This is a genomic window from Giesbergeria giesbergeri (assembly GCF_054779375.1).
The window spans coordinates 56,736-170,687 of the sequence record NZ_BAAGYJ010000003.1; the positions used below are offsets into that span (position 1 = coordinate 56,736).

At 59.3% G+C, this 113,952-nt stretch carries 101 protein-coding genes, 2 pseudogenes and 1 riboswitch (2 of these 104 running past the window's edge); of the genes and pseudogenes, 43 read left to right on the forward strand and 60 right to left on the reverse strand.

Annotated elements, in window-relative coordinates:
* Window positions 1-858: the start of a heavy metal translocating P-type ATPase gene (locus ACYVB2_RS08240; protein ID WP_382432062.1), read on the reverse strand. Its footprint begins 1,413 nt before the window's first position; 858 of the gene's 2,271 nt are visible here — the first part of the coding sequence; its start codon is at window positions 856-858; its stop codon lies beyond the left edge, outside the window.
* Window positions 859-922: 64 nt separating this feature from the next.
* Between ACYVB2_RS08240 and ACYVB2_RS08245 the strand changes: the two genes are divergently transcribed.
* Window positions 923-1,120, forward strand: a complete 198-nt coding sequence (locus tag ACYVB2_RS08245) for a heavy-metal-associated domain-containing protein (RefSeq protein ID WP_382432060.1) — start codon at window positions 923-925, stop codon at window positions 1,118-1,120.
* A 24-nt stretch (window positions 1,121-1,144) separates the two neighbouring features.
* Here the strand turns inward: ACYVB2_RS08245 and ACYVB2_RS08250 are convergent, their stop codons facing one another.
* Both ACYVB2_RS08250 and ACYVB2_RS08255 read right to left on the reverse strand, forming a co-directional pair.
* Window positions 1,145-1,393, reverse strand: a complete 249-nt coding sequence (locus tag ACYVB2_RS08250) for a DUF3297 family protein (protein WP_382432058.1) — start codon at window positions 1,391-1,393, stop codon at window positions 1,145-1,147.
* 57 nt (window positions 1,394-1,450) lie between these two features.
* The gene (locus ACYVB2_RS08255) at window positions 1,451-2,446 is read right to left on the reverse strand and encodes a recombination-associated protein RdgC (RefSeq protein WP_382432056.1); all 996 of its coding nucleotides are present in this window, start codon (window positions 2,444-2,446) and stop codon (window positions 1,451-1,453) included.
* A 257-nt stretch (window positions 2,447-2,703) separates the two neighbouring features.
* Here ACYVB2_RS08255 and ACYVB2_RS08260 point away from each other — a divergent pair, with 257 nt between their 5' ends.
* Entirely contained in the window at window positions 2,704-3,429 is a 726-nt protein-coding gene (locus ACYVB2_RS08260; RefSeq protein ID WP_382432054.1) for a Spy/CpxP family protein refolding chaperone, read from the forward strand.
* 26 nt (window positions 3,430-3,455) lie between these two features.
* Here the strand turns inward: ACYVB2_RS08260 and ACYVB2_RS08265 are convergent, their stop codons facing one another.
* The 9 genes from ACYVB2_RS08265 to dnaA form a co-directional block, all read right to left on the reverse strand.
* Window positions 3,456-7,931, reverse strand: coding sequence for an EAL domain-containing protein (locus ACYVB2_RS08265; RefSeq protein ID WP_382432052.1), 4,476 nt, complete (start codon window positions 7,929-7,931; stop codon window positions 3,456-3,458).
* A gap of 360 nt (window positions 7,932-8,291) precedes the next feature.
* The gene (locus tag ACYVB2_RS08270; RefSeq protein WP_382432050.1) at window positions 8,292-8,807 is read right to left on the reverse strand and encodes a C40 family peptidase; all 516 of its coding nucleotides are present in this window, start codon (window positions 8,805-8,807) and stop codon (window positions 8,292-8,294) included.
* 75 nt (window positions 8,808-8,882) lie between these two features.
* Complete coding sequence (locus ACYVB2_RS08275) at window positions 8,883-9,308, reverse strand: universal stress protein (protein ID WP_382432048.1); 426 nt, start codon at window positions 9,306-9,308, stop codon at window positions 8,883-8,885.
* Window positions 9,309-9,347: 39 nt separating this feature from the next.
* On the reverse strand, window positions 9,348-10,193 hold the full coding sequence (locus ACYVB2_RS08280; protein ID WP_382432046.1) for a metallophosphoesterase: 846 nt from the start codon (window positions 10,191-10,193) through the stop codon (window positions 9,348-9,350).
* Window positions 10,194-10,516: 323 nt separating this feature from the next.
* Window positions 10,517-11,509 (reverse strand): HNH endonuclease, encoded by a 993-nt coding sequence (locus ACYVB2_RS08285; RefSeq protein WP_382432044.1) that lies wholly within the window; start codon window positions 11,507-11,509, stop codon window positions 10,517-10,519.
* Between the two features lie 62 nt (window positions 11,510-11,571).
* On the reverse strand, window positions 11,572-11,964 hold the full coding sequence (locus ACYVB2_RS08290; RefSeq protein ID WP_382432042.1) for an HIT family protein: 393 nt from the start codon (window positions 11,962-11,964) through the stop codon (window positions 11,572-11,574).
* 207 nt (window positions 11,965-12,171) lie between these two features.
* Complete coding sequence (gene gyrB, locus ACYVB2_RS08295; RefSeq protein WP_382432040.1) at window positions 12,172-14,790, reverse strand: DNA topoisomerase (ATP-hydrolyzing) subunit B; 2,619 nt, start codon at window positions 14,788-14,790, stop codon at window positions 12,172-12,174.
* 130 nt (window positions 14,791-14,920) lie between these two features.
* Complete coding sequence (gene dnaN / locus ACYVB2_RS08300; RefSeq protein WP_382432038.1) at window positions 14,921-16,027, reverse strand: DNA polymerase III subunit beta; 1,107 nt, start codon at window positions 16,025-16,027, stop codon at window positions 14,921-14,923.
* Window positions 16,028-16,161: 134 nt separating this feature from the next.
* Window positions 16,162-17,616 carry a chromosomal replication initiator protein DnaA gene (gene dnaA, locus ACYVB2_RS08305; RefSeq protein ID WP_382432036.1) on the reverse strand — a complete coding sequence of 485 codons (1,455 nt, stop codon included), beginning with the start codon at window positions 17,614-17,616 and terminating at the stop codon, window positions 16,162-16,164.
* A 251-nt stretch (window positions 17,617-17,867) separates the two neighbouring features.
* Between dnaA and rpmH the strand changes: the two genes are divergently transcribed.
* The 5 genes from rpmH to mnmE all read left to right on the forward strand — a co-directional run bounded on the left by rpmH (window position 17,868) and on the right by mnmE (window position 22,005).
* Window positions 17,868-18,002 carry a 50S ribosomal protein L34 gene (gene rpmH / locus ACYVB2_RS08310; protein WP_005798102.1) on the forward strand — a complete coding sequence of 45 codons (135 nt, stop codon included), beginning with the start codon at window positions 17,868-17,870 and terminating at the stop codon, window positions 18,000-18,002.
* A 61-nt stretch (window positions 18,003-18,063) separates the two neighbouring features.
* On the forward strand, window positions 18,064-18,528 hold the full coding sequence (locus tag ACYVB2_RS08315; protein ID WP_382432029.1) for a ribonuclease P protein component: 465 nt from the start codon (window positions 18,064-18,066) through the stop codon (window positions 18,526-18,528).
* A complete protein-coding gene (yidD, locus tag ACYVB2_RS08320; RefSeq protein WP_382432027.1) occupies window positions 18,525-18,818 on the forward strand; it encodes a membrane protein insertion efficiency factor YidD in 294 nt (97 codons plus the stop codon). The genes ACYVB2_RS08315 and yidD overlap by 4 nt, the downstream gene beginning before the upstream one ends.
* Window positions 18,815-20,509, forward strand: coding sequence for a membrane protein insertase YidC (yidC, locus tag ACYVB2_RS08325; protein WP_382432025.1), 1,695 nt, complete (start codon window positions 18,815-18,817; stop codon window positions 20,507-20,509). The genes yidD and yidC overlap by 4 nt, the downstream gene beginning before the upstream one ends.
* Window positions 20,510-20,592: 83 nt before the next feature.
* Complete coding sequence (gene mnmE / locus ACYVB2_RS08330) at window positions 20,593-22,005, forward strand: tRNA uridine-5-carboxymethylaminomethyl(34) synthesis GTPase MnmE (protein ID WP_382432023.1); 1,413 nt, start codon at window positions 20,593-20,595, stop codon at window positions 22,003-22,005.
* Window positions 22,006-22,023: 18 nt separating this feature from the next.
* Here mnmE and ACYVB2_RS08335 read toward each other — a convergent pair whose 3' ends face one another.
* Window positions 22,024-22,575, reverse strand: coding sequence for a MarR family winged helix-turn-helix transcriptional regulator (locus ACYVB2_RS08335; protein ID WP_382432021.1), 552 nt, complete (start codon window positions 22,573-22,575; stop codon window positions 22,024-22,026).
* Between the two features lie 145 nt (window positions 22,576-22,720).
* Between ACYVB2_RS08335 and badH the strand changes: the two genes are divergently transcribed.
* The 6 genes from badH (at window position 22,721) to ACYVB2_RS08365 (ending at window position 28,551) form a co-directional block, all read left to right on the forward strand.
* Window positions 22,721-23,488, forward strand: a complete 768-nt coding sequence (gene badH, locus ACYVB2_RS08340; RefSeq protein ID WP_382432019.1) for a 2-hydroxycyclohexanecarboxyl-CoA dehydrogenase — start codon at window positions 22,721-22,723, stop codon at window positions 23,486-23,488.
* A gap of 40 nt (window positions 23,489-23,528) precedes the next feature.
* Window positions 23,529-24,311: a 2-ketocyclohexanecarboxyl-CoA hydrolase gene (badI, locus tag ACYVB2_RS08345; RefSeq protein ID WP_382432017.1), complete on the forward strand. Its 783-nt coding sequence runs from the start codon at window positions 23,529-23,531 to the stop codon at window positions 24,309-24,311.
* Between the two features lie 138 nt (window positions 24,312-24,449).
* A complete protein-coding gene (locus ACYVB2_RS08350; protein ID WP_460536093.1) occupies window positions 24,450-24,602 on the forward strand; it encodes a hypothetical protein in 153 nt (50 codons plus the stop codon).
* An 18-nt stretch (window positions 24,603-24,620) separates the two neighbouring features.
* Entirely contained in the window at window positions 24,621-25,778 is a 1,158-nt protein-coding gene (gene aliB / locus ACYVB2_RS08355) for a cyclohexanecarboxyl-CoA dehydrogenase (RefSeq protein WP_382432015.1), read from the forward strand.
* A gap of 80 nt (window positions 25,779-25,858) precedes the next feature.
* Window positions 25,859-27,502, forward strand: a complete 1,644-nt coding sequence (gene aliA, locus ACYVB2_RS08360) for a cyclohexanecarboxylate-CoA ligase (protein ID WP_382432013.1) — start codon at window positions 25,859-25,861, stop codon at window positions 27,500-27,502.
* Window positions 27,503-27,549: 47 nt separating this feature from the next.
* Window positions 27,550-28,551: a Bug family tripartite tricarboxylate transporter substrate binding protein gene (locus tag ACYVB2_RS08365; protein WP_382432011.1), complete on the forward strand. Its 1,002-nt coding sequence runs from the start codon at window positions 27,550-27,552 to the stop codon at window positions 28,549-28,551.
* Window positions 28,552-28,630: 79 nt separating this feature from the next.
* Here ACYVB2_RS08365 and ACYVB2_RS08370 read toward each other — a convergent pair whose 3' ends face one another.
* The 3 genes from ACYVB2_RS08370 to mhpD all read right to left on the reverse strand — a co-directional run bounded on the left by ACYVB2_RS08370 (window position 28,631) and on the right by mhpD (window position 31,366).
* The gene (locus ACYVB2_RS08370) at window positions 28,631-29,500 is read right to left on the reverse strand and encodes an alpha/beta fold hydrolase (RefSeq protein WP_382432009.1); all 870 of its coding nucleotides are present in this window, start codon (window positions 29,498-29,500) and stop codon (window positions 28,631-28,633) included.
* Window positions 29,501-29,524: 24 nt separating this feature from the next.
* Window positions 29,525-30,499, reverse strand: a complete 975-nt coding sequence (locus ACYVB2_RS08375) for a Bug family tripartite tricarboxylate transporter substrate binding protein (protein ID WP_382432007.1) — start codon at window positions 30,497-30,499, stop codon at window positions 29,525-29,527.
* A 78-nt stretch (window positions 30,500-30,577) separates the two neighbouring features.
* On the reverse strand, window positions 30,578-31,366 hold the full coding sequence (mhpD, locus tag ACYVB2_RS08380; RefSeq protein ID WP_382432005.1) for a 2-keto-4-pentenoate hydratase: 789 nt from the start codon (window positions 31,364-31,366) through the stop codon (window positions 30,578-30,580).
* Window positions 31,367-31,573: 207 nt separating this feature from the next.
* On the opposite strand from mhpD, the gene ACYVB2_RS08385 reads away from it, so the two are divergent.
* Genes ACYVB2_RS08385 through ACYVB2_RS08395 form a run of 3 tightly spaced genes read left to right on the forward strand, consistent with a single transcriptional unit; the run spans window position 31,574 to window position 34,417 of the window.
* Window positions 31,574-32,407 carry a DNA-binding transcriptional regulator gene (locus tag ACYVB2_RS08385; RefSeq protein ID WP_382432003.1) on the forward strand — a complete coding sequence of 278 codons (834 nt, stop codon included), beginning with the start codon at window positions 31,574-31,576 and terminating at the stop codon, window positions 32,405-32,407.
* Between the two features lie 40 nt (window positions 32,408-32,447).
* Window positions 32,448-33,458, forward strand: coding sequence for a GNAT family N-acetyltransferase (locus tag ACYVB2_RS08390; protein WP_382432001.1), 1,011 nt, complete (start codon window positions 32,448-32,450; stop codon window positions 33,456-33,458).
* A gap of 32 nt (window positions 33,459-33,490) precedes the next feature.
* Entirely contained in the window at window positions 33,491-34,417 is a 927-nt protein-coding gene (locus ACYVB2_RS08395; protein ID WP_382431999.1) for a YihY/virulence factor BrkB family protein, read from the forward strand.
* On the opposite strand, the gene ACYVB2_RS08400 is transcribed toward ACYVB2_RS08395, so the two are convergent.
* From ACYVB2_RS08400 to ACYVB2_RS08410, 3 genes are read right to left on the reverse strand one after another with little or no spacing between them, the layout of a single operon-like run.
* On the reverse strand, window positions 34,399-35,424 hold the full coding sequence (locus ACYVB2_RS08400) for a response regulator (protein WP_382431997.1): 1,026 nt from the start codon (window positions 35,422-35,424) through the stop codon (window positions 34,399-34,401). The two genes, ACYVB2_RS08395 and ACYVB2_RS08400, sit on opposite strands and share 19 nt — an antisense overlap.
* On the reverse strand, window positions 35,414-38,008 hold the full coding sequence (locus ACYVB2_RS08405; RefSeq protein ID WP_382431995.1) for an ATP-binding protein: 2,595 nt from the start codon (window positions 38,006-38,008) through the stop codon (window positions 35,414-35,416). The genes ACYVB2_RS08400 and ACYVB2_RS08405 overlap by 11 nt, the downstream gene beginning before the upstream one ends.
* A complete protein-coding gene (locus ACYVB2_RS08410; RefSeq protein ID WP_460536103.1) occupies window positions 38,005-38,883 on the reverse strand; it encodes a phosphate/phosphite/phosphonate ABC transporter substrate-binding protein in 879 nt (292 codons plus the stop codon). The genes ACYVB2_RS08405 and ACYVB2_RS08410 overlap by 4 nt, the downstream gene beginning before the upstream one ends.
* Before the next feature lie 226 nt (window positions 38,884-39,109).
* Between ACYVB2_RS08410 and ccoG the strand changes: the two genes are divergently transcribed.
* Window positions 39,110-40,555 (forward strand): cytochrome c oxidase accessory protein CcoG, encoded by a 1,446-nt coding sequence (gene ccoG, locus ACYVB2_RS08415; protein ID WP_382431991.1) that lies wholly within the window; start codon window positions 39,110-39,112, stop codon window positions 40,553-40,555.
* On the opposite strand, the gene ACYVB2_RS08420 is transcribed toward ccoG, so the two are convergent.
* The 13 genes from ACYVB2_RS08420 to cydP form a co-directional block, all read right to left on the reverse strand.
* Entirely contained in the window at window positions 40,552-41,979 is a 1,428-nt protein-coding gene (locus ACYVB2_RS08420; RefSeq protein ID WP_382431989.1) for an aminotransferase-like domain-containing protein, read from the reverse strand. The two genes, ccoG and ACYVB2_RS08420, sit on opposite strands and share 4 nt — an antisense overlap.
* Window positions 41,980-42,062: 83 nt before the next feature.
* Window positions 42,063-44,801: a methionine synthase gene (metH, locus tag ACYVB2_RS08425; protein ID WP_382431987.1), complete on the reverse strand. Its 2,739-nt coding sequence runs from the start codon at window positions 44,799-44,801 to the stop codon at window positions 42,063-42,065.
* A gap of 27 nt (window positions 44,802-44,828) precedes the next feature.
* Window positions 44,829-44,930: riboswitch (S-adenosyl-L-homocysteine riboswitch) on the reverse strand.
* Window positions 44,931-45,011: 81 nt separating this feature from the next.
* Window positions 45,012-45,929: a hypothetical protein gene (locus ACYVB2_RS08430; RefSeq protein WP_460536109.1), complete on the reverse strand. Its 918-nt coding sequence runs from the start codon at window positions 45,927-45,929 to the stop codon at window positions 45,012-45,014.
* A gap of 78 nt (window positions 45,930-46,007) precedes the next feature.
* Window positions 46,008-46,475, reverse strand: a complete 468-nt coding sequence (locus tag ACYVB2_RS08435; RefSeq protein WP_382431983.1) for a PACE efflux transporter — start codon at window positions 46,473-46,475, stop codon at window positions 46,008-46,010.
* Window positions 46,476-46,537: 62 nt separating this feature from the next.
* Window positions 46,538-47,539 (reverse strand): extracellular catalytic domain type 1 short-chain-length polyhydroxyalkanoate depolymerase, encoded by a 1,002-nt coding sequence (locus ACYVB2_RS08440; RefSeq protein ID WP_382431981.1) that lies wholly within the window; start codon window positions 47,537-47,539, stop codon window positions 46,538-46,540.
* Between the two features lie 108 nt (window positions 47,540-47,647).
* The gene (locus tag ACYVB2_RS08445) at window positions 47,648-48,004 is read right to left on the reverse strand and encodes a zinc ribbon domain-containing protein YjdM (protein ID WP_382431979.1); all 357 of its coding nucleotides are present in this window, start codon (window positions 48,002-48,004) and stop codon (window positions 47,648-47,650) included.
* 59 nt (window positions 48,005-48,063) lie between these two features.
* Entirely contained in the window at window positions 48,064-48,399 is a 336-nt protein-coding gene (locus tag ACYVB2_RS08450; protein WP_382431977.1) for a hypothetical protein, read from the reverse strand.
* Between the two features lie 24 nt (window positions 48,400-48,423).
* Entirely contained in the window at window positions 48,424-49,764 is a 1,341-nt protein-coding gene (locus ACYVB2_RS08455; protein ID WP_382431975.1) for an NAD(P)/FAD-dependent oxidoreductase, read from the reverse strand.
* Between the two features lie 103 nt (window positions 49,765-49,867).
* Window positions 49,868-50,143, reverse strand: coding sequence for a cyd operon YbgE family protein (locus ACYVB2_RS08460; protein ID WP_382431973.1), 276 nt, complete (start codon window positions 50,141-50,143; stop codon window positions 49,868-49,870).
* Complete coding sequence (gene cydX, locus ACYVB2_RS08465; protein ID WP_382431971.1) at window positions 50,140-50,268, reverse strand: cytochrome bd-I oxidase subunit CydX; 129 nt, start codon at window positions 50,266-50,268, stop codon at window positions 50,140-50,142. The genes ACYVB2_RS08460 and cydX overlap by 4 nt, the downstream gene beginning before the upstream one ends.
* A 27-nt stretch (window positions 50,269-50,295) precedes the next feature.
* Window positions 50,296-51,438 carry a cytochrome d ubiquinol oxidase subunit II gene (gene cydB / locus ACYVB2_RS08470; protein ID WP_382431969.1) on the reverse strand — a complete coding sequence of 381 codons (1,143 nt, stop codon included), beginning with the start codon at window positions 51,436-51,438 and terminating at the stop codon, window positions 50,296-50,298.
* Window positions 51,439-51,455: 17 nt separating this feature from the next.
* Window positions 51,456-53,021, reverse strand: a complete 1,566-nt coding sequence (locus ACYVB2_RS08475) for a cytochrome ubiquinol oxidase subunit I (protein WP_382431968.1) — start codon at window positions 53,019-53,021, stop codon at window positions 51,456-51,458.
* Window positions 53,021-53,236, reverse strand: a complete 216-nt coding sequence (gene cydP / locus ACYVB2_RS08480; RefSeq protein ID WP_382431966.1) for a cytochrome oxidase putative small subunit CydP — start codon at window positions 53,234-53,236, stop codon at window positions 53,021-53,023. Before cydP ends, ACYVB2_RS08475 begins: the two co-directional genes overlap by 1 nt.
* A gap of 159 nt (window positions 53,237-53,395) precedes the next feature.
* Between cydP and ACYVB2_RS08485 the strand changes: the two genes are divergently transcribed.
* From ACYVB2_RS08485 to ACYVB2_RS08495, 3 genes and pseudogenes are all read left to right on the forward strand, one after another.
* On the forward strand, window positions 53,396-54,772 hold the full coding sequence (locus tag ACYVB2_RS08485) for a sigma-54 interaction domain-containing protein (RefSeq protein ID WP_382431964.1): 1,377 nt from the start codon (window positions 53,396-53,398) through the stop codon (window positions 54,770-54,772).
* Between the two features lie 49 nt (window positions 54,773-54,821).
* Window positions 54,822-55,205, forward strand: a complete 384-nt coding sequence (locus ACYVB2_RS08490) for a DUF2946 domain-containing protein (RefSeq protein WP_382431963.1) — start codon at window positions 54,822-54,824, stop codon at window positions 55,203-55,205.
* Window positions 55,206-55,434: 229 nt separating this feature from the next.
* A pseudogene (locus tag ACYVB2_RS08495) lies at window positions 55,435-56,367 on the forward strand (sigma-54 interaction domain-containing protein); the annotation flags it as partial.
* A 96-nt stretch (window positions 56,368-56,463) separates the two neighbouring features.
* On the opposite strand, the gene ACYVB2_RS08500 reads toward ACYVB2_RS08495, so the two are convergent.
* Complete coding sequence (locus ACYVB2_RS08500) at window positions 56,464-56,985, reverse strand: hypothetical protein (RefSeq protein ID WP_460536122.1); 522 nt, start codon at window positions 56,983-56,985, stop codon at window positions 56,464-56,466.
* Between the two features lie 415 nt (window positions 56,986-57,400).
* Window positions 57,401-58,054 carry a PIN domain-containing protein gene (locus ACYVB2_RS08505; RefSeq protein WP_382431959.1) on the reverse strand — a complete coding sequence of 218 codons (654 nt, stop codon included), beginning with the start codon at window positions 58,052-58,054 and terminating at the stop codon, window positions 57,401-57,403.
* A gap of 250 nt (window positions 58,055-58,304) precedes the next feature.
* Here ACYVB2_RS08505 and ACYVB2_RS08510 point away from each other — a divergent pair, with 250 nt between their 5' ends.
* Window positions 58,305-59,375, forward strand: a complete 1,071-nt coding sequence (locus ACYVB2_RS08510; protein WP_460536126.1) for an RNA-guided endonuclease InsQ/TnpB family protein — start codon at window positions 58,305-58,307, stop codon at window positions 59,373-59,375.
* A gap of 149 nt (window positions 59,376-59,524) precedes the next feature.
* Here the strand turns inward: ACYVB2_RS08510 and ACYVB2_RS08515 are convergent, their stop codons facing one another.
* The 4 genes from ACYVB2_RS08515 to ACYVB2_RS08530 form a co-directional block, all read right to left on the reverse strand.
* The gene (locus tag ACYVB2_RS08515) at window positions 59,525-60,928 is read right to left on the reverse strand and encodes a TolC family protein (protein ID WP_382431955.1); all 1,404 of its coding nucleotides are present in this window, start codon (window positions 60,926-60,928) and stop codon (window positions 59,525-59,527) included.
* An 82-nt stretch (window positions 60,929-61,010) separates the two neighbouring features.
* Window positions 61,011-61,370, reverse strand: coding sequence for a carboxymuconolactone decarboxylase family protein (locus tag ACYVB2_RS08520; RefSeq protein ID WP_460536223.1), 360 nt, complete (start codon window positions 61,368-61,370; stop codon window positions 61,011-61,013).
* 34 nt (window positions 61,371-61,404) lie between these two features.
* Complete coding sequence (locus tag ACYVB2_RS08525; RefSeq protein ID WP_382431951.1) at window positions 61,405-64,659, reverse strand: efflux RND transporter permease subunit; 3,255 nt, start codon at window positions 64,657-64,659, stop codon at window positions 61,405-61,407.
* A 10-nt stretch (window positions 64,660-64,669) separates the two neighbouring features.
* A complete protein-coding gene (locus tag ACYVB2_RS08530) occupies window positions 64,670-65,728 on the reverse strand; it encodes an efflux RND transporter periplasmic adaptor subunit (protein WP_382431949.1) in 1,059 nt (352 codons plus the stop codon).
* Window positions 65,729-65,878: 150 nt separating this feature from the next.
* On the opposite strand from ACYVB2_RS08530, the gene ACYVB2_RS08535 reads away from it, so the two are divergent.
* Together ACYVB2_RS08535 and ACYVB2_RS08540 are read left to right on the forward strand one after the other, a co-directional pair.
* Entirely contained in the window at window positions 65,879-67,063 is a 1,185-nt protein-coding gene (locus ACYVB2_RS08535; RefSeq protein ID WP_382431947.1) for an MFS transporter, read from the forward strand.
* A 26-nt stretch (window positions 67,064-67,089) separates the two neighbouring features.
* Entirely contained in the window at window positions 67,090-67,575 is a 486-nt protein-coding gene (locus ACYVB2_RS08540; RefSeq protein WP_382431945.1) for a YidB family protein, read from the forward strand.
* Between the two features lie 6 nt (window positions 67,576-67,581).
* Here ACYVB2_RS08540 and ACYVB2_RS08545 read toward each other — a convergent pair whose 3' ends face one another.
* The 3 genes and pseudogenes from ACYVB2_RS08545 to ACYVB2_RS08555 all read right to left on the reverse strand — a co-directional run.
* Window positions 67,582-67,812 (reverse strand): hypothetical protein, encoded by a 231-nt coding sequence (locus ACYVB2_RS08545; protein WP_382431943.1) that lies wholly within the window; start codon window positions 67,810-67,812, stop codon window positions 67,582-67,584.
* Window positions 67,809-71,096 carry an Ig-like domain-containing protein gene (locus ACYVB2_RS08550; RefSeq protein WP_382431941.1) on the reverse strand — a complete coding sequence of 1,096 codons (3,288 nt, stop codon included), beginning with the start codon at window positions 71,094-71,096 and terminating at the stop codon, window positions 67,809-67,811. The genes ACYVB2_RS08545 and ACYVB2_RS08550 overlap by 4 nt, the downstream gene beginning before the upstream one ends.
* 184 nt (window positions 71,097-71,280) lie before the next feature.
* Window positions 71,281-71,379: pseudogene (locus tag ACYVB2_RS08555) on the reverse strand (IS200/IS605 family transposase); the annotation flags it as partial.
* Window positions 71,380-71,400: 21 nt separating this feature from the next.
* Here ACYVB2_RS08555 and ACYVB2_RS08560 point away from each other — a divergent pair.
* On the forward strand, window positions 71,401-72,549 hold the full coding sequence (locus ACYVB2_RS08560; protein ID WP_460536135.1) for an RNA-guided endonuclease InsQ/TnpB family protein: 1,149 nt from the start codon (window positions 71,401-71,403) through the stop codon (window positions 72,547-72,549).
* 84 nt (window positions 72,550-72,633) lie between these two features.
* Here ACYVB2_RS08560 and ACYVB2_RS08565 read toward each other — a convergent pair whose 3' ends face one another.
* From ACYVB2_RS08565 to ACYVB2_RS08575, 3 genes are all read right to left on the reverse strand, one after another.
* Window positions 72,634-74,505, reverse strand: coding sequence for a phosphoenolpyruvate carboxykinase (GTP) (locus ACYVB2_RS08565; RefSeq protein ID WP_382431937.1), 1,872 nt, complete (start codon window positions 74,503-74,505; stop codon window positions 72,634-72,636).
* A 241-nt stretch (window positions 74,506-74,746) separates the two neighbouring features.
* Entirely contained in the window at window positions 74,747-75,460 is a 714-nt protein-coding gene (queC, locus tag ACYVB2_RS08570) for a 7-cyano-7-deazaguanine synthase QueC (RefSeq protein ID WP_382431935.1), read from the reverse strand.
* A 137-nt stretch (window positions 75,461-75,597) separates the two neighbouring features.
* Complete coding sequence (locus ACYVB2_RS08575; RefSeq protein ID WP_382431933.1) at window positions 75,598-76,917, reverse strand: hypothetical protein; 1,320 nt, start codon at window positions 76,915-76,917, stop codon at window positions 75,598-75,600.
* Between the two features lie 143 nt (window positions 76,918-77,060).
* Between ACYVB2_RS08575 and ACYVB2_RS08580 the strand changes: the two genes are divergently transcribed.
* Window positions 77,061-77,219: a hypothetical protein gene (locus tag ACYVB2_RS08580; RefSeq protein WP_460536139.1), complete on the forward strand. Its 159-nt coding sequence runs from the start codon at window positions 77,061-77,063 to the stop codon at window positions 77,217-77,219.
* A gap of 214 nt (window positions 77,220-77,433) precedes the next feature.
* Here the strand turns inward: ACYVB2_RS08580 and ACYVB2_RS08585 are convergent, their stop codons facing one another.
* From ACYVB2_RS08585 to ACYVB2_RS08620, 8 genes are all read right to left on the reverse strand, one after another.
* Complete coding sequence (locus ACYVB2_RS08585) at window positions 77,434-78,033, reverse strand: phage tail protein (protein ID WP_382431931.1); 600 nt, start codon at window positions 78,031-78,033, stop codon at window positions 77,434-77,436.
* Window positions 78,034-78,056: 23 nt separating this feature from the next.
* Window positions 78,057-79,472, reverse strand: coding sequence for a DUF7151 family protein (locus ACYVB2_RS08590; RefSeq protein ID WP_460536142.1), 1,416 nt, complete (start codon window positions 79,470-79,472; stop codon window positions 78,057-78,059).
* 207 nt (window positions 79,473-79,679) lie between these two features.
* Entirely contained in the window at window positions 79,680-80,543 is an 864-nt protein-coding gene (locus ACYVB2_RS08595; protein WP_382431927.1) for a ProQ/FINO family protein, read from the reverse strand.
* A gap of 77 nt (window positions 80,544-80,620) precedes the next feature.
* Complete coding sequence (locus ACYVB2_RS08600; protein WP_382431925.1) at window positions 80,621-81,442, reverse strand: YoaK family protein; 822 nt, start codon at window positions 81,440-81,442, stop codon at window positions 80,621-80,623.
* Between the two features lie 322 nt (window positions 81,443-81,764).
* Window positions 81,765-82,544 (reverse strand): PhzF family phenazine biosynthesis protein, encoded by a 780-nt coding sequence (locus ACYVB2_RS08605; protein ID WP_382431923.1) that lies wholly within the window; start codon window positions 82,542-82,544, stop codon window positions 81,765-81,767.
* 253 nt (window positions 82,545-82,797) lie between these two features.
* Complete coding sequence (locus ACYVB2_RS08610) at window positions 82,798-84,246, reverse strand: ammonium transporter (RefSeq protein WP_382431921.1); 1,449 nt, start codon at window positions 84,244-84,246, stop codon at window positions 82,798-82,800.
* Between the two features lie 26 nt (window positions 84,247-84,272).
* On the reverse strand, window positions 84,273-84,611 hold the full coding sequence (gene glnK / locus ACYVB2_RS08615) for a P-II family nitrogen regulator (RefSeq protein WP_382431919.1): 339 nt from the start codon (window positions 84,609-84,611) through the stop codon (window positions 84,273-84,275).
* A 52-nt stretch (window positions 84,612-84,663) separates the two neighbouring features.
* Entirely contained in the window at window positions 84,664-85,392 is a 729-nt protein-coding gene (locus tag ACYVB2_RS08620; protein WP_382431917.1) for a TorF family putative porin, read from the reverse strand.
* A gap of 217 nt (window positions 85,393-85,609) precedes the next feature.
* Between ACYVB2_RS08620 and ACYVB2_RS08625 the strand changes: the two genes are divergently transcribed.
* The 4 genes from ACYVB2_RS08625 (at window position 85,610) to ACYVB2_RS08640 (ending at window position 90,651) form a co-directional block, all read left to right on the forward strand.
* The gene (locus ACYVB2_RS08625; RefSeq protein WP_382431915.1) at window positions 85,610-87,136 is read left to right on the forward strand and encodes a YifB family Mg chelatase-like AAA ATPase; all 1,527 of its coding nucleotides are present in this window, start codon (window positions 85,610-85,612) and stop codon (window positions 87,134-87,136) included.
* An 86-nt stretch (window positions 87,137-87,222) separates the two neighbouring features.
* A complete protein-coding gene (locus ACYVB2_RS08630; RefSeq protein WP_460536150.1) occupies window positions 87,223-87,429 on the forward strand; it encodes a hypothetical protein in 207 nt (68 codons plus the stop codon).
* Window positions 87,430-87,447: 18 nt separating this feature from the next.
* Window positions 87,448-89,697 (forward strand): GspE/PulE family protein, encoded by a 2,250-nt coding sequence (locus ACYVB2_RS08635; protein ID WP_460536153.1) that lies wholly within the window; start codon window positions 87,448-87,450, stop codon window positions 89,695-89,697.
* A 60-nt stretch (window positions 89,698-89,757) separates the two neighbouring features.
* Window positions 89,758-90,651 carry a CoA transferase gene (locus ACYVB2_RS08640; RefSeq protein WP_382431911.1) on the forward strand — a complete coding sequence of 298 codons (894 nt, stop codon included), beginning with the start codon at window positions 89,758-89,760 and terminating at the stop codon, window positions 90,649-90,651.
* A 74-nt stretch (window positions 90,652-90,725) separates the two neighbouring features.
* Here the strand turns inward: ACYVB2_RS08640 and ACYVB2_RS08645 are convergent, their stop codons facing one another.
* Together ACYVB2_RS08645 and alr are read right to left on the reverse strand one after the other, a co-directional pair.
* Entirely contained in the window at window positions 90,726-91,742 is a 1,017-nt protein-coding gene (locus ACYVB2_RS08645; RefSeq protein ID WP_382431909.1) for a cytochrome-c peroxidase, read from the reverse strand.
* 130 nt (window positions 91,743-91,872) lie between these two features.
* Entirely contained in the window at window positions 91,873-93,000 is a 1,128-nt protein-coding gene (alr, locus tag ACYVB2_RS08650) for an alanine racemase (protein ID WP_382431907.1), read from the reverse strand.
* 160 nt (window positions 93,001-93,160) lie between these two features.
* Between alr and lplT the strand changes: the two genes are divergently transcribed.
* Genes lplT through ACYVB2_RS08670 form a run of 4 tightly spaced genes read left to right on the forward strand, consistent with a single transcriptional unit; the run spans window position 93,161 to window position 97,771 of the window.
* Window positions 93,161-94,465, forward strand: a complete 1,305-nt coding sequence (gene lplT / locus ACYVB2_RS08655; protein WP_382431905.1) for a lysophospholipid transporter LplT — start codon at window positions 93,161-93,163, stop codon at window positions 94,463-94,465.
* A gap of 20 nt (window positions 94,466-94,485) precedes the next feature.
* Window positions 94,486-96,318, forward strand: a complete 1,833-nt coding sequence (locus ACYVB2_RS08660; RefSeq protein WP_382431903.1) for a CHASE2 domain-containing protein — start codon at window positions 94,486-94,488, stop codon at window positions 96,316-96,318.
* A 17-nt stretch (window positions 96,319-96,335) separates the two neighbouring features.
* The gene (locus tag ACYVB2_RS08665; RefSeq protein ID WP_382431901.1) at window positions 96,336-96,860 is read left to right on the forward strand and encodes an SH3 domain-containing protein; all 525 of its coding nucleotides are present in this window, start codon (window positions 96,336-96,338) and stop codon (window positions 96,858-96,860) included.
* A complete protein-coding gene (locus ACYVB2_RS08670) occupies window positions 96,857-97,771 on the forward strand; it encodes a M48 family metalloprotease (protein ID WP_382431899.1) in 915 nt (304 codons plus the stop codon). Before ACYVB2_RS08665 ends, ACYVB2_RS08670 begins: the two co-directional genes overlap by 4 nt.
* Window positions 97,772-97,804: 33 nt before the next feature.
* On the opposite strand, the gene ACYVB2_RS08675 is transcribed toward ACYVB2_RS08670, so the two are convergent.
* Both ACYVB2_RS08675 and ACYVB2_RS08680 read right to left on the reverse strand, forming a co-directional pair.
* Window positions 97,805-99,172, reverse strand: coding sequence for a hypothetical protein (locus tag ACYVB2_RS08675; protein WP_382431897.1), 1,368 nt, complete (start codon window positions 99,170-99,172; stop codon window positions 97,805-97,807).
* Window positions 99,173-99,338: 166 nt separating this feature from the next.
* Window positions 99,339-99,572 carry an FmdB family zinc ribbon protein gene (locus tag ACYVB2_RS08680; RefSeq protein ID WP_382431895.1) on the reverse strand — a complete coding sequence of 78 codons (234 nt, stop codon included), beginning with the start codon at window positions 99,570-99,572 and terminating at the stop codon, window positions 99,339-99,341.
* A gap of 152 nt (window positions 99,573-99,724) precedes the next feature.
* Between ACYVB2_RS08680 and recQ the strand changes: the two genes are divergently transcribed.
* Window positions 99,725-101,605 carry a DNA helicase RecQ gene (gene recQ / locus ACYVB2_RS08685; protein ID WP_382431893.1) on the forward strand — a complete coding sequence of 627 codons (1,881 nt, stop codon included), beginning with the start codon at window positions 99,725-99,727 and terminating at the stop codon, window positions 101,603-101,605.
* Here the strand turns inward: recQ and minE are convergent.
* The 3 genes from minE to minC all read right to left on the reverse strand — a co-directional run bounded on the left by minE (window position 101,602) and on the right by minC (window position 103,500).
* The gene (gene minE, locus ACYVB2_RS08690) at window positions 101,602-101,865 is read right to left on the reverse strand and encodes a cell division topological specificity factor MinE (protein WP_382431891.1); all 264 of its coding nucleotides are present in this window, start codon (window positions 101,863-101,865) and stop codon (window positions 101,602-101,604) included. The genes recQ and minE overlap by 4 nt on opposite strands.
* A 7-nt stretch (window positions 101,866-101,872) precedes the next feature.
* Complete coding sequence (gene minD / locus ACYVB2_RS08695; protein ID WP_460536164.1) at window positions 101,873-102,688, reverse strand: septum site-determining protein MinD; 816 nt, start codon at window positions 102,686-102,688, stop codon at window positions 101,873-101,875.
* A gap of 62 nt (window positions 102,689-102,750) precedes the next feature.
* Complete coding sequence (gene minC / locus ACYVB2_RS08700) at window positions 102,751-103,500, reverse strand: septum site-determining protein MinC (RefSeq protein ID WP_460536167.1); 750 nt, start codon at window positions 103,498-103,500, stop codon at window positions 102,751-102,753.
* A gap of 252 nt (window positions 103,501-103,752) precedes the next feature.
* On the opposite strand from minC, the gene fahA reads away from it, so the two are divergent.
* The 3 genes from fahA to ACYVB2_RS08715 all read left to right on the forward strand — a co-directional run bounded on the left by fahA (window position 103,753) and on the right by ACYVB2_RS08715 (window position 107,652).
* Window positions 103,753-105,102, forward strand: a complete 1,350-nt coding sequence (fahA, locus tag ACYVB2_RS08705; RefSeq protein WP_382431885.1) for a fumarylacetoacetase — start codon at window positions 103,753-103,755, stop codon at window positions 105,100-105,102.
* Window positions 105,103-105,270: 168 nt separating this feature from the next.
* Window positions 105,271-106,044 carry a carbonic anhydrase gene (locus tag ACYVB2_RS08710; RefSeq protein WP_382431883.1) on the forward strand — a complete coding sequence of 258 codons (774 nt, stop codon included), beginning with the start codon at window positions 105,271-105,273 and terminating at the stop codon, window positions 106,042-106,044.
* Window positions 106,045-106,134: 90 nt separating this feature from the next.
* Complete coding sequence (locus ACYVB2_RS08715; protein ID WP_382431881.1) at window positions 106,135-107,652, forward strand: acetyl-CoA hydrolase/transferase family protein; 1,518 nt, start codon at window positions 106,135-106,137, stop codon at window positions 107,650-107,652.
* Window positions 107,653-107,686: 34 nt separating this feature from the next.
* Here ACYVB2_RS08715 and ACYVB2_RS08720 read toward each other — a convergent pair whose 3' ends face one another.
* Window positions 107,687-108,130, reverse strand: coding sequence for a bacteriohemerythrin (locus tag ACYVB2_RS08720; protein ID WP_382431879.1), 444 nt, complete (start codon window positions 108,128-108,130; stop codon window positions 107,687-107,689).
* 291 nt (window positions 108,131-108,421) lie between these two features.
* On the opposite strand from ACYVB2_RS08720, the gene ACYVB2_RS08725 reads away from it, so the two are divergent.
* The 6 genes from ACYVB2_RS08725 to ACYVB2_RS08750 form a co-directional block, all read left to right on the forward strand.
* Window positions 108,422-108,691 carry a DUF6812 domain-containing protein gene (locus tag ACYVB2_RS08725; RefSeq protein WP_382431877.1) on the forward strand — a complete coding sequence of 90 codons (270 nt, stop codon included), beginning with the start codon at window positions 108,422-108,424 and terminating at the stop codon, window positions 108,689-108,691.
* Window positions 108,692-108,893: 202 nt separating this feature from the next.
* Window positions 108,894-110,858, forward strand: a complete 1,965-nt coding sequence (mnmG, locus tag ACYVB2_RS08730) for a tRNA uridine-5-carboxymethylaminomethyl(34) synthesis enzyme MnmG (protein ID WP_382431875.1) — start codon at window positions 108,894-108,896, stop codon at window positions 110,856-110,858.
* Entirely contained in the window at window positions 110,855-111,532 is a 678-nt protein-coding gene (rsmG, locus tag ACYVB2_RS08735) for a 16S rRNA (guanine(527)-N(7))-methyltransferase RsmG (protein ID WP_382431873.1), read from the forward strand. Before mnmG ends, rsmG begins: the two co-directional genes overlap by 4 nt.
* Before the next feature lie 7 nt (window positions 111,533-111,539).
* Window positions 111,540-112,154 carry a LysE family translocator gene (locus ACYVB2_RS08740; protein ID WP_382431871.1) on the forward strand — a complete coding sequence of 205 codons (615 nt, stop codon included), beginning with the start codon at window positions 111,540-111,542 and terminating at the stop codon, window positions 112,152-112,154.
* Window positions 112,155-112,160: 6 nt separating this feature from the next.
* Complete coding sequence (locus ACYVB2_RS08745) at window positions 112,161-113,003, forward strand: ParA family protein (protein ID WP_382431869.1); 843 nt, start codon at window positions 112,161-112,163, stop codon at window positions 113,001-113,003.
* Between the two features lie 3 nt (window positions 113,004-113,006).
* Window positions 113,007-113,952, forward strand: partial view of an AAA family ATPase gene (locus tag ACYVB2_RS08750; protein ID WP_382431867.1) — the 5' portion only. It continues 206 nt past the right edge of the window; the window shows 946 of its 1,152 coding nt (coding positions 1-946); its start codon is at window positions 113,007-113,009; its stop codon lies beyond the right edge, outside the window.

Sequence of the window (113,952 nt, forward strand, 5' to 3'; positions counted from 1 at the left end):
CTCGCCGGTGAGCATGGACTCATCGACCTGGGTCATGCCGTCCAACAAGGTACCATCTACCGGGATACGCTCGCCGGGGCGCACCACCAACCTGTCGCCCACCATCACTTCGGCCAGCGGCACATCCACTTCACCGCCTTTGCCCAGCCAATGTGCCACTTCGGGGCGCAAGCCATGCAAGGCACGGATGGCAGCAGTGGTTTGGCGCTTGGCACGGGCCTCTAGCCATTTGCCCAGCAGCACCAGCGTGATGACGACCGCAGAGGCTTCAAAATACAAATGGGGGGTGTGGCCGGGGTGGGCTGTCCACCACAACCAAACCGATAGTCCCCAGCCAGCTGTGGTGCCAATGGAGACCAATAAATCCATATTGCCGCTGCGCGCCAGCATGGCATGCCAGCCTGCACGGTAAAAACGCGCTCCCAATATGAACTGCACTGGCGTGGCCAGCAAAAATTGCACCCAAGCCGGTAGCATCCAGTGCGTGCCCCATAGATCGCCCAGCATGGGCAGCACCAGCGGCAACGACAGTAGCAGGCCCACGGCCACGGGCGCAAAACCTGCCCACGGCGAGTCTTGCTGCTCGCGGGCCGTGGTGGCCGCCGGGGTAAGCGGCTCATAGCCCGCATTGCGCACAGCGCGGCGCACCAGTGCCTCCATGCTGGCGCTGTCTTGCGTGGCCGAAGGTAAAAAACGCACCCGTGCCGATTCGGTTGCTAGGTTAACGGTGGCCTCTTGCACACCGGGCACTTTGCGCAAGGCACGTTCCACACGGCCCGAACAACTGGCACAGGTCATGCCGCCAATGGCTAGATCTAGTTCTTGGGAGGGGGGGGAAGATGCAGCAGGGAGGGTCATGGGGCCACCAGATTTTTCTTATGATGATGCGCGTTTCTAATACCTTCCACTTCGAAAGACCCTGATGCAATACCAGTTTGAAGTCCACGGCATGACCTGCGGCCACTGTGAACGGGCCGTGACCGAAGCCCTGCAAACCGTTGACCCCCAAGCCAGCGTGCGTATTGACCGCGCACAAAACCTTGTGGAGGTAGAGAGCGAGCAACCGCGTGAGGCCTTGGCCGCTGCCATTACCGAGGAAGGCTACCGGATTGCGGCATAGGCAGGAGGTTTGGGGCCGCCGGTCTTATTTGTAAAACGCTTCTACTTGGCCTTTGAGCGTGAGCAACAAGGGGCGGCCTTTGCGGTCTACGGTTTTGCCTGCGGGCACCTTGACCCAGCCTTCACTGATGCAGTATTCCTCCACATCAAAGCGTTCTTTGCCATTGAGTCGGATGCCAATATCGTGGGCAAACACAGCCGCCAGATGGTGGGGGCTGCGTGGGTCAATGTTGAGGCGGTCGGGCAGGGCAGGGCGGGTGGTGGTGTCGGTCATGAGAGAGATTTTTCCATTGCTTGAACAAAGCCGGGGATTTTCCCGGATTTACCCTGATTAGAACGGTGCCTCTGCGGGGGCTGTGTCGGGGGGGGCGGTGGCTGGGCCGGTGATCACAGCTTGGTCAGGGCGTGTGGTGGTTTTGGTCGATGGGGTGGCGTTGCTGCGTTCGCTTTCACCATCCAACGCCTCAATCAGGGCAGGCAAGAAGGGGGCCAGTTCGCCGGTGGTCAAGGCCCAGTCGGTGTCAAAGCCACGGTCTTCGGCGTTTTGCTCGGCCAGCGCCGCATCGAGCAGGGCCAGCTTTTTCAGCTGCAGCCCTTCGGTCAGCACAAAAGAGAGGCGATCTGCCCAACTGAGTGCCAGTTTGGTGGGCATTTTGCCCGCTTGGATGTGGGCGCGGATCTCATCGATGTCGAGTGGGTGGCGGGCGTAGCGCACCACGGCTTTGTCTTCGTTGCTGCTTTTGAGTTCGCATTCGCGGTCAAGGCTGAAGCCCGAGGGGGGCTCTTGGGTGCTGAGCCATTGCGCCATAGCAGTGGCAGGCGCTGTTTGTGTGTCGAGCAGCCACAGCGATAGCCCTGGCAAGGCTTCTACCAATGCAGTGACTACTTCGTCGGCACGGCTTTGGCTGCTGCTGTCGATCAGCAGAAAATGGGCCTGTGGATCAATCCATACGGTGATGCTGCTTTGTCGGGTGAAGGCTTGGGGCAAGAGGTCGAGTTTGGCTTCCTCCTGGAGGTCGCGGCTTTGGCGTTTGCCGGGCTTGCGGCCGGTGGTGTGCTCTATCTGGGCGGCCTTTTCTTGCACTTTGCGCGCCAGCACGCTGCTGGGCAGCAGCTTGGCCTCGGTCATGAAGCGCAGCAACCATTGGCCCCCCACCGATTCGGCCAGCGGGCCGTGGGCTTCACCACGCGGTGGCACCCAGCCCCAAGATCGCTCTTGGGTGGCACTGCATGGCAGAAAAGGCGCTTGGGCCAGCGCCGCTTCGATCTTGTCTAGCCCGGTCTGCCACGGGTGTGCAATGCGGTAGATGATCATGTTTTTGAACATGGACATACTTTCTGTAGATGCAGGGTTGGCGGGTGCCTCCCCGTGGTGGGATTGTCTGTCAGGCGCTGCGCAGGCCATCTTTACATAGGCGCAGCACTACAACACCAGCGACTGACATGCGGGACTGATGATGGAGGCTGTGCTGCCAGCACGGAGGTCATGGATCACTGCGTGACACCTTCAGCTGGTAGGAACATACTGTGGTGTCATCGCTGGCATGGGTGTGCTGGTGGTGTTTTCCTCTGAAAGGATTTTTCATGGCCTTCTTCCTTCCTCGCAAACTGTTGGCAACTGCTGTGTTGGCTGCCTTGTCGCTCCCAGGGTGGGCTCAGTCGGAGGCAGCGGCGCCTGCGCCTGCAGCTACCCCGCCAGCAGTGTCTACTCCTGCTGCACAGGCCGCCACACCGGCCGCGCGTCCCGGCCTCCGTGCCCAACGTGGTGGGCCACGCTACCACCAGCAGCAACGCTACCGCCACCACCGCATGCGCGCTGAGCAGCGGGCTGCTTACTGGCAGGAACACCGTGCGCAGCATTTGGCCCAACTTAAAGGGCAGCTGCAGTTGAGCCCAGCACAGGAGGCGTCTTGGACAGAGTTCACCACAGCGATGGAACACCAGCCACGCCATGCCCGTTTGGGCTGGGATGATGCGGCCCAATTGACGACCCCTGAGCGCATTGACCGGATGCGTGCTTTGCGTGCCCAGCGTGCTGCCGAGGCCGACCGTCGTGGCGATGCCGTGAAGGCGTTTTATGCCCAGTTGAATCCAGCCCAGCAAAAAACCTTTGATGCCCACCACGGGGCGTACCGTGCGCAGCACTACCGCATGATGGGTAGCCCCGGTGGCCGTGCTTTGGCACCCGCGCCCGGTGGGGAGGGGGCTGCCCAGCCGGGTTGGCAACATCCAGACTGTCCTATGGATGGCTCTGGCCCCCGTGATGGTCGTGGCCCGCGTGGGCCACGGGGGACTGCGCCCGCACAATAAGTTGGTGCTGCCAGCACCTGTCTGGTTTAGGGCTGGTGCTGGCGTAGCCAGTCTTCCAATTGCGACTCGGGCAATGGTGGGCTGAACAGATAGCCTTGGAAGGTCTGACAGCCTGCGTGCAAGAGCACATCGCGCTGTGCAGCGGTTTCTACGCCTTCGGCGATCACGTTCAGGCCCAGGCTGCGGCTCAAACCAATGATGGTATTGACGATGGCCGCATCGTTGGGGTCGGTGAGCAGGTCGCGCACAAAGCTTTGGTCGATTTTGAGCTGGTCTAGTGGCATGCGCTTGAGGTAGCTCAGGCTGGAGTAGCCGGTGCCAAAGTCGTCCAGCGAGAAGCCTACCCCCAGTTCGCCCAGCGCCGTCATGGTGGCGATGGTGGTGTCCATGTCTTCTACCAGCAGGCTTTCGGTCAGTTCGAGTTTGAGCCGTTGGGCGGGAGCCTTGGTGTTGTGCAGCACTTGGGCCACTTCTTCCACAAAACCTGCGTGGCGGAATTGGCGTGAACTGACATTGACGGCCATGCTGATGTGGCGCAATCGGGGTTGGTGCTGCCAGCGGGCCAGCAGTTGGCAGGCACTCTCTAGCACCCAGCGGCCCAGTGCCAAGATGATGCCGGTTTCTTCGGCCAGCGGCACAAAGTCTGCGGGCGAGACCATGCCGCGTTGGGGATGGCACCAACGGATCAAGGCTTCTACGCCGACATATTGTTCTTGGTGGTTGACCTGCGGTTGGTAGTGCAGCAAGAACTGGCCTTGGGTGATGGCGTTGCGCAGGTCGGCCTCGAGTGCAGCGCGGGCCGTAACGACGGCCTGCATGTGTGGATCAAAAAAGCGCAGTGTGTTGCGCCCAGCAGTTTTGGCCTGGTACATGGCCAAATCGGCTTGTTTGAGCAGTTCTCCCACGCTGGTGCTGTCGCCTTGGAACGGTGCAATGCCGATGCTGGGGGTACTGCGGTATTGGTAGCCTGCCAACTCGTAGGGGGCTGCCAGGGTGGAGAGAATTTTTTCACCCACGCCACGGGCGCTCAGGGCCAAGGCGCCGGGGTCTGGGCCCAAGGCTTCGAGCATGACGACGAACTCATCTCCGCCAAGGCGGGCCACGGTATCGATGCTGCGCACACAGGTGTTCAGGCGCTGCGCAACCTGTTGCAGGAGTTGATCGCCCTTGTCGTGCCCTAGGGTGTCGTTGAGGGTTTTGAAGTTGTCCAGATCAATGAACAACAAGGCGCCGCCTTGCTGTTTGCGCCGTGCCACAGCCAAGGCTTGGTGCATGCGGTCCATTAGCAGCATACGGTTGGGCAGGCCGGTGAGCGAGTCGTAGAAGGCCAGGCGCTGGATTTCGCGTTCGGTGGCTTTGCGCTGGCGGATGTCGGTGTGGATGGCGAGGATGGATTCGGGTTGGCCGTCTTCGCTACGCACCAGCGTCCAGCGGCCTTCGATGTCGATGGCGTGGCCATCGCGGTGGTGCTGCACGATCTCGCCAGCCCATTCACCTTGGCCCAAGACGGTTTCGGTGGCGCGGTAAAACAGGGTGGGGTCTTGGTAGAGCAGCGAGACGATGGAGTGCCCCAGCACCTGCCATTGCGGCCAGCCATAAACGCGTTCGGCACTCTTGTTCCAGTAGGTGATGCGGTGCTCAAGGTCATGGACGATGATGGCATCTTGGGCCTTGTCCAGCAGCGAGGCTTGCTGGCGGATGCGGTTGTCAGAGACTTGGCGCTCGATTTCGGCAGAGGCGCGGGCGGCAAAGATTTGCAGGGTAGAGATGACGAAGTCGGGGTCGGCCAGCGGCTTGGTGAACAGCACGAAGATCATGCCGATGGTGTCGCCGGAGCTATCGCAGAGTTGCTGGCCCACATAGGCCTGTGCCTGTAGCCGTCCGGCGGTGATGGGGGTATTGGGGTAGAGGTCTGCGGCACCTTGGGGCACCACGTATTGGCGCTGCGTGAGCAGCTTCATGCTGGGGGTGGCTTCGAGGTCGTATTCCATTGTGGGCAGCAGTTCGCCCTCTACCACCATTGCCAAGGCAGATACGCGCGGAGGCTTGTCATATTGCCGAGGCAGCAGGCGCATCACGCAGCCTGCCTGTGCATCCAGCACTTCGGCCATCTGACTCGATAGTTGCACAAAGAATTCAGTGCCCGTGGCGGTAGAGACGGCGGCAGCCACCTTGAGCACGGAGGCGTGCAGTCGCTGCTGCTCTCGGCGTGCGCGCAGGCTGGTGATGCCAAAGGCCAGATCGTTGGCTAAATCTTGCAGCAGTCGTGCTTCTTGGGCGCTGATGTGCAGCACTTCGGGGGCATAGAGGTAGAGCAGGCCAAAGGTGCGCTCGCCGTGGCGCAAGGGCAGGCTGATGACGCCGTGAAAGCCGTGCGCCAGTAGGCGCTCTGATAGTTCGGCATAGATGGGTTCGCTGCGCACATCTTGCACAATGACGGGCTGGCCTGTGCGTACGGTGATGCCCGATGGCCCTTGGCCGCGCGGGTTGGTGTCTGACCAAGACAGATCGATGGTGTCAAGGTAGCCGTTGCTCAGCCCAGCATGGGCCACCAGTTCAATGGTTTTTTCTTCGTCGTCGCGGGCAAAACCCACCCAGCCCAAACGGTAGCCGCCAATCTCTACTGCAATGCGGCAGACGGCTTCGAGCAGATCTGGCTCGGAGGTGGCCCGCACCATAGCCTCGTTGCAGGCACCCAAGAGCTGTTGGGCACGGCCCAGACGCGCCAATTCACGTTCGGCACGCAGCCGGTCTGTGATGTCGGTGGCCATGATCTGGCGGGCTGGGCAGCCATTGAAGGCGATGGTGCGTGAGGAGACTTCAACATCGATCAGCTCGCCGTCTTTGCGCACATGCTGGTGCTGCAAGCTGCGCCGTCCGGTGCCTTCGCCCAGGGCCAGCACTTCGGCCTGGAATTGGACGCGTTGCTCGGGCAGCCACAGGTCGGCCATCGTCATACCCAGCAGTTCGTGCTCGGTGTAGCCGTACAGCGCCAGCATGGCCTGGTTGACGGCCAAGATGTGCAGGCTTGGGTCGAGGGCATATACCCAGATGGGCTGGGGATGGGAGTCGAAGAGCAGCCGGTATTGTTGTTCGGAGGCCCGCAGTTGTGCGGCCACTTGGCGCAGGTGTAACAGTGCCCCCAGCGATTCGGCCAGCATTTGCAGGTGGGCTGCGTCGCGGGCTATAAAGCCGTTGCCATGCCGGGCACTGGCTTGTAGCAAGCCCACCATTTGGCCTTCTACGCGCAGGGGGGTGACCAGAGTGGAGCGGACTTGTGTATGACCATGCAGCAATCCCACGTCGTCGCACAGGCCACTGGCTGGATTGCATTGCACGGTCTGGCCTTCTTGCAGGCGTTGCCATGCGGCACACTGGCGTAAGGGCATGACCCGGCCCAACAGGGGCGCATCTCGCCCCGCACTGGCTTGGGTGATGAGCTGTTCGCCCTCGAGCAGTTCTACGGTGGCGCTGCGCGCGCCGGTGATGTCTAAGGTGGCTTGGGCCACCAGATCGAGCAGGGCTGGCTGGCTCAAATCCAGTGCGGCCATCCGCTGCTGCACATGCACCAGGGCAGACTGGGTTTGGGCTTCGCGTAGCGCATCCAGGTGGGCTTGCTTGTCGGCACTGATGTCTCGGATGCCACCGACCATCCGCAGGGCTTGGCCGTTCTCGTCCCGGATGACGAAGCCCCGGTCTTGCACCCAGATATGGCTGGCGTCGGCACGCACAATGCGGTATTCCGCAGACCATGCGGTGTCGCGGCCTTGGATGGCGGCATACAGGGCTTTGAGGATGCGTGGACGCTCCTCGGGGTGGATGCACTGTGCCCAACCATCGGCATCGGGCATGGCCTCATCGGAGCGCCTGCCAAACAAGGTGCGGAAGGAGTCACTCCACCAAATGTGGCCCGTGCGCACATCCCAGTCCCACACGGTGTCGGCGGTGGCATTGGCGACGAGATGAAAGCGTTCTTCGCTCAAACGCAGTGCCTGGTGCTGGCGGCGCAGTTGCAGTTGCGCCATCACTTGGTTGGCTAGCATTTGCAACGCTGCACGTTGGCTAGGGTTTAACGCTCCAGGGCGGGTGTCCATCACCAGCAAAGTGCCAATGGTCACGCCCTCAGAGGTGAGCAGTGGTGCGCAGGCATAAAACCGAATATGGGGCGCCCCAGTGACCAGCGGGTTGTCTTTGAACAAGGGATGCTGGCGGGCATCGGCAATCTCCACCACATCACCACAGCCATCGAGCCAGTGTTTGCAAAAGGCCACCGTCAGATCGGTTTGCTGCAACGCAAGGCCGATGCGGGCTTTGAACCATTGGCGTTGATCGTCAATGAAGTTGACCACCGCCATTGGCGTACCACAGATGTGGGCTGCCAGTCGGGCCAATTGGTCAAACGCTTCTTCTTCGGGGGTATCTAGGATGGCATAGGCCTGCAATGCCTGCTGGCGCCGGACACTGGCGCTCAGGGGGAGCACAATGCCCCGATGGGGCGTCATTGCCCTGCCCCTCCCAGGGTCAGGAACATGGGCGCGGTACAGCGCAAGAGGTAAGACGGAGACCTTGGCATGGATCCAATGGCTGGTGGACAGTTGAACACAAGGGCATACAGATACGGCCACGCTTGCCCCAGAGCGCAACGTGTCCAGATACTACATGCACCATGCCATATCGCAAACAGCAGAATGGTGGGATCACAGACGGCTTTTTTGCTATACATAAAATAGCAAATAAAGCCTTTCTATAAACGATTGGGGCGCTATTCTATGCAAATAATTCCTAGTCCGTTGTATGTAACGAGAAGTTAATACTTCGGGAAACTCTGGGGGAATGGCTGTGTGCCTGCGGCCACAGCGGCTTTATGGCCGCAAGAAGGCCACTTGCTGGGCCGACCAGTAGCGCGATTGCAAATGGTCTAGCCGCACCTGTCCTCCGGTGGAGGGGGCATGGACAAAGCGGCCCTCACCGACATAAATGCCCGCATGGGTGGGGGTGCGGCCCCGTCCAAACAGCACCAAATCGCCCGTGCGGCGTTGCTCCAGAGGCACTGTCTGGCCCCACTGTGCCAATTGGGCCACGGTGCGCGGTGGGGCTGCCGCTGTGCGGGCGCGGTAGACATAGCCAATCAGGCCACTGCAATCAAAACCGCCATCGGGCGTATTGCCACCATAGCGGTAAGGTGTGCCCACCAGCCCCAGTGCATGAATAGCGATGTCGTGTGCCATCTCTGACGATAGACGCCCTGAATCCACCGGCAGTGGGGCTGGACGGTGGATAGCCGCAGGTGCAGACGCCGTAGGGGGTGCAGAGCTACAGCCTGTCAGCACCAGCAACAGCACGGGGGTACCCCATCGGCCCCATTTTTGCCATGTCATTGAATGTCGTATCCACTGCACCGCCTGCATCCTTGAGTGTAGAAGGGGCTGGCATAGCCACCACCCCGTTACCCATCAACGCACAATCAGCACAGGCACTGTGGTTTGTGCCAGTACCTTGGTAGTGATCGATCCCATCACCAACGTGGCCAGAGCGCCATGACCATGCGAGCCCATCACCAATAGGTCGAAATGTTTGTCTTGCGAGGCCACCTCTGCAATGGTTTCGGCGATGTGGCCGACCTTGCTGATGGTCTGTAGCGCCACACCCTTGGTGGCCATGAACTTGACCACCGGATCGAGCACCTTCTGGCTCTCGTCCTCATAGTATTCTTCTACCAGCTCCTTGCTCAAGGAGGCACGGGCATGCGCGGGCAATGGCGGCTGCACCGTCAAGGCGGTGTAGTGGTGATTGGTGCCCAGCAACTCTTCATGGGTGGCCAGATAGGCCAGCATTTTTTTGGTGAAGGGGCTGCCATCTACGGCCAACAGAATGTTCATCAGTGTGCTCCTTGTCAGTAAAAGCGAAGGTAACAGCCATCATACGGTGACGCAATACTGGGGCTGGAAGGTATCCTGCTCACCTTTACGGGCATAACCCAGCGGATTGGCGACCACCCGGCATTGCCAAGGCTGCCCATCGGGCCGTGCCCCTTGGGCCACATAGTCACAAGGGGCATGAAGATGCCCGTGCAGCCAGGCTTGGGCCTGTGGCAACCAATCGTCTAGGGCATTGCAAAAGCCTGCCGTGCCCGGTACCAAGCCATAGCGTGGGTCGGCACTGCGCAAACTGGGGGCAAAGTGCGTTACCACCACTGTGGGGCCCGCAAAGGGCTGCGCCAGCGCCGCTTGCAGCCACTGCTGGCATTGCAAAGCCTGCTCACGCACCTGCGCTGCCAAAAAAGGTTGTCCACGCCAGGTGGTGCCTGTTTTGCGCAGATAAAAGTTGGCTGCACTGAACGCTTTTTGGCGTTGGCGCAATTGCTGCGTCAAAGGGGCGGAGGGCTCGCGCAATGCCAGTGCGTCAAAATCACTCCACAGCGTGGTGCCCACAAAGCGCACCCCATTCAGCACGGCTGTTTGGCGCTCCAGCCAGATCAGCCCTAGTCGCTCGCAGGTGCGGCGCAGGCGTTCTTGGGCTGCATCAAAATCCTGACCATCGTATTCGTGGTTGCCCGGCACCAACACCACTGGAGTGGGCCAGCCCGCAAACTGTGGCAGTGGTGAAAAGCGTGCCAACCCAAAATCTTCATCGGCCAGCAGCGAGCCGTGTTGGTATGAGCCTACATCGCCCGCCAGCACCAGCACCTCTGCCCCCGGCGCAGGCTCGGGCACCCAGTGCGGATGCACCTCCAGGTGCAGATCGGACAACAGTTGAATTTTCATTGCAGCACTTCATGGTGGGGTGCAGAAGCAGCCTGTAGGTAGTCACAAAAAGCGAGAAACTGAATACCTACAGATCCATGGGTTAGCGCGGACAGTGACTCATGAAGTGAGAGAAATGAACCCATAAGGTAAGAAATGCTTTCTCAGGGGCCTGAGCAGCTATCGAAACAGACAAAATTCAGCGGCTCTCCATAGTGCCACCTGCAACCGAAAACAATCTACGCCTACATGGTAAGTGATTCACGGGTTCATCATCTCCAAGGCCCGACCATCAAAATCTACCGAACCTGGGGCGATTCATGCAACTCCTAAAGCTAAATTGGTTAAAACAACCTCACGTAACTTGTGTCGATAGTTTCGTAGCAGGTCGGAGACACCCAAGCGCGCGCGTGGCAGTCTGCGGCATTGCTGTACGCCCATCCGGCCACTTTACTAAGGGTGTCACGATCTCCCATGATGCCCGTCAAGCTCCCAATTTCGGCCAGTTGGTCTTGCTTGAGGTCGATTCGTTCCAGCCAGCGTTCCAGATGGGGCTTGGCAGCCAAGGTGTCCGATTTGCTTCTGTTGCAGCTTGGATGCGCTAAGACAAAGTTAGCCGCCATGTCGCGCGGGTAAAGAGAAAAGGGTACAAAGTGGTCTACATCGGCTTCTTTGAGACCCTCGCCGCAATAGAAGCAGCGTAAACCGTCAAGCTTGCGCAGTTCATTGCCCAGAGCAGTCAGAGACTGTCGTGCCGTAGAAAACAGAAAGTCTTCTAAGTCATCAGCACGGCCCAGAATGGGGTGATTGCGACGGTTAGATTTGATGTGCCCCACCCAGTGGCTGCGGCACAGCTGCTGAATGAATGGGTAAAAGCGACGCAAACAATAAGTCACGCCCGGCTTCAGCCGTATCAGGCCTCGCCCAGCCCGTTCGTACAAAAATGGGTCGGTACCACCACCGAAGTTTTGCAGATAGTTCAGCGGTTGGGCGGCAACTACCGTTGCCACTTGGCTGATGAGACCTGAAAAACTATCCAGTACCTTAGCTTTGGTGAGGTGAGTTACTCGGTGAAGCCTGCGAAACTCTACGATGGCTGAGATGACCGCAGCCTGCGCCCCCATGTTCTGCACCAAGGTGTCTGGCTGGGTATCAGGTCTGTCTGTGCCATAGGGTGTGGCATGGCGCCAATAGAGTTCAACAAATCTGTCCGCAATGTCTCTGATGCTCAGTACCAGTTCACGTCCGTCATCATGGCCGCGTTGTAGAGCCAGGTCAGCTAAGGATGTCAGAAGGGCAAACTTGTAGGTCGCAGTGAAATCACCCTCGGCAAACAAGCGTTGCAACTTTGCGAGAAAGCCCAATTGCACATCGGCCGAAGGCGGCGGTATGAGGGTGCTCAAACCTTGGTGCTCCAGTAATTCGCCTTGTCCGCAATAACCCAGCGAACACCCCCTCGGGGGTCAGCAAGGTCACCAAGGTAGCGTGGAATCAGGTGAATGTGCAGATGTGGAACTGTTTGGCCAGCCGCAGGGCCATCATTGATGCCGATGTTGAATCCGTCTGGGTGGAGCTCAGCCTCCACCGATTGTTTTGCCTGTTCTAGGAGCTCAAACAGCGCAGTCCTTTCATCCGGGCTTACTTCGAAAAACGAGCCTACATGTCGCTTGGGGATGACGAGGCTGTGTCCTGGCGACACCGGAAAACCATCCATTAACCAAACAGCGTGCTCGTTTTGTTGAACAATGCGCGTTGCTGGCAAGGTGCAAAAGGGGCAGATTTTCTCGCTCATGGGTTTCAGCCAATCAATTGGCGAAAGGAAGCATGGTAATCCAACGGCTCCGAATGAAGGTACTTGGACACATCCCCGTTGAGCATGTACGAATCTGGCGATTCACGAAACTGGAATAAACGCCACACTATCAAAGAACAGACACCCATAGTTTTCTCAACTTATGGGAGCCTTTTTCTCAGCTTATGGGTTCATCTACATACACACTCAAACGTCAATGTTGCCCGCCCGCAGCGCATTGGTTTCGATAAAGTCACGGCGCGGCTCCACCTCATCGCCCATCAGCATGGTAAACACACGATCGGCCTCAATGGCGTCTTCGATTTGCACCCGCAACAGGCGGCGTACCTGTGGGTCCATTGTGGTTTCCCACAGCTGCGCGGGGTTCATCTCACCCAAGCCTTTGTAGCGTTGGCGTGCTGTGGTGCGTTCTGCCTCCGAGATCAACCAGCGCATGGCTTGGCGGAAATCGGCCACCTTTTCTTCTTTTTGGCGCTCACCCTCGCCACGCAAAACCTTGGCGCCTTCGCCCAGCAGCCCCCGGAAGGTAGCTGCCGCCTCGGCCAGCGCCGCATAGTCGGCTCCCAGCACAAAATCTTGCGTAATAACGCTGCTTTTCACGTTGCCGTGGTGCTGGCGGCTGATGCGCAGCAGGGGTTTGTCCGTGCGGGCATCAAACTCCCCTGCCACCGTGGCCGGGGTGCCCGACGTATTGAGTTCGCGCAGCTTGGCCTCTAGTGCAGCGGCGCTGACTTCGGCCTCGGCCAAGTTGTCCAAGTTCAGCGCCACGCCATCGGCCACGGCGCGCAGGGCTTCAGCATCCATAAAGCCCGACAGGCGGGCAATCACCGCTTCGGCCACTTGGTGCTGGCGGGCCAGCTCGGCCAAGGTGTCGCCACTCAAGGTTTGGGGCGTGGCTCCGCCGGTGGTCACGCTGGCATCTTTGAGTGCGATGCGCAGCAAAAAGCCGTCCAGCGCCGCAGCGTCCTTCAGATACAACTCTTCTTTGCCCGCCTTGACTTTGTACAGTGGCGGCTGGGCAATGTAGATATGGCCGCGCTCGACCAGCTCTGGCATTTGGCGGTAGAAAAAGGTCAGCAGCAGGGTACGGATGTGCGCACCGTCCACGTCCGCGTCGGTCATGATGATGATGCGGTGGTAACGCAGCTTATCGATATTGAAGTCGTCAGCCCCTGCCTTGCTGCCCTCCATGCCTTCGGTGGTGGCCTTGCCAATGCCGGTGCCCAGCGCGGTAATTAGCGTGAGGATTTCTTGGCTCGACAGCAGTTTTTCATAGCGGGCCTTTTCGACGTTCAAGATTTTGCCGCGCAACGGCAAAATGGCTTGGAACTTGCGGTCGCGGCCTTGCTTGGCCGAGCCGCCCGCCGAGTCGCCCTCCACGATGTAGATTTCGCACAGGCTGGGGTCTTTTTCTTGGCAGTCGGCCAGTTTGCCGGGCAGGCCCATGCCGTCCAGCACCCCCTTGCGGCGCGTCATCTCGCGGGCTTTGCGAGCGGCTTCACGGGCGCGGGCGGCCTCAACGATCTTGCCGCAGATGATCTTGGCATCGGCGGGGCGCTCTTGCAAATAGTCGGTTAGCAGGCGGCCCACAATGTCTTCTACTGGCGCACGCACTTCGCTCGAGACCAACTTGTCTTTGGTTTGGCTGCTGAACTTGGGTTCAGGCACCTTGACCGACAACACGCAGCACAGCCCTTCGCGCATGTCGTCGCCCGTCACTTCGACCTTGGCCTTTTTAGCCAGATCATTCTCTTCAATGTATTTGTTGATGACCCGCGTCATGGCCGCGCGCAGGCCGGTCAGGTGGGTGCCGCCATCGCGTTGCGGAATGTTGTTGGTAAAGCACAGCACCTGCTCGCTGTAGCTGCTGTTCCACTGCATGGCCACTTCCACGCCAATGTGCGTGCCAGGAATGCCGCCATAACTTTCGGCAGGGCGCTCACCGGCCGCGTAGAACGATGTGGGGTGCAATACCGTTTTGCCCTTGTTGATGAATTCGACAAAGCCGCGCACGCCGCCTGCTCCCGAAAAATCATCCTCTTTGCCGCTGCGCTCATCCTTGAGGCGGATACGCACGCCATTGTTCAAAAACGAGAGCTCGCGCAAACGTTTGGCCAAAATCTCGTAGTGGAACTCGTTGTTCTCTTTGAAGATGTCGGTATCGGGCAAAAAATGCACTTCGGTGCCGCGATGGTCGGTGTCACCCACCACTTTCATTGGCGAAACCTCCACCCCGTCTACGCTGTGGGTCAGGCGGTGTTGCACCACCCCTTTGCTGAACTCCAGCACATGCACCTTGCCCTCGCGGCGCACGGTCAGGCGCAGTTTTTTGCTCAGGGCATTGACGCAACTGACCCCCACACCGTGCAGGCCTCCCGAGACCTTGTAGCTGTTTTGGTTGAACTTGCCACCAGCGTGCAGTTCGGTCAGGGCGATTTCGGCAGCACTGCGCTTGGGTTCGTGCTTGTCATCCATCTTGACGCCGGTGGGAATGCCCCGGCCATTGTCTGTCACGCTGATCGAGTTGTCGGTATGGATGGTAACGACGATGTCATCGCAGTGCCCAGCCAGTGCCTCGTCAATCGAGTTGTCTACGACCTCAAACACCAGATGGTGCAGGCCCGTGCCATCGGAGGTGTCACCAATGTACATGCCGGGGCGCTTGCGCACCGCCTCCAGCCCTTCCAAAATCGTAATCGCCCCTTCACCGTAGCCCTCGCTGGCCCCTGCCTGGTGGGCGTCGATCTTGGAGACGGCGGGGGTGGTGTTGCCGTTGTCTTCGGGCAGGGAGTGTTCAGCGGTCATGGGGTCAGCCTTGGCAATGCGGGAGAAAACGGGGGGGCGAAATGGTAAAAATCAAAATGCCGCCAGCGCAATGCAAACGCGTGCTGGCGGCCAAGAACAAGAAAAAATCGATCCAAAGACCGTAGCAGCCTTAGATGCGCATAGGCATCACCACATACTTGAAGCTGTCGTTGTCGGGAATCGTCAGCAGCGCCGAGCTGTTGCCGTCTTGCAACTGCACCTTCACCATGTCTTGGCCCATGCTGGTCAGGGCGTCGATCAGGTAGGTCACATTGAAGCCGATCTCAATGCTGTCGCCAGCGTAGTCGATGTCGAGTTCGTCCACCGCTTCTTCTTGCTCGGCATTGTTGCTGGCTACCCGCAGCATTCCCGGCTCCAGGTTCAGGCGAACGCCTTTGAACTTCTCGCTCGTCATGATGGCGGTGCGTTGCAGACAAGCCAGCAGCGGTGCGCGGCCCAGCGTGACTTCATTTTTGTGATTGCGCGGAATCACGCGGTTGTAATCCGGGAACTTGCCCTCCACCAGTTTGGTGACAAACTCCATCGCGCCAAAACCAAATTTGGCTTGGTTGTGGGCAAAGCACATCTGCAAGGCGGTGTCGGTGTCGCTGAGCAGGCGCTGTAGTTCAATCACTGTCTTGCGCGGCAGAATCACCTCTTGTTTGGGCACTTCCACATCCAGCGTGGCGCTGGCAAAGGCCAAGCGGTGCCCATCGGTAGCCACCAGACTGAGCTGGCGCCCTTCGGCCACAAACAAAATGCCGTTCAGGTAGTAGCGAATGTCTTGCACAGCCATTGCAAACGCCACTTGCCCCAGCAGGCTTTTGAGTGTCTTTTGGGGCACGCTGAAGGTGGGGCCAAAGCTGGTGGCCTCCTGCACGACCGGAAAATCTTCGGCAGGCAAAGTTTGCAAGGTAAAGCGGCTTTTGCCACCCTTGAGCACCAGCTTGTTTTGGCTGTTTTCTATCGCTACGGTCTGGTCGCCAGGCATGGTACGCAGAATGTCAATCAGCTTGCGTGCATTGACAGTGGTGGCAAAGTCCCCCGTGTCGCCACCGAGTTCGGCGGTGGTGCGGATTTGGATTTCCAGATCGCTGGTGGTTAACTGCAAAGCGTTGCCCGTCTTGCGCAGCAGCACATTGGCCAGAATGGGCAGGGTGTGGCGCCGCTCAACAATGCCAGCCACCGACTGCAACACTGCCAGCAGTTTGTCCTGGGGAGCCTTCAAAACGATCATGTCAACCTCTTGTGGATATTCTTGTGGATATGTCTGCAAAACCCATCCAGTTGGGATGGATGCCAGATACCAAAACCTGCCATTTTGCCCGCTTGTATCGGGCGCAGCAGTAACAAACCTGCCACTGGCGCTGTTCAACCCTTGAGGGTCTGCTCTAGCACATGCAGCTGCTGGTTCAGCTCTGTGACTTGTTGGCGCTCGGCACCAATTTTGCGCACGGCGTGCAGCACCGTGGTGTGGTCGCGGCCTCCAAAGAGTTCACCAATTTCGGGCAGGCTTTTTTGTGTTAGTTCCTTGGCCAGGTACATGGCAATCTGGCGGGGCCGTGCAATGCTGGCGGGGCGCTTTTTGCTGTACATGTCGGCCATTTTGATTTTGTAAAAATCAGCCACCGTTTTTTGGATGTTGTCCACACTGATCTGGCGGTTTTGGATCGAGAGCAAATCGCGCAAGGCTTCGCGGGCCAACTGGATAGAAATTTCTTTGCGGTTGAAGCGTGCATAGGCCATGACTTTGCGCAATGCCCCTTCCAACTCACGCACATTGGAGCGCACATTTTTAGCCACAAAGAAGGCTACCTCCTCGGCCATCTCGGTGCCTTCGGCGCGTGCCTTGTTGATCAGGATCGCCACGCGCATTTCTAGCTCAGGGGGCTCCATGGCTACGGTGAGTCCCGAATCAAAGCGCGACACCAGCCGGGCGTGGATGTCGGCCAACCCTTTGGGGTAGGTGTCGCTGGTCATGACGATGTGGCTCTTTTTAGCCAGCAGTGCTTCAAAGGCGTTGAAGAACTCTTCTTGCGTGCGGTCTTTGTTGGCAAAGAATTGCACATCGTCAATCAACAGCAGATCGAGCGAGTGGTAGCGGTCTTTGAAGTCTTCAAAGGTTTTGCGTTGATACGCCTTGACCACGTCTGAAACAAATTGCTCCGCATGGATATAGAGCACCCGGGCCTCGGGCCGGTCGGCCAGCAGCCGGTTGCCCACGGCGTTCATCAGATGGGTTTTGCCCAAGCCCACGCCACCATAGATAAACAGCGGGTTGTAATGCTGGCCTGGCATGCTGGCCACATGCAGTGCAGCGGCACGGGCCATGCGGTTGGCGGTGCCTTCAATCAAGGTGTCAAACGTCAGGGCGGCATTGAGCCGGTTGCGCAGCACCGCACGGGCGCTGTCTTCTGATGCCACGGGCGGGGGCAAGGCCGCTTCGGCCACGGCTGCTCCCGCATGGGCGGGGTTGGTGGGGGCTGCTGCTGCGGGTGGCGCTGGGGCGGCCCGGCGCACGGCTGGGGCGCGTTGTGCCAGTGCCAGCTCTAGTGTGATGGGCTGGTCGCCCTGCAAATTTTGCAGCAAGGCAGCAATACGACCGGCATATTGGGCACGCACCCAATCCAGCGTAAAGCGGTTGGCAACGTACAAGGTAATGCGGGAAAAGTCGGCCGAGACTTGGGCGACGATAGGGCGAATCCAGGTGTTGAACTGCTGCACTGGCAAATCTTGGGCCAGCTGCTCTAGGCAGGATTGCCACAGTGCCTGACCGGCATCAGCATCTGCCCGCCGAGTGGCGTTGCGATGGGGTTCCTCTGTCATTTTGGAGCCATTTTTTGTGGATAGGAGGAACAAACTGGGCGTCAAATTCTAGCTTATCCCAAGGTTATCCACAATTTTGATGACCACCGATTGCTATGTCAAAGGCGGGGGGCTCATTGCTTATGGCGCATAAGCCTGCGATAATTTACGGTTTCCCTGAATGTGTTTCAGGGCAATCACCCCCACCGCCCCGGCCCACAGACTGCGCAAAATGCTCTTGGGTGGCGGACTGAACCCTCAAGGAGCCCCTCATGAAACGTACTTATCAGCCCTCCAAGACCCGCCGCGCCCGCACCCACGGTTTTCTGGTGCGCATGAAGACCCGCGGTGGCCGCGCCGTCATCAACGCCCGCCGCGCCAAGGGCCGCAAGCGCCTGGCTGTCTGATCCGCCAGATCTTGGATCGCTCCCCAGTGAGCGTCGGCAGGCGCCTAGGCGGGGTGTTTCCGTGCAGCGGCTAAAAACGCGCGCCCAGTTCCAAGCGGCCTTGGCCGGTGGCACCATAGCGCGCACCCCCCATTTCGCATTGCATTGCTTGGTGCTGCCTGCAAATGCGGGGTCTGTCGTGTCCAGCGCACCCTCTGGGCCTGTGAACAATGCACAGGCCCTTTTTCCCGTGGCCGAACCTTGGTTGGGTGCCATGGTGCCCAAACGGTGGGCGCGCAGGGCCGTGACCCGCAACGCCATCAAGCGGCAAATCTACAACGTGGCTATCCACGCTGGGGTGGCCGGTTTGCCATCGGCGGCCTATGTGGTGCGGCTACGGGCGGCATTTGATCGCCAGCAATTCATCAGTGCCCAATCTGAGCTGCTCAAGCAGGCGGTGCGGGCCGAGCTGGTGCAATTGTTTGCACGCGCTGTGCGCCACAGTGGTCACGGTGGCGTGGCCCCCACGGCACGGACACAACCATGATGCAGCGCCTGCTGATTGGACTGGTCAAGGGCTATCGGCTGTTGCTGAGTCCGTGGCTGGGTTCTGCCTGCCGTTTTGAACCAACCTGCTCGGCCTATTCACTGCAAGCACTACAGCAGCATGGGGCGGCGGCGGGCACCTGGCTCACCGTCAGGCGTTTGGTGCGCTGCCATCCTTGGTGTGATGGCGGCCACGACCCCGTTCCGGCGGAGCCCCCGCGCGCCACCCGGTTGTTTTCACGGCTGATCGCACCGGCCACTTCTTCCTCCTCTCCAAAAAAGTCTCCATGAACGACATCCGCCGTACCATTTTGTGGGTGATATTTGGCTTTTCCATAGTCCTGTTGTGGGACAAGTGGCAGGTGCACAACGGTAAACAGGCCACCTTCTTCCCCACGCCGCCCACCAGCAGCCAGGTAGTCGCTAGCAACACCCCACCAGCCAGTGCCAGCCCGTCCAGCGTTCCCACTGCCACTGGCACCAGTGCGGCGGCAGGCATGGCGGCAGTGCCAGGGCAGGCTGCACCGGCACCCAAGCCCCGCGAACGACTAGAAGTCAGCACAGACGTGTTCCGACTCGCTTTCGACAGCGAAGGTGGCACCCTGATCCATGCCGAACTGCTGCAACACGCCGATATGGCAGACCGGACACGCAACTTTGTGTTGTTTGACGAGAGCCCCCAGCGCGTCTATGTGGCCCAAACCGGGCTGATTGGTGGCGACTTTGCCACCCACAAGACCCCCATGGTGGCCGTGCCTGGCCCCCGTACCTTGCAAGAGGGCGAGAACGAGTTGCGTATCCGCTTTGAGTCGCCTAATCTGGGCGGCCTGCAATTGGTCAAGACCTGGACGCTCAAGCGTGGCGCCTACGATATCGCTGTCACGCACGAAGTGCGCAACAGTGGCACCACGCCACTGTCTCCCCAGCTTTATCTGCAATTGGTGCGTGATGGCAACAAGCCGCCCGGAGAGTCCTCGTTCTACTCAACCTTTACTGGCCCGGCCATCTTTACCCAAGACAAGAAGTACCAAAAGGTTGAATTCGAGGACATCGCCAAGAACCAAGCCGAACACGCCAAAGAAAGCAGCGATGGCTATGTCGCCATGGTGCAGCATTACTTTGCCAGTGCCTGGCTGCTCCCCGAGGGCGCGCGCCGCGAGATGTTCATGCGCAAGGTCGATACCAACCTGTATTCGGTGGGCATGATCACGGCCTTGGGCAGCATTGCTCCCGGTGCCAGCAAAACCCTGGAAGCACAGTTGTTTGCAGGCCCACAAATCGAGAAAACCTTGGAAGCCCTTACCCCAGGGCTGGAGTTGGTCAAAGACTATGGGTGGCTGACCATCTTGGCCAAACCGCTGTATTGGTTGTTAGACCAATTGCACCGCTTGCTGGGCAATTGGGGCTGGGCCATTGTGGGCTTGGTGCTGCTGCTCAAGATTGCGTTTTATTGGCTCAATGCCAAGGCCTATGCCAGCATGGCCAAAATGAAGGCCATCAACCCACGCATCATGGAGATGCGTGAGCGCCTCAAAGACAGCCCGCAGCAAATGCAGCAAGAGATGATGCGCATTTACCGTGAAGAAAAGGTCAACCCGATGGGCGGCTGCTTCCCCATCATGATCCAGATCCCGGTGTTTATTGCGCTGTACTGGGTGCTGTTGTCGAGCGTAGAAATGCGCAACGCACCGTGGATTGGCTGGATTCACGACTTATCCACACCCGACCCACTGTTCATCCTGCCGCTGTTGATGACTTTGAGCTCGTTGTTGCAGACGGCGCTCAACCCCGCACCGCCAGACCCTATCCAAGCCAAGATGATGTGGATCATGCCGCTGGTTTTCAGCGTGATGTTCTTCTTCTTCCCTGCCGGTTTGGTCTTGTATTGGTTGACCAACAACGTGCTGTCCATTGCCCAGCAGTGGCTCATCAATACCCGCATGGGCGTGCCACCGCAGTTCAATCTGCCCAAGTTCAAGTAAACGCCTGAACCACAGTCCCAGCAAAGGCCGCGCAAGCGGCCTTTTTTCCGCCACACTGCATCCTTTTGGAAGCCGATTTCACCATGCTGTCCCGCCACCACGATCCCATTGCTGCCATTGCCACTGCTCCAGGTCGGGGGGCCGTGGGCATCGTGCGGGTTTCGGGTAAGGGGCTGGAGCCACTGGTGCATTTGCTGTGTGGCCGCTCCCTCCAACCACGCGAGGCCACCTACCTGCCCTTTCGTGATGCCCAAGGCCAAGCCATTGACCAAGGTCTGGCCCTGTACTTTCCCGGCCCACACAGCTACACCGGCGAGGATGTGCTGGAGCTGCAAGCCCACGGCGGCCCGGTGGTGCTGCAACTGCTCTTGGCCCGCTGCTTGGAGGCGGCACAAACCCCCCACGCCAGCAGCGGTCAGCCCCTGTTGCCGGGGCTGCGGCTGGCCCAGCCGGGCGAGTTCACTGAGCGTGCCTTTTTGAACGACAAAATTGATCTGGCCCAGGCCGAAGCCATTGCTGACTTGATTGATGCCAGCACCGAGGCCGCCGCGCGCAGCGCCAGCCGCTCGCTCTCTGGGGCGTTTTCGCAGCAGATCCATTTGCTGCGCGATGCGCTGATTCACCTGCGCATGTTGGTAGAGGCCACGCTGGATTTTCCAGAGGAAGAAATCGACTTTTTGCGCCAGGCCGATGCCGAGGGGCAGCTGGCGCACCTGCGCCAGACACTGACGGGGGTGCTGCAACGCGCCCAGCAAGGCGTGCTGCTGCGCGAAGGCATCAAGGTGGTGATTGCTGGCCAGCCCAATGCAGGCAAGAGTTCACTGCTCAATGCGTTGGCCGGGGCCGAATTGGCTATCGTTACGCCGATTGCGGGCACCACCCGCGACAAGGTGCAGCAAACCATTCAGATTGAAGGTGTGCCGCTGCACATCATCGACACCGCTGGGCTGCGTGACAGCACCGACGAGGTGGAACGCATCGGCATTGAACGGGCTTGGAGCGAAATTGCCAATGCTGATGCGGTGCTGTTCTTACACGACCTGACCCGCACCCACCTGCCCGATTACCAAGCTGCCGATGCGGCCATTGCCCAAACCATGCGCGCCAGCTTACCAGCCCAAGTGCCCGTGCTTGATTTGTGGAACAAGAGCGATTGCCCCCCTCCCGGACAACCCTTGCCGGGCACTGGCATCTTGCTCTCGGCCCGCACGGGGGCCGGTCTGGACGCCCTGCGCCAGCAATTGCTAGCCCTGGCGGGCTGGCAAACGGCGGCCGAGGGCTTGTTTATTGCCCGCGCCCGCCATGTGCAGGCGCTGCACAGTGTGCAAGAGCATCTGGATACCGCCGCGCAGCAACTGCAAGGCCACAGCCCCGCGCTAGACCTGCTGGCGGAAGAGCTGCGGTTAGCGCAAAACGGCCTCAGCGCCATCACGGGCGAGTTCACCTCCGACGATTTGTTGGGGGTGATCTTTTCCAGCTTCTGTATTGGCAAATAAACAGCATCCAACGGCTGTTTAGCCGTGCGTGTGCGGGGGGGAGGCCACCTCTGCCTCTCCTAGTGCACCGTCCTCTTCAGCGGATGGTGCCCCTTCCTGATCGAGCCGCTGCATGTTGTCTAGCAGCTTGAGCAGGTAATGCAGGGTGTGTGCCATGTCCCCCACCGAAAAATCGGCCAGCGCCTGTGCGTAATAGCGCCGGATATTGGGCTGAGCCTCATGCAGCCAGACATGCCGCCCCGATGCCGTCATCGTAATGCGCCGTGAGCGCCGGTCTCGGCCATCGGGGGCATTGGCCAGATGGCCATCGCGCTCCATGCGGCTGAGCAGCCCCGAGAGGTTTTGTCGGCTCACCATCAGGTAACGGGCCAGATCTCCCACGCTCATACCGTCCTGCGCTTCGGGCCTCGACAGCGCGCCCAGCACCGCCCATTGCTGGGTAGTTAGCCCCTGCTCCTCTACGGCCCGGGTGCCAGTTTTGTGCAACATATTGGCACATTGATACAACCGGAAGAAGATGCGATTGGCTAAATCCATCTGAACTATTTCTCTTGTATCAGGGTTTCCCATGAAAAAATTTCCTATTTTTGTGGCTTGTGCAATGTGGGGTGTCGTTCTAATATATGTCAATGTATTGATATAAATGGCTGCGGAAAAACCCAGGGGCTGGCAGTCGATCAATCTCAAATCCATCTCAACCTTAACGGAGAAACAGATGCAAAGACTAGATGGCAAGACCGTGATCGTGACGGGCGGCGGCGGTGGCATTGGTGCTGCCACCTGCCGACGATTGGCCCGTGAGGGGGCCAAAGTGGCCGTGTTGGACATGAACCTCGACGCGGCCCACAAAGTGGTTGCCGACATCTGTGCCGATGGCGGCCAAGCCGTGGCCTTTGCCTGCGATATCACCGACCGCGCTCAGGTAGATGCTGCGGTGGCCGCCACCGAAGCGCAACTGGGCCCCGTGGCTGTGCTGGTCAACAACGCGGGCTGGGATGTGTTCAAGCCCTTCGTCAAAACCGTGCCTGAGGAGTGGAACAAGCTCATCGCCATCAACCTGACGGGTGCATTGCACATGCTGCACGCCGTGCTGCCCGGCATGGCCGAGCGCAAATATGGCCGCATCGTCAATGTGGCCTCGGATGCCGCCCGTGGCGGCTCTTCAGGCGAGGCGGTGTATTCCGCCTGCAAGGGGGGGCTGGTGGCCCTGTCCAAAACGCTGGCGCGTGAGCATGCCCGCCAAGGCATCACTGTCAATGTGGTGTGCCCCGGCCCCACCGACACCGCCTTGCTGGCCGGTGTGGCCGAGGGCGCCCGCGACCCAGCCAAGCTGATCGAGGCCTTTCGCAGTGCCATTCCGCTGGGCCGTTTGGGCCAAGGTGACGACTTGGCCAATGCCATTGCCTTCTTTGGCAGCGATGACGCAGCCTTTGTGACCGGCCAAGTGCTCAGCGTGTCGGGTGGCCTGACCATGCACGGCTAACCCCCCCGACCCTACCTTTCCCCTGACAGAGAAAAACACCATGCAATTTGAAGACATCCTGTACGAAATCCGCAACGGCGTGGCTTGGATCACCATCAACCGCCCAGACAAAATGAACGCCTTTCGGGGCACCACCTGCGATGAGATCATCAAGGCGATGAACAAGGCCGGTTACGACCGCAATGTCGGTGCCATCGTACTGGCGGGCGCGGGTGAGCGGGCCTTCTGTACCGGCGGCGACCAGTCGGCCCACGATGGCAACTACGATGGCCGGGGCACCATTGGCCTGCCGATGGAAGAATTGCACAACGCCATCCGCGACGTGCCCAAGCCCGTGATTGCCCGTGTGCAAGGCTTTGCCATCGGCGGCGGCAATGTGTTGGCTACCATTTGCGACCTGACCATCTGCTCTGAGAAGGCGATTTTTGGTCAAGTCGGCCCCAAGATGGGTTCGGTCGATCCGGGCTATGGCACCGCCTTTCTGGCCCGCGTGGTGGGTGAAAAGAAAGCCCGCGAAATCTGGTACCTGTGCAAGCGTTATTCTGGCCAAGAGGCCGTGGCGATGGGCTTGGCCAACGTTTGCGTACCACACGACCAGTTGGATGCCACCGTGCAGCAATGGGCTGAAGAAATCGCCGAGAAAAGCCCTACCGCGCTGGCCATTGCCAAGCGCAGCTTCAATGTGGATACCGCACACCAAAGTGGCATTGCGGGCTTGGGGATGTACGCGCTCAAGCTGTACTACGACACCGAAGAATCGCGCGAAGGCGTGAATGCGCTCAAAGAAAAGCGCAAGCCCGATTTCCGCAAGTACGCCAATTGACATCCTCGCCGCCATGAATGGCGGTGATTTCCTCTACAGGACGGCCATGCCCGACCGCATCGGCTTGTGCCGACTCATTCAGCAAAGCGCCTACCTTTCGGACTCCCACAAGGGGACGGCGAATTACCGGAGATTTCTGTGCTCAATCCCGACTGCCTGATGGCAAAAGAAGAATTCGGAACTGTTGTCGCAACAGGCGAAATGCTAGCTCAATCCAACATGAGGACGCCTACGGCGTCCGCGCTCTGCATCCTCGGCATGAATGCCGAGGCTTTTCGCGCAACTTGGTAAACCACTGGAGCCGTGACGATGAACCCGAATCCCTATATCGACGAGGACTTGCAGGCGCTCGCCACAACGGCCCGCCGTTTTGCCCAAGAGCGTGTGGCCCCCGGCTTTTTGGAGCGCGACCAGACCCGCGTGCTCGACCGTGCCCTGCTGCGCGAGATGGGCGAACTCGGCTTCATCGCTCCAGAGCTGCCTGAGCAGTTTGGTGGGTTGGGCATGGGCTGCTTGGCCGCTGGCGTCATCCATGAAGAAATCGCCCGTGCCGACCTGAGCTTTTCGTACCTGAACCTGCTGGCCTCGCTCAACGGGCAAATCCTATCTAAATATGGCAACCCAGAGGTTGTTGGCCCTTGGCTGCAAAAGCTGATTGCTGGGCAGGCCATTTGCGCCATTGCCCTGACCGAACCGCGCGGCGGCTCGGACGCGGCCCACCTGCGCTTGCGCATTGAGCGCGATGGTGACGAATACATCATCAATGGCGAAAAAACCTCCATCTCTGCCGCAGACCAGGCCGATATGGCTGTGGTGTTTGGTCGCACCGGCACGCCCGAATCGGGTGCGCACGGCGTGACGGCCCTGCTGGTGCCTATGAACACCCCTGGTATCACCACCAACCGCTTTGACTGCCACGGCCAGCGCGCCATTGGGCGCGGCTCGATCTTTTTTGAGAACGTGCGTGTACCCGCCAACCACCGTTTGGGCGATGAGAACAAAGGCTTTGTGCAAGTGATGCACGGTTTTGACTTCTCGCGCTCGCTCATTGGGCTGCAATGTCTGTCGGTGGCCCGTGTATCGCTAGAAGAAACCTGGGAATACATCACCCAGCGCGAAGCCTTCGGCCAGCCGCTGTCGGCCTTTCAGGGGGTGACGCACCCGCTGGCGCAGTACGACACCGAAGTCGAAGGCGCACGCCTGTTGTGCCTGCAAGGACTTTGGTTGAAAGACCGAGGGCTGGCACACACCGCTGAAGCGGGTATGGCGAAGTGGTGGGGGCCGAAACTCGCCTATGACGTCATCCACCAGTGCTTGCTGTGCTACGGCCACGGCGGCTACGACCGTGGGCTGATGGAGCAGCGCCTGCGCGATGTGCTGGGCTTCCAGATTGGCGATGGCACGGCACAAATCATGAAAACCATCATTGCCCGTGTGCGTGCCGGACGCAAGTTCGTGCCTGCCTGAGAGCCGCCACGGTGGCCCCTATCGGCACCTGCCAACGCAGTGGGTGCCGGTTTATCCCAACAATCACCAGGAGACAAGACATGGAATTTGACGCCGTATTGCTGCCGCCCCGCCGTGCAGCCATGGTGGCCCAAGGTTGGTGGCCCGAGCGCACCATCAATGATGCACTCGATGCCTGCGTGGCCGTCTGCCCCGACCAACTCGCCCTGACGGCGGTACAGGTAGAAACGGGAGAAGTGACCCGCTTTACCTACCGCGAACTGGCCCGGATGGCCGATCGCATTGCGGTCGGCCTTTCCCGTCTGGGGGTTGGAAAAAACGACATCGTGGCCTGCCAGTTGCCCAACTGGTGGCAGTTCACGCTCACCTACCTGGCCTGCTCGCGCATTGGGGCCGTTATCAACCCACTGATGCATATCTTCCGAGAGCGCGAACTCTCATTCATGCTCCAGCACAGCGAGGCCAAGGTGATGATTGCACCGCACACCTTCCGGGGCTTCGATTTTGAGCAGATGATCACGGCATTGCAACCCAACTTGCCACACCTGAGGCAACTGGTGGTGGTGGGTGGCAACGGTGCCAACAGCTTTGATGCCTTGCTCAGTGGCCCTGCGTGGGAGCAAGCCCCCGATGCTGCTGCCATTCTGGCCCTGCACCGCCCCGGCCCCGATGACATCACCCAGCTCATTTACACCTCGGGCACCACGGGCGAGCCCAAGGGCGTGATGCACTCGGCCAACACCACGATGGCCAACATCTTGCCCTATGCCCAGCGCATGCAGCTCGACAGTGAGAGTGTCGTGCTGATGGCCTCACCCATGGCGCACCAAACCGGCTTTATGTATGGCCTGATGATGCCCATCTTGCTCAAGGCCCGTGCTGTGTTGCAAGACATTTGGGAGCCGAAAAAAGCGATAGAACTCATCCGTACCGAAGGGGTCACCTTCACGATGGCTTCCACCCCATTCCTGACCGACCTGGCCCGCACCGTGACAGAAACCGGCCAGAGCGTGCCCACGCTGCGCACCTTCTTGTGTGCCGGTGCCCCCATTCCTGGCCCCTTGGTAGAGCAAGCCCGTGCGGCACTGGGTGCCAAAATTGTGTCGGCCTGGGGCATGACAGAAAACGGTGCCGTCACCACCACCTGTCTCGATGACGATGACGAACGCGCGTTCAACACCGATGGTTGCCCGCTGCCCGGCGTTGAGATCAAGGTAGTCGATGGCGATGGACACCCCCTGCCCGCAGGCCAACCGGGCAAATTGCTGTTGCGGGCCTGTTCCAACTTTGGTGGCTACCTGCACCGTCCACACCTCAATGGCACCGATGCCGAGGATTGGTTTGATACCGGCGACTTGGCCCGCATTGACGAGCGTGGCTATTTGCGCATCACTGGGCGCAGTAAAGACGTGATCATCCGGGGGGGAGAGAACATCCCGGTGGTGGAGATTGAGTCGCTCTTGTACCGCCACCCGGCGGTGGCACTGGCGGCCATCGTCGCCTATCCCGACGAGCGCCTGGGCGAGCGTGCCTGCGCTGTGGTGGTGCCCAAGCCCGGCCAGAGCCTCGATTTGCCCGGCATGGTGGAGTTTTTGAAGGCGCAGAAGGTGGCGTTGCAATACATCCCCGAGCGGCTGGTAGTGCGCGACGACCTGCCCTCCACCCCCTCAGGAAAGATCCAGAAGTTCCGCCTGCGTGAGCTGATGCGCCACAGCGCCCTCTGATGCTGCCCAAGGTGATTTTGAGACAACTACGACGGAGACCACACCAGATGACTTCCCCTTTCTCTCTTGCTCGCCGCACGGTGGCACAAGCGGCTTTGGCCCTCTGTGCCGTCACGGCCTTGGGCAGCGCGCAGGCGCAACAAAACGGCACGGCCTGGCCCAGTGCCAAGCCCATCCGCGTGGTGGTGGGTTTTGCTCCCGGCGGCAGCACCGATGTGATGGCCCGCATCGTCTCGCAGGCGATGGGTGAATCCCTCGGCCAGTCGGTCGTGATTGACAACAAGCCCGGCGCCAGCGGCAATATTGCCGCCTCGGAAGTGATTCGTGCAGCCCCCGATGGCTACACCTTTCTGATCGCCCCTACCTCGGTAGAAACCGCCAATCCCTCGCTGTTCAAGTCCAACATCTTGCCTGCGCGTGATCTGGCCCCAGTGGGCGGCGTGGGCAAAACGCAAATGTATTTGGTCAGCAAGCCACAACTGGACGTGAAGGATGCGCGTGAATTGGTGGCACTGGCCAAGGCGCAACCGGGCAAGCTCTCATTTGCTTCGGCAGGCCCAGGCACGCCGCCCCATTTGGCCTGTGAACTGTTCAAGCTGGCTACTGGCACTCAGATGGCCCATATCCCCTACCGGGGGGCTGCCCCAGCCTTGCAGGATGTGATGGCGGGCCAAGCCGATTTTGTCTGCGATCCGGGGATTGCCTTTCCGCACATCCGTACGGGCAAGGTCAAGCTGCTAGGGGTGGTGAGCGCCAAGCGTTCGCCATTCTTCCCAGAAGTGCCCACCGTGGGTGAGCAGGGCTTCAAGGAGGCTGACTTGGACATTTGGTTTGGTTTGTGGGCACCCAAAGGCACGCCGCCTGAAGTGATTGCCCGCATGAACAAAGAGCTTGCCAAAGCCTTGGCCTTGCCGGGCACCAAGACGCGCTATGCCGACCTGGGGGCCGAGCCAGTGCCGCTGGACACGGTGGAATTCAAGAGCCTGCTGAGTAAGGAAGGAGCCTTGCTGGCGAAGCTCATCAAGGAGCAAAAAATCATCGTGGATTGATGGACGATGGTTGGATGCAGGGGAGAAGAAAAAACCGGGCCTGACGGCCCGGTTTTTTTCTGTCTGGGCGGCGATGGCCTCAGTGCTGCAAAAAGTCCAGCACCATACGGTTGAACTTGTCGGCATGTTCCCACTGCGCCCAATGGCCGCAGCGGTTGAAGATGTGCAGCTCGGCGTTGGGCAAGCCCCACACCAAACGCAGACCCACATCCAGCGGCACGAAGCGGTCGTCGCGGCCCCAAATCACCAGCGTCTCGGCCTTCACTTCGCCCAAGCGGTGTCCATAGTCTGGGAACTGCTTAGGATTGGCTTCTAGGCTCTTGACAAAGTTTTCTAGGTGATCGCGGCGGTTGAGCATGTTTGCCAAGCGTGCTTGGTACAGCTCTTCGGTCAGGCTGCTGGCGTCAAACACAAACACATTCATCATGCGTTTCAGGTTGTCGATGCTCGGGTCGCGGTAGAGCGCCCCAATCAGTTTGATGCCCTCGGTGGGCATGGGCACAAACTGGCTGGGCCCGCCCGTGCCGCCGCCCATCAAGACCAGCTTGCCCACGCGCTCGGGGTTGGCCAAGGCAAAAGCCACGGTGCTGTGTGCGCCCATCGAGTTGCCGATGATGTGCGCTTTGTCTATACCCAGCGCATCCAGCGTGCCCTTGAGCGCACGGGCATTGAGGTCGGAGCGCGAGCCAGTGTTGATGATGGGGTCGCTTTTGCTCCAGCCGGGGCAGTCCAGCAGAATCACGCGGTAACCAGCGTTCACCAACGGCTCAATGTTGCGGTGGAAGTTGGCCCAGCCGCTGGCACCGGGGCCAGAGCCATGCAGCATTACCACGGTCTCGGCTCCAGAGCCGATGTCGTTGTAGTGCAGTTGCAGGTTCAGGTCGCCGTCTTGGATACGGACAAATCGGCTGGTAGCAGCTTCGCTCAGGGCGGGGGTGGTGTCTGACACAGTAGCTTCCTTGGAGATAGCGGTTTAATCCACGCTGGCGCCGCTGGCCTTGATCAATGGTGCCCAACGGTTGACTTCAGACTGCATGAAGCTGCCAAACTGGGCCGGAGTCGATGGGAAGGGCTGCATGCCTTGGTCGGCAAAACGTTTCAGAATGGCGGGGTCTTTCATGGCCGTCACAAAGGCCGTGTTGAGTTTATCGACCACTGGGGCAGGTGTGCCTGCCTTGGCTACCGCACCAAACCAAACACCCGCATCCACGCCCTTGATGCCCAATTCGGCCAATGTGGGCACTTCGGGCAATTGTGGCGAGCGTTTGGTGGCAGCAATGGCCAGCGGCTTGAGTTTCTTGCCCGCAATCAGTGGGGCGGTGGTGATCACAGGGTCAAACATCATGTCGACTTGACCAGCCATCACGTCTTGCAGGGCTGGCGCCGAGCCTTTATAGGCCACATGGTTGTAGCTGCCGCCAGTTTGGCCACGGAACAACTCCCCCAGCAGGTGGCCGATGGAGCCGATGCCTTGCGAGGCAAAATTCAGGCCACCCTTGGTGCTTTTGGACTGTTGCACCAAGTCGTTCACATTGTTGATTGGGCTGGTGCTGGGCACCACCAACACCAGTGGCGAGGCAATCAGTGAGGTGATGGGGGTGAAATCTTTGAGGGGGTCGTAAGAGAACTTGCGAAACAGGTTCTGGTTGATGGCAAACATTTCGGTGGCAGCCACAAACACAGTGTGGCCATCGGCCGCCGCTTGCTTGACTTGCATGGCTGCAATCTGACCACCGCCACCGGGTTTGTTGTCCACAATCACCGATTGGCCCAAGGTTTCACCCATTTTTTGGGCCAGGGCACGGGCAATCTGGTCGGTGATGCCACCAGCAGGAAAGGGCACGACCATGGTCACGGAGCGACTGGGAAAGGCTGGCGTCTGGGCATGGGCCACACCGGCAAGGGCGGTGGCAGACAGGGCGGCAATGACAGTGCGGCGAAGCAGCATGGTGGAGGTTTCCTAAAGGATAAAAAAGAGACCCGGCACCCTGGGGCAGCCGGATCGGTGGAGAAACAGCAAAGAGGTTTAGTGGCCGAAATGCGCCCGCACGGTGCCCACACCGCTGATGTGCGCCTCAAAACGGTCGCCCAGTTGCACCGGAGCCATTGGCCCTAAGGCACCGGTCAGCACCAAGTCACCCGCACGCAGCGGCTGGCCCAAAGAGGCCAGACGACGGGCCAACCAGACGGCCGCGTTGAGTGGATGGCCCAAGCAAGCGGCACCGTTGCCGCTAGAGACCTGCTCACCGCCACGGGTCATGGTCATTTCAACCATTTTCAGATCGAGACCATTGAGCTTGGTGGGCACGCCGCCCAGCACCACCAGACCGCTGGAGGCGTTGTCGGCCACGGTGTCGATGAACTGAATGTTCCAGTTGGCAATACGGCTGCCTACGATCTCGATGGCGGGCAACACATAGGCGGTGGCGTTGATGACGTCAATCAGCGTGGCATCGTCCAAGTCCAGATCGCGCTCCAACACCAGTGCCACCTCGGCCTCGACCTTGGGTTGCAGGGTGCGGCTGGTGGGGATCTCTTCGTCGTCGCCATACACCATGTCCGACAGCAGGGTGCCAAAGTCGGGCTGGTCTACGCCCAGCTGCTTTTGCACGGCTTTGGAGGTCAGGCCAATTTTGCGGCCCACAATGCGCCGACCCTGTTCCACCGCATGGCGCACATTGGCCAGTTGCACAGCATAGGCAGTTTCACCATTGGGGATTTCGTCGCGCAGTGGCGCTATGGGGGTGCCGGTGGCCTCGGCGTGGCGCAGGCGTTCGGCCCAAGCGTTGATTTGCAATTGTTCGGGAGTGCTCATGGGGTTCCTTGGGTTGAAAGAGCGCCATCATGCACGTTGCACGAATAGCAGGCCACCACCCATGACCGGCCAAGTGGCAGGAGATGGCAAGGCATGGCACGGGGTATTTAACCCATTGTCTTGAGGCCCGGGCAGGCTGTAAACTGAGTGCATCTGGTGCACCTCTGGTTGGGGGTAAACCCTCACCTGCTCTCGGAAACATTGCCCTTGCCGTCTCTGTCCATCCCCGCCGTGCATCCCGTGGCCCCCCCTGCGGTGCCCTACAAAGATGTGCGCAGCTTGGCGCGGGGGCTGGAGGTGCTCAAGGCACTCAACCGTGCCCCCGGTGGCCGCGCCACCACCACCGAACTGGCGCGGGCCTGCGGTATGCACCGCACCACCGTGAAGCGCCTGCTAGAGACGCTGCGCCGCGAGGGGTTTGTGCGCCACGGCGAGCGTGAGGGCCAGTATTACCTGACCTTTGAAGTGCGCCGCCTGAGTGAAGGCTTTGAAGACGACCCCTGGATTGACCATGTGGCTGCCCCATTGATGCGGGCCTCGGTGCGTGAGCTGCTTTGGCCCTGCGATTTGGGCACGGTAGAGTCGGGTTTTATGGTGGTGCGCGAAAGCACGCACCGCTGGAGCATGCTGTCGCAGCACCGGGCCATGATTGGCGAAAAGATGCCGCTGCTGGTCACGGCGTTGGGGCGGGCTTATCTGGCCGCCTGCCCCGAGGCCGAACGACAGAGCCTGTTGGCACTGCTGGCACAGCGCCAAGACTGGATTGGTGAGCGCGCCCGCGACCTTCCATCTATCGAGCAAATGGTGCAAGAAACCCGCCAGCGGGGCTATGCTTACAACGCTGGCGAGTGGATACGTGAGGCCGACTTCGCCGCGGTGGCGGTGCCGGTACATTGTGAACAACGCCTGCTGGCAGTGCTCAATCTGGTGTTTCCCAAAGCCGCTGTGCCTGCGCACGACCTGCAAGAGCGTTATGTCCCAGCTTTGCTGCGGCTGGCCCAAGAGATTGGCAAGGGCAGCCGCTTTTGGTTAGAAGGTTAGTTCCCAAAGGGGCGTTGGCGTCAAAAGGGGCGTTTGAACGATGTTACTCACCCACCGCCCTGTGAACGGGCAAGATATTCCAACGATTTGTTGTTTTCCACAAACGGCACAAGAGTTGTTTTTTTGCTTCCCAAAGGCATCGTTTCCATTGACCCCCGCGCAGTTGCTGGCGGCGATGGCGCAACGGTCGGATGCCACTGTGGTTGAGTACGCAGGGCGAGTGGTTGCATTTGCCAACTTTTACCGTTGGGAGCGCAAGGGCCGCTGTGCCATTGGCAATGTGATGGTCTGCCCCTCGGTGCGGGGCCGTGGTGTGGGGCGGTATTTGATGGCACAGATGTGCAGTTTGGCTTTTGCCAAGCACCAAGCTACAGAAGTCACGGTGTCGTGTTTTCACCAGAACATGGCCGGGCTGTTGATGTACCCCCAACTGGGGTTTGTGCCCTATGCGATAGAAGAGCGGCAAGACCCGCAACACAACCGGGTGGCCTTGGTTCATTTTCGGTTGCTGCGCCACATGGCCTCTATACCAACCAGTGGGGCTTTGCACATTCGGCATTACGCGGCGGCTGATTTAGCCGCCGTGGTGGCGGTGTTTCAGCGGTCGGTATGGGAGGTGGCCTGCCGCGATTACTCGCCAGCCCAACTGGCGGTTTGGGCTCCAGAGCCTCCACAGAGTGCTGCATGGGCTGCCCGTCTGTCGGGCAGCGGTGGGGTTTTTGTGGCTGAGCGGTTGGATGCCATCCTCGGCTTTACCCGCATCACCGATGCGGGCCATATCGATCTGCTGTTTGTCCATCCAGAGTGCCAGGGGCAGGGCGTGGCCCGGTTGCTCTGTGAGCACGCCATCGCATGGGCAGTGGGGCGTGGTGCCTCTACCCTGACTGCCGATGTCAGTACCACAGCACGGCCTTTTTTTGAGCGCATGGGCTTTGGCGTGGTGCGCTCGCAAACTGTGGAGCGCCAAGGGGTGCAATTGCAGAATTTTTGTATGGTGCGTCCCAGTGCCAGCGCAGAACATGCCAGTGCCCACGGTGCCAACACGCCCTGAAGTTGCCCCAAGGGCAGGCTACATTGCTGCCCATGTCTGAACCACCTTTGCCCCAAGCCTCGCCGCCTCCTGTCCTGCAGTCCGCAGAGCCTCCTGCGCCTGCGCCTGCGTCTGGGCATGGATGGCCGGTGCGGGCCGTGTTGCTGTGGCTGGAGGCGGATGGCTTGCGCATGAGTGCAGCCATGTCGTTTTATGGCATGTTGAGTTTGGCACCCTTGCTGGTGGTGGTGGTAGCCACTTTGGGCTGGTGGTTGGACAGGGCGTTGGTAGAGCACAACCTGCTGGCACAGATCCGTGCCTTCACGGGCGAGCGCACTGCCGAGGTGGTGCAACAGGCGCTGGCCAGCGCCCAAGCACCATCCGAGGGTTTGCTGGCCTCGGGGGTGGCCTTGCTGTTGCTGCTTTGGGGGGCTACCGGGGTGTTTGCCGAGTTGCAAGCGGCCTTTGGTCGGGTGTGGCAGACGGTGGCTACCACACCCTCGCGCTTGGGCTGGCGTGAAACGGCCACCTTGCGCCTGCGGGGGCTGGCCTATCTGCTGGTGATGGGCTTTTTGTTGCTGTTGTCCTTGGTGTTGTCGGCGGCATTGGCGGTGGCTACGGCATGGCTGGGGACGCATTTTCCGTACCGTCTGTTGCTGCTGGCCTTGAGCGAGGGGGTGTCGTTTTTGTTTGCCACAGCCTTGTTTTTGGGGCTGATGCGTCTGAGCGCCAGCCCCAAGCCCCGCCTGCGTTTTCTGACCTGGGGGGCGTTGTTGGGTGCAGGGTTGTTCACCGTGGGGCGCCACGGCTTGTCTAGCTATCTGTCTGGGGCGGCTGTGGTATCGGCCTATGGTGCTGCCGGTTCGCTGGTGGCTCTGCTGGTGTGGATTTACTTTTCTTCGGCAGTGCTGCTGTTGGCGGCTGCCTGCGCCAGGGCGCTGGAAGAGCAAGCCTTGGCCGCTCAGCCTGGCAGCAGGTAGCCTTGCTCGCGAAAGAGCCGCACGCACACATCCACCACCGCAGGCTCGTACAACACGCCCCGGTGCGCTTCAATCTCCTGCAAGGCCGCCTCTGGCCCCAGACTGGCGCGGTACGGGCGGTGCGACATCATGGCCTCGACCACATCGGCCACTGCCAGCACTTTGGCCTCGGGCAAGATGTCGGGGCCGTGCAGGCCTTGTGGGTAGCCCGAGCCGTCTAGCCGTTCGTGGTGTTGGTACACCGTTTGTGCAATCGGCCACGGAAAGACGATGGATTGCAAAATGTCGTAACCGGTTTTGGAGTGCTCTTGCACCAGCCGGAACTCCAATTCCTTGAGCCTGCCGGGTTTGCACAGGATTTCAGTAGGAACCCGGATCTTGCCAAAGTCGTGCACCACACTGGCTAAATACAGCCCCTCAATTTGCTCTTGCGGCCATTCCAAACCCCGTGCAATGGCGCCAGCTAAATCAGCCACCCGGCGCTGGTGGCCGGCCGTGTAAGGGTCGCGCAGTTCCACCGTAGCCCCGAGGGTGGTAATGAAGTCCACCAGCGTTTTGCGCTGATATTCTTGGCTCTCTTGCAGTTTGCGGGTGCGCTCCTGCACCGCTTCTTCCAAGTGGTTGCGCAGCCGGTCTACTTCCAGATGCACCCGCACCCGCGCCAGCAGCTCTTCGCGCTGGAAGGGTTTGGTCACAAAGTCCACTGCACCCAGTTCAAAGCCGTGTAGCTTTTCGTCGGTGTCGGTCAGGGCACTGACAAAAATCACCGGCACCTGTGTCGTACTGGGGTGGGCCTTGAGGCAGCGGCAGACCTCAAAGCCATCCATCTCGGGCATGCGAATGTCTAGCAGTACCAGTTCGGGTGGGCTGAGGGTGGCAGAGCGCAGCGCCAACTCGCCGTTGATGGCCGAGCGCACATCGTAGCCCTCGTTGCGCAGCAGATCGGACAGCAGCTTCAAGGAGGCCGGGGTGTCATCGACGGCCAGAATTTTTCCTTTATGGGACATGAGAGCGGGCTTCTAGGGTGTTGAGGATGGCCGGGTAATCAAAGTTGCCCACCAGACGGCGCAGCACCTTGCCCAGCGTTGCATCCTGTGCAGTCACGGCTTGCAGTGCAGCATCGATGCGTTCATTCTCCAAGCTCTCGAGTGCCTGCTGCAACTGTTGGCACACCGCATCGGGCACGTTGGCAAACATTTCGGCACTCAGGGCCATAGCGGGGCTGTCATCTGCCTCTGGCAAGCCCTCGTAGATATAGCGCACCCCCAAGTGTTTGGCCATGCAGTCAAAAATCTCGCTGGAGCGGTATGGCTTGCGCACAAAGTCGTCCATGCCCACTGCCAGCAGTTCGGCCTTTTGCTCTTGCAAGGCCGATGCGGTGACGGCGACGATCTTCACCTCTTTGCCTCCCGGCAATTGGCGAATGCGCCGTGTGGCCTCTACGCCATCCATCACTGGCATGCGGTGATCCATCCAAATGAAGTCGGGGTGCCACTCCTGAAACATCTGCACGCCCTTGGCACCGTTTTCGGAAATGCGCCATTCAAAGCCCATAGATCCCAGCAGTTGCGACAACAGCACTTGGTTGTCGCGTTGGTCTTCTACGATCAGAATGCGCCAGTGCTGCTGGCCGGGTGCCAGCCCCAGCACATCACCATGCTGTATGGCATCGGGATGGCGCATGTCGGCCTCAGCGGCGGGTTGCAAAGGCAGCTCTATGCGAAATACCGAGCCTATGCCGGGTGTGCTGTGCAGGGTGATTTGGCCTTGCATCAGTTGCACAAACTGGCGCGTGATGGTCAGGCCCAGCCCCGTGCCCTTGTTGATGCCCTGCTCGCCAATTTGGGTGAAGGGCTGGAAGATGCGCTCTTGGTCTTCGGGGGCAATACCGGGGCCGGAGTCTTCTACCTCGATCACCAGGTGCGATTGCTGGTTTTGTCTGGTGCCCAAGCGTATCGATACCCCCCCTTGGTCGGTGAACTTGACGGCGTTGCCCAGCAGGTTGATGAGCACTTGGCGCAGGCGTGCCTCATCGCCAACAATGTAGCGCGGAAACTCCGAGTCTTGATCAATCAGGAGTTGCAACCCCTTCTCTTGCGCCCGTATTTGCATCATGTCGGTGACATCGCGCACCAGCGCGCCCAAATCAAAGGGCAACTGCTGCAACTGCACCCGTCCCGCCTCAATTTTGGCCATGTCCAGCACATCGTTGATGAGTGTGAGCAGGTGCTCGCCGCTGCGGTTGATGATGTCGAGGTTTTGGCGTTGGCGCTCGGGCAGCAGCGGGTCTTTGCGCATCATGTTGGAAAAACCCAGCACGGCATTGAGCGGTGTGCGCAGTTCGTGGCTCATGTTGGCCAGAAAGGCGCTCTTGGCTTGGTTGGCGGCTTCGGCGGCATTGCGCGCCAGCACCAAATCGGCGGTGCGCTGCTGCACTTCGGCTTCTAGGCGATCTTTGTAGCGGCGCATTTCTTCGTCTAGGCGCTGGCGCTCTGTCACGTCGCGGGCAGCGGCCAGCACCCCCAACACCTCGCCCGAGGCGCTGCGAAAAATTCCTGCGTTGTAGAGCACGTTGGTGATGTGGCCGTCTACATGCCGTATGGACAAGGCCCGGTCTGTCACTTGCTCACTGGCCAGTGCCTGCACAAACAGTTCATGGGCCTGCTCTGGGGCCGTGCAGTGGTCGGCAAAGTCGGTGCCAATCAGTGCCTGACGGCTGCGGCCCGTGACGGTTTCGGTGGCCCGGTTGAGGTCGCTGATCTTGCCATCGCGCCCCACCACGAGCAGCGGGTCGAGGTGGGCTTCGATCAGGCTGCGGCTGTAGCGTGATGCGGTGCGCAAGGCCTGTTGGTTCTGTTCTAGGGCGTCTAGCATGCGGTTAAAGCTGGCGGCCAGCAGGGCCACCTCGTCGGTAGTGCCGGCCATGTCGGCTCGCACGCTGGTGTCGCCAGCCCGCACACTGTCGGCCACCCGCACCAGTGCGGCAATGCGCCGGGACAAGCGGTTGGCAATCAAGACGGAAGCCAACAAGGCCAAGGCGGTAGCCAGCCCAATAAAGGTGGCGCTGCGCATTCCCACGGTGTGCAAATCGGCCTGAATGCTCTTGCGCCCCAGTGCCACCCGTGCCCAACCGACATGGCGCTCGCCCAAAGGAATCGGTACGGCCACATCGATGGTTTCTGGATCGTCCACCAAAATCTGGTGCAGTCCGGTGGGGGGGCGCAGCAGCACCTCGCTGGTGGCATCATGGACAAACAGCCCGATCTTGGTGGGGTCGGTATGGGCCAGCACCCGTCCAGTGGGCGAGAGCACCATGGCATAGTGCAGGTGTGGATAGTTGGCAAACGAGACAATCACCTCTTCCAGCCCCACCAGGTCATTGGCCAGCACCCAAGAGCGTGAGCTGACCGCCAGCGAGTGCGCCAACCCACGGGCGGCATTGTGGTTTTCTTCGTACAGGTTCTGGCTTTGTGTTCGCACCAGATAGGCCACCAGCGCGCTAAACAGGCACAGAAAGCCCAGCACAAACACCAGCACAATTTGCCGCTTGAAGGCACCACCGGCCAGCAGCCGCCATCCGGTGGTACTCATGATTGCTCCTTGGGCAAGGGGCGTACCTTTTGGACAAAGAGGCGCAAAAACTCTTCAATCACTTGGTAACGCTGGTTGTCGGCCCGTTCAAAGTGCGACAGTTCTAGGCGTTTGAGCAGGGCTTCGCCTTCGGGGGTGGTGTGCAAGGTTTCCAGCAGCACCGTGACTTTTTCTGCCAGCTCGGGGGGGATGTCGTCGCGCACCACCACCCCGTTGTTGATCAGCGGTTCTGTCTCCCATTTGACTTCCAGTGCCGCGGCTTTGTCGGGCTGCTCTTTCTGAAACTCACGCCAAGGCAAGGGCCAAGTCGCCCCGGCGGCGGTTTGCCCGTAATAGACGTTGAGGATGGAGGACTCTTGCGAACCGACATAGAGGTTGTCCAATTCGCGTTGCACGTCCAGGCCGTGGGTTTGCAGATAGTACTGCGGCATCATGGTGGCCGCCAAAGCGGTGGGGGCTGGATAGGCGATCTTCTTGCCCCGCAGGTCTGTCACTTGGTGGATGCCGCTGTCGCGGCGCACCAGAATCAGCCCGGTAAACAATTGGTCGTCCCCCATTTTGGCAATGACTCGGTAGCCATGCTGCAAGGCGTTGAGGGTTTGGTAGGGGTTGGGCAGGGCAAAGTCGAGCTGGCGGTTGTAGAGCTTTTTCTCAAACTCTTCGTAATTGCGCGATGCCTCCAGCCGCAGTGGTGTATCGGGCAAATGCAGGTTGAGGTGGTCAATCAGAGGCCCATACACCGCAAACAGCCGTGCGGGGTTGTGCAGTGGGTGGATGGCAAACACATACTGCCGCACGGTATGGGGTGCCTGGGTGCTGTATTGGGGGCTGGTGTGTGCTGTGTCGGGCTTGGGCCCGCAGGCGACCAGTGCCATGCACCAAGCTGCTGCCCACCCTTTTGTCACCATGCTGGCCTCCCGTTCTAAGTGCCTACCGTCTGATGGCCCATGATAAGCCTGTCTACTGCACGCATGGGCCCGCATCTGATACGCCCCAGATAGCCGCATCTGCTGCTGTTATCTATGGGCCTGCCATTCCATAGTTGAAGCCTTGATGCCGCAGGGGCCGTATGTGCCCACCGGCCATTGTTGCAAGGCCTATATGTCAGACCCTTCTCCGCTGCCACCGCGCGCGCCTGTGCCGCGCAAAGTCATTCCCATCACACCAGAGCCTGCATCGGCTTCGTTTTACGAGGCGCAGATCAAAATTCAGCCCCGGGCCATTCGGGGCGTGTTGGCCCGTTGGCGCTGGGCGCTGGTGTGGCTGACGCAATTGTTCTTTTATGTGGTGCCGTGGTTGCAGTGGAATGGGCGGCAGATGCTGCTGTTTGATTTGGAGCAGCGGCACTTTTACCTGTTTGGCTGGCTGTTGTACCCGCAGGACTTTATTTACCTGACGGCACTGCTGATTGTTTCGGCGCTGTCCTTGTTTTTATTCACGGCAGTGGCTGGGCGCCTATGGTGTGGCTTTGCCTGCCCGCAGACCGTTTATACCGAAATGTTTCTGTGGATTGAGCACCATGTAGAGGGCGACCGCAGCGCACGCTTGCGCTTGGACGCCTCGTCTTGGACAGCAGAGAAGCTCTGGAAAAAATCGCTCAAACACCTGCTATGGCTGCTGCTGGCATTGTGGACAGGCTTTACCTTTGTGGGCTACTTTGTGCCCATTCGTACGCTGGCGCTAGAGGTGCTGGCGCTGCAAGGCTTTTGGCAGCTGTTCTGGGTGCTGTTTTATGCGCTGGCTACCTATGGCAATGCAGGATTTTTGCGCGAACAAATCTGCAAATACATGTGCCCCTATGCACGCTTTCAAAGCGTGATGTTTGACCCCGACACCCTGATTGTGACTTACGACAGCGCCCGTGGCGAAACCCGTGGGCCACGCAGCAAAGCCGTGCAGGCCAAAGCGCAGGGGTTGGGCGATTGCATCGACTGCACCCTGTGCGTGCAAGTGTGCCCGGTGGGTATCGATATTCGCAAGGGCTTGCAGTACGAGTGCATTGGTTGCGGCTTGTGTGTGGACGCGTGCAACTCGGTGATGGACAAAATGCAGTATCCGCGCGGCCTGATCCGCTACACCACGGCCAATGCCTTGGCCCAAGGTTGGGGCGCGCCCCAGATGTGGCGGCGGGTGTTGCGCCCGCGTGTGTTGCTCTACAGCATGGCACTGGTGGCACTGACGGTGGCGATGGTGGTCAGTTTGGCCGTGCGCACCCCCTTGAGAGTGGATGTGATCCGCGACCGGGGCGTGTTGGCACGGCAGGTGGGGCAAGGGCTGGTAGAAAACGTGTACCGTTTGCAGATGGCCAATGCCACCGAACAGCACCAACGCTACCGTGTCACGGCCAGTGGCATTGCAGGTTTGCAAGTGGCCTCTGAGGCCGAGGTGGATGTGCCCGCCGCCAGCGCCCGCTGGGTGGTGCTGCGCCTGCGCGCGCCCCATGATGCCTTGCCGACTGGCCCACATGCGGTGGCCTTGGACTTTGTGGCGCAGGGGCAGCCGGGGCTGGCGCTGCGTGAAGGCACCACTTTCTTGTTTCCGCGTTAGGGCCATGCCGGCCCTGCGCTGGCAGCCAGTTGGCCCAGCGCGGCCAAGGCTTGCTCGGTGCGGGCGTTCCAGGCGTGGCCGTAGTTCAGGCGCAAGCAATGGCTAAATGCGTGCGAAGCCGAAAAAATCGGCCCCGGTGCCATGCTGATGTGCTGGGCCAGCGCCTGTTGGTGCAAGCGCAGCGCATTGCAGCCCTCGGGCAGCTCGACCCACAAAAAGTAGCCCCCTTCGGGCCGAGTGGCTTTGGTGCCTGCGGGAAAGTAATGTCCCACGGCCTCGGCAAACAGGGCTTGCTGTGCCGCCAGCGTCTGGCGCAGTTTGCGCAAATGCTTGTCAAAACCGCCCTGCTCCAGATACAGCGCCAGCGCCATTTGTACCGGCACCGAGGCACTGAGCGTGGTGGTCAGCTTTTGTCGTGCCACAGCGCGGGCAAAGCGCCCCGGTGCTGCCCAGCCAATGCGGTAGCCCGGTGCCAAGCATTTGGAGAACGAAGAGCAATGCAGCACCAGCCCTGCGGTATCAAATGCCTTGGCCGGCAGCGGACGCTGGTCGCCAAAGTACAGCTCGGCATACACATCGTCTTCAATCAGCGGCAATTGGTAGCGGGTGATGAGTTCTACCAAGGCCCGTTTTTTGGCCGTAGGCACCAAACTGCCCAGCGGGTTCTGAAAATTGGTCATCAGCCAACAAGCTTGGGGGCGGTGGCGCACGATGGCCGCCTCCAGCGCACCCAAGTCTATGCCCTCGCGCGGGTGGGTGGGCACCTCTATGGCTTGCAGCCCTTGGCGCTCCAATGCTTGCAGGGCCGCGTAAAAGGTGGGGGACTCCACCACCACGGCATCCCCAGGGCGGGTGACGGCAGATAGGCACAGGTTGAGCGCCTCAAGTGCGCCATTGGTAATCACAATATCGTCGGCGGGCACGGCCACACCAGCGGCCAAATAGCGCAGTGCAATCTGGCGGCGCAGGCCCGCATGGCCGGGGGTCAGGTCGTCCACGGTGCTCCAAGGGTCGAGGGTGCGCGCACCAGCCGCAAGGCACTGGCCCAGCCGTTGCAGCGGGTACAGCAGTGGGCTGGGAAAGGCCGAACCCAGCGGTACCACTTGCCGGGCCATGCTCGATTGCAGCACCTCAAACACCCGCTCGCTCACATCCACGGCAATGGCGGCATCACTGGGCTGTGAGGGCAGTTCTGGCTCCGGGGGGGCGCGGCGCAGGCTGGGGTTAACAAAGTAGCCCGATCGCTCGCGCGCTTGCACCAAGCCACGCGCTTCTAGCAGGTAGTACGCCTGAAACACCGTGGAGGCACTGACGCCCCGGCTGGCGCAGGTATGCCGCACGGAGGGCAGCCGGTCGCCAGGGCGCAGCAAACCGCTATGGATAGAGCTGGCAATATCAGCTGCGAGGGCTTCGTAGCGTTTCATTGGAGCCGTGGCCTGGTTGGGGGTGCGGCGCTGCACGATGCCTGTGCTTTGTGGCCTCAGACCAAGCGCCCTTTACCGGGCCATCAGCCCAAATTGGGGGCCAACAGGCGGCGCAGCACCTCAATGTCCATGCCCCGGCGCTGGGCCATGTCTTGCAACTGGTCTTCGCCAATTTTGCCCATGCTGAAATACACGCTGTCTGGGTGGCCGATATAGAAGCCGCTCACACTGGCGGCGGGGTTCATGGCCAGGCTTTCGGTCAGGCCCATATCGATGTCGCCGCATTGCAGCAGGGCGAACATATCGGTTTTGGCACTATGGTCGGGGCAGGCCGGGTAGCCGGGGGCGGGGCGAATGCCCCGGTATTGCTCGGCAATCAAGGCTTCATTGCTCAGTTGCTCGCCTTGGGCGTAGCCCCACAGGTCTTGGCGCACACGCTGGTGCAGGCATTCGGCCAAGGCTTCGGCCAGCCGGTCTGCCAAGCTCTTGAGCAGGATGGCCGAATAGTCATCGTGGGCGGCCAAAAATTCTTGCTCTTTTTTCTCGACTCCTAGCCCGGCTGTGACGGCAAACAAGCCTGCATAGTCGGCAATGCCACTGTCTTTGGGGGCCACAAAATCGGCCAAGCAGCGGCTGGGGCGCGTCACGCCATCCACAGTATGTTTTTCGGCTTGCTGGCGCAGGCCGTACCACGTCAGGGCCACTTGGCGGCGCGTGTCGTCGGTGTAGAACTCGATGTCGTCACCGACGCGGTTGGCGGGGTACAAGCCCAGCACGGCGTTGGCTTGTAGCCAGCGGCCTTCAACGATTTTTTTCAACATGGCTTGCGCATCGGCAAACACTTTGCGCGCCTGCTCGCCCACCACCTCATCTTGCAAAATGGCCGGGTACGGGCCAGCCAAGTCCCAGGTTTGGAAGAACGGTGTCCAGTCAATAAACGGCAGCAGCTCGGCCACATCAAAGTTTTTAAACACCCGGCGGCCCAAGGCACGCGGCACGGTGGGCTGGTAGTGGCTCCAATCGACTGGAGTCGCGTTGGCCCGGGCTTTCGCCAACGGCCAGAGTGGGGTTTGCTTTTTGTTGGCGTGCTGCTGGCGCACCTTGTCGTAGTCGGTGTGCAGCTCTTGCACAAATTGCGTCACGCCATCACCCAACAGGTTTTGCGCTACGCCCACGCTGCGCGAGGCATCGGGCACATACACCACTGGGCCTTCGTAGTGCGGGGCAATTTTGACGGCGGTATGCACGCGGCTGGTGGTCGCGCCACCAATCAGCAGCGGGATTTTTTTCACGCGGAAATGCTCGTCTTTTTGCATCTCGGCGGCCACGTACTGCATTTCTTCCAGGCTGGGCGTAATCAAACCTGACAGGCCAATGATGTCGGCCCCTTCGGCTTTGGCCCGCGCCAAAATCTCGTGGCAGGGCACCATCACGCCCATGTTCACCACTTCAAAGTTGTTGCACTGCAAAACCACGGTGACGATGTTTTTGCCAATATCGTGGACATCGCCTTTCACAGTCGCCATGATGATTTTGCCTTTGGTGCGCACATCGCGCCCGGCCAGCTCGTCTTGGCGTTTTTCTTCTTCAATATAGGGAATCAGGTGCGCTACGGCTTGCTTCATGACCCGCGCCGATTTGACCACCTGTGGCAAGAACATTTTTCCTTGGCCGAACAGGTCGCCCACCACGCTCATGCCATCCATCAGTGGGCCTTCAATCACATGCAGTGGGCGGCCCCCTTGGGCCAGAACTTCGCGGTAGGCCTCTTCGGTGTCTTGGGTGATGAAGTCGGTAATGCCATGCACCAGGGCGTGGCTCAGGCGCTCGCCCACGGTTTTAGGGGCTTCGGGCGTGCCGCGCCACTCTAGCTTTTTGCTGTCGTCACGGGCAGCGCCCTTGGCGTTTTCGGCAATCTCGACCAAACGCTCGCCCGCATCGGGGCGGCGGTTGAGCACCACGTCTTCTACGCGCTGGCGCAGCTCAGGGTCGAGGTCGTCATAGACCCCAATCATGCCCGCATTGACGATGCCCATGTCCATGCCCGCTTGGATGGCGTGGTACAAAAACACAGTATGGATGGCCTCGCGCACCGGGTCATTGCCCCGGAAGCTAAAACTGACGTTGCTGACGCCGCCAGAGACCTTGGCACCGGGCAGGTGCTGCTTGATCCAGCGTGTGGCCTCGATAAAGTCCACGGCGTAGTTGTTGTGCTCTTCGATGCCGGTAGCGACGGCAAAGATGTTCGGGTCAAAAATGATGTCTTCGGGCGGAAAGCCCACCTCATCCACCAAGATGCGGTAGGCACGCTCACAGATTTCAATCTTGCGGGCAAAGGTGTCGGCTTGGCCTTGTTCGTCAAAGGCCATCACCACCGCAGCGGCACCATAGCGGCGCACCAGCTTGGCTTGCTGTTTGAACGGTTCTACGCCCTCTTTCATGCTGATGGAGTTGACAATGCCTTTGCCTTGCAGGCAGCGCAGACCGGCCTCAATCACCTCCCATTTGGAGCTATCGACCATCACCGGCAGGCGGGCAATGTCGGGCTCGGAGGCCATCAGATTCAAAAAGCGCACCATCGCAGCTTTGCTGTCGAGCATGGCCTCGTCCATGTTCACATCGATGATTTGTGCGCCGTTTTCTACCTGCTGGCGGGCCACGGCCAAGGCTTGTTCAAACTGGCCGTTCAAAATCAGGCGGGCAAAGGCTTTGGAGCCCGTGACGTTGGTGCGCTCACCAACGTTGACAAACAAGGTGCCTTGGCCGATAGAGACAGGCTCCAGGCCAGACAGTTTCATGGGGGGGATGGTCAATTCGGACATACGTCGCACCTGTGCAATGGAACCCGGAACAGGCGAGCGTGGTTGCCGGAGAGGGTGTGGGCAGTAAGTAGCAGCGTGCCCAAGCCTGACGGCGCCGAGTGGCTGGCCGTTGCAACGCTCCTTGGGCGCGGGCGATTTTAGCGGGGTGGCTTTTGCTTTGCGCTGGTGGCATGGCCCCACGCAGAAATTCTTGGTGATTCAACAGACCACTCAGGGTGCAGTGGTGCCATTGCTGGGGGGACTACTGATGGTGCAGCGGCCACGCACCTGGAATTTGCCCAAGGATTTGCTGCCATAGTGGTTGCCACTGCTGTCCTCTACCTCGACAGACCCAGCCACTAGATGACCAGAGACCAAATCACGGGCAATCCAGCCCCGTGTTTCTTGGAGCAGGTCGCCGTTGCGCACATTGCACACCGATTGAAGCCGGGTAAGCACAGCGGTGCGCCCTTGGAGACGCACCAACCCTACGCTTTCAGACCGCAGCGAAAACCGGCCAGTCACCTGCTCTGGATCTTGCTCGGTTTTCTTGTCTGGGTTAGACAATTTGCAGGAGGTCTCGGCCTTGAATTGGCTCTCGCCTGCATGGTGGTACACATGCAGCCAAGCATTGCGCTCGGTCAGAACATCTACTTGGCCTAGGCTCAAAAACTTGATCATCTCCAGCAGATTTTCTCGCTCTTTGCTGCTCAAGAGGCGCACCTCATCGCTGCGCCAAACGATGTTTTCTGTGCCTATATCGTCACCAGACTCGAACTGGATGGCACGAACATCCAGAAAATGCCCATCGCTCGAAAATCGTACACCATAGATGCGGTCGAAACGAACCCGATCCTCTTTGAGCTGGTATTGGACAACCAAGCCCACACCGTCTTTGTCTTGGTGGCGGATGGTGTAGATGGGCATACCGTGGTACTCATGCAGCGCCCCCTGCAAGACCAGATGCCCCCGCCCTGCCCATGGAGCAGAACGCATCCACAAGTTGCCGCTCAATTTGCAATCGCTTTGGTAACCCGGCTGGTGTACCAGTGCCTGCGAGGCGGGCAGGGGCAACACCACCCGTGGCTCTGCGTCTTGCGCTATGGCTTGGCAGACCCAGCACAACAAGGGGAGAAGTTTGCGTTGCATGAAAGAGCACCCCCGCACACCCAGAATGGGTTCAGTGTCGCTCTCAATGTAGTGCAGTGGGTACGGCTTGGCAAGCCGTCAGGCTTGCGGCATGGGCCCAGCACAGGCCGATGCTGGTAGCCCAAAAATGCGGTCAAACACCCAGTTGAAGCAGAAGGTGTAAACCAAGAAGAACACCACCATCCAGAAGTCCATCACCAAGGCCTGCCAGAGGCTGACGTTGAACCACCAGGCAAACACGGGTATCAAAATCAGTGCCAGCCCACCCTCAAAACCAATGGCATGGGCCATGCGTCGGCGCAGGCTGCGCCCGCGCACTGTTTGGCGAGCCTCCCAGCGTTCAAACAGGGTGTTGAACAGCAGGTTCCAGAGCACGGCAATGGCCGAGGCCAGCACCGCTACCACGCCCGAATGGCCGGCCCCCTGATCTGACAGCCACATCAGCCCGATGGTGGCCGCCACAATGGCAATCAGTTCATACAACGTGACATAAACGACGCGGCGGCGCAGGCCGTACAGGCCGGGAATCAGGGCGGGGGGATGCATGGTGGCAATGTACCAAGGCTGGCGTATCCGTGCAGGAGCAAGGCCTGTGGCCTGCCGTGGCCTTAGCAGGGTGGCAGCCGTGGGTGTTGCAGAAAAAAGCGCAGCATTTCTTGCGAGGCGTTGACCCCCAGCGGGTCGGTATAGCTGCCTTCGGGGCTGCCACCAGCCCACGCATGACCCGCACCATGCAGTTGCCAGTGCTCCACCAGCACCCGGTCGGGCATCTGGTCGTGGTGGCCTTCCCAATACACGGTACGGGTGTAAGACTGCCCGCCTGCCGATTGTCCGGTGCAGGCGCACCGTTGCAGTGGTACGCCCCGGCGCATGGCATCGGCCAACACGGCATCCACCAGGTATTCGCCATTGCGCACATGCACGGTATCGTCCGAGTCGCCATGAAAGACGATCACGGGCAAGTGCGGCCCTTCGTCTAGGAGGGCTGGATCGGTTTGCGGGCCGTGGCTCATGGCCCGCAAGGCATCTTCTATGTTGCGGGCAGCTCTGGCCTGCAAACCGGAGTGCACGCCCACGGCAGCAAAGAGGTCTGGGTATTCGCTGCCCAACAGCGCCGCCATGGCACCACCCGCCGACAGCCCCGCCACATAGATGCGCCGCCTGTCCACGGGCTGCTGGTGGGCGGCTACATCGTCCACCAGAGCCACCAACAGCGCCAATTCACCCGTACCTCGGCGCTGGTGTTGGGGGTCAAACCAGTTCCAGCAGCCTTGGGGGTTGGCCCAAGGCGACTGGGCGGGGTAGAGCACCAACACGCCCGCTTGGGCTGCGGCGGCATTCATGGCGGTGCCCAAGGCAAAATCTTCGGGGCTTTGGTGGCAGCCGTGCAGCATCAGTACCAGCGGCAGTGGGTGGTGGGCAGCGGCGGCGGGGGGCACGAACAGCCAGTAGTCGTGTGCCACACCCTGCCAGCGCAAAGCAACGCGCCCAAACTGCCCCGGTGCCAGAGGGGCTGGTGGTTTGGTCAGCAGGCTGTCTGCCACCAAATTGCTGCGCACCAGCTTGGCAGATTCAGACAACAGCAGCGAGAAGGGGTCCATCCAGTTCATGGACATTCGGGGCAAGCCCCGCCGTAAATTCTCAGAAACACAGGACCAGCAAAGGGTGGGCACGGACATGCCCTGTCCCCATGCAGGAGACGATGGGCGCAGAAAGGTTCAGGCTTTTTTGAGGAACTCGGATTTGAGCAACAGACTGCCAAGGTCGGTTTTGCAATCGACGTTGTGCCCATCGGCCCCATCCACCAAGCGGATACCTTTGATCTTGGTGCCCTTTTTGAGGGTGGCACCTGCCCCTTTGACCTTCAAATCTTTGATCAGAATAACGGCATCGCCATCGGCCAATGGGTTGCCGTTGGCATCGCGCACCACGCCATCGTTGCTGGCTTCATCGGCATCGGTGGGGATGGGGTTGGCAGGCCACTCAAAACCGCAGTCGGGGCAGACACAGTGGTCGCCATCGGGATAGGTGTTGTCTAAGCCGCATTGGGGGCAGGGGGGCAAGGTGTGGGGCATGTATACGCACGGGTGTAGTGATCAGAGGCCCGCCAGTGTGGCACAAGCGGGCCTGCCACTCAGCGGCGGTGGTGAGGCCTAAGCAGTGCCAGCAGGGGCCAAGAAAACACAGCAGCCACTGTGCCCAAGCCCAGAGCCACAGCCAACAAGTTGGCCCAGTCTACCCAGTAATCCAGATTGGACAGGGACGATTGTGTGAGCGTAGGCACTGTCAGAAACAGCAGCAGCGCCACCACCGCACCTACGCCCACTGCCCGTGGCCCCTGTTGCCAGCCGATATGCTGACGGGCCCACACCAGCAGCACCAGCCAAACCGCCAGGGCCAGCGCCACCACTGGCCAGATGCTCAGTGCCAGCTCGTACACGATGTTGATCACCAGCCAGATTTCGTACATGGTGTGTCTCCTGTGGTGTGGGTTTTAGACGCGGCCCTTGAGCACCGACAGATAGGCGGGCTTGAGCATCCGCACCTTCATCAGCCAGGCAAAGTAGCTCTCTTGCAGGGGCTCGATCATGGGCAGGGAGGGCACCAGCCGCCCCTCGTAGTCAAACTCAATCAACATGGCCGAGCCTTCGCGCACGATCATGGGGCAGGAGGTGTAACCATCAAACTTCTGGCTGGGGGTGTTGCCTGCTATCACTTCCACCAGATGTTGGGCCACGATGGGGGCGCTTTTTTTCACGGTGGCCGCCGTCTTGCCGCGTGGGGTGCCGTTGATATCGCCCAAGCCAAACACATTGGGGTAGCGCCGGTGCTGCAAGGTGTCTTTGTTCACTTCGAGCCAGCCGCCTGCGGCCATCGGGCCTTCTTTCCAGGCCAAGTCGGAGTTTTTGACGGAATCGGGCGCACGCATGGGGGGCACTACATGGATAAAGTCGTAGGGCACTTGCACCAGCGTGCTGTCGGGGCGTGCAAAGGTGGCGCGGCGGGCGCCGATATCCAGTGCCTTGAGGGTGTGTGTAGTTTGTACCTGCACCCCCAAGGCTTGCCAGCGTTGGAGCACGTTGTCATTGACGGGCTTGACACCAAAAATGTTGCCCAAGGCCGAGTAGAACGTGACTTGTGATTGGGGCAGCGTGCCTGCTTGTGCCAATCGGTCGCGCACCATGAAGGTCATTTTCAGTGGGGCACCGGCACACTTGAGTGGCGTAGCAGGCAAAGTCATGACCGCCTGCCCACCCTTGTGCCGAAAGGCATCCATGGCCGCCCAAGTGGCTGCAGCTGCCTCGGGGCTGGGGTAAACGCTGGCCAGGCCATTCTGACCAATGGCGCGCACATCCATGCCTTCAATCTGTTGCCAGTCTTGGTGTGTGCCTACGGCCACCACCAGATAGTCGTAGCGTATGCGTTGCCCACTGCTGGTGACCACTGTTTGGGCTGTGGGGTCAAACTGGGCCACCATTTCTTGGATCCAACGCACGTCGGTGGGCATGAAGTCGGCATTGCTGTCTATCACCTTGCTGACCGGCCACACGCCACTGCCAACCAAGGTGTAGCCGGGCTGGTAGTTGTGGGCTTTTTTGGCATCAATGATGGTGATTTGGGCACCGTCGAGCAAGTTCAGCAGCCTGTGGGCCAATGCCAAGCCTCCCAGACCACTGCCCGCAATCACGATATGTGCCTTGGTGCTTTGCCGTGCGTGTGTGTTGGCAGGCTGGCCCAACCCAAAGGCCAAGGCAGCACTGGCACTGGTGGAGCCCACCAGCCAACGGCGCCGCGAGGGCATGGCGTCCAAACAGGGGGCAGGGGTGCGTTGCATGCTTTTGTCTCCTCATCAGGTGGCCAAAGAACCAACCATGACTTGCGCCAAGCCACCCATTTTTTATCTGCGCAGGCCGTTTTGGCTATCTTGCCGATGCCTTTTAGACACCCACGCGCACGGCAGTAGCCAATCCTAATGCCAGTATCAGCGCCCACCCAGAAAATAGCCAGCGCCATAGCCACCAGCTCGGTATAAACCCGACGCCACGCACCAGTCCGGCGCTCATGGCCCAGAACAAGGCGACCGCCAGGCCGTGGTCGGCCCGCCCCTGGGCATTGGCAAACAGCAATGGATAGATACTGCCAGCCACCATAATGAAAAGGGCGATGGTCAGACAGGGCCAGTGCATCTGGGGGGTGGGTGTCGGCGTGATCATGGTGCGTTGGCACCACGTTGGCTCACGGGAGGGAGACGGCCTTCTTCATGCTCGCCCCACAGCGCATTCAAAATCGCCAGTAGCACGGCAAAGCCGACCCCCAGCATCCAGGCAAAGTACCACATGGTTGGTTCTCCTTGGTTGGTGTGGCTTTAATACGCTGCGTGGTCGTTGTCACGGATATAGGCTTCTGTGACCTTGCCACGCATGACCCGGTAAGCCCAGCCGGTATAGAGCACGATGAGGGGCATGAAAATGACGGTGGCCCCGAGCATCAAGCCCAACGTCAGGTGGCTGGAGACACTGTCCCACACCGTTAATGAGGCATTGGGCATGGTGGACGATGGCATGACAAACGGGAACATCGCTGCCCCCGCTGTGCCGATGACTCCCACCACCGCCAGCGACGAAGCCACAAACGCACACAGTGTGCGCCCGACTGCCACCAAAGCTGCCGCCGCCAAAGCACCAGCCACCCCCAACAGTGGCAGCAACCACAAGGCAGGCACGCGCTGGTAATTGAGCCACCACGCATCGGCACTGCGCACCACAGTTTTGGTCAGGGGATCAGGCAGGGCTGCCGGGTTGACTACCGAGGTGATCTGAAACCCCTCCATGCCGCCCCATTGCAGCCACAGGCCCGCTGCTACAAAGCCTGCCACCATCACCACAGCGGCAGCCACCGTAGCGCGCACCGTGCGCGCTTGGATGGTGCCTTCTGTACGGTGGGCCAGATAGGTGCCGCCTTGCAAAGTTATCATGGCACTACTCACCACGCCTGCCAGCAGCCCAAACGGGTTGAGCAATTCCCAAAACGAGCCGGTGTAGTAAGACACCAAGTTGTCGTCAAAATGGAATGGCACGCCTTGCAGCAGGTTGCCAAAGGCCACGCCAAAAATTACAGGTGGCACAAAGCCCCCAATGAACAAGCCCCAGTCCCAAATGCTGCGCCAAGTCGGGTGGTGGATCTTGCTGCGGTAGTCAAAACCTACGGGCCGAAAGAACAAGGCCCACAACACTGCCAGCATGGCCCAGTAAAACCCACTGAAAGCGGTGGCATAGACCAGCGGCCAGGCTGCAAAAATAGCGCCGCCCCCAGTGATAAACCAAACTTGGTTGCCGTCCCAGTGCGGCCCCACGGTGTTAATGACGATGCGGCGCTCAATGTCGCTGTGGGCTACAAAAGGCAGTAAGGTGCCCACGCCCATGTCGTGGCCGTCCATGATGGCAAAGCCCACCAGCAGCACACCCACCAGCAGCCACCAAATGATTTTGAGGGTTTCGTAATCGAACATAGCAGCAACTCCTGGGCTTAGGCGGGGTGGTGGTGTGCGTCGTGGTCGTAGCGGCCCGTGCCCAGACTGCCCGGCCCTTGGCGGGCAAACTTGACCATCAAGTACATCTCCACCACCAACAGCACGGTATAGAAGCCAATGAACCCGGCCAGCGAGCCATACAGGCTCTCCACACTCAGGGTGGAGACACTCAGGTGCGTGGGCAACACACCGTAAATCGTCCAAGGTTGGCGGCCATACTCGGCTACAAACCAGCCCACCTCACAGGCAATCCAGGGTGCAGGCAACATCCACAAGGCCCACTTCAGCAGCCAAGGGTGCTGCGTCATGCCGTTGGTTTTCAGGGTGCTCCAAAACGCCAAGCCAAACAGCACCAGCATGGCAAAACCGAGGCCCACCATCAAGCGAAAGGCCCAGAACATGGGGGCCACACGCGGCACCGTGCTGTCCACGGCGCTTTGAATCATTGCGGGCGTGGTTTGGCGCACATCGGTGACATATTTTTTGAGCAGCAGGCCAAAACCCAGATCGGCTTTGTGGCGCTCAAACACTGCCAGTGCAATCGCATCTTGGCGGTTTTTGCGCAGGGCTTCTAACGCCACCACGGCCTCGATGCCGCTCAAGATACGCTCGCGGTTCTTGGCTTTGATCTCTTGGATGCCCGCAATCTCTTTGTCCAGCGAGCGGGTGCCAATGATGCCCATGACCCAAGGGATATGGATGCTCCAGTCATTGGCTTGTTTTTCTTCGTTGGGCCAAGCTATGACGTTAAAACCAGCGGGGGCGGGTTCAGTCTTCCACATGGCTTCTATGGCCGCCATTTTGGTCTGTTGGGCCTCGCCCACCACATAGCCCGACTCATCGCCCAGCACGATCACGCTCAGCACCGAGGCCAAACCAAATGCCGAGGCCACCCGAAAACTGCGCTTGGCAAACTCGGTATTGCGGCCCTTGAGCAGGTACCAACTCGACACCGACAGCACAAACATGGCCCCCGTCACATACCCGGCAGACACGGTATGGACAAACTTGGCTTGGGCATCGGGGTTGAAGACAATGGCCCAGAAATCCACCATCTCCATGCGCATGGTGTGGTAGCTAAACTCGGCCCCCACGGGGTTTTGCATCCAGCCATTGGCAATCAAAATCCACAGTGCCGACAAATTGGTGCCCACGGCCATCAGCAACGTGACCAACAGGTGCTGCTGTTTAGAGAGCCGATCCCAGCCAAAAAAGAACAGACCGATCATGGTCGATTCGAGGAAGAAGGCCATCAACCCCTCAATCGCCAGTGGCGCACCAAAGATGTCGCCCACATAGTGCGAGTAGTAGGCCCAGTTGGTACCAAACTGAAACTCCAGCGTGATGCCAGTGGTCACGCCCAACGCAAAGTTGATGCCAAACAGTTTGCCCCAAAAGCGGGTCATGTCTTTCCAGACGATCTGGCCTGTCATCACGTAGACGCTTTCCATGATGACCAGCAGCCAGACCATGCCCAGAGTGAGCGGCACAAAAAGAAAGTGGTACATCGCCGTGGCCGCAAATTGCAGCCGCGACAAGTCCACCAGTTGTTCGGAAACCATCAGATTGACTCCTTGGAAGGGAAATGGCCTTGTGCTGGGGCGGCGTGCGGCGGCTGCAATATCTGGGCGGCCATGCCGCCGTCATCCACGGCCACCTTCTGCCCATCTATGAAGCACCACCACAACAGCGTGAGCACCATCAACTTGAGCACCACTGCCCACACCAGTTGGCGCAGCAGGCGACGGTCTTGCAAAGACAAAGGTGAAACAGACATGGATTGCATAAGGCAAAACCCATGCCATTCGGATCAGTAGAAAAAGTCTTTTAATTTCAATGGGTTAGATTTATGTGTGGCTGGAGAATCTGCGGTCTAGACTGCCATTGGCAGAGAAATGGCAGTCTTTTGGCAGTCAATGGGTAAACTGCTGGCACCATGCCTAAGCCACCTTCTTCTGTGCCAGCCGAGCTGGTTTCTCTGCTGGAGGGGTTGCCCGAGCCCCATATCCTTATGGACGAGCAGTACCTGATCTTGGCTGCCAATGCGGCCTACCGGCGCCAATTTGGGCCGCAGGATGAAGTGGTCAATCGCCCGTGTTATGCGGTGTCCCACCATTTCACATTGCCTTGCGATCAGGCTGGCGAGACCTGTCCGCGCGCTCAGGCGCTGTTGTCGGGGCAGGTTCAGCGTGTGCTGCATTTGCACCATACCCCGCAGGGCGAGGAATATGTGCAGATTGAATTGACGCCCGTGCGTGGTTCGGCCAGCGGGCCGGTGTTTTTCATCGAGAAAATGGCCCACCAGCCGCTGGCCCAACCTCGGCCCAGTGCCGAGGGGCTGGTGGGCCGTTCGCCAGCTTTTCGGCACATGCTGGGGTTGGTGGCCCGTGTGGCCCCATCGCAGGCCAGCGTGTTGCTATTGGGCGAATCGGGCACGGGCAAAGAATTGGTAGCCCATGCTCTGCACCGTGCCAGCCAACGTGCCCACCGCCCGCTGGTGCCCGTCGATTGCTCCAGCCTGCCCGAGGCACTGTTCGAGTCCGAACTGTTTGGCCATGAAAAAGGGGCGTTTACTGGCGCGACCCAAGCCCGCCCCGGTCTGGTAGAGAGTGCTCACGGCGGTACGCTGTTTTTGGACGAGGTGGGCGATATCCCGCTGGCGCAACAGGTCAAACTGCTGCGGCTGTTAGAAACCGGCACCTACCGCCGGGTGGGTAGCACAGAACTGCGCCATGCGGATATTCGGGTGGTGTCGGCCACCCACCGGCCATTGGCCCAGATGGTGACGGAGGGGCGCTTTCGTGAAGATTTGTATTACCGGCTAGGCATCTTTCCGATCCACCTGCCGCCGCTGCGCGAGCGCCGCGAAGACATCGCCCCGCTGGCCCAAGCCTTGCTGGAGCGGGTAGCACCGGGCCGCCAGCTTCAACTGGCCGCTGGGGCGTTGGTGCTGGTGCAAGCGCAGCCCTTTCCGGGCAATGTGCGCGAACTGCGTAACCTGCTCGAACGTGCTGCCTTGCTGTGTGATGGTCATACCATTGGACAAGAGCAAATGCGCGCCGCCTTGGCCTGCGGCTTGGCACCGGCGGCAGGGCAGGTAGCCCCTCATGGCATGGAGAAGATACCCCCAGACGACGCCACACTGGCCCATCTGCTGGCTGATTACCCAGGCCGCCGTGCCGATTTAGCCCGCAGCCTAGGGATGAGCGAACGCTCACTCTATCGCCGCTTGCAGCAGCTCAAGAGGCGAGCCACAGACGGCGGTAGACCTCCCTGTGGCTCGATAGAATCCTTACCATGCAGCCCCTTGTAACGTCACTCCAGTGCAGCCATAGGTCGTGTGTGGGTGTGGATGGTGGGCCATGATGCATCTGAGAGGGTGGCGTCAGCGGCTAGTGTGGTGGTTGCTGTGGGGCATGGTCTTTGCTGCGATAGCGCCTGCCATTTCCAAAGGGCTGGCAGCCAACGCCAGCACCGTGGTGGAGGTGTGCAATAGCCAAGGTATCCAGCGCATTACGGTCAATCTTGGCAGTACCAATTCCCCTGAAACACACGTTGCCACCGATGTGCATTGTGGCTACTGCCTGCTGCAACACCACTGTCCCACTCTGCCCTCACAGCCGCCGCAGTGGGGCTTGCTCACCGTGGCGCGCCATGTGCTCAGGCTAGATCCAGATCGCACCACGGCCTTAGGGCACTTCGCCCGCAGCGCCCACCGAGTGCGGGCACCACCTGCTTTTTCCTGAACGGTTGATTGCGCCAGACGCCATCGCACGCACTGCGGTGGCGCCTTCCCCTGTGCTCGTCTGCCACCTCGGCAGGTGGCACTGCACACGCCTTTTTGGAGAAGCTGATGATCTTCCCCCTTAGAAGAACGCTAGGGCTACACCCCATTGGGTGGTTGGCCGGTTCATTGTCTGGAGTGACATGATGTTCTGCCTCCACACCATAGCCCCACCACCGCTGCCTACGGCTCCCGAATACCCGGCGCTGGTGGGGCATTCGCCCGCGTTTCAACATTTGTGCCACCTGATCCACCGTGTGGCCCCATCGCAGGCCAGCGTGTTGCTGTTGGGTGAATCGGGCACGGGCAAAGAATTGGTAGCCCATGCTCTGCACCATGCCAGCCAACGTGCCCACCGCCCGCTGGTGCCCGTCGATTGCTCCAGCCTGCCCGAGGCACTGTTTGAGTCCGAACTGTTTGGCCATGAAAAAGGGGCGTTTACTGGCGCGACCCAAGCCCGCCCCGGATTGGTCGAAAGTGCCCACGGCGGCACCCTGTTTTTGGACGAGGTGGGCGATATCCCGCTGGCGCAACAGGTCAAACTGCTGCGGCTGTTAGAAACCGGCACCTACCGCCGGGTGGGTAGCACAGAACTGCGCCATGCGGATATTCGGGTGGTGTCGGCCACCCACCGGCCATTGGCCCAGATGGTGACGGAGGGGCGCTTTCGTGAAGATTTGTATTACCGGCTAGGCATCTTTCCGATCCACCTGCCGCCGCTGCGCGAGCGCCGCGAAGACATCGCCCCGCTGGCCCAAGCCTTGCTGGAGCGGGTAGCACCGGGCCGCCAGCTTCAACTGGCCGCTGGGGCGTTGGTGCTGGTGCAAGCGCAGCCCTTTCCGGGCAATGTGCGCGAACTGCGTAACCTGCTCGAACGTGCTGCCTTGCTGTGTGATGGTCATACCATTGGACAAGAGCAAATGCGCGCCGCCTTGGCCTGCGGCTTGGCACCGGCGGCAGGGCTGATAGCCCCTCATGGCATGGAGAAGATACCTCCAGACGATGCCACACTGGCCCATCTGCTGGCTGATTACCCAGGCCGCCGTGCCGATTTAGCCCGCAGCCTAGGGATGAGTGAACGCTCACTCTATCGCCGCCTGCGGCAGCTCAAAGGGGGAGGATAAAGAGGGGCTACCAATTCTTTTAGGAAAGAGGCAGGCGGTTCTGTGCTGCTCTATGTACCACCCGACGCGCACCCATAGCGGCAGTGCGCAAGGTGTTTATTTATATTTATCTGTGATGTACTTAAAGAGTAACATAAGAACAATAATAAGGTAAGAGAGGGTGTTGGCATAAATTGCACCATTTCTGATGGCGTTGTGAGGTGCATCCAATCGTTTCTTTAGATAAGCATACTCGATATACCAGGAAACAAGATAGTTGACCAAAATGGCGAAAGCTATGGCTAGATAGTAATACCATTCTGGTTCCTTCTGGTAGGTGTGTGGAATTTTATCATTTAATAAAGTAGACCATCTGGATGTATCAAACCAAAAGAACCCCAGTGTGGCTTTAGCCAATGTGGATGCTACGGAATTAGAAATATGATGCCAACTGATTCCTGTTGCATACGATGCCCATGTCAATAAAAGGCCCAGTGCATTGGATAAGGGAAGTCCAACAAAGGTGCTAAGCAAATTGGCACCAGCAACGGCTTTGAGCACTGTTTTGGAGGGGGCTTGGGTGTGTTTTTGAATAACGGCAGCTTCCGATATGATGAGTGGAATCAGTGCCAAAATCATGAATGGAAGCGTGTTAAAAATCATCGGAAACCCGCTGTTTGCGTATGCGACCGATGTGCTGCCAGCCAATGTTAAGAAAAAAAGTAATCTTTTCAAGATGTTCTTGGGTTTAATTTTTGAATCTTTAATTCTTTAGGTTAAGTATTTATTATTTATTAATCATTGAATTATTTTTTGTTGAATGTTCTTATCCAGAACCAAAATTCTAGGATAACGCCAAGAGCGAATAGCAGAAAGCTGCCGATCGAAGATCCAAAGCCTTGCGCCATCAATGCAGTAATAATTAATAGCCCTGTAAAAATATGATGCATGTGGGTAAAGATTGATGTTTGAATGGATGTGTGGTTTGGAGTGTTATGTATAAAATGTACTAATCTGAATATCGTATTTTTTAGCATTTAAGCCGGTTGAAAGCTTAGGTTAGGGTTGGTAGTGTATATAAAACCTTCTCATCATTGATCTTTGCGTAGTGGTTGCTGATGAGTAGATCATATACCTGCTCTGTGATTTCTGCGGGTGTATCTTTGCCCAGCTTGGATTGAATAGTGTTCTTTAGTGATTTTGTAGATTTAGGCCTTGAAGAATTTCTGTTGATTAAGTCGTTAACCACTAGTTTTAGATAAGAATCGATGGATTTTTGGGGGGTAGGTGTGGGTAGGGTGGTAGTAGATATTTCTGTAATTTTGGGCGTGAGAGCTTCGATAAAGCATGGCATTTCTTTGATTGAAGGTGAGCGAGTGCAAGAAATTTTGCGCGACTTGAGGTGCTGAATTAATGGATCAAAGCCGGTGTCTTTGGAAATGACATGAAAATAGGCTCTTGGATCGGTAATGGCTAAGTTTCCAAGATAATAGGCGATGTGAAAATCTAGTGCGTTGGTTCCCGATGTTTCCACAGTCACATAGCCAGACCTTGACCCCAATTGGTGCATTGCAAGTACAAAATCAACACGCAATTTTGTATTGGTGGGCCCAAGAAATACCATGACTCTAAAATGCTCTTCTGTGAGAAGATGCAAAGATTGTGCTTGGACGTTTTCGTAGTCAATTAGAACGTAATTAATACGCAAGGCGTTCTCCAAAACCTAATTGCCAATAAACCACAGCCATCGTAGCGGAGAGAGTGGGCTCAAACAATACACGCCGCAACTTTCCGAATCAAATCCTGCTTTGGTGCTGTTGGAGGGGAATCCAAGAATCTCTCAGATGCTTTGCCTTCTTGGGTGCTACCAAAGATCGGAGCCCCTCACCCGGTGCGCGGGAAGCCCCGCAGTTCAGTCCGGGGTTGAGAGCAGGGATTTGCAATCCATAATCTACGTCATGGACTGCACCAAAACCCTGCGTCTGCGCATCAAAGACAAGCACGCCAAAGTGCTGGCGTTGATGGCGCGTGAGGTTCATCAGGTCTGGAATTTTTGCAACGAAACCAGCCACCGCGCCATCCGTGAGCGCCACCAATGGCTCTCGGGCTACAACCTGCAAAAGCTAACCAACGGTTTCAGCAAGTGCGATGGCATACACATCGGTTCGCCCACCGTGCAGCAAGTGTGTGAAGACTACGCCAAGGCCCGCAAGCAGTTCAAAAAGGCCAAGCTGCGCTGGCGTGTCTCCAATCCCCAAAGCAGCAAATACAGCTTGGGCTGGATTCCTTTCAAAGCACGGGCCTTGCAGTACAAGGCAGGGCAAGTCGCCTTTGCCGGACAGAAATTGAGCCTCTGGGACAGCTACGGTCTGGCGGACTACGAGTTGCGCGCTGGCAGCTTCAGCCAAGATACACGCGGGCGCTGGTACTTGAATGTGGTGGTGAAGGTGCAAGTCCAAGCCAGCGCGGGCACAGCCAGCGTGGGGATGGACTTAGGTCTGAAAGAAGCGGCGGTCGCCTCGACTGGAGAGCGCATCGAGGGGCATTTTTACCGCAAGCTCGAATGCCAGTTGGGCATCGCACAGCGGGCACACAAAAAACAGCGGGTGCGGGCCATCCATGCAAAAATTGCCAACCAGCGGAAAGACCTGCTACACAAATTCAGCACTGCAATGGTGAAACAAAACGCTGCCATCTTCGTGGGCGACGTAGCCAGCAGCAAGCTGGTCAAAACCAAGATGGCCAAGTCCACGCTGGATGCGGGCTGGGCCATGCTCAAGACGATGTTGGAATACAAGAGCCATCAGGCCGGTGTCGTCTTTGAAGTAGTGAATGAAAGCTACACAACCCAGACTTGCTCGTGCTGCGGGGCCATCCCTGCCAGCAGTCCGAAAGGTAGAGCGGGTTTGCGAATAAGAGAGTGGAAGTGCAGCGATTGCGCAGCGGAACACGACCGCGATGTGAATGCAGCACGCAACATTCTCGCGGCGGGGCATCGCCGTCTAGCAGTAGGAATCCCCGTCCTTTAGGGCGAGGAGGATGTCAACCGGCAAATTCAGCAGGGTCTTGGTGCTCCACGCCCTGTCTACTTCCCTGCCGCCCAATAAGCCCGCGCTTTCTTCCAATGGGCTGAATCTAAGAGGTCATTCTGCCAAGGGTGTCATCTTGCCAAAGCACCCTATGGTGCAGAGCGCACCAGTGCTTCTGCTGGTTCTAGCAAGGCATTGGCCGCACGCAGTGCCGATTCGTCCAGTTGTCCAGCCAGAGCGGCCAGACGCAGGCTGTCGAGCAGCCAATCGGTGCGTGCTTGGGCCAGTGCCAAGCGGGCGCTGGCGGTGTCGTTCTCGGCGTTGAGCAAGTCCAGTGTGGTGCGGTGGCCCACTTCATGGCCGACCTGGGTGGCGTCGCGTCGCGACAAGCTGGCTTGCAGGGCTTCGTTCAGGGCTTGCACCCGCTCGTGGCCTGTGGCCAGCCCGAGCCAAGTGGCATGGACTTGTTGGGCTACATTGGCTTGGGTGCTGTCTACTTGGGCTTGGGCTTGCTCGAGTTGGCTGAGGGCTTGCGCTTGCTTGGCGCTGCGCCAGCCCCCCGTCCACAGTGGCAGCGTCAATTGCACGCCAATCAGCGCATTGCTGCCTTTGTTGCGTGCGTTGCCAAAGTCGCCGCTGCCGTGCAGCCGCTCTTGCCCAGCTTGGGCTACCAGATCCACACTGGCCGATGCACCAGGCTGGTACTGGCTGGCTTGGGCGCGCGCCAAGTCCACCCCTAGGCGCTGCATTTGCAACTCCAGGTTGCCGGTATTGGCTTGGGCCTGCCAAGTGGACTCATCCTGTGCGCCAGTGTTGGCGGTGGTGACGGGCAGTCGAGGTTGCAAGGCTTGGGGGGCCAAGCCGGTGTTGTCGGCCAGCCAACGGCGTTGCACGTCCAAACTGGTTTGGGCGGCCCACCGTTGGGCATGCAACGCTGCCAAGCGAGCGCGGGCCTCGCGGGTGTCGGTGATGGGGGCACTGCCCAAATCAAAGCGTTCTTGTACCTCGGCTGCTGCCTGTTGTACGGCAGTCAGTTGTTGGTCGAGCACGCGTACTGTCTCTTGCGCCAGGGCCAATGCCAGATAGTGCTGCGTGGTGCGCAAGATCAGTGCTTGCTGTGCCGCTTGCCATTGCAAGTCGGCTTGTTCAGCAGCCAGACGCAATTGTTGTTGCTGGGCTTTGCGCTGGGGGCTGTAAAGCGGCTGGTTGGCCTGAATGGCCCAACGGCTGGACGTGCCCCCCGTGACTGAGGTGCTGAAATCCACCCCGTTGGAGCGGTTCATGCCCGGCGCAGCAAACTGCGCGCCTTGGGTGTCGGTCTCGCTGCTGCCCACGCCTGCGGTGGCACTCAAGGTCACATTGGGCCGCCACAACGCCGTGGCTTGGTCACGCTGGGGCTGGGCGCTGGCATGGGCGGCCCGGGCCACAGCATGTTCACGGTCATGCGTTTGTGCTGCCTGCCATGCCTGAAGCAGATCGGTAGCGTGGGCATTGGGCAAACAGGTGGCCCATGCCGACAGGGCGAGCAAGGTGCATTGAAACGCTTGGCGCATGGTGTGTGTTATCTCCGGCGGGTAAAGCGGGCTTTGATCCAATAAACCACATTGGCGGCGTGTCGCGCCCAGCACGGGCACATCAGGCCGCTGCCGCTGTGCTGAACTCGTCAAAGGCCGCCGATGCCTTGGCGGCGTACATCAGCGAGGGGCCGCCGCCCATATACACCGCCATTGCCAGCACCTCGGCCAATTCGGCACGGGTGGCCCCCAGCTTGACCAATGCCTGCAAATGGAAGCCCACACATGGATCACAACGGGCTGCCACCGATAGCGCCACGGCTATCAGTTCTTTGGTTTTTTTATCCAAAGCACCCTCGGCAGAGGCCGACTTGCCCAGTGCATGGAAGGCTTGCAGCGTTTCGGGGATTTCAGTGCGCAGCTTGCCCAATTCGGCAGAGATGTCACGGGTCAAATCACGGTAAGAGTCCAGCATGGTCACACTCCAGAAGTTAGAAAAACACAAGCAAACGGGGTCAATCGGCTGCAGGGGCCGGTGCTGGGTGCAATGCGTCCAGCCGGTGGCGGTAGGCCACGTAATAGAGGATGGGAATGACCACCAGCGTGAGCAGGGTGGAGACGGCAATGCCAAAGATCAGCGAGATGGCCAAGCCGTTAAAAATAGGGTCGTCCAAAATAAAGAAGGCTCCGAGCATGGCCGCCAGCCCAGTGAGCACAATGGGCTGGGCACGGGTGATGGCCGATTGCACAATGGCCTGCTCAAAGGGCATGCCGCTGCGCACTTGCAGGTTGATAAAGTCCACCAGCAAAATGGAGTTGCGCACGATGATGCCCGCCAGCGCAATCATGCCAATCATGCTGGTGGCGGTGTATTGCGCTCCCAGCAGCGCATGGCCGGGCATGACGCCAATGATCGTTAGCGGGATGGGGGCCATGATGATGAGCGGCGTGAGGTAAGAGCCAAATTGCGCCACTACCAGCAGGTAAATCAAAATCAGTCCCACGCCATAAGCCGCACCCATATCGCGGAAGGTTTCGTAGGTGATTTGCCACTCGCCATCCCACTTCAGGGCATAGCCGCGCCAGGCGTCTTGGGGTTGGTGGATCAAGTATTCGGTCAGCGGGCCGCCATCGGGCATGGGCAGTTGGGCGATTTCGCTGCGCATGGTGAACATGCCGTAGAGCGGGCTGTCCACAGTGCCAGCCATATCGGCCACCACAAAATTCACGGGCAGCAAATCTTTGTGATAGATGGGTTGCTCGCGCACGGTGTCGCTCACCGTCACCAATTCACGAATTGGCACCAAGGCACCCGAGGCACTGCGCACCGTCAGTTGCAGCAGGGCTGCCAGATCGCCATGTTGTTCGGCGGGCAGTTGCAGCACAGCGGCGGTGGGGTATTTGCTTTCATCGTGCAGGTAGGTGGCAGCCTCGCCAGCCAGTCCGGCGCGCAGGGTGGTCACGATGGCTTGCTGTGGCACACCCAACAGGGCTGCTTTGCGCCTGTCCACCAATAGCAAGGTGCGTGGGGCCGAGGCAATACTGCTATCGTCCACGTCCACTACGCCGGGGGTTTTGGCAAACACGGCGCGCACGGCCTTGGCCACTTGGCGGCGGCCTGCTTCTTCGGGGCCGTAGATTTCTGCCACGATGGGGGCCAACACGGGGGGGCCGGGCGGTACTTCCACCACCTTGACGTTGGCGCCGTAGCGCAGGCCAATTTGCTGCAAAGCTGGGCGCACACGGGTGGCAATGGCGTGGCTTTGGTCTTTGCGCTGGTGCTTGTCCACCAAATTGACCTGGATGTCCCCTACTTCGCCGCCTGCACGCAGGTAATACTGGCGCACCAACCCATTGAAGTTGATGGGGGCAGCGGTGCCCGCATAGGCTTGGTAGTGCGTGACTTCGGGCACGGTGGCCAAATGGGCACCCAACTCGTGCAGCACGGCAGCGGTTTGCTCTACCGGCGTACCGGCGGGCATGTCTACCACCACTTGGAATTCGGATTTGTTGTCAAACGGCAGCATCTTGAGCAGCACCAGCCCAGCCACTGGCAGTGCTACCGACAGCACAATCAGCCCCGCAATGCCCAGCCCCAGCAGAGCGCGGTGGCGCGAGCCACGGTTTTTATCCAGCAGTGGCGTAAAGATGCGGGTAAACAGTGGTGTGATCTGGCCTGCCAGCCCGTGGTTTTGTGCGGGGGCGGTGCTGTCGTGCGCGGGTATGGCCTTCATCCACAAACGGGCTAACCACGGCGTCACCACAAAGGCAATGGCCAGTGACAGCAACATGCCCATGCTGGCATTGATGGGGATGGGGCTCATGTACGGCCCCATCAACCCAGACACAAACGCCATTGGCAGCAACGCAGCAATCACCGTGAGCGTCGCCAAAATAGTGGGGCCGCCCACTTCATCTACCGCACCAGGAATGATCTGCGCCAGCGTTTTGCCAGGGTACAGCTGTTGGTGGCGGTGGATGTTTTCTACCACCACGATGGCATCGTCCACCAAAATGCCAATGGAAAAAATCAGCGCAAACAACGACACCCGATTGAGCGTAAAGCCCCAAGCCCAAGAGGCAAACAGCGTGACGGTGAGCGTCAGCACCACTGCCGTGCCCACAATCGCCGCCTCACGCTTGCCCAGTGCAATGAACACCAGCGCCACCACCGAGGCGGTGGCAAACAGCAGTTTCTGAATCAGCTTTTGCGCTTTGTCGTTGGCAGTAGCGCCATAGTTGCGCGTCTCGGTGATGTGGACGTCTGCCGGAATCACCGTGTTTTTGAGCAGTGCCACCCGTTCTAGCACGGCATTGGCTACGTCGATGGCGTTTTCCCCCGGCTTTTTGGTGATGCTGAGGGTGATGGCAGGGGATGTGGTGGCGTCTTTACCCGCCGTGCCATGCCAAACATAGCGGCTTGGGGGCAAGGGGCCATCGCGCACATTGGCAACTTCGCGCAAAAACACTGGCTTGCCACTGCGCACGCCCACCACCAGTTCGGCCACCTCGTCGGCACTGCGCAAGAAGGGGCCAGACTCGATGCTCACGGCTTGGTTGCCGCCCAGCAGTTCACCCACGGGTAGGCCCAGATTGGCCGATTGCAGAGCACGGCGCAGGTCATCCACCGTCACGCCGCTGCTGCGCATGCGGGCGGTGTCTAGCTCTACCAACACAGCACGGCCCGGGCCGCCCACCGTGCTCACTTCGCGTGTGCCGGGCACACGCTTGAGATCAGCCTCGATGCTGTGGGCCACCCGCTCCAGATCGAAGGGGCCTGCATCGGTGCGCGGGCTGTGCAGTGTGAGGGTGACGATGGGCACATCGTCAATGCCCTTGGGTTTGATGATGGGCGCCAACGTGCCCAAGCCCGCTGGCAGCCAGTCGGCATGGGAGTGTACGGTGTCGTATAAGCGCACCAGCGCCTCGGTGCGTGGTACACCCACCTTGAATTGCACGGTCAGAATAGCCAAGCCGGGGCGTGAGAGCGACATCACATGTTCAGTGCCAGTGATTTGCGACAACACCTGTTCTGCCGGGATGGCGACCATCTGTTCCACATCGCGCACGCTGGCACCCGGAAATGGCACCAACACATTAGCCATCGTGACATTGATCTGTGGCTCTTCCTCGCGTGGCGTGACCAGTACGGCAAAAACGCCCAGCAGCAGCGCCAACAGCGCCAGCAGGGGTGTGATTTGTGCGCTCTGGAAAAAACCGGCAATGCGGCCCGAAACGCCCAAGGCGTGTTTCTCAGTGGACTGGCTCATGGTGGTGGCCTCACTGTGCTGGCGCACGGCTGGCCGCTGCCGGGTCGGTGATGACGTTTTCGCCAGCCGTCAGGCCGCTCAGCACCTCTACCCTATCGCCGCTGGTGCGGCCTAGCCGCACTTGGCGCAAGCGGGGTTGGCCGCCCTCGCCTTGCACATAAATACCTGTCATTTCGGCGCGGCGCACCACCGCTTGGAGTGGCACAGAAACGGTGCCCGGACGGGCAACGGCAGCGGCAGCCCGGTCTGCCAGAGGCAACCAGAGGCGGGCAAACTGGCCCGGCACCACGCCTGCAAGGCCCGTGGGCAAATCAGCCCGGATTTGTACGGTGTGTGTGCCCGCATCTACCGTGGGCAACACTTGCACCCGTAGCGGTTGCGGCCATTGGGCTGTACCGACCACGCCAGGGAGTTCTACCTGTATGCCCGAGGCTATTTCGGGCTGCACTACCGACTGTGGCAGCGCCGCCGTGACGCGCAAGGCATTGGGGTCGTACAGGGTGAGCAGTGGCTTGCCGGGCATGGCCATATCGCCCAACACCACCGGCACCTCAGCGATGACGCCTGCATAAGGTGCGCGCACCGTGTGCAGCCCACTTTGGGTGCGGGCGGCTCCCGCCTGGGCCATTTGTGCAGTCACTTGTGCCTTGTTGGCCTTGAATTGTGCTTGGGCCTGCTCTAAAGCGGCTTGGCTGATATATTTTTTCTGGTGCAGCTGTTGCTGGCGCTGGTACTCGCGCGTGGCTACCTCCAGCGCCGCTTGGGCTGCCTGCACTTGGGCATCGACGGCAGCGGCATTTTGGTCGGCTGTGCGGGCATCCAAGCGCAACAGTAGCTGCCCAGCCTGCACCCGCTGGCCTGCCTTGACGGCCAGCTCGACCACCGCACCGGGCACCTGTGCCGCTACGACTGTCTGGCGCACAGCCTCTACGGTGCCATCAAAGCTCGTGCGGCCAGGAGTGCCTGCCGCTTGGGCGGGCACCGCTGCCAGATTGGCGGCAAGCACAACATTGGCCCCGCCAGACAGCAGCACAGCCAAGAACAGCGCAAGGAGACGAATTTTCAGCATGGGCAGCAGCGATAGGCAGGGGAAGACATAGCAGCTATTATTTGCATAAGTAGTTAAATAGTCAAATAGTTGATGAACAACGACCCCTGCCGCCACTACAGTGCGTGCTGCGTGGGTTTTTTCTCCTTTTTTCTTCTGGCTTCACAATCTATGAACCGCAACCTGTGGCTACTGGCCTTGTGCCAAGGCCTTTTTCTGACCAATAACGTGGTCTTTATCGCCATCAATGGCTTGGTGGGTCTGCAATTGGCCCCCTATGGTTGGATGGCTACGCTGCCCGTGATGGGCTATGTGGTGGGGGGCGCACTATCGACCGGGTTGGTGGCGCGCAGCCAGCGGCGCTGGGGGCGGCAGGTGTCGTTTCAGATAGGGCTGGCGGTGGCGCTGGTCTGTGCTTTGTGGTGTGCTTGGGCCGTACACAGCGGCCAGTTCATCGGGCTTTGTTTAGGCACGATGGTGGCGGGTTACTACAGTGCCAATGGCCAGCTTTATCGTTTTGCGGCGGCAGAATTGGCTGCACCCAGTTTTCGGGAAAAAGCGGTGTCGTTGGTGTTGGCTGGGGGCTTGCTGGGGGCGGTGGCTGGCCCTTATCTGGCCAACCACACGCGCAACAGCTTAGAGGCACCGTTTGTGGCTACTTACCTGGCATTGGTTGGTGTGGCTCTGTTGTCTATGGCTTGCATGGCTGCCATCCGTTTTGAGGCCATCACTTCTGCTGCTGCCAGCCAAGCCGGGCCGGGGCGGCCTTTGGCACAGCTGCTACGCCAGCCCGCTTTTGTGGTGGCTATGCTAGGGTCGGCATTGGGCTATGGTGTGATGAACCTGCTCATGGCCGCTACCCCGCTGGCTATGCAGGTGTGCGGTTATGCCTTTGACGAAGCGGCCTTCGTACTGCAATGGCATGTGGTGGGGATGTTTGCTCCTGGGTTTTTTACCGGCCACTTGATTCGGCGTTGGGGGGTGCTGCCGGTGATGGGGGTGGGGGTGTTGCTCAATCTGCTGTGTGTGTTGGTGGCGCTGTCGGGGCAAGAGGTGGCGCAGTTCACGGTTGCATTGTTTTTGCTCGGTGTGGGTTGGAATTTTCTGTTTACCGGCAGCACGACCTTGGCCTTGCAAGCCTATCGCCCCGAAGAAAAAGACCGCGCTCAGGCGGCCATTAATTTTGCAGTGTTTGCCACTATGGCACTTACCTCTTTTGCTTCTGGCGCCTTGGTGACTACCCAAGGCTGGTGGTGGTTGAACCTCGGCTCTTTGTTCCCCATCGCTATCACGGGGGCCGCCCTTCTGTGGTTGGCCCTACACCAACGCCGGGTTGCAGGGAATAGGCCACACTAGCGTTTTGTTTTCCACAGGAGATCCACATGGGTTTGCTCGATTCCGTACTCGGCGCAGTCATCAACAGCGCCACGCAGAACCAGACTGCCGGCAACGGTTCAGCGGGCGGTTGGGAGAGTTTGCTCGGTATGGCCGCCAACAACCCCCAACTGGTGCAGGTGGTGGTGGATTTGCTGGGCCAGCAAAGCCCGGTGGGAGGTTTGCCGGGGTTGTTGGCCCGTTTTCAGCAGGCTGGGCTGGGCGATGCAGTGGCTTCGTGGCTGAGCAACGGCCCCAATGCTGCCCTGTCTGGGGAGCAGTTGGGCCGGGTATTGGGCGAAGGGCCATTGGCCCAAATTGCAGCCCAACTGGGGGTGGGTCAAGGCGAGGCCGCCGGGCAACTATCGCAACTGCTGCCGGGGCTGATCGACCGGCTCACACCCAATGGGCAGTTGCCTGCTGGTGTGCCAGGCGCAGCACCCGAGCTCGAGCTGCTCGGGATGCTGGGAGAACTGTTCAAGCCCCGGAGTTAAGTGCGACTAACCGGCAGCGGCCAAGGCTGCCCGGCACATATCGGCCAGTAACAGGCTGGTTTGTTCCTCGCCTTGGGCTTGGGCATTGGCGGCCATCAACTCCAAGTCCGCTGCAAAGGCGGCTTGTCTATCCGCTGGTAACTGGCGCACTGCGGCAAACACGACCGCTCCTAGAACATTGACAATCGCTGTCAACGTTTCAGGGGTTGCGGAAAGTGGCGATTCTGCGCTGCTCATGCGATAAATTCTAGCCCGTTGGCCGCCAATCCAACCAGGTTCACATGGCTCTGATTGGCCGGTAGTGACGCTACGGTGGCTAAAAACTCAGCTTGGGTGTATGCGCCACTGTCCATCAGCCCTGTCCATTGGCTCACAGTGGTCGTGTCTGTGGGGTTGCCCATCACATTGCGGTAAAGCAGCTGGGCCAAGGCCCCATTGGAGGCACCGCCGGCAAAATCGCGCATGATTCCTGCATCTACCAGCACCGATGCTGCATCGGCCAAGCTGCGCCCCGTATCAAAGTAGTCCAGCAGCGCCCCAAGCAGGGGGCGGTTGTCCAGCCATTCCACCCCCAGTGCTGCTCCCACTATCAGGGCGGTTTTGCCGCCAGATTGGCTGACATCCATATCCAAAGCCAAATTGATATCGGCAAAGTTGAGCCGCTCCACTGACACCAAGGTGTCTATGCCATCGAGCTCTAAGTAGTCTGCCAGTGTCCAGCGGTTGGCACTGCCGGCCAAGCTGTATTCACTGCGTGTGCCTGCATACCAGGCCCAATCGATGCCATCACCACCATCAATCAGGTCATTGCCAGCACCACCTTCTATCCAATCGTTGCCCCCCAAGCCGTAGATTTGTGAGCTGCCTCCCTCGTCAATCAGCACATCCGCCAGTGCAGTGCCTTGCAGCACGCCCTGTCCACCTGTGGTGGCACGCAATGTATAAGAGCCGTTGCCTGTGGCGTAGTCGGTCACGCCGAGGTAATAGGTGCCGCTGGTAGAGGCGGTGAACGTGATTTGGGCATTGCCGTTGCCGCCGCTCTCGTCGTCAAAACCGAGTTTGGTCAGGTCAGGCCCATACAGCAGCAGGTAAGGATCGTTCAGGCCGGTGCTGCCTGAGCGCGACAGGGCAAAGGTGTAGGTGGTACCGGCGGTGAGCGCCACTTTGAACAGGTCTGCATCGTCGGCGGTACCGATGGTGCCGGAGATGGCACTCCCATTGACCACCACCTCACCCGTAGTGGCGGTAGACCACGGGTAATCGTCCTGTGCCGTCATGGCACTGAGTTGGTAGGTGCCGGTGCCTGTGTCGTAGTCCATGGCCCCCAGGTAGTAGGTGCCGCTGGTGCTGGCCGAGAACGTGATTTGGGCATTGCCGTTACCGCCGCTCTCGTCGTCAAAACTGAGCTTGGTCAGATCAGGCCCATACAGCAGCAGGTAAGGATCGGCCAAACCGGCGCTGCCCGAGCGCGACAGGGCAAAGGTGTAGGTGGTGCCAGCAGTGAGATCCACTTTGAACAGATCTGCATCACCCACTGTGTTGATATGGCCGGAACTGTTAGCCCCATTGACCACCACTTCACCCGTAGTTGCCGTAGACCACGGGTAATCGTCTTGCGAGGTCGCAGCACTGAGCCGGTAAGTGCCGGTGCCTGTGTCGTAGTCCCAAACGGCCAAGTAGTACAGGCCGGTGGTGCTGGCGGTATGGGTAATGGAGGCATTGCCATCACCTGCACTGTCGTCGTCGTAGGTGATCAGCTCCACATCGGTGCTGTAGAGTTGCAAATAGGGGTCTGTCAGCCCGCCCGCAGTGCGTGTCAGCGTAAATGTGTAACTGGTACCGGCCGTGAGGTAGACCTTGAACAAATCCGCATCGTCTTGGAAGTTGATATTGCCTTCGGTGGCTGCCCCATTGAGTGTGACCACCCCGGTGGTGTTGGTGGAGTTGCTGTAGTCGTCGTTGAGTGCCGACACCGCGGTGCTGAAGTTCCAAGCGGTGCTGCCCGTCAGGCCCGTAAACGCATTGCCCGCCAAGTCTTTTAGCACCCCAGATGCCATTTGCACATAGTAGGTGGCACCAGCGGCCAAGTCTGCCGCTGGGTTGATGGTGACGGTGTGGCCCGAGACCGAGACCTGCGTGGTGTCTGTGATGGCAATGATCTGCGCCACGCTGCCGTTGGCGTTGTGGATCACCAGATCGCCGCTGCCAGCCTGTACAGCCTCAGAGAAAGTCAAAACCAAGTTGGCACCGGCTGCCACGGCGGTGGCGTTGTCGGCGGGGGTTCGGCTCAGCAACGTTGGGGCAGTGTTGTCTTCGTGCTCAAACAACTCGTTGGCTGGGCGCAGCACATCACTGAACTGAAAATACTCTACATTCGAGAAAATGTTGATGTCTGTGGCCGCACCTGCAATGGTGTAGAGATTGCGCACTGCATCGTAATCAAAGGTGTAGTTGGCCAATGCGCCTGTCAGTATGGCGATGTCACTGCCGCCCCCACCATCGATGGTGTCATTGCCTGCGCCGCCAATCAGCACATCATCACCTTCACCACCATTGATCACATCGTCGCCAGCCCCGGCATCGATGCGGTTGGCTACGGCATTGCCGGTGATGCGATCATGACCACTGCCCGTGATGGCGTTTTCAATCACGCAGTTGGCCGCAATCGCCAAGTTGTTGCTCATGTCGTTGCACGACGAGTAGACTCCGTCTACCAGCGACAAGTTGGAGGCGCTTGCAAAGCCGCTCAGGTTGAGCGTGTCATGACCGGCGGAGTCAAAAATAGTAAGAATGGGGTGCCGGTTGAGGCTGAAATCGTACACATTGGCAGATGTGCCCGTGATGTTGCTCGCAAAACCATAGATGGTGTCATCGGTGCGCGTGGTGGTGGATGCGCCATAGATGCGTTGGATGACGGACACATCGTTGAGCATCGGCGTTTGGGGCGAGTAGTACTCACCATCCGAGGCCTGCCAGTCCGCTTGTGCCACCTCATTAGACCGCTGCGACGAGGAGCCATAAGGCCCAAAGTAAGACATGACCGACAAAACGGTGGAGTCTTGAAACGAGGAGGGTGTGAAGGCGCCCTCGCCGTTGTAATCCCCCATGTGGTTGAGCCCGAGTGCATGGCCGATTTCGTGGATCAGCGTCAGAAAACCGTAGCTGCTGATGTCCGGTGCAGTCAGTGTAGGCTCGGCACCATTGAACCAAATGCTGCCCGTTGTGGGGTAGTAGGCGTGCGCATAACCGATGTTGGAGCGCGTATAGGCAAATTCGATGTTGGAGCCGGTGGCGGTGGTCTGCCGAAAATTGGGGGCAATCAAATCGTCCCAGGTTTGCAGGGCTTGTGCCATCAACGCTTGTTGATCAGCACTGGCCATCCGGAACAAGGCTTCTTCTCCCTGAGAGTAAGCGCCGCTGGGGCTGGAGGGAAAAGCATAGGTGATGACACCGCCCGTCCACTGGTGGCCCGAATTCAGTTGGGCATAGACCTGATCGAATGTCCAGTAGGGAGTAGCCATGAGAATCGCTCCGTATCTGCCCCAATTTGGCGGGTGTGTGAAACGATTCTATCGCCGCACAGACAATGCGGGCGTAGATTTGAACCTGTAGCCCAGCCCAAAAAAATAGCGGGAGGTTCACCAGTGCGCGGGAAGCCTCGGGGTTCAGCCCGCGGTCGAGAGCGCGGACGCCGTAGGCGTCCTCATGGGGCGTTTGCTGCTCTTGGATGGATTGTTTAAAAATACCAATCGGCGCACCTGCGCAACTTGAGGCAAAGTAGGAGGGCGACCATAGACCCCCCTGCGTTTAAGCATAATGCACAGCATGGATTGCACCAAAACCCTGCGTCTGCGCATCAAAGACAAGCATGCCAAAGTGCTGTCTGCGATGGCGCGTGAGGTCAATCAGGTCTGGAACTTCTGCAATGAAACCAGCCACCGCGCCATCCGTGAGCGCCACCAGTGGCTTTCGGGCTACGACCTGCAAAAGCTGACCAACGGTTTCAGCAAGTGCGATGGGGTACACATCGGCTCGCCCACCGTGCAGCAAGTGTGTGAAGACTACGCCAAGGCCCGCAGGCAGTTCAAAAAAGCCCAGCTGCGCTGGCGTGTCTCCAATCCCCAGAGCAGCAAATACAGCTTGGGCTGGATTCCTTTCAAAGCGCGGGCCTTGCAGTACAAGGCAGGGCAAGTCGCCTTTGCCGGACAGAAATTGAGCCTTTGGGATAGTTACGGCTTGGCAGACTATGAGCTACGTTCTGGCAGTTTTAGTCAGGACAACCGGGGGCGTTGGCATCTCAATATCGTAGTCAAGGCACAAGCTAATCCTACAACGGCAACGGCAACGGCAACGGCAACGGCAACGGCAACGGCAACGGCAACGGCAACGGCAACGGCAACGGCAACGGCAACGGCAACGGCCAGTGTGGGTATCGACTTGGGCTTGAAAGACTGTGCCACGGCGTCAAACGAAAAAAAAGAGCATGGCCGCTGGTATCGCCAACATGAATTGGAACTGGCTAAAGCACAACGGGCGCATAAAAAGCACCGGGTCAAAGCCATCCACGCAAAAATTGCCCATCAGCGCCAAGATGCGCTGCACAAATTCAGCACCACGATGGTGCGAGAAAACGCCGCCATCTTCGTGGGCGACGTAGCCAGCGCAAAGCTGGTTAAAACCAAGATGGCCAAGTCCACACTGGATGCGGGCTGGACCACGCTCAAGACGATGTTGGAATACAAGAGCCATCAGGCCGGTATCGTCTTTATGGAAGTGAACGAAGCGTATTCAACCCAAACTTGCTCGTGCTGCGGGAGCATACCCGCCAGCAGTCCGAAAGGTAGGGCGGGTTTGCGAATAAGGGAATGGACGTGCAGCGACTGCGCAGCGGTACACGACCGCGACGTGAATGCAGCACGCAACATTCTCGCGGCGGGGCATCGCCGTCTAGCAGTAGGAATCTCCGGGGTTTAGCCCGGAGAGGATGTCAATCCCGCTAACGCATGGTTGCCACGGCACTACCGGCATGGTGTGCCGGTAGTCATGCCTCCCTCTGGATCAGAGAGCGGCCAGGCGCTGCTCCAATGCAGCCTTGGTCTCGATCAGTTCCTTAGGCATGTGGTAGGACAGCAGCTCAAAGTGGGCATCGTGCGACTTGAACTCTTCGGCCCAAGCAGCTTTGTCGATGCTGGTCACGGTGTTGAACTGTTCTGCACTGAACTCCAGACCAGTCCAGTTGATTTCGGCATACTGGGGCGCTACGCCAAACATGGTTTCTTCGCCTTGGGCTTGGCCTTCGATACGGTCCAGCATCCACTTGAGTACGCGCATGTTCTCGCCATAACCGGGCCAGACAAACTTGCCCGCTTCGTCCTTGCGGAACCAGTTGACGCAGAAGATCTTGGGCAGGGTGTGGCCTTGCTCTTCGAGCTTGTGTTCCATGTCCAGCCAGTGCTGGAAGTAGTCGCTCATGTTGTAGCCACAGAAGGGCAACATGGCAAACGGGTCGCGGCGCACCACGCCTTGGGCACCGAAGGCGGCAGCGGTGGTTTCCGAACCCATGGTGGCTGCCATGTACACGCCCTCCATCCAAGTGCGTGCTTCGGTTACCAGCGGCACAGTGGTGGAGCGGCGGCCACCAAAGATAAAGGCGTCAATGGGCACGCCAGCCGGATCATCCCAGGCGCTGTCCAGTGCTGGATTGTTGGTTGCTGCTACCGTGAAGCGGGCGTTGGGGTGGGCTGCTTTGGCGCCGGTTTCTTTGGCGATGGCGGGAGTCCAGTCTTTGCCTTGCCAGTCGATCAGGTGCTCGGGCATCTTGCCAGCATCTTTTTCCATACCTTCCCACCACACATCGCCATCGTCGGTCAGAGCCACGTTGGTGAAGATGACGTTCTTGTCCAAGCTGGCCATGCAGTTGGGGTTTGTGAGGGTGTTGGTGCCGGGGGCCACGCCAAAGTAGCCGGCTTCGGGGTTGATGGCGTACATCTTGCCATCGGCATGGGGCTTGATCCAGGCGATGTCGTCGCCAATGGTGGTGACGTTCCAGCCGTCAAAGCCTGCTGGGGGCACCAGCATGGAGAAGTTGGTCTTGCCGCAGGCGCTGGGGAAGGCTGCCGCGACATGGTACTTTTTACCTTGGGGGTTGGTGACGCCCAAAATCAGCATGTGCTCGGCCAACCAGCCTTGGTCGCGGCCCATGGTGGAGGCAATGCGCAAGGCCAAGCATTTTTTGCCCAGCAGTGCGTTGCCGCCGTAGCCAGAACCATAAGACCAGATTTCGCGTGTTTCGGGGTAGTGAACGATGTACTTGACCTTGGGGTTGCAGGGCCAAGAGGTTTCGTCTTTTTGGCCTTCGGCCAAGGGCGCGCCCACGGTGTGCATGCAAGGCACAAACTCGCCATCGACGCCCAGCACGTCATACACGGCCTTGCCCATGCGGGTCATGAGCTTTTGGTTGACAGCCACGTAGGCACTGTCGGTCAGTTCAACGCCGATGTGGGCGATGTGGCTGCCCAGCGGGCCCATGCTAAAGGGCACCACATACATGGTGCGACCTTTCATGCAGCCGTCAAACAGCGGTTGCAGGGTGGCGCGCATGTCGGCAGGGGCCATCCAGTTGTTGGTGGGGCCAGCGTCTTCTTTTTTCTCCGAGCAGATGTAGGTGCGGTCTTCGACGCGGGCGACATCGGATGGGTCGGAGCATGCCAAGAAGCTGCCGGGGCGCTTGGCGGGGTTGAGCTTCTTGAAGGTGCCTGCATCGACGAGTTGCTGGCACAGGCGGTCGTATTCTTCCTGTGAGCCATCGCACCAGACGATATTGTTGGGCTTGCACAGAGCAACCATATCGGCCACCCAAGCCAACAGGCGGGCGTTTTTGACGTAAGTGGGGGCGTTGATATTCAAGCCCTGCATGGCGGGTGCATTCATCGGAGGTTTCCTTCAATTGAAAATCGGTTTTTCAAAGGAAACAAACCCGCATGGGCACGGCAGCCACGGCACAGAGAGCGGACGCTGTGCTGCCTTTGAAAAAACGGCTTGGAAGGCACCTACCGCCACACAAGGCAGACCCGGATTGGAACCACCCCGGCGGCTGGGATGACGATTTTATGAAGCTACCCGGTTTTTGTCTGTGCGTTATCTGGGATATTTATGCAAAAAAAGCATAACGTTATGCGCGTGTTTCTGTGTTCTGCTGCCAATCGGTGAAACCGCGTTGGCGCAGCACACAGGCAGGGCATTGACCGCAGCCATAGCCCCAAGGGTGGCGCACATCGCGGTTGCCGTGGTAGCAGGTGTGTGATTGCTCGATCAGGATGTCGATCAGTGCTGTGCCGCCCAGTGTCTGTGCCAGCGCCCAGGTGTGGGCTTTGTCCAGCCACATCAGCGGCGTCTCAAAGGTAAAGCGCCGCCCCATGCCCAATGACACGGCTACCTGTAAAGCCTTGATGGTGTCATCCCGACAGTCGGGATAACCTGAAAAATCGGTTTCGCACATGCCACCCACCAGTGTGTGCAGACTGCGCCTGTAGCCCACGGCAGCTGCCAACTGGAAAAATAGCAGGTTGCGTCCTGGCACAAAAGTATTGGGCAGCCCTGCGGCGGTCATGGCGATTTCGGTGTCGCGTGTCAGGGCGGTATCGCTGATCTGGCCCAGCACAGCCAGATCGATCATGTGATCCTCGCCTAACCGATGGGCCCAGTGTGGAAACTGGGCTCGCAACGCCTGCAACACGTCTTGGCGCGCTTGCAGCTCCACTTGGTGGCGCTGGCCGTAATCAAACCCGATGGTTTCGACATGGGCAAATTGTTCCAGTGCCCATGCCAGGCAAGTGGTGGAGTCTTGACCGCCAGAGAACAAGACCAGTGCATTTCCTTCGCGCATCGACATTCCTTGCGTGGGGTTGCCAGCTGCACACCCCAAAGAAAAGCCCCGCAGATAGCGGGGCCGGATTGATGAAAAAATGGGCAATTTTAGCGATTTACCTGGCAGTGCTGCTCTGAGGTGCTACACCGCTTACCTCAAGGTTGGAGCACTGTCCCTTGCACCATGCCATCCATCAAGAAGTACAGCCGGTGGTCAGTTCCTAGCCACCAGGTTTTGCCTTGTTGTGTACTGGTCAGCATTTCATCACTCATAGGCGTGAGTGCAATATCTGGTGAAAGTACCAGCGCCCCAGTGCCGTGCTGAATACGCACCGAACCGTCTGTTTGTGTTTGCAGTTCAACCTGTGGCAACGCCTGCTGAAGGATGGCATGCAATTGCACACCATCGACAAAAGCTGGATGCAGCGTTTGCACCCGCCGTTGCGCATCGGTATACAACAGACGGCCCGAGGCATCCAGCATAAAACTGGCAGGAGTGGCAGCGGTGTTGGTCGATTGCAGCCAGTCTGGGCGCAACACCCAGGTAGTCGTGCCGATGGATGCCATCAGGCTGCCGCTGCTATGCAAAGTCAGGTGTGCCTGTGTTCCCCACTGCGCCACCTGTGCTGCCAATTGTGGCAAGTCGGCGATAGCAGGAACCAAGGTGATCACCACGCCATTGATTGCTACTTCCAAACCACCCGAGGCATGTGCCGTCACGCCATAAGGACGTGTAGCGTCGATACGGATGGGCCCCACAGGCAACGCATGGATGCTGCCTTGCGGAGTGGTCAGATGCAGATTGCCCCATGGGTTTTGGGCTGTGCTGGTCACCGTGGTGCCGATAGCATCGGTCAATGCGCGTTCTACATGCTGGTACAGCGCCAAAGTGGGATCCAGTCGTGCTGACAAGCCATTGAGACGGGGCACAAATGCATTGACGGTGAGGGGAGCAACTGGAGCCAGCACTAAAGCATCTCCGGGTTGTCCGCCATCGTGATTGAGAGACCCTAGCCAATGTCCTAGCCAGTGGCCCTGATCATCCAAGCTGGCCCATTCACCGGTCATCACCACAGTCACATCAGATGCACTGGGTGCCGCCGACATGGTGGCTGCCAGCGTTCTGGCTGCGTGGCGGGCAGAGGCCCCACCACCTTGCGCTCCTGTGGACACGCTTCCCTGAGTGGGTGCAAAGTGCAAGGTATCTGTGTGGCGGCTGATTTGGATCTGCACCTGGGCTGCATGGGCGTTCAGCACCCCTCCACCTGGCAATGCCAGTAGTGGTTGCCCTATCCCGGCCGTGGTTGTCAAGGTGAGTTGACCACTCGTTATTTGCAATACCGGTGTAGGTAGTCCATTGATGAACAAAATAGTGACTCTGAGCGTGGTCGCCTGCTGGGTTTGCAATTGCAGAGCCACATTGCCAATCACCACTTCTACAGGGGACGCACTTAAGATGCCCGCTGGTAGTTCCAAGGTGGCGCCTTGGGCCGTGTTGCCACTAGGAATCAGAACACGGCTGCCCCCGGCAACCTGTACTACTCCCGCACCATTCAGCGTGGCAGTTTGACCACTGACAATTTGGCCGCTTTGCCCACCTCCAATCGTGACTGGAGCTGGTGCTGGAGCTGGTGCTGGAGCTGGAGCTGGAGCTGGTGCTGGTGCTGGTGCTGGTGCTGGTGCTGGTGCTGGTGCTGGTGCTGGTGCTGGTGCTGGTGCTGGTGCTGGTGCTGGTGCTGGTGCTGGTGCTGGTGCTGGTGCTGGTGCTGGTGCAATAGGACTGTAGAGACCAGTGACCAATGCATACTGTGTATTGCTGGAGAACCCTGTGACCGCTTGGCCTGCCGTTGCTTGAATGTGCAGCGTCTGGGCGGCAAGAGATTGGGCCGCCACCAATGTGACTAAAGCGGCACCCCATGAGGGGCGAAGACTAGCGTACCGGCTGGAATTTGTGAGAGAGGTAGGAGTGGACATGGTCTGCAACAACCCTCTTTATTCCCGGGTGGGGTAAATACCTTCTAACGCAATGATGTAGTTGATCGTCAGGTAAGGAGGCATGGTGGAGACGGGGGCACTGTTGCCTGCTATGCCAATGCTGGTGGGGTTTAACGTGGTGCTTGCACCTTCGGTGCTGTAGATGCCAGCGTTCTGGGCAACAGCCAATACCTTGTCGGTGCCACTTTGGCTGGTCGTGGCCGCATTGCTGCTCACATTCAGTGAATGGTTGTGTGCGGGCAGTTGTGTGCTGTTGAGCGTGACGTATGTCTGACCGCCCGTGCTGCCAAGGTTGGCATTTAACGAGCCTCCTACGCCTATGGGCACCCTTCCCTGCAGGTTGGGCAGCGCAAAAGTGGTTTGCCCGTTGCCCCCGTAGGTGGTGCCTAGGATGCTGAAAAGCGCCGGGTTCTGTGCAATGGACATGATTTGCCCTTGAGCCAAGGCCCAACCACGGGGGGCAAAGTTGCCCGTAAACATCCGGATCTCACCAAGGAATTGCTCTTGAGCATACGCAGGTGCCCCTAGGCCCACGGCGAATAAGAGTGCGCTACAAGCAGTGGCTTGGCGAATTTTCTGCAAAGTGGAGTTTTTCATGATGAAGGTCGTGGGTCTTGTTCTTAGAGCGCCGCTACAAAGCACATGGAGCCTTGGGTTTCGATGGTGTCGAGCCAACCGGCACTCCAGGTAGTGCCATTGGTCGTTTTGCCGGTACTGGTAATGGCTCTAGAGCGGCCCGTGCTGGTGCGTGCATCAACCAGCAGGCTGTAGTTGGTGCTGTTAAAAGCGTTGGTAAAGCCGATGGTGTAGTTGGAACCGTTGCGACTGACGGTGTAGCCTGTGCCATTGACCGAGGTGAGGCTGCCATCAAAACAGCCATGCACCACGGTGGTTAGCCCTGTCGTACCACCACCACTGCCTGCCGGGCCTGCGGGCCCCATGGGGCCCGTAGCTCCTTGAACCCCTTGTATGCCTTGCACTCCGTTGCATACATAACGCGTAGTGACAACTTCTGCGGCGTCCAACGTCGCGTTGGCGTTGCTATCGTTGCCAGCATCGACCTTTACCCCTCCTGTTGCACAGTTGGCTCCTGCCACTTCCGTGCTTATTTTGAGTAAGGCATTGCTTCCTGCATTGCCAGCAGGCCCTATTGGACCTGCAAGGCCCGTGGCGCCTATGGGGCCTTGCGGCCCGGCTGGGCCTACAGAGCCGGCGGCCCCTGCAGGCCCGGCGGCTCCGGTGGCACCTGTTGGGCCTTGCGGGCCGATGGCTCCGGCCGGCCCTGCGGTGCCCACGGGGCCTTGTGCTCCGTTACACACATAGCGTGTCACAGTGACTTCATCGACATCCAGTGTGTTGTTGCCATCTGCATCACTGCCTGCTTCTACCTTGGTTCCCCCCACAGCACAGTGGATGCCCACAGGTTCTGTGGTGAGCTGCACCAAAGCATTGGCACCTGCGGCACCTGAGCTACCTGCGGGGCCAGTGGCCCCTTGGGCTCCCGCAGGGCCAGCGGGGCCAGTAGCGCCAACAGCACCCTGTGCTCCTGCAGGGCCAGCCGGGCCTGCGGGGCCAGTGGCACCAGGAGTCCCAGGTACAAGACCACAAGCCCAACCCGAGACGTTGCGCAGGAGCGTTTCACCGGCTGCACAGTTTTCACCCAATTTACTGGCGGTGATAGCACCATCCATGACGGTATTGGCACTGAGTGCATTCAGAGCATAGGGTGCACTGGTCAGTGGCTGGCGTGGGAGCAGTTCGGTGCCACCATTCACTGTTACGCCCAAGTAATAGGGGGTGTCAAATGGCAAAGTCAGTGGGGTGATACTGCCCAATGGCACAGCAAATACGCCATTGCTGACATTGGTGTTGGTATGTGTCTCACTCCACAAGGCAGTGCCTCCACTGGCGGTGGTGTACAAACTGATTTGGAGTGTGGTGGTGCCCGTCAGTGGTGAGCCGCCCGTTTGTGTCAGGTGGCCTTGGTAGGCGATGGTGGCTGGAATGCCTGCTGATGCTATGGGAACTGTACCCAATGCAAATGCAGTAGTGGTACACGCTAGCCAAATGCGCCAACGCTCAGATGAATACAGGGGGAACATGCGCTTTCCTCAAAAGTGATACGCACAGGCCGTCCTGCTAATGAACCAGCCGTTGCGTTATCTGAAAAGCGTATCAGTCCCCTAGGGGCGATGTACACAAAAGAATTGCACCAAGATGTTGGCTGCTTGGTGCCTTTGGTTTTACTCGGCTGCGGTGTCGGATGCTGCTGTTTTGGCCGCTCGGCTGCGGGCGCTGTGCAGGGAGCGCACCACGGTGTTGATGTCCATGCCATACATGTCGGCAAAGGCTTGTACGGTTTTTTGGCCGCTGGCTTCAAAGGTACGCAGCAGGGCTTCTTCGCGGGCCATCTTGGCAGATAGATCGTTCAATGCTTGGTCTAGCAGGGCATTGGCCGCGTCGTCGCGGGTGCGTACGCGCTCGGCGTAGTCTTCTCGTGACAGGCCGCTGGTTTCGATATTGGCGACGATGCGCGCACACAGTTTGGCTGTCAGTTCTGGGTGGTTTTGCCCTTGGCGGCGGCGGTACACCTCAAGCAGTGCATAGTGGATGTGTTCGGGTGCCATAGCTTCCACGGGCTGACCTTGTAGATCGTGGCGTGGCTGGCCTGTGGCCACGCTTTGCAGGTAGCGGGTGGAGCGCGTGTGCAGCCCCAAAGCTTGCTTGAGGGCTTCGCGTTCAAACAGGTCGGGGTGGGCTGCCACCATATCTTGAAAGATGCCCCGCTTCAGGGGGCGAAACACTGCACCAAAAAGCTGTGGATAGAGCTCTGCCAGTTTTTGCAAGGTTGGGGGGACTGGGCGTGGCGCGCGGCGGGTCGATTCGGTAGCGCCAGATGGTGTGGCCGCCGGTGCCGTGGTGGCTGTGGGGTTGCGGTCTGTGGTGCCACGTTTGCCCCGGCGGGTGCGAGGGCGTCGGGGCGCAGCAGCCTGGGCGTTGCCAGCGGCAGCCTCCACAGGCTGGGCGGTGGCGGCTGCCACCTCTGCGGCAGGAGCGGGAGCCACAGGAGAGGACGAGGTAGAGGCTGCGGGCACGGAATCGGTCATGGAAGAAATCGGTCAGATCAAAGTCAAAGTGTCGAATGATGCCAGCCTCGGGCCAACATCGGGCGGGGGGAGGGCCATCAGGCCGTGGGGGGCGGGGGTGCCGAGGCTACTGTATGGGTGGTGGCAGCGGATGTGTCTGCTTGTAGGCGGCGCGAGGGCTGTAACAGACAGGCACGGTCTATCCACAACGGTGGTATTGCCAGCGTGAGCAAGATCAGAGCCAATGGCACTACCGAGACAAAGCCCAAATTCTTGAAGCCCCATGCCCCCACAATGCCACCGACTAAAAACATCCCTAACAGCCCGACAAACAAGCGCAGACGCTGGCGGTTGGCCCGCACCTGTTGTTCGGGGCGGCGGGCACTGCGGTTCCAGTAGAGCATTTTGCCCAACTCGATGCCCAAATCCGTAATGATCCCTGTCATGTGGGTGGTTCGAATTTGTGAGGAGGACATCTTGGTCACCGTAGCATTCTGTACCCCCATGATGAATGACAGTAGCAACACCGTGACCGGCACCGCAAACGGGGTGTGCCAGTCTAGCGTGATGCTGCCTACCAAACCGAACACCAGCATGAGCAGTGCCTCTATCAGCAGAGGTAGCGCATAGGCGCTGTGCAGACGATGGCGCAGCGACCAGTTGACCAGAATGGCGGTCAGGGCAGCACCGCCAACAAAGGACAACAGTGCTCCCAACGCACTGAGCACCAGCACCATATTGCCAAGCACTAGGTTGTCGGCCAACATGGAGACGAACCCTGTCATGTGCGAGGTGTAGAGCCGCAACACCAAAAAGCCCCCCGCGTTGATGGCGCCCGCATTGAACGCCAATAACAGGCCCAAGCGGCGGTTGCTGATGTCGGTGCGGTGTTGACCTGTCAGGTGGCGAAAGCGGCGCATGGCGAGAGCAGAATCTGGCTGTTGTGGTGTTGCAGCACAGTGGGTAGATGGCGCTCAGTTTGCTGGGGTAGCAAATACCCCGAGCAAGGTTTGAGCGGCCCAGAAGAAGGGGGCTGTTCATGCCGCTGGTGCCAGATTTTGCCCCCACCCTGACCCAGAAAACAACAGCTTGTATGGGGTGTGATGGTCTGGTGGCATCGGCGAAATTATAGGACTGCCTGTTTTGGAAGAAAAAATTGAATTTTGAGAAATGAGCAAGACCCGATTGAAAGATAAATCGATGGTCTCGTTGGATTTTGCCTTTGCGCGGGAATGGTGGTATTTAGAAAGAAATTTCTGCTTCCATGAAGGTGATAGCATTGCCAGACAACAGCACCCGATGGCTCAGTGCTTCGCATATCAGGAGGCCACCGCGTTTGGAAATCTGTTTTGCTCGCAGTTTATTTTTGCCAAGTCGGTGGGCCCAATAGGGTACAAGCGCACAATGTGCAGAACCTGTAACAGGATCTTCTGGAATGCCCAATTTGGGGCAGAAGAAACGACTGACGAAATCTACGTCTGAACCGGGGGCTGTAACGATGATGCCACGCAAGCCAAGTTGACTCAGCAAAGCGTGGTTGGGGGTGATGGCACGAATGGCCTCTTCAGTCTCAAAGACAGCCACATAATCGTCGGCAGCCCTTACTTCGATAGGGCGTATGCCAAGACCCTGAACCAAAATTTCTGAAATATCGCAGGCAACTGGCGGATAGGCAGGAAAATCCATCTGCAAAAGATCGCCGTGCTTTTTTACAAACAGCTCACCGCTGCGTGTTTGAAAGGTAATGGTGGATTGGGCGTAGCCCAGAATGTTGAAAATTACATGGGCCGCGGCCAGTGTGGCATGACCGCAAAGATTGACTTCTTGCACCGGAGTAAACCAACGCAGATGAAATCCTTTGTGATGGGGAACGAAGAAAGCTGTCTCAGATAAATTATTTTCTTCTGCAATGGCTTGGAGCAAATGATCGTCCAGCCAGTGATCCAGTGGGAGCACAGCCGCCGGGTTTCCCTCAAATGCTTTGGTTGCAAACGCATCTACTTGGTATTGTTTGATTTTCATATTCGGTGGATGTGGAAAGAAACCCCAGGCCCGAGTAACCGGCCACTGTGCAAGGCCGCATTTGTGCACAGTGCCCTTACTACGCTGGCTCGCACCATACTTCCATCTGAGGCCGGTTTAGCCTAGCAGCCATAAAAAAACCCGCCTTGAAGGGCGGGTGAAATGGCCCATGACAGGCCAGAGGAGTTGGTCGCAAAGAAAAGGAGTGCCCCGGCTGTGGCACCACCAGACACCACAGCCGGGCAGGGGCGGCTTACCGGGTGTAAGCCGTCTCGCCGTGGGAGGTGATGTCCAAACCTTCGCGTTCGGCTTCTTCCGATACCCGCAGGCCCACCAACACATCAGCGATCTTGTACGAGACAAACGACACCACACCAGACCAGACGATGGTCAGCAGCACGCCTTCAATCTGCACCCACAGTTGATGGCCCATCGAGAAGGTGTCGGGGGTCAGGCCGCCGGTGCCGCCCAGACTTTGCGAGGCAAACACTGCCGTCAGAATGGCACCCACAATACCGCCCAAGCCATGCACGCCAAAGACGTCAAAGGCATCGTCTACACGCAGCAGACGCTTGAGACCACCCACACCCCAGACGCAGATGGGGCCAACAATCAGGCCCATCACGATGGAGCCCATGGGGCCAACAAAACCAGCAGCCGGTGTAATGCAGACCAGACCAGCCACAGCACCCGAGGCGGCACCCAGCATCGAAGCCTTGCCCTTGTGCAGGGCTTCTACTGCCAACCAAGACAGGGTAGCGGCACCTGTGGCCAAGGTGGTGTTGATAAAGGCCAGACCGGCCGCACCGTTGGCAGCACCGGCAGAACCGGCGTTAAAGCCAAACCAACCCACCCACAGCAGAGAGGCACCCACCATTGTCAAGGTCAGGCTATGGGGGGTCAGGGCTTCTTTGCCGTAGCCAATGCGCTTGCCCACCATGTAGGCGCCCACCAGACCGGCCACACCGGCGTTGATGTGTACCACGGTGCCACCAGCAAAGTCGAGCGCGCCATCTTTAGCCAAGAAACCACCGCCCCAGACCATGTGTGCCACAGGCAGGTAGCTGAAGGTGAACCACAGCACTGCAAAAATCAGCACTGCAGAGAATTTGATGCGTTCGGCAAACGAGCCCACGATCAAAGCCACGGTGATAGCGGCAAAGGTGGATTGGAAGGCTACAAACACATACTCAGGAATCGTAGGCAACAGGCCCGAGAGCGTGTCGGGGGCAATGCCCTTGAGGAACAGTTTGTCCAATCCACCAATGAATAGGCCATCGCCAGTGAATGCCAAGGTGTAGCCATACACAGCCCAGAGCACCGTAATCATCGAGAAGATGACAAACACTTGCACTAGCACCGACAGCATGTTCTTGGAGCGGCCCAAGCCGCCGTAGAACAGGGCCAAGCCTGGGATGATCATCAAAATGACCAACAGGGTCGAGGTGAGCATCCAGGCGGTGTCACCAGAGTTGAGTGTGGGGGCCGGGGCTGCTGCAGCCTCAGGGGCCGCAGCTGCTTCAGCCACGGGAGCCGGGGCTGCTGCTGGAGCTGCTACGGCAGCGGCTGGCTCGGCGCTGGCAGTGGCAGCAGGAGCCACCACAGCCGCAGGCTCGGGGGCTGCCGCAGTTTGGGCAGAAGCGGGCAGCGCACTGACCAGCACACCCAAACCCAGCAAAACGGAGGCAAGTAGTTTTTTCATGGCAATCTCTCGCTATGGGGGTGGCCCTAGAGGGCTTCCGGGCCGGTTTCGCCAGTGCGGATACGAACCACCTGCTCTAGGGGCGAGACAAAAATCTTGCCGTCGCCAATCTTGCCGGTGCGGGCTGCGGTCTCGATGGCCTCGATGGTGCGCTCGACCAGATCGTCAGCAATGGCTGCTTCGAGCTTGACCTTGGGCAGGAAGTCGACCACGTATTCGGCACCCCGATACAGTTCGGTGTGGCCCTTTTGCCGGCCAAAGCCCTTGACCTCGGTCACTGTGATGCCTTGCACGCCGATGTCCGAGAGCGCCTCGCGCACCTCGTCGAGCTTGAAGGGCTTGATGATGGCAGTCACCATTTTCATCGGTTTTTCTCCAGAAAAAGGGCGCGCCGGGGCGCCCACGGGGGTTATGGGGTTAGAGCGTCTTGGTCAGAGTGACGAGCAGACGGGCCTTGTTGACATCGCCAAAATAGGCTTTCTTGTTGGCACCCACTACAGCAGCACCCAGCGACAGGCCACTGCCCAAGTCATAGGCACCACCCACGCTGTAGTCCACATAGTTGGGAACGCCCAAATCTTTGATGTCGCTGGAGAAGCGAGTAAAGCCCACCGAGGCCTTGAAGGTGACGCTGGGCATCACTTCTTTGGCAAAGGCCACGTTCAGGTAGCCAGTGTTGCGGCCCCGATTGCCAGAGCCTTTGGCACCAGCCCAGCCGAAATAGTCTTTAGAGACGGTGTGCGAGTATTTGGCGGTGACGGGGCCAAAAGTGGCAGCACCGTAGAGTTCGGTGGTGTTGCCCACGCTGTTGCCCGGATACAAATAGGCCAGCGCCCCTACGTCCATATCGACATCACCTGCCTTGAACTTGTAGCCGCCGTACACGTCCACTTCCAGCGAGTTGCCGTTGAGCCAGTCTACGCTGGAGTTCCAGTTGCCGACATACCAGCCGGTGTCACCAAAGGCATAGTCAAAACCACCTTGCAGCGCAGGCTTGACGGCTTTGCTGCGGCTGGCGTCCTGATCTTGACCACGGAACTTATAGTTGGTGGTCAGGCTCAGGTTGCCGGTGACTTGGGCGCTGGCCAGCAGGGGCAGCGCGCAGGCCAAAGCGACGCCGAGGGTTTTGAGGGATGCTGCAATCATGGTTCCTCCAGTGGGGATGGTTGAATGGTTCGGTACTCTCCAAGCACAGAGCGTGCCAACTTGCCTGACTTCCAAGGGGCGATGGTGGGCAGTAGCCGCCACTGTTGCAGTGACAATATGGCAACGCCAAGATGGATGCACTTTTTTGGTGCAGTCCGATGCTGCCGTTGGGGGGCAAGATCTGGCCCTACCGCACCTGTCTGGGGAGAATGAGCAAATGAGTCTTGCGCTAGTGCAAAGTCGTGCCCTGTTGGGCTTGCAGGCTCCACCTGTGACGGTGGAGGTGCATCTGGCCAATGGCCTGCCCAGTTTCACGTTGGTGGGGCTGGCAGATGTGGAGGTTAAAGAGGCCCGAGAGCGTGTGCGTTCGGCGCTCCAGAATGCGGGGCTGGAGTTTCCGCACAACAAGCGCATTACGGTCAATCTGGCCCCGGCAGACTTGCCCAAAGATTCGGGGCGGTTTGATTTGCCCATTGCTTTGGGCATCTTGGCTGCCAGTGGCCAAATTGATGCTGCGCGGCTGGCAGGGTATGAGTTTGCGGGCGAGTTGTCGCTATCGGGCCAATTGCGGCCTGTGCGGGGGGCATTGGCCACCAGTTTGGCTTTGCATACCGGGCAGGTGCAGGCGCGGCTGGTATTGCCGCCGGGCAGCGCCGAGGAGGCGGCGTTGGTGCCCCATGCCCAGGTCTACCGTGCGCGCCATTTGCTGGATGTGGTGCAACAGTTTTTGCCGCAGGGCAGCGTGCCCCCTGCTGAGGGCGAGGGGTGGGCACGCATGGGTGCCCAGCCTGTACAAGGTGAGGCTGTGGGTGCAGATTTGGCCGACGTCAAAGGACAGGTGGGTGCCCGCCGGGCGCTGGAAATTGCGGCTGCCGGGGGGCACAGTTTGTTGCTGTTGGGGCCGCCAGGCTCGGGCAAATCGATGCTGGCGCAGCGTCTGGCGGGGGTGTTGCCCGCCATGTCGGTCGATGAAGCCTTGCAAAGTGCTGCGGTAGCCAGTTTGGCGGGGCGCTTTGCGCTGGAACGCTGGGGGCAGCGCCCCACCTGCAGCCCACACCACACAGCCAGTGCGGTGGCACTGGTGGGCGGAGGCTCGCCACCGCGTCCAGGCGAGATCTCGCTGGCTGATCATGGGGTTCTGTTTCTGGATGAGTTGCCCGAGTTCTCGCGCACGGCCCTAGAGGCGCTGCGCGAACCGCTGGAGAGCGGACAAATCACGATTGCCCGTGCAGCCCAGCGGGCGCAGTTTCCCGCCCGTTTTCAATTGGTCGCAGCCATGAACCCCTGCCCCTGCGGTTATCTGGGGGCAGCCCACCGCGCCTGCCGCTGCACCCCAGATCAGGTGGCCCGTTATCAGGGCAAGCTCAGTGGCCCTTTGCTCGATCGTATTGATCTGCATGTGGAAGTGCCGACATTGCCTGCACAAGACCTCTTGGGCACGCCATCGGGCGAATCCAGTGCCGCAGTGCGGGCGCGCGTGGTGCAGGCGCGGGGTCGGGCGGTACAACGCCAGGGGTGTACCAACCAAGCATTGCAGGGGCAGGCGATAGACACACATTTGCTGCTAGAGCCTGCGGCGGCCCAATTTCTGCAACAGGCTGCCGCCCGGTTGGGCTGGTCGGCACGGGCCATGCACCGTGCCCTGCGGGTGGCCCGCACCATTGCCGATTTGGCCGGGGCGCAGCATACCCAAGTCGGTCATGTGGCAGAAGCCATGCAGTACCGGCGCGGGATGCACCACTGATGTGCCGTGGTAGTTTTGCCGTGGTGCTTTGGCTCGCCCCTGTGCATACTGCTTTTTCATCGCCTGATTGGATGTGTTTTTGAACCATGACGCCTGTCTCTTCTCCCCCACCAGGAACCGTATCCACTGAGGTGGTCGCCATTGACTGGCCCTTGCCGCCCGGTGGCGGCTATGTCCATGCCCCAGCCAGCCCCGAAGGGTTGAGTTGCCACATGGAGGCGATCAATGGGCAGGTGCGCAGCCTGTTGCTGGTGTCGGCCAATGAGGCCGGACGGTTTTTTCTGGTGCAGTAGCCCCCAGCACGCACCACCATGACCCTGCGCTTTGCGATGGTGCGTCGCCTGTGGTTGAGCAAGACGCTGCAAGCAACCACGGCCACGCCAGCGATAGACCGGCCCAGTCGCTTCTTGTTGACTCTGCGCCATGCTGATTTGGTGCAGGGCCAAACCGTGGGGCATGTAGAAAACGGTATGGGCTTGTTTTTGTTTCAGCCTTTGGAGGGGAATGGGCCGCTGGAATGTGTTTTTTACCCCCGCGAGGCCTATCAGAAGGTGCAATGGTTGGAGCCGGTGCCAGAAGCGGCCAGCCCCACGCCCGAACCTGTAGCTGCTGCACCTTCTGCACCGCCAGCACCAACCCCAGCACAGGAGGAGCCAACCTCCCTGTCCTCCTCGTTGTCGGGCAATGCAATTGTCGATCCCGAGCAACTCTTGGTGGCACTGGAGCAGCAGGCCCGTATGCCAGTGGTTCGCATTGGTGAGGCCTTGACGGCGCTGGGGCTGGTGACCAGAGAACAGTTGGCCGATGTGCTGGAGAAGCAAAAAACCGAGCGTGGCGCCCCATTGGGCGAGATGCTGGTGCAAAGCGGTCAGATTTCGCGCGAAGACTTGCAGATGGCACTGGTGCGCAAGATGGGCTACCCGGTCGTGGATGTGGCCCGGTTCCAAATCCATGCCGAGGCGCTGAAAAAAGTACCGTTTGCGATGGCCCAGCGTTTGCATGTCTTGCCATTGCTGCAACGTCCGGGACTGCTGGTGGTTGCCGCAGAAGACCCCTCCTTGCGTTCCACCATTGATGCACTGGAGTTCCTGACCCAGTCGCGTGTGTTGGCCGCGTTGGCCGGGGCGGTTCAACTGGCAGAACTGATTCAGCCCAGCTACGCGCATGCGGGGTTAGACACTTCTGGGGGCCAGACTGGGGGGCGGCCCCAAGAACAGGTTGTACCGGTGTCGGCCAGCGAATTGCGTGCCTCTTTGGAGCTGGACAGCAGCCAAGAGGAAGACACCGCAGACGTTGCGCCCCAGATCACCCAGACCGATAACTCACTGGTGCGACTGATCAACACCATGATCATCGATGCACAAAAGCAGGGCGTCTCGGACATCCACATCGAAACCTACCCCGGCAAGCGCAAGATACGAATTCGCTTTCGGCGCGATGGTGTGCTGGCACCTTACATGGAGTTGCCACACACTTACCGTTCGGCCTTGGTGGCCCGCATCAAGATCATGTGCGAATTAGACATCTCGGAGCGGCGCAAGCCCCAAGATGGCAAGATCAATTTCAACAAGTTTTCCAGCGGTCACCATTTGGAGTTGCGGGTAGCGACCATTCCTACCCAGGCCGGTGCCGAAGATGTGGTGCTGCGTTTGTTGTCATCGGCCAAGCCCGTAAGCCTCTCTGCTTTGGGGCTGTCACCCGCCAACCACCGCCAATTGACCGAGGCCGTAGAGCGTCCTTATGGCATGGTGCTGTGCGTTGGCCCCACAGGCTCTGGCAAGACCACGACGTTGCATTCGGTGTTGCAACACCTCAACACCCCCGAGCGCAAAATTTGGACGGCTGAAGACCCGGTAGAAATCACCAATCCCGATCTGCGCCAGGTGCAGGTCAATCCTAAAATCGATTGGACTTTTGCCAAGGCGCTGCGCGCCTTCTTGCGTGCCGACCCCGACATCATCATGGTGGGTGAGATTCGCGATCAGGAGACTGCCCAGGTCGCTGTGGAGGCTTCGCTCACTGGCCATTTGGTGCTCAGCACCCTGCATACCAACAGCGCCCCCGAGACCATTATCCGCTTGCTGGATATGGGCATGGACCCTTTCAATTTTGCCGACTCGTTGCTGGCTGTGCTGGCCCAACGGCTGGCCCGCAAGTGGTGTCCACAATGCAAACGCACCGAGGTGGCCGATGAGGATTACATCCAGACGCTGCTGCACGAGTATCTGCGCTCCTTTCCCGAGGCCTTGCGTCCTGACCCAGAAGCACAGCGAGCGCAATGGTTGCACCAGTATGGCCATAACGATCAGTTGCTGCGCGCCCATGCCCCTGGTTGTGTCCATTGCCACCACACGGGCCTGAGTGGGCGTTTGGGGCTGCACGAGCTGCTGCTGGTGGTACCCGAGGTGCGCCACTGCATTCAGCAACGCGCCCGCCCAGAAGCGATTCAGCAGGCGGCTATGCAGCACAGCCACTTTCGTACCCTGCGTCAAGATGGGATTGAGAAAGTGCTGGCAGGCCTGACCAGCCTAGAAGAGGTGCGGGCCAATTGCAATGGCTGACAGGCTAGCTGCTTGGGCCGTCACAATGGCTTGGTTGTTGTTGGATCTACCGATTTTGTTATGACTGTTACCTTTTCTGTTCAACCCCTGCGGGGCGTCCGTATTTTGAGTCTGGCGCTGAACCTGCCTGGCCCCGCCGCGCTGCTGCGCTGTGCGGCGATGGGCGCACAATGCACCAAGCTGGAGCCGCCGCCCCCGCTGGGGCAGCCTACTGCCGACCCTATGGGCCACTACAGCCCAGTGGCCTATGCTGCCTTGCACGATGGTGTGGGGGTATTGCACGCCCACCTCAAGACCAGCGAGGGCCAAGCCGTGCTGCATGCCGCGTTGGCCAACGCCGACGTGCTGCTCACCTCGTTTCGGCCCTCGGCGCTGGACAAGCTGGGGCTGGGCTGGGAGGCACTGCATGCCCGCTACCCCCAGCTGTCGCTGGTGCGCATTGTGGGCGCTACGGGCCAGCGTGCCGAAGAGCCAGGTCACGACTTGACCTACCAAGCCGAAGCGGGGCTGTTGCAAGGCTTGCAGATGCCCCCCACCCTGTTGGCCGACATGGCAGGTAGCTTGGCCGCCAGTGAGGCCGTGTTGCAGGCCCAATTGGCGTGTGCCCAAGATGGACAAGGCGTGTGCTTGGACGTGGGGCTGGCTGAATCGGCCCAATGGATGGCACTGCCCGCCACATGGGGGCTGATGCACGCTGACAGCGACACCGGCGGTGCCCATGCTGGCTACCAGATGTATCCCTGTGCTGATGGCAGGGTTGCCATGGCGGCCTTGGAGCCTCATTTTGCGGCCCGCCTGTGTGAGGCAGCCGGTCTGCCCCCGCAAGGTGATGCTGCCACTTTGCGCACGGCCAGCACCCATGCGGCTATTGCCCAGTTTGTGGCTCCGCAGACCCGTGCCCAACTGCAAGTGCTGGCACACGACAAAGATATTCCGCTTTACACCCTGCCTTGATGGGGGGCGGATGGTGGTGGGGCCAGAGGGTGTGGCCCATGCCCGCTTTGCTTGCGATGGCGCGGCGTGCAGACTCACTCAAACGGCTTGGGCCGTGGGGTTTGGTCGCTGGAAGGGGGCAAAATGGGCAGCGTGAGCTGGGGTTGTTTGCCGGTCAGGGTTCTCAAAAAGGCCACGATGTCGGCATTTTCTGCCGGGGTAAACGTCTTGCCCAGTTGCAGGCGTCCCATGGTGTCCACTGCTTCACTCAAGGTGTCGGCAGCCCCATCATGAAAATACGGATAGGTCAGTGCCACATTGCGCAGTGTTGGCACTTTGAAGTTGAAGCGGTCGGCGTCCTTGCCGGTCACTCCGGCGCGACCTTCAGCGGGGTTGTCGGTTTTGTAAGGCTCCACAATGCCCATTTTTTGGAATGAGTTGCCGCCCACATTCACGCCGTTGTGGCACGCCACACAACCACTGGCCTTGAAGGTTTGATAGCCGCGCAGTTCTTGTGCATTCAGTGCCTTTTTGTTGCCCTTGAGCCATTGGTCAAAGCGTGCATCGGGTGTGACCAGCGTTTCTTCAAAAGCAGCAATGGCCAGTGTGACTTCGTCAATGCTGAGCTTGTCGGTGCTAAACACCTTTTTAAATTCGCTCACGTACTCTGGAATGGATCGCAACAGGTCTACGGCCAGATCGTGGGTGAATGCCATCTCGCCAGGGTTGGCAATGGGGCCACCGGCCTGCTCGCGCAAGTCTTTGGCGCGCCCGTCCCAGAACTGGGCCAGATTGAGGCTGGAGTTGAGCACTGTGGGCGAGTTGATCGGGCCTTTTTGCCATTTGTCGCCAATAGATGTTTTGAGGTTGTCTGAGCCACCCATGCTCAGGTTGTGGCAGGAGTTGCACGAGATAAAGCCTGAACGCGACAGACGCGGATCAAAAAACAGCTTTTTGCCCAACTCCACTTTGGCCGGATGCGTCACCTTGGCTGCTGGGACAGGCTGTATCGGTTCTGGGGCCATGTCTTTGGCTTGGACGGCCCCCATAGCCAGCAGGGCTGTGGTGGTTAGCCCTCCCAGAATGGCACGGAAAGTAGAACGCTGTTTCATGATGCACCCCTTTGTCTGGCACAGACAAGGAATAGCCTGCTTCACCCCACCAGCACTTTGCTTGCAAAGGCGTAGACCATCCCCAAAATTGCATTCTGAAAACAATGGGGTGGGCAGACCTTGATGCACCTCAACAAAGTGGGCCATCTCCGGGCTCTACCGCCACGGGCACTCTGGGGGCCAGCGCGCACATTAGCTCATAGCCCACGGTGCCTGCAGCCTGGGCCACTTCGTCAATGGGCAGCACGGTGCCATTGGTGGCGCGCCCCCACAGCGTCACTTCGCTGCCCAAGTCCACCGGCCCACCAGCGGCCAACACGGGGGTCAGATCCACCGTCAACATATCCATACTGACCCTGCCCACCAGCCGAGTGCGGATGCCGTTGACCAGCACTGGCGTGCCTGTAGGGGCATGGCGCGGATAGCCATCGGCATAGCCACAGGCGGCTACGCCAATTTGCATTGGGCCATTGGCAGTGAAGCAGGAGCCATAGCCCACGGTATCACCCGCTTGGAGTTGCTGCATGCCAATGAGGCGGGTGCCCAAGGTCATGGCGGGCCGCAAATCCCAGTCTTGCAGGCAGTGCTCTGGGTGGTCGGGGGAGCTGCCATAGAGCGCAATGCCTTCGCGCAGCCAGTCGCCACGGGCCAGCACATTCTGGCTGTGGCGCAGCGTAGCAGCACTGTTGCCCAAGGTGCACTCGCCGGGCAGGTCTTGGGTGGCCGTGGCAAAGGTGGCTATTTGGTGGGCGATGCCGCGCGGGCCATCGGCATCACTGAAGTGGGTCATAAATGAGATCTCTTCTACCTGTGGCAGAGCATTGAGCCGTGCCCAAGCACTGCGAAAACGCTGTGGCGTAAAGCCCAGCCGGTTCATGCCGGAGTTCATTTTGAGAAACACACGGTGTGGCATCTGTGTCTTGTGTGCGGCCAGCCAGTCGATCTGTGCCTCACAGTGGATGGTGTGCCACAGCCCCAGCCGTGAGCACAACTCCAGATCGCGCGGTTCAAACACACCTTCTAGCAACAAGATTGGGCCACGCCAGCCCAGTTGGCGCACCCGTGCTGCCTCATCCAAGTCGAGCAAGGCAAAGCCATCGGCGGCCCGCAGCCCTTCAAAAACGCGCTCAATGCCGTGGCCGTAGGCATTGGCCTTGACGACGGCCCATAGGCGGGCATCAGCCCCTGCCGTGCGCAGGCGGGCCAAATTGTGTTGCAGAGAAAGGGTATGGATGGTGGCGTGGATAGGGCGCGGCATGGCTGGCACTCAGGGAATATGCGGGGGATTCTGGCACCGCAATGGAACCGCTTGCGTGATATAACCGCCCATCTTTTGCCATTGCAGCCGCCAGCGCCCCCTTTTTTTCTGCACCGGGCCACTGCCTTCGCCCCAGCACTCCCCTTATGGCCATTCATTGATGAAGCGCGGTTTTTACACCATCATGTCGGCGCAGTTTTTCAGCTCGCTGGCCGACAATGCCTTGTTTGTGGCCGCTGTGGAGCTGTTGCGCACCGGCGGCGCACCCGAGTGGCAGCGTGCCGCGCTGGTGCCTATGTTTGCACTGTTTTATGTCATTTTGGCGCCCTTCGTGGGTGCGTTTGCCGACGCACTGCCCAAAGGGCGGGTGATGTTTGTCAGCAATGCCATCAAGGTGGTGGGTTGCTTGATGATGCTGTTTGGCTCGCATCCGCTGTTGGCTTATGCGGTGGTTGGGCTGGGGGCCGCGGCGTATTCACCAGCCAAGTACGGCATCCTGACGGAGTTGTTGCCGGCCTCGCAATTGGTCAAGGCCAATGGTTGGATTGAGGGCTTGACCATCGCCTCCATCATCTTGGGCGTGTTGTTGGGTGGGCAATTGGTGGGGCCCGTCATTGCGCCGTTGTTGTTGGGCATTGATGTGCCGGGAATGGATACCAGCATTGATACCGCACCCGAAGTAGCAATTGCTACGCTGATCAGCCTGTATCTGGCCGCTGCTTGGTTCAATACCCGCATCCCGCACACGGGCGTTGAAATGCGGCCACTGCGCCACGATCCACAACACAGTGTGCTGGCCAGCACCTTGGCGCTGTTGCCCGATTTTTGGCGCTGCAACCGGCGTTTGTGGCATGACCGGCTGGGTCAGATTTCGTTGGCCACAACTACTTTGTTTTGGGGGGTATCGGGCAATTTGCGCTATATCGTATTGGCTTGGGCTGCAGCTGCGCTGGGCTACAGCACCACTTCGGCTTCGGCTTTGGTCGGGGTGGTGGCCATTGGTACGGCTGCTGGGGCAGTGCTGGCCTCGGCCCGGATGCGCCTAGATGGCGCTACCCGTGTCATTCCATTGGGCATTGCCATGGGGGTGCTGGTGATTTTGATGAATTTCATCGATACCATCTGGCTGGCTGTGCCCTTTTTGATTGTGTTGGGGGGCTTGGGCGGCTTTTTGGTGGTGCCCATGAATGCACTGTTGCAGCACCGGGGCCATAACCTGATGGGTTCGGGGCGCTCTATTGCGGTGCAAAACTTCAATGAGCAAGCCTGTATTTTGGGGTTGGGGGGCTTGTATGCACTGTCTACCAAACTGGGGCTGTCGGCCTTTGGTGCCATTGCGGTCTTTGGCATTGTGGTGGCTGGCACGATGTGGATCATTCGGCGCTGGCACTGCCACAACTGCACCCACCATAGCCACGAAGTAGAGCACCTGCTGCACATTGCCCGCCACGACGCACACCACTGATCCTGCTGCGCACCTGTACCATGCCTGCACCCAGCCGCCGCGCCATCTTGCATACCTTACTGGCGCTGGTGTTGTTGGTGCTGGCTGCAGGAGATCTGCTCTGGCTGCACCGGCTCGACACGCTGGATCAGCGCGTGGGCGATGCCTTGCTGCGCTGGCAAGCCCAAAGCCGTGTGCCCCCCGCCGATGTGGTGGTGATCGATATTGACCAACCTTCGCTCAAGAATCCGCAGATGTTTGAGTTGGCTGGGGTTTGGCCTTGGCCGCGCGTGATTCATGCGGAACTGATCGAGCAGCTGGCGGCCCAGCAGCCGCGTGCCATCGTCATTGATCTGATCTTCAATACGCCCGACCGTTTTCGCCCGCACAACGATGTGGCGCTGGCCCAAGCTTTGCGCTTTGAGCGGGCCTTTGTGCCTATGGTGCTGATGGAGGATTCTACCGACCAAGCACCGCTGGCCTTGGCCCCACCGGCGATGGGCTTGCGCGCCCTGCCCGGTGCCAACCCCGATGCGCGTTATGGCATTGATGGCCCAGCAGCTTTGCCTGCCGAGGTCTGGCGCACTGGGTATATCAACTTCATCAAGGATGCCGATGGCACAGGCCGCGAGACCGAAACGGGCCGCATTGTCCAGGGGTGGTGGATTCCCCATTTGGTGGGGCGGGTTGCACAAGCACTGAACCTGCCGCAACCGGCCCAGCCGCGCTTTCGGTTGCACTGGTATGGTCAGGAGTTCACCCGCATTCCCTATGCCCAAGCCTATTTGGCCACCCAAACTGGCAGCGGAGCCTTGCCCTTTGATGCCCGTGGCAAGATCATCGTTTTGGGCTCCACTGCCCCCGGCTTGCTGGATTTTGTGCCCACGCCGCTGGACGCTACTACCCCTGGTGCCTTTGTGTTGGCTACGGCACTGGCCAATCTGCAAGCGGGCGATTGGCTGCGCGATGCGCCAGTTTGGGCCAACCCGTTGTTGGCGTTGCTGAGCATCGTGGGGGTGGCACTGGCTTTTGGCCTGCACCGGCCTGTGGGTTGGATTGTGGCGGTGCAGGCATTGGTGATAGTGGGGGCGCTGGGGGCCAGTGCTGGGTTACTGGGGCGCCATGTGTATTGGATACCTGTGTCGGCGTTGGTGTGGGGCACCATGGCTCTGCTGGCTTTTGGCTTGCTGAGTTCTCGGCTAGAGATGGGCCAGCGCCGCCATGTGCAGGCGATGTTCTCGCGTTTTGTGGACCCGCGCATCGTGGCGCAAATTGCCGATGCGCAGCAGGTGGCCCAAGCCCAAGTGACGGCCAGTCGGGAGATCACGGTGCTGTTTTCTGACATCCGGGGCTTTACCCATTTGTCGGAACACCGCCCACCCGAGGCTATTGTGGCGTTGCTCAACCACTACTTTGATGCCCAGGTGCAAGTGATCTTTGCCCACCAAGGCACGCTGGACAAGTTCATTGGCGATGCCATCATGGCCTTTTGGGGTGCGCCTATGGCCCAAGCCGACCATGCCCGGTTGGCCGTGGAGGCTGCACTGGCGATGGGTGAGGCACTAGAACGCTTTATGGCAGAGCTGGACGACCCCAGCGCCCGTTTTGATATTGGCGTGGGTGTGCATACTGGGCCTGCCGTGGTAGGCTTTCTGGGCAGTAGCCAGCGGTTGGATTACACCGCTATCGGAGATACTGTGAATTTGGCCAGCCGTATCGAGGGTTGCACCAAAGGCGTAGCCAGGGTATTGGTCTCTGAGACCACCCGAGAACGTTGTGGTGATGCCTTTGACTTCATTGACCGGGGCGACTTTACGGTCAAGGGCCGCGAACAGGCGGTGCGGTTGTTCGAGCCACATCGGCGCAAGCCCTGAACCACAGGAGAGATACCGTGAATACTTCATTCTTTCTGAGCCGCTGGCGGCATTGGCTGTGTGCCGGTGTAGGGTTGGCACTGGGTGTGAGTGCCTGGGCCAAAACGGTAGAAGTGGCCACCGCCACCACCTTGCGCGCCGGCCCCGCCTTGGATGCCAAGGTATTGGAGCAGCTGGACTCTGGTGCTCAGGTCGAGCACCTCGAAACCCAGGGTGGCTGGCTCAAAGTGCGTGTCAACAAGCGCGAAGGTTGGGTGCGTGTGACCCATGTCAAACTGGAAGTGAGCAGCACCAGCGCCAGCAGCCAAACCAACCCTCTGACGGGAGTGGCGGGCTTGTTTACCGCCAACAGCAACCGGCCCACAGCCACCACCGGCACGCGCGGCCTCACGCCCGAGCAATTGGCCCAAGCCCAGCCTGCCCCAGCAGAAGTGCAGATGCTGGAAACCTATGCCGTCACACCAGCACAGGCTGAACAGTTTGCCCGCAACGGAAAATTGCAAGCCCGTTCATTTGCCACACCCAAGGGAGATGCACCATGATCACCAAGCCTACCCGCCTTGCCGCTTTGCTGTTGGGCACCTTGTTGCTCAGTGCCTGCGAGACCATGAGCGTGGCCCCTGTGGGCAATTTGGTCGGCCAATTGGGCGGTGGCAGCACAGGCCACAACACCTTGGATGTGGTGCATGACGTGGTCAGTGGTGCCACGGCTGCTTTTAAAGACTACACTGCTGCCGAGCAGCGTACGCTGGGCACCGAGTTCTCGGCAGTGTTATTGGGCGCGCGCCCCTTGTTGCGCAACGAGCGCGTGCAACGCTATGTCAACCAAGTGGGTGTCTGGGTGGCCTCTCAGGCCGATAAACCCCTAGACAAAGAGGGCAAGCCCATCCAGTTTGCCTGGCGCTTTGGTGTCATTGATACCGATGCTGTCAATGCCTATGCCACCCCCGGTGGTTACATCTTCATTACGCTGGGGTTGCTCAAGCAACTGGAGTCCGAGGCCGAGTTGGCAGGTGTGCTGGCCCATGAGATTGCCCATGTCACCCGCGGTCACTACCTTGCGGCCCTGAAAAAGGGCGGCTTTGCCCAAATAGCTGGGGGTGTGGTCAAGGCCAAAGCAGGCAGTGGGGTGGTGAGCAGTGCGATGGTCAATGCCGTGCGCAACATCTATAGCCGGGGGCTAGACCAGAGCGATGAATTCCAGGCCGACCGCCTTGGTGTGTTGTATGCCGCACGCGCTGGCTATAGCCCCCAAGGTTTGCCCAATGTGCTGCGCTTGTATGCGGCCTCTGGTTCCAAGGGCGATGCCAACTACAGCATTTTGTTCAGTACCCACCCAGCACCCACCGAGCGCAGCCAGCGCATTGAACCCATGGTGAGTAGCCAACTGGCCCAGGCCGACACCACCGAGAACGAGAAACGTTTCTTGGCCATGCGCCGTCAATTGCGCTAAGCGGGCTTTTTCTGCCACAGATGCCCCGCATCTTCAGCGCAGCCCCGGTGTGTGGGGGCTGGGGGTGCTGGAGCTGCCAGCCAATGCATCTACTGGCGCTGGGCCACGCAAGGCCATGCAGAAAGGCTGCACACAGGCTGTTTCGCCTTGGTAGGGGCAGCCTGGGGTGTCGCACAGGGCCGCACTGGGATGCACCATGTCCTCCTCTTCATGGTGAACATGGCCACTGGCTTGGATGGTCGCCATGTGCAGCCAAGGGTCTTGGCGCAGATGGGGGGCACTATGGCGACCATAAAGTGTGCTGGCCTGTGCGCTGGCTGACGAGCGCAACAGTGGCTGAAACTCCAGCAGCATGAGCGCACTGGTGCGCATCCCGGCCATGCCTGGAGATTCCAAGGCCAATGCCAAGGTGCCCGATTGCAGGCTGGCCGATGGCCCCACAAAGACTGCTTGCAGTGGGCGTGGTGTTCCGGTTCCTGCGCTGGGTGCCGGTTGTGGGCTGCCGAGCCAACCATTGCCTGTGTGCGATGGCTGGGCGGTGGCCTGCGCTTGTTCCCAAGCGCGTAGCCAAGGTGTAGGCACCCGCAAGGTGATGGACACCCCGCGTGGCCCCTCTCGGGTTTGTACCACCCCTTGGTGAACCAGCCAAGTTTGCAAAGGGGCCAGGTCTGGCTCGGCCTTGGCAGGGGGTTGTGGGTCTACCACAGGTACCAGTGCGGCAGGCCAGTGCTGCGCTGCCAGCACCCGCTGGGGGCCTAGCAACGCCGTGGCTTGCTGCACCAAGGTTTGTACCAAGGTGTGCAATGGCTTGCCCACACCGTGGGAGGGCCAGTGCATTGCTGCCGGTCTGGCGATGGTCTTTTCCCCGATTGGGTGGCCTGTGGTGGAGGGGTCTGTGGTGGTGGCGTCCGAATGGCTGGTCAGCAGCATTTTGGGGGCCGCTGGTGGTAAGGTAGGCAAGTCTTGCTTGTGACCAGCATAGCTCTGAATCCAGGCATTGGTGGGCAGTGGCGGGCTGTGCTGTGCAGGCAGTGCAGGCGCTTGGGCCGCACTGTGCTCTGTCGAGGTGGGCACTGTAGAGGGTGTTGGTGCTGCCTTTGGCAGCGGTGTGGTTGTTCGTGTGGCCGGGAGGGGCACACCAGCCTGAAGTGGCGCACCCAGCGCCTGCAAGAGGGTATTTTGGTTGTGCAATTGAGCTGCTGCTTGCCCCAGACTCTGGCGCCCTTGGGCCGAGATATGCACCAGCGCCCCCGCAGTGGGTGCAGGGGGCGCGGTGGTGGCAGGAGCAGCACCCACCGGCGCTGGCGTCTCACGCGGCAGCAAGGGACTGCTTGGGCGGGTTGCCGCACTACCCGGCAAGGCCGCCGCAGGAGGCAGAGAGGAGTCCAGATGAACAGTCATGGCTGCCATTGAACCGCAAATCTGTCACTGGTATTCCAGCAAAAAACAGGGCAAAAGACGGCTGTGCACCCACGACAGCACAGCAGCGGTGCAGCCTTAACCACCCCAATGTGGGATCAACGATAGCCCTTTGGGCGGCTGCACTGGCCCACATTCCGCAGGGCTTTTAGTGCATCCCTGCAAAGCCACAGGCACCCGGCCCGCCGGGATGGCTGCAACTGCCGCAGGGGCTGGCAGGCAAGGGCACTGTCCGGGCAGCCTCGTTGGTAGTGGCAAACACCGACAGTTGTTTTTCTAACTGCTGCGACTGGCAACTGGGGCATGCAGGCACAGTGCCCGAGCGCACCAAGGTTTCAAAAGCATGGCCACAGTCTTGGCAAGCATATTCATAGATGGGCATAGCAGAGCGTGTATCCAGATAAAAGGGTCTATTCTCAGCACCGGCAGAGGTCTTGCCAAGGCCACCTTGCTGGATTGGCGCCCAGCGCACAATAAGGCCCATGTGCCTGCGGGCCTTTCTCCACCACTCCCACCCACACAAAGAGTTTTGCCTTGTCTGCTGCGCTTTCGGTCTTGAACCACATTTTTGGCTACCCGCAGTTTCGGGGGCCACAACAGGCCATTGTTGAGCACGTGATTGCCGGGGGCGATGCGCTGGTGCTCATGCCCACGGGCGGGGGCAAATCGCTGTGCTACCAAATTCCAGCCATCGTGCGCCAACAGCAAGGCCAAGGCTTAGCCATTGTGGTCTCACCACTGATTGCATTGATGCAAGACCAAGTGGGCGCTTTGCACGAAGCGGGGGTGGAGGCCGCCTTTCTCAATTCGACACTGGATTGGCAGCAGACGCAGGAGGTGGAGCAGCGCCTGCGCACGGGTGCCATCACCTTGCTCTACGCAGCCCCTGAGCGTGTGAATACACCACGGTTTTTGGCACTGCTCGATGCACTGTATCAGCAGGGGGGCTTGGGCCTGTTTGCCATTGACGAGGCCCATTGCGTAAGCCAGTGGGGCCATGATTTTCGGCCCGAATACCGTGCCCTGAGCGTGCTGCATGAGCGTTTTCCGGCTGTGCCGCGCATTGCCCTGACAGCTACTGCCGATGCCTTGACCCGTGCCGACATCATTGAGCGGCTGCAGCTGGAAGAGGCGCGGCTGTTTGTCAGTAGTTTTGACCGGCCCAATATCCGCTACACCATTGCTGAAAAAGGCAAAGACGTGACGGGCCAATTGCTGCGCTTCATTAAAGACGAACATGCGGGCGATGCGGGGGTCGTCTATTGCCAGTCTCGCAAACGGGTGGAGGAGTTGGCCACAATGTTGGCCCATGCCGGCATTGCGGCACTGCCCTACCATGCTGGTTTGCCCGCCGAGTTGCGCCAAGAGCACCAAAATCGCTTTCTGCGCGAAGAGGGCATTGTCATGGTGGCCACCATTGCCTTTGGCATGGGCATCGATAAGCCCGATGTGCGCTTTGTGGCCCATGTCGATATGCCCAAGAACATCGAAGGCTACTACCAAGAAACAGGCCGTGCGGGCCGCGATGGGCTGGCCGCCCATGCTTGGATGGCTTATGGCTTGAGCGATGTGGTGAACCAGCGGCGCATGATTGATGAAAGCCCCGCCGCTGAAGAGTTTAAACAGGCGCTGCGTGGCAAGCTAGAGGCGCTGTTGGCATTGGCCGAGGCTACGGACTGCCGCCGGGTGCGCCTGTTGGCGTATTTTGACGAGGCATCGACGCCCTGCGGCAATTGCGACAATTGCCTGCACCCCCCCGAAGTTTGGGATGCTACCGACTGCGCACGCAAGCTGCTATCGACCATCTACCGTATCCAACAGGCCAGTGGACTCAACTTTGGTACCCAGCACACACTGGATGTGTTGCGTGGCAAAAGTACCGACAAAATCGTGCAATATGGTCACGACAAGCTCTCTACCTTTGGTATTGGGCCAGAATTTGGCGAGTTGCAATTGCGTGCGGTGCTGCGTCAGTTGTTAGCCACCGGTGCGGTGGGATTGCATAAGGTGCAATTGGACAATGGGCACAGCTTTGATACCCTGTGCCTGACCGATGCCTCACGGGCGGTGCTGCGTGGCGAGCAGCCGGTGCGTTTGCGCGCTTCGGTAGCAGCCCCTGCTGGTTTGCGTGAGCGCCGTCAGCGCCGCACAGCCGCCAGCCTGCCCCCTGTGGCCGAGGGGCTAGACCAGGCAGCCTTGGCCCGTTTTATCAACTTGAAAGCCTGGCGTGCCGAGGTGGCCCGCGAGCATGGTTTGCCTGCTTATGTGATTTTTCACGATGCCACGCTGGCCGCCATTGCGCAGCAGCAGCCGGGCACACTGGCGGATTTGCAAGGTATTAGCGGCATGGGGGCCAAAAAATTGCAAGCCTACGGGGCCGAAGTGCTGCGGGTATGCAACTCACCAAGGGTTTAACGCAGAACTTCGGGCAGCTCGATTTTCACTTCCAGCACTTCGAGGTTCTCTTGGCGTTCCAGATGGACTTTGATGTCGTCCAGATCAATCGACACATACTTGGAAATGACGGCCAGCAACTCGCGCTGCAAAGCGGGCAGGTAGTCGGGCATGGCTGCATTGCGCCCAGTGCGCTCGTGCGCCAAAATGATTTGCAGGCGCTCACGAGCCACATTGGCAGAGGTTTTTTTCTCTCCCAGAAACAAGGTCAGCAAGGACATGCGCAGCCTACCTCCCGCCAAAGATGCGCTTGAAGAAGCTGGGCTTTTGCGCATCGGTAAAACGCATGGGCTTGTCTTCGCCCAAGAAGCGTGCTACCACATCATGGTATGCCTCGGCCACATCAGTGCCCTTGAGGTGAATGGCGGGCAGGCCTTGATTGGAGGCTTGCAACACCTCTTCGGACTCAGGCACCACCCCAATCAGCGGAATGCGCAAAATGTCTTGGATGTCGGTGATAGACAGCATGTGACCATCTTCGACCCGATTGGGATCGTAGCGGGTGATAAGCAGATGTTCTTTGACCGCTTCGCCACCGTCGATGGCCCGTTGCGTTTTGCTGCCCAACATGCCCAAAATGCGGTCGGAGTCGCGCACTGAGGAGACTTCGGGGTTGGTCACTACCAAGGCCTCGTCGGCAAAGTGCATGGCCATCAGGGCGCCGGTTTCGATACCGGCTGGAGAATCGCAGACGATATAGGCAAATCCCATTTCGGCCAAACCCTGGAGCACTTTACCTACGCCTTCCAAGGTCAGTGCGTCTTTGTCGCGGGTTTGCGAGGCCGCCAAGATAAACAAGTTATCGCAGTTTTTGTCTTTGATCAGTGCTTGGCTGAGGTTGGCTTCGCCTTGGATGACGTTGATCAGGTCATAAACCACGCGGCGTTCACAGCCCATGATGAGGTCAAGGTTGCGCAGCCCCACATCAAAGTCGATCACGGCTGTTTTGTGACCGCGCAGCGCGAGACCGGAAGAAAATGCGGCGCTGGTGGTGGTTTTTCCCACGCCCCCCTTGCCTGAGGTCACGACAACGATTTTGGCCATGGATTGAAATTCCTGTGCAATAGGTAAGATTCGGATGTGGGTTCAAGCCAGCGGGCAGACGCTCAGAGCGGTTCGATCAGCAGCTTTTCGCCATCGAGCCGCACTTGGGCGGGTTTGCCCACGACTTCGGCAGCAATGGCTACTTCGGTGGTGCAGTAAATGCCCGCAATCGAGATCAACTGGGGGTCCATACAGGTGGTGAAGATGCGCGCGCCGGTGTCGCCCCTGGCGCCAGCAATGGCACGCCCACGCAAAGGTGCATACACATGGATGTTGCCGTCGGCAATCACTTCGGCACCAAAGCTGACCATTGCCAGCACCACCAGATCAGCGCCCCGCGCATAGACTTGCTGCCCCGAACGCAGGGGTTTGTCTACCACCACGGCTGGCACCCTGGGTGCAGGCCGCACCACTTCTACTTCATGCACTACCTCGTGAATGATTTCGCGCACCTCCGGTGGTGCTGGCGGGCGAGCGGGCGGGGCATCGGAGGCTGCCACCAAGCCCACACTGTGGGCGGCTGCCATCTGTGCGGTGCTGCCACCACGCACTGCCACCGGCACCGTGCGGTGCTGGTGCAGCAGGTGGGCCAGTGCTGCAAAGTCAATGGGTTTGGGCTCGTCACGCACACCGGTCAGGTCGATCAGTACCGGGTCGTTGTCGAAGAAGTCTGGGTCGTCGGCCAGGCGCTGGGCCAACTCGGCGGCCAGCACCCCGACATCGGTGCTCTTGAGCATCACCGCCACTACGGGCAGCGAGGCGCTCTTGAGGTCAAAGCTGGAGCGATTCTGTACCGCAGTGTCAATGGCCATGGGCGAGAGGGGTTGAAAAGGAGCGATCAGGGGCGCGCTTCCATAAGCAGCGGAGTGTACCGCGCGCGCTTATGGGATGCACCTGTCTTGTGCATCCAGCGTGGCACAACAACGTAGGGATTGCGCTGTAAAAGAGGGGGAGATCCGGTTTTCTACGCATATCAATTGGCCCCACAATGCACTGACCCGGCCCCGTGGCACTGTTACTGCCCTTGGGCCAGGCCTTTTTCTCCATCCAGAAAGATCGACCGAATGATTGCACTGAACCACACCCATGATCCCGCCGCCCGCAGCTGGCTGGCTTCGGCCAACGTGCCCGGCTGTGATTTTCCGATCCAGAATCTGCCGATTGCCGTCTTTCGCCATTTCCGCGAGAACGAAGCCTTCCGTGGAGGCATTGCCATTGGCGACCAAGTGATTGATTTGGCACGGGTCGTGGTGGTCGGTTGTCTGGAGGGCCGGGCTGCCGAGGCGGCACTGGCTGGTGCCTACCACAACCTCAATGTGCTCATGGGTTTGGGGCCAGATGCTTGGCAGGCACTGCGTCATGGGCTGTTTGCGCTGCTGCAGGAGGGGGCCGAAGGCCCCAAGGTGGATGCGCTGCGCACCTGCCTGATCCCCCAAGTGGCGGTGGAATACAACGTGCCCGCCCAGATTGGCGATTACACGGATTTTTACACTTCAGTGCACCATTCGGCCAACATTGGCAAGATTTTGCGTGGCGATAACGGCACCGATCCCGTGCTGCCCAATTTCCGCTGGATTCCCGTGGGCTACCACGGTCGTGTCTCCAGCATTGGCGTTAGTGGTCAAGAATTCCGCCGTCCCTTGGGCCAGTCCCTGCCTGCCGGTGCCACCGAGCCCGTCTTTGGCCCTTGCAAGCGTCTGGACTATGAATTGGAGTTGGGCATTTATGTGGGCCCTGGCAATGATCTGGGCAATGCGATCCGTTTGGCCGATGCTGAAGCGCATATCTTTGGTATTTGCCTGCTCAACGACTGGTCGGCCCGCGATATTCAGGCTTGGGAATACATGCCCTTGGGCCCGTTCTTGTCCAAAAATTTCGCTACCACCGTATCGCCCTGGATTGTGTCGATGGAAGCCTTGGCCCCTTATCGCCAAGCGTGGGTGCGCCCCGAGACCGACCCCCAACCCCTGCCCTATCTGAACGATGCCAGCAACAACGCCGCTGGTGCGCTGGATATTCAACTCGAAGTGGCTATCGACACCCCCCAGCGCCGTGCCGCAGGGGCCAACCCCGTGCGGGTATCGCAAACCAGCTTCCGCCACCAGTACTGGACGGCGGCGCAAATGCTGGCCCACCATACCGTGGGTGGTTGCAACCTGCAGCCCGGCGACTTGCTGGGGACTGGCACGATCTCTGGCCCCACCCCTGCCGAGGCCGGTGCCTTGATCGAGCTGACCAAAGGGGGCCGTGAGCCTATCACCCTGAGCGGCCCTGGCGCTCCAGATGAGCAGCGCAGCTTTCTGGAAGATGGCGATACCGTCATCATCCGTGGCTGGTGTGAAAAACCCGGTGCTGCCCGCATCGGTTTTGGTGAATGCCGTGGCACAGTGCTGCCCGCCCGCGACAACACCTGAACACAGCGGCGCTAGAGCGGCGCCTTGGCCCCTTTAGTTTGCGACCACCAGGGACGGCTATGCCGTCCCTTTTTTTGGGGGGCTCACGGCCCTAGGCCGGCTCTATACTGGGTCGCGCACCTGTGGTGTGCGTCTTTGTTGATTGGTTTTTTAGGAAGGAACTTCCCGATGTCCGGTTCTGCTTTCCATGCCCTCAAAACCCTGGCCTTGGCATTGGCCGTTTTCTCTACTGGGTTGGCCCATGCTGCTGGCGGTCATGGCCCGCACTGGAGTTACCACGGTGACCACGAAGGGCCAGCCCGCTGGGCCGAATTGGACACCACCTTCGAGACCTGCGCCAAAGGCCGCAACCAAAGCCCGGTAGACATCAGCACTACCGTCAAGGCTGAGTTGCCTGCTTTGCAGTTCCACTACGGCCAGTCTGAACCCACCATTGTCAACAATGGACACACTGTGCAGGTCAATGTAGCGGCAGGTAGCCAGCTCAAGGTGGGCGAGCAAACCTACGAGCTATTGCAGTTTCACTTCCATACCCCCAGCGAGGAAACCATCCAGGGCAAGCACCTGCCTATGGTGGCGCACTTTGTCCACAAAAATGCCACTGGGCAATTGGGCGTGGTAGCGGTGTTGTTCCAGTCCAGCCCGACACCCAAGAACGCTACTTACGCACCAGTGTTTGACCACCTGCCCCGTCCCGGCGAGAAGATCACTGTAGATGGACTGGTGCTCGATTTGGCTCATCTGTTGCCTGCTGAACGGGGCTACTACGCCTTTGAAGGCTCCTTGACGACGCCACCCTGCTCCGAGTCGGTGCAATGGATGGTGCTGAAAAAACCGGTGGCGCTGGGGCACGAGCAGATCAAGGCGTTCCGGCGCTTGTTCAACGCCAATGCCCGTCCGGTGCAGCCGCTCAATGGCCGGATCATCAAAGAGTCACTTTGAGTCGTCAGTAGAAACCCTGTCAGTAGAAACCCTTAGTTTTTGCTGAGTCGGCGCTAGAATCCGCAGCTTTGACCCCTGCGGAGCTTTTCTATGTCTTTGGCCGATCGGGTTCGTTACCCAGACTTTCTCCAGCGCACCATGACTGCCGAACAGGCAGCCGCCCTGATTCCTGCCGGTGCCAATGTGGGCATGAGTGGTTTTACCGGCGCGGGCTACCCCAAGGCGGTGCCGCTGGCGCTGGCGGCACGTATCGAGAACGAACACGCCCAAGGCCATCCGTTCCGTATCAGTGTGTGGACGGGGGCTTCCACGGCCCCCGAGTTGGATGGGGCATTGGCCAAGGTCAATGGCATCGAGATGCGCCTGCCCTTTCAGTCCGACCCGATTTGCCGCAACAAAATCAACAGCGGCGAGATGCAGTTCAGCGACATGCACCTGTCGCACGTAGCGCAACACGCTTGGTTTGGCTTTTTGGGCCATCTGGATGTGGCCGTGGTAGAGGTGGCGGGGGTGCTGCCCGATGGCCGTTTGATTCCATCCACCGCAGTCGGTAACAACAAAACCTGGCTGGATTTGGCCGATAAGGTGATTTTGGAAGTGAATACCCAAGTGCCGGAGAAGATGGACGGCATGCACGATATTTACTACGGCACGGCGGTGCCGCCGCACCGCAAACCTATCCCCATGACGCACCCGCACGAGCGCATTGGCGAGCCGTATTTGCACGTCGATCCGGCCAAGGTGGTGGCAGTGGTGCATACCCACCAAGGCGACCGCGACACCCGCTTTGCCACGCCGGATGAGGTATCGCAAAAAATCGCTAGCTACATCATCGACTTTTTGCAGTTTGAGGTGAAGCAAGGCCGCCTGCCTGCCCATTTGTTGCCGCTGCAATCGGGGGTGGGTAACGTGGCCAATGCGGTGCTGGCTGGGCTACTGGATGGCCCGTTTGAGCAACTGACCGGCTACACCGAAGTGCTGCAAGATGGCATGTTGGATTTGTTGCGTGCGGGCAAGATGGTGTCGGCCTCGGCCACCGCCATTTCTCTCAGCCGCACCGCCTTGGCTGATTTTCAGCAAAACATCGATTTTTACCGCGAGCGCATCTTGCTGCGTCCGCAAGAAATCAGCAACCACCCCGAACTGGTGCGCCGCTTGGGCATCATCGCCATGAATGCCATGATTGAGGCCGACATCTATGGCAACGTGAACTCCACCCACATCATGGGTTCGGGCATGATGAATGGCATTGGCGGTTCGGGCGACTTTGCGCGCAATGCTTACCTGTCGTTCTTTGTCACGCCTTCGGTGGCTAAAGATGGTGCCATCTCCTGCATTGTGCCAATGGCTTCGCACGTAGACCACACCGAGCATGATGTGCAAATCATCGTCACGGAACAAGGCTTGGCCGATTTGCGCGGCTTATCGCCCACGCAGCGCGCCCAACGCATCATTGACCACTGCGCCCACCCGGACTTCCGCCCGGCATTGCACGACTACTTGGCCCGCGCCAAGAAGGGGGCTGCTGGTCAACACACGCCGCATTTATTGGACGAGGCGCTGTCGTGGCACAGCCGCTATGTGAAGACTGGCAGTATGAAGGGATAAAAAACAAAAAATCAATTCAAAAGCAGAGCACTATTCAGTGGTGCGTCAGCGCCGCCGATGCCAAGCGAGGGTCTCGGCGCTGCTGCTGCCGAATGAAGCGTGCCAATTCTTTGTCCAGCCGGTGGATATGGATGGACAACCAGTCGCGCAGCAACCAAGACAGTTGCGCTGCTACCGTGATGGCACCGGCTTGGTAGCGCACCCGCAGGCTTTCCAGATCGGCCATGAAACGCTGGTGGCCCTGCCGGTGTTCGGCCAAATGCGGATAGCCCCAAGCCTCCATTTGTTGCTCTTCGTGGTGGATATGGCTACGGGTGTCGCGAATGATGGCCTCCAACAAGGGCCCTACCACTTCGTGACCGCGTCCTTGGCTGGTGGCCGTGTGCAAGGTGTTGACCTGCTCCACCAGCAACTGATGGTCTTGATCAATCAGACCATTGTCGATCGCCATGTCATTGCCCCATTGGAAATAAGCCATTTGCATTCTCCCGTTGGTATGCACCATCTGCATGAAAAGCGTCAGTCTGGTGCTGAAACTGATAGTGGCTTTTTACGCCTGTTCTGTGACAGAGGGAAGAAGAAAATAGGCATATCTCTATCAGGGAAAACGATAAGATAGCTTCTATCTTGCATGAATCAATAGACTGATGCTATTGATTTAATAGTATTTGTTGATCGAATTGGGCAGAGCATCGGTACTTTGCTGCTGGTCTATCGCACGCTCTGGCGCTAAGGTAGCAAGGTCTATTGCTTGCCCTTGTTGTCTGCCATGACTGCTCCATCCCCCCGCATTCCTGCCCAAAAGAAAACCACCCACAAAATTCATGCCGAAGTCGCTTTGCACGACCACACCCGTTGTCGAGGCTTTATCCACTTGCAGGCCAATCAGCGTTTGCAAGATCTGCTCAACGATCGGCGCGGCTTTATTCCACTGGAGATGAGTGCCGACGGTGGCGAGCTGATTCTTATTTCCAAGCGTTTCATCGTTTATATCCACGAAACCAATGTTGATTTTTCGGACTTCAAGATTTCTGATTAATCCACGCTAGCCACCTGCGGGCCATAAGGCCCGTGCTGATGGGGTCTCTGTAGAACCCAGCAGAGAGCAGCAGGCACCAAAGCTGGCCCCCAATGCCTCTAAGGCGGATATATGGCCTCTCTGGCAGGTCGTCTAAGTGCATGGAGGGTTGAAAGTGGGAAAATCAGCCCCCTTTACTTTCGCCCCCAGCGCAGAACAGCCCATGCTTTATCCCCAAGAATTCGATGTCATCGTCGTTGGTGGCGGCCACGCCGGAACCGAGGCGGCACTGGCCGCTGCCCGCATGGGTTGCCAGACTTTGCTGCTGACCCACAACATCGAGACCTTGGGCCAAATGAGCTGTAACCCCAGCATTGGCGGCATTGGCAAGGGCCATCTGGTCAAAGAGGTGGATGCGCTGGGTGGTGCGATGGCCTTGGCCACCGATGAGGGCGGCATTCAGTTCCGCATCCTGAACAGCAGCAAAGGCCCGGCAGTGCGTGCCACACGGGCGCAAGCCGACCGCATTCTCTACAAGGCGGCCATCCGCCGGATGTTAGAAAACCAGCCCAATCTGTGGCTGTTTCAGCAGGCGGTAGATGATTTGATGGTGGAGGGTGAGCGTGTGGTGGGGGCGGTGACGCAAATAGGCGTGCGCTTTCGCAGCCGCACGGTGGTGCTGACGGCAGGTACTTTTTTAGATGGCAAAGTGCATGTGGGCCTGAACCACTATGCCGCAGGCCGTGCCGGAGACCCGCCCGCCATCAGCCTCTCAGCCCGCCTGAAAGAGTTGCAACTGCCACAGGCCCGCCTGAAAACCGGCACACCGCCACGCATTGATGGCCGCACGATTGATTTTGCCCAATGCACCGAGCAGCCCGGCGATGGTATGCCCGGCGGTGTCAATGAAGGGACAGTGCCGGTGTTCAGCTTTATGGGCAAGGCCGCCATGCACCCGCAGCAAATGTCGTGCTGGATTACGCACACCAACGAGCGCACACACGAGATCATTCGTAGTGGCTTTGACCGCAGCCCCATGTTCACCGGCAAGATTGAAGGCGTGGGGCCGCGCTACTGCCCGAGCGTGGAAGACAAAATCAACCGCTTTGCCGATAAAGACAGCCACCAAATCTTTTTAGAGCCAGAGGGCTTAACCACGCACGAGTTTTACCCCAACGGCATCAGCACCAGTTTGCCGTTTGACATCCAATTGGCGTTGGTACGCAGCATGAAGGGGCTAGAGAACGCCCACATCTTGCGCCCCGGCTATGCGATTGAATACGACTACTTTGACCCACGCTCGCTCAAAAGCAATTTTGAAACCCGGCAGATTCAAGGCCTGTTCTTTGCTGGGCAAATCAACGGCACCACCGGCTACGAAGAAGCCGCTGCCCAAGGGCTGTTTGCAGGCCTGAATGCGGCGCTGCAATGCCGGGGCCAAGCCCCTTGGCTGCCCCGGCGTGATGAAGCCTATTTGGGCGTGCTGGTGGATGACCTGATTACCAAAGGCGTGACCGAGCCCTACCGCATGTTCACCAGCCGGGCTGAGTTTCGCCTGCAACTGCGCGAAGACAATGCCGACATGCGCCTGACCGAGCAGGGCCGCCAGATGGGCTTGGTGGATGATGCGCGTTGGGATGCCTTCAGCCGCAAGCGCGATGCGGTGGCGCGTGAAACAGAACGCCTCAAGGCCACTTGGGTCAATCCGCGCATCCTGCCTGCTGCCGAATCCGAGCGTGTGTTGGGCAAAGCGATTGAGCATGAATACAACCTGTTTGAGCTGCTGCGCCGCCCTAACGTTGCTTATGCGGCGCTGATGCAAATGGATGGCGGCAAATACGCCAGCAACGATGTTTCACGTGAAACATTGGGCGATGCCACCGATGCGGTACTAGAGCAGGTAGAAATTGCGGCCAAATACGCGGGCTACATCGACCGGCAAAAAGATGAAGTACAACGCGCCGCCCATTACGAAAGCCTGCGCCTGCCGCCCGAGCTGGACTATATGCAGGTTTCGGCCTTGAGCATGGAGGCCCGGCAGAAACTACAAAAGCACCGCCCCGAAACCTTGGGGCAGGCCTCGCGCATCTCGGGCATCACACCGGCCACGGTCTCACTGCTGCTGGTGCATCTGAAAAAGGGTGGCTTCAAAGGCTTTGTCAGCAGCACCACCCCGGAGGCGGTATGAGCACCATGGATTTGGAAGCGCCACTGCGCCAAGGCATACAGGCACTGGGCTTGCATTTGAGTGATGTGCAGGTGCAGCAGTTGCTCGACTTTATGGCGCTGCTACAAAAGTGGAACAAGGTTTACAACCTCACAGCAGTACGCAACCCGGCTGAAATGCTCACCCACCATTTGCTCGATAGCTTGGCTGCGGTAGCTCCTTTGCAGCGGCATCTGGCGACTTTGGCTGCGGCGGGGCATACCGCCCCGCGCCTGTTGGACGTGGGTTCTGGCGGTGGTTTGCCGGGCGTGGTGTTTGCTATTTGCTGCCCGGCGCTGGATGTGAGCTGCGTCGATACTGTGGCTAAGAAGGCTGCCTTTATCCAGCAAGCCGCGGTGGCACTCAAGCTGCCCAATCTGCACGGCATCCATGCACGGGTGGAGTCGCTCTCTGGCCCGTTTGATGTGGTCAGTTGCCGCGCCTTTGCTTCGCTGCCCGACTTCACCGCTTGGTCGCGTACTGCCTTGGGGCCGCAAAGTGTCTGGCTGGCGATGAAGGGCAAACATCCGCAAGAAGAAATGGACGCTCTGCCGGCTCAGGTGCAAGTGTTTCACGTGGAACCTCTCACCGTACCGGGGCTGGATGCCGATCGTTGTATCGTCTGGCTGCGTTTGGCGGCCACCACCACAGCCTAAACGCGATATGGCTGGGATTGCCGACTACGGCGCTTTTGTGCTCGCCATCATCGTGTTCTTGGCTATTCCGGGGCCGGGCAATTTGGCCTTGATTACTGCCACGGGCAAAGGCGGTGTCCGTGCTGGGTTGGCCACCACGCTGGGCGTGATGGCAGCCGACCAAGTGCTGATGTGGTTGGCAGTGGCTGGGGTGGCTGCACTGTTGGCCACCTACCCCACCGCTTTTCAGGCGGTGCAGTGGCTGGGGGCGGCTTATTTGGCATGGCTGGGCTGGAAAATGCTCACCGCCCCACCGGGCGCACCCCCGGTGCTGGTGATGCAACCACGCCATTACTTTCGCCAAGGGGCGCTGATCACGTTGCTCAACCCCAAAGCCATTGTGTTTTATATGGCCTTCTTCCCATTGTTTGTGGACCCAACCCACCATCAGGGCGTGCTCACCTTTGGCATCATGGCACTCACGATTGCGCTGCTCACGCTGGCCTATGCGTTGATTGTGGTACTGCTCACCCACCATTTGGCCGCTCGGCTGCGGGCTAATCCGCTGATTGGCCGTGTGCTGGAAAAAACCGCTGGGATGCTGCTCATCGGTTTTGGTTTCAAACTCGCTTTCTCAAGGTAAACCGCCATGTCCCATATTTTTTGTGTTGCCAACCAAAAGGGTGGCGTGGGCAAGACCACCACCACCGTCAATTTGGCTGCGGGCTTGGCCCGGCAGGGCCAACGGGTGTTGTTGGTCGATTTAGACCCTCAAGGCAATGCCACGATGGGTTCGGGGGTGGACAAGCGTGAACTGCCACTGTCGGTGTATGACGTGTTGATGGGCGAGGCCAGCGTGGCCGAGGCCGCCGTGGTTGCCCCGGCCTGTGGCTACCAAGTGCTAGGAGCCAACCGTGAATTGGCCGGTGCCGAGATCGAACTGGTCTCATTACCTCAGCGCGACCGGCGCCTCAAGGCTGCACTGGCACAGGCCGCCGCCGATTACGATTTTGTGCTGGTGGATTGCCCCCCCTCGCTGTCTATCCTGACGCTCAATGGCCTGTGCGCAGCCCACGGTGTGGTGGTACCCATGCAGTGCGAATACTTTGCCCTAGAGGGCGTGACCGACCTGCTGCACACCATTACCCAAGTGCGGGCCAACCTCAACCCCGATTTGCAAATCATTGGCTTGCTGCGCGTGATGTTCGACCCACGCACCACCTTGCAACAGCAGGTCAGCGAGCAATTGCAGGCCCATTTTGGCGACAAGGTGTTCCAGACGGTGATTCCGCGCAATGTGCGCTTGGCCGAGGCCCCCAGCCACGGCCTGCCCGGTGTGGTGTTTGATCCAGCGGCCAAAGGCAGTCAAGCCTTTGTTGATTTTGCCCGCGAAATGATGGCTCGGGTGGGCGTGGTTGTTCCAGCTAAGGGTAAGGCCCGCAAACCGATGGCCAAAAAAGCGGCGGCCTCTGTAGCCCGTCCCGGACGCTGATATATGCTCGTTACCCGAATCAAACTCAAGAACTGGCGCAACTTTCAGGCCGTTGACGTGCCCTTGCGTGAAATATCGTACTTGCTGGGGCCAAACGCATCAGGTAAATCTAATTTACTGGACGCACTGCGTTTTTTACGTGATGTGAGTAAAGCCAAAGGGGGGGGCTTGCAAACGGCGGTGGCAGAGCGTGGTGGGATCACCAAACTGCGCTGTCTACACGCCCGACGCGACCCAGAAGTCCGGATTGAAATCACGCTGGCTACCTCCGCTGATGCAGAGGTGGCATGGCGGTATGTTCTGGGTTTTAAACCCGAGGGTAGAGGCGCGCAACGCATCTTGATCTCTGATGAGCAGGTTTGGCAAGGCAGCACTTGCCTGTTTACTCGGCCAGACCAAGAGGATAAGGCCGACCCCATGCTGCTGACCCAAACCCGTTTGGAGCAAATCGCGGCCAATGGCAAGTTCCGTGAGCTTTCTGAGTTTTTCGGTACTATCACCTACCTGCATCTGGTACCGCAGCTGCTCAAGTTTGCTGAAAAAATCGGTGGGCAACGTTTGGAAGAGGATCCTTTTGGTCAAGGTTTTTTGGAGCGTATCGCCAAAACACCTGAAAAGACCAGAACCAATCGCCTCGGAAAAATCAGTCAGGCCCTGAAGCTGGCCGTGCCCCAATTTAAAGAATTACGTTTTTCCAAAGATGACTTGGGGCACCCGCATCTAGAGGCACTCTATGCGCACCATCGCCCCAAGGCAGGCTGGCAATCGGAGGAGCATTTCTCTGATGGCACTTTGCGCTTGCTGGGGTTGCTGTGGGCTTTGTTGGACGGTTCGTCACTGCTTTTGCTGGAGGAGCCAGAAATTTCCCTCAACGATGCCATCGTCAAAGAAATCCCTTTGATCCTGCAACGCTTGCAACGCGACAAAAAAGTAAAGCGACAAATCATCC

Coding starts and splice junctions, on each gene's coding strand:
- ACYVB2_RS08275 (WP_382432048.1), bottom strand. CDS start 9,308: ATGAACATTCTGTTGGCCGTAGATGGCAGCCCCTTCACCAAAAAAATG.
- ACYVB2_RS08390 (WP_382432001.1), top strand. CDS start 32,448: ATGTTACTCACCCACCGCCCTGTGAACGGGCAAGATATTCCAACGATT.
- dnaA (WP_382432036.1), bottom strand. CDS start 17,616: ATGACAGAGGAACCCCATCGCAACGCCACTCGGCGGGCAGATGCTGAT.
- ACYVB2_RS08600 (WP_382431925.1), bottom strand. CDS start 81,442: ATGCGCCGCTTTCGCCACCTGACAGGTCAACACCGCACCGACATCAGC.
- cydB (WP_382431969.1), bottom strand. CDS start 51,438: ATGTTCGATTACGAAACCCTCAAAATCATTTGGTGGCTGCTGGTGGGT.
- mhpD (WP_382432005.1), bottom strand. CDS start 31,366: ATGAGCACTCCCGAACAATTGCAAATCAACGCTTGGGCCGAACGCCTG.
- ccoG (WP_382431991.1), top strand. CDS start 39,110: ATGTCAGACCCTTCTCCGCTGCCACCGCGCGCGCCTGTGCCGCGCAAA.
- ACYVB2_RS08280 (WP_382432046.1), bottom strand. CDS start 10,193: ATGAAAATTCAACTGTTGTCCGATCTGCACCTGGAGGTGCATCCGCAC.
- minE (WP_382431891.1), bottom strand. CDS start 101,865: ATGTCCTTGCTGACCTTGTTTCTGGGAGAGAAAAAAACCTCTGCCAAT.
- gyrB (WP_382432040.1), bottom strand. CDS start 14,790: ATGACCGCTGAACACTCCCTGCCCGAAGACAACGGCAACACCACCCCC.
- queC (WP_382431935.1), bottom strand. CDS start 75,460: ATGCGCGAAGGAAATGCACTGGTCTTGTTCTCTGGCGGTCAAGACTCC.
- ACYVB2_RS08645 (WP_382431909.1), bottom strand. CDS start 91,742: ATGAAACAGCGTTCTACTTTCCGTGCCATTCTGGGAGGGCTAACCACC.
- cydP (WP_382431966.1), bottom strand. CDS start 53,236: ATGTCTGTTTCACCTTTGTCTTTGCAAGACCGTCGCCTGCTGCGCCAA.
- rpmH (WP_005798102.1), top strand. CDS start 17,868: ATGAAACGTACTTATCAGCCCTCCAAGACCCGCCGCGCCCGCACCCAC.
- ACYVB2_RS08620 (WP_382431917.1), bottom strand. CDS start 85,392: ATGATTGCAGCATCCCTCAAAACCCTCGGCGTCGCTTTGGCCTGCGCG.
- fahA (WP_382431885.1), top strand. CDS start 103,753: ATGATTGCACTGAACCACACCCATGATCCCGCCGCCCGCAGCTGGCTG.
- dnaN (WP_382432038.1), bottom strand. CDS start 16,027: ATGATCGTTTTGAAGGCTCCCCAGGACAAACTGCTGGCAGTGTTGCAG.
- ACYVB2_RS08745 (WP_382431869.1), top strand. CDS start 112,161: ATGTCCCATATTTTTTGTGTTGCCAACCAAAAGGGTGGCGTGGGCAAG.
- ACYVB2_RS08595 (WP_382431927.1), bottom strand. CDS start 80,543: ATGACCGATTCCGTGCCCGCAGCCTCTACCTCGTCCTCTCCTGTGGCT.
- ACYVB2_RS08460 (WP_382431973.1), bottom strand. CDS start 50,143: ATGATCACGCCGACACCCACCCCCCAGATGCACTGGCCCTGTCTGACC.
- ACYVB2_RS08560 (WP_460536135.1), top strand. CDS start 71,401: ATGGATTGCACCAAAACCCTGCGTCTGCGCATCAAAGACAAGCATGCC.
- rsmG (WP_382431873.1), top strand. CDS start 110,855: ATGAGCACCATGGATTTGGAAGCGCCACTGCGCCAAGGCATACAGGCA.
- ACYVB2_RS08395 (WP_382431999.1), top strand. CDS start 33,491: ATGTCTGAACCACCTTTGCCCCAAGCCTCGCCGCCTCCTGTCCTGCAG.
- ACYVB2_RS08710 (WP_382431883.1), top strand. CDS start 105,271: ATGTCCGGTTCTGCTTTCCATGCCCTCAAAACCCTGGCCTTGGCATTG.
- ACYVB2_RS08670 (WP_382431899.1), top strand. CDS start 96,857: ATGATCACCAAGCCTACCCGCCTTGCCGCTTTGCTGTTGGGCACCTTG.
- ACYVB2_RS08675 (WP_382431897.1), bottom strand. CDS start 99,172: ATGACTGTTCATCTGGACTCCTCTCTGCCTCCTGCGGCGGCCTTGCCG.
- ACYVB2_RS08255 (WP_382432056.1), bottom strand. CDS start 2,446: ATGTTCAAAAACATGATCATCTACCGCATTGCACACCCGTGGCAGACC.
- glnK (WP_382431919.1), bottom strand. CDS start 84,611: ATGAAAATGGTGACTGCCATCATCAAGCCCTTCAAGCTCGACGAGGTG.
- ACYVB2_RS08545 (WP_382431943.1), bottom strand. CDS start 67,812: ATGAGCAGCGCAGAATCGCCACTTTCCGCAACCCCTGAAACGTTGACA.
- ACYVB2_RS08530 (WP_382431949.1), bottom strand. CDS start 65,728: ATGCTGAAAATTCGTCTCCTTGCGCTGTTCTTGGCTGTGCTGCTGTCT.
- ACYVB2_RS08540 (WP_382431945.1), top strand. CDS start 67,090: ATGGGTTTGCTCGATTCCGTACTCGGCGCAGTCATCAACAGCGCCACG.
- ACYVB2_RS08485 (WP_382431964.1), top strand. CDS start 53,396: ATGCCTAAGCCACCTTCTTCTGTGCCAGCCGAGCTGGTTTCTCTGCTG.
- ACYVB2_RS08440 (WP_382431981.1), bottom strand. CDS start 47,539: ATGAACTGGATGGACCCCTTCTCGCTGCTGTTGTCTGAATCTGCCAAG.
- ACYVB2_RS08585 (WP_382431931.1), bottom strand. CDS start 78,033: ATGAAAAACTCCACTTTGCAGAAAATTCGCCAAGCCACTGCTTGTAGC.
- ACYVB2_RS08375 (WP_382432007.1), bottom strand. CDS start 30,499: ATGCTGCTTCGCCGCACTGTCATTGCCGCCCTGTCTGCCACCGCCCTT.
- ACYVB2_RS08365 (WP_382432011.1), top strand. CDS start 27,550: ATGACTTCCCCTTTCTCTCTTGCTCGCCGCACGGTGGCACAAGCGGCT.
- ACYVB2_RS08490 (WP_382431963.1), top strand. CDS start 54,822: ATGATGCATCTGAGAGGGTGGCGTCAGCGGCTAGTGTGGTGGTTGCTG.
- ACYVB2_RS08515 (WP_382431955.1), bottom strand. CDS start 60,928: ATGCGCCAAGCGTTTCAATGCACCTTGCTCGCCCTGTCGGCATGGGCC.
- ACYVB2_RS08680 (WP_382431895.1), bottom strand. CDS start 99,572: ATGCCCATCTATGAATATGCTTGCCAAGACTGTGGCCATGCTTTTGAA.
- cydX (WP_382431971.1), bottom strand. CDS start 50,268: ATGTGGTACTTTGCCTGGATGCTGGGGGTCGGCTTTGCCGTGCTACTG.
- metH (WP_382431987.1), bottom strand. CDS start 44,801: ATGTCCGAATTGACCATCCCCCCCATGAAACTGTCTGGCCTGGAGCCT.
- ACYVB2_RS08725 (WP_382431877.1), top strand. CDS start 108,422: ATGACTGCTCCATCCCCCCGCATTCCTGCCCAAAAGAAAACCACCCAC.
- ACYVB2_RS08420 (WP_382431989.1), bottom strand. CDS start 41,979: ATGAAACGCTACGAAGCCCTCGCAGCTGATATTGCCAGCTCTATCCAT.
- badH (WP_382432019.1), top strand. CDS start 22,721: ATGCAAAGACTAGATGGCAAGACCGTGATCGTGACGGGCGGCGGCGGT.
- ACYVB2_RS08525 (WP_382431951.1), bottom strand. CDS start 64,659: ATGAGCCAGTCCACTGAGAAACACGCCTTGGGCGTTTCGGGCCGCATT.
- ACYVB2_RS08500 (WP_460536122.1), bottom strand. CDS start 56,985: ATGATTTTGGCACTGATTCCACTCATCATATCGGAAGCTGCCGTTATT.
- ACYVB2_RS08400 (WP_382431997.1), bottom strand. CDS start 35,424: ATGTCCCATAAAGGAAAAATTCTGGCCGTCGATGACACCCCGGCCTCC.
- ACYVB2_RS08610 (WP_382431921.1), bottom strand. CDS start 84,246: ATGAAAAAACTACTTGCCTCCGTTTTGCTGGGTTTGGGTGTGCTGGTC.
- ACYVB2_RS08475 (WP_382431968.1), bottom strand. CDS start 53,021: ATGGTTTCCGAACAACTGGTGGACTTGTCGCGGCTGCAATTTGCGGCC.
- aliB (WP_382432015.1), top strand. CDS start 24,621: ATGAACCCGAATCCCTATATCGACGAGGACTTGCAGGCGCTCGCCACA.
- ACYVB2_RS08265 (WP_382432052.1), bottom strand. CDS start 7,931: ATGACGCCCCATCGGGGCATTGTGCTCCCCCTGAGCGCCAGTGTCCGG.
- ACYVB2_RS08290 (WP_382432042.1), bottom strand. CDS start 11,964: ATGAGCGAGAAAATCTGCCCCTTTTGCACCTTGCCAGCAACGCGCATT.
- alr (WP_382431907.1), bottom strand. CDS start 93,000: ATGCCGCGCCCTATCCACGCCACCATCCATACCCTTTCTCTGCAACAC.
- mnmG (WP_382431875.1), top strand. CDS start 108,894: ATGCTTTATCCCCAAGAATTCGATGTCATCGTCGTTGGTGGCGGCCAC.
- ACYVB2_RS08565 (WP_382431937.1), bottom strand. CDS start 74,505: ATGAATGCACCCGCCATGCAGGGCTTGAATATCAACGCCCCCACTTAC.
- ACYVB2_RS08260 (WP_382432054.1), top strand. CDS start 2,704: ATGGCCTTCTTCCTTCCTCGCAAACTGTTGGCAACTGCTGTGTTGGCT.
- ACYVB2_RS08430 (WP_460536109.1), bottom strand. CDS start 45,929: ATGCAACGCAAACTTCTCCCCTTGTTGTGCTGGGTCTGCCAAGCCATA.
- ACYVB2_RS08410 (WP_460536103.1), bottom strand. CDS start 38,883: ATGGCACTGGTCGCCTGCGGGCCCAAGCCCGACACAGCACACACCAGC.
- ACYVB2_RS08455 (WP_382431975.1), bottom strand. CDS start 49,764: ATGCAACGCACCCCTGCCCCCTGTTTGGACGCCATGCCCTCGCGGCGC.
- ACYVB2_RS08740 (WP_382431871.1), top strand. CDS start 111,540: ATGGCTGGGATTGCCGACTACGGCGCTTTTGTGCTCGCCATCATCGTG.
- ACYVB2_RS08435 (WP_382431983.1), bottom strand. CDS start 46,475: ATGCATCCCCCCGCCCTGATTCCCGGCCTGTACGGCCTGCGCCGCCGC.
- badI (WP_382432017.1), top strand. CDS start 23,529: ATGCAATTTGAAGACATCCTGTACGAAATCCGCAACGGCGTGGCTTGG.
- ACYVB2_RS08660 (WP_382431903.1), top strand. CDS start 94,486: ATGCCTGCACCCAGCCGCCGCGCCATCTTGCATACCTTACTGGCGCTG.
- ACYVB2_RS08630 (WP_460536150.1), top strand. CDS start 87,223: ATGACGCCTGTCTCTTCTCCCCCACCAGGAACCGTATCCACTGAGGTG.
- ACYVB2_RS08270 (WP_382432050.1), bottom strand. CDS start 8,807: ATGACATGGCAAAAATGGGGCCGATGGGGTACCCCCGTGCTGTTGCTG.
- aliA (WP_382432013.1), top strand. CDS start 25,859: ATGGAATTTGACGCCGTATTGCTGCCGCCCCGCCGTGCAGCCATGGTG.
- ACYVB2_RS08445 (WP_382431979.1), bottom strand. CDS start 48,004: ATGCCCCACACCTTGCCCCCCTGCCCCCAATGCGGCTTAGACAACACC.
- ACYVB2_RS08605 (WP_382431923.1), bottom strand. CDS start 82,544: ATGAAAATCAAACAATACCAAGTAGATGCGTTTGCAACCAAAGCATTT.
- ACYVB2_RS08245 (WP_382432060.1), top strand. CDS start 923: ATGCAATACCAGTTTGAAGTCCACGGCATGACCTGCGGCCACTGTGAA.
- ACYVB2_RS08635 (WP_460536153.1), top strand. CDS start 87,448: ATGACCCTGCGCTTTGCGATGGTGCGTCGCCTGTGGTTGAGCAAGACG.
- ACYVB2_RS08625 (WP_382431915.1), top strand. CDS start 85,610: ATGAGTCTTGCGCTAGTGCAAAGTCGTGCCCTGTTGGGCTTGCAGGCT.
- ACYVB2_RS08335 (WP_382432021.1), bottom strand. CDS start 22,575: ATGGGAAACCCTGATACAAGAGAAATAGTTCAGATGGATTTAGCCAAT.
- ACYVB2_RS08550 (WP_382431941.1), bottom strand. CDS start 71,096: ATGGCTACTCCCTACTGGACATTCGATCAGGTCTATGCCCAACTGAAT.
- ACYVB2_RS08640 (WP_382431911.1), top strand. CDS start 89,758: ATGACTGTTACCTTTTCTGTTCAACCCCTGCGGGGCGTCCGTATTTTG.
- lplT (WP_382431905.1), top strand. CDS start 93,161: ATGAAGCGCGGTTTTTACACCATCATGTCGGCGCAGTTTTTCAGCTCG.
- ACYVB2_RS08250 (WP_382432058.1), bottom strand. CDS start 1,393: ATGACCGACACCACCACCCGCCCTGCCCTGCCCGACCGCCTCAACATT.
- ACYVB2_RS08535 (WP_382431947.1), top strand. CDS start 65,879: ATGAACCGCAACCTGTGGCTACTGGCCTTGTGCCAAGGCCTTTTTCTG.
- ACYVB2_RS08405 (WP_382431995.1), bottom strand. CDS start 38,008: ATGAGTACCACCGGATGGCGGCTGCTGGCCGGTGGTGCCTTCAAGCGG.
- ACYVB2_RS08510 (WP_460536126.1), top strand. CDS start 58,305: ATGGACTGCACCAAAACCCTGCGTCTGCGCATCAAAGACAAGCACGCC.
- ACYVB2_RS08720 (WP_382431879.1), bottom strand. CDS start 108,130: ATGGCTTATTTCCAATGGGGCAATGACATGGCGATCGACAATGGTCTG.
- ACYVB2_RS08450 (WP_382431977.1), bottom strand. CDS start 48,399: ATGTACGAAATCTGGCTGGTGATCAACATCGTGTACGAGCTGGCACTG.
- mnmE (WP_382432023.1), top strand. CDS start 20,593: ATGCTGTCCCGCCACCACGATCCCATTGCTGCCATTGCCACTGCTCCA.
- minC (WP_460536167.1), bottom strand. CDS start 103,500: ATGGCCATTGACACTGCGGTACAGAATCGCTCCAGCTTTGACCTCAAG.
- yidC (WP_382432025.1), top strand. CDS start 18,815: ATGAACGACATCCGCCGTACCATTTTGTGGGTGATATTTGGCTTTTCC.
- yidD (WP_382432027.1), top strand. CDS start 18,525: ATGATGCAGCGCCTGCTGATTGGACTGGTCAAGGGCTATCGGCTGTTG.
- ACYVB2_RS08715 (WP_382431881.1), top strand. CDS start 106,135: ATGTCTTTGGCCGATCGGGTTCGTTACCCAGACTTTCTCCAGCGCACC.
- minD (WP_460536164.1), bottom strand. CDS start 102,688: ATGGCCAAAATCGTTGTCGTGACCTCAGGCAAGGGGGGCGTGGGAAAA.